Origin of the sequence: Azospirillum melinis, assembly GCF_013340935.1 — a bacterium.
Classification (GTDB): domain Bacteria; phylum Pseudomonadota; class Alphaproteobacteria; order Azospirillales; family Azospirillaceae; genus Azospirillum; species Azospirillum melinis.
This window is the reverse complement of the sequence record NZ_WHOS01000003.1, coordinates 56,079-167,255: the sequence shown is the minus strand read 5'-3', so window position 1 is coordinate 167,255 and position 111,177 is coordinate 56,079. Positions and strand designations below refer to the sequence as shown.

The following is a 111,177-nucleotide window of genomic DNA, read 5'->3' as shown; positions in this document are numbered from 1 at the left end:
CGCCATCGCGGCGAGCAGCACCGCCCACAGTTCCAGCGACAGGGTGCCCAGCGGGTTGACCAGCGCGGCGGTGGCGGACGAGGCGACCAGGGCGGCCGACAGCCAGGCTTCCGGCTTGGCGCAGAAGCGGCCGGCGGTGCGCTTGCCGCCCTTGGCGGTCACCCGGAAGGCATCGTGCTTGCGGACCAGACCGCGGACGACGGCCAGGGCGACGGTGGTGGACAGCGCCATGCCGACGGCGCAGGCGCCCAGGCTTTCCTTCCAGCTGTTGCCCGAGGCATAGCGCGATGCCAGCAGGCTGGAACCGGCACGCAGGACCAGGGCACCCAGCACGGCGGCGGTGGCGGACACCGGCGGCAGGTGCAGCGGCAGAACCAGCGAGGCGAAGGTCCAGACCACGGCGGCGGATGCTGCGAACAGGCCGACGGCGTCGGACCACCAGCGGATCCAGTTGGTGACGTAGCCCAGCTTCTGCCGCGCGCTCAACTCGGCCGCACCCGGCAGAAACTTCTTCCAGTGGGCACGGACGATCTGCGTCGAGCCGAACACCCAGCGGTCACGCTGCTTGCGGAACTGCATGAAGTTGTCCGGGGCCAGACCGGCGCCGAGGCGCTCGTCGGTGTAGGCGGCGCGGTAGCCGGCCGACAGGATGCGCAGGCCCAGTTCGGTGTCCTCGCAGATGCCGGCTTCCGACCAGCCGCCGACCTGATCCATCGCCGAGCGGCGCAGCATGATCATCGTGCCATGGCAGATGAAGGCCTGGGACGACACGCCCTCCTGCATGCCGACGTCGAAGAAGGGGCGGTACTCGGCGGTCATCGCCGACTTCAGCACCGTCTCATGGCCGTCGCGGTGTTCCTGCGGAGCCTGGACGATGCCGACCGAGGGATCGGCGAAGGTCGGGGCCAGCTTCGACAGCCAGTCGGGCGACACGGTGTAGTCGGCGTCCAGCACGGCGACGATCTCGGCGGACGGATCGGTGTGGCGCAGCGCGGCGTTCAGGGCGCCGGCCTTGAAGCCGGAGATCTTCTTGTACCAGTGGAACTTGAACTTCGGCCCCAGCGCCTGGCACATCTCCTCCACCGGGCGGACCAGATGCTCCTCCTCGGTGTTGTTGATGAGGACGACGACCTCGTAGTTCGGGTAGTCGAGACGCGACAGCGAGGCCAGCGTGGCGTTCAGCACGTCCGGCTGCTCGCGGCAGGCGGCGACGTGAATCGAGACCATCGGCTTGTGTTCGGTGCTGGGCACGCCATGCGGCAGCAGGGCCGGGGCGCGGCCGGTCAGCAGCCGGCGGGCGACGTCCACCAGATCGGCGAAGGCGACGCTCATCATCAGGGTGCCGAGAGCGAAGGCCGAGCCCCAGGTGGTGACAGCGCCGAAGGTCAGATATTCCGAGAAGGCGCCGGCGACGGCGGAGCCGATGGCGAAGCCGATGATGTTGGCGCCCAGCGAGGCGGCGAGCGCAAAGCCGGCATTGGTCCGGCGGCGGAACACGGCGAAGGCCGACAGGGCGAGGCCGACGGCGATTGCGACGCCCGCAGCGACACGCTCGCCATAGGGGGCGGCGACGGCGCCGGTCATCGACCATTTCGGCTGGCGGTCGGCATCCAGCACGCCCCAGGTCGGACCGGGCGAGCCTTCGATGGTCGACTTCCAGATGCCGTCGAAGGCCTCGACGACGTTGTAATGCAGGCCGAGCGCGTTGGCTTCCGCCGCGAACCCACGGACGACGGCGGCCTGGGCCTCCGGCGTCGGGTAGGCGTCGTGGAAGTTCTCGCCACCCGACGGCCAGCCGACCTCGCCGACGAACAGCGCCTTGCCCGGATGGGCCTTGCGCACGGTGTCGAGCCGGTCGCGGATCCAGGTCAGCGCATCGGACACCGGCACGCCTTCCCAGTAGGGCAGGACGTGGACGCCCATGAAGTCGGACGCCTTCACCGTGGCGTCGGCCTTGACCATTTCCGACCACACGTCGGCGGTGCCGACCTTGATGTTGGCCGGAACGGCGGCACGCACCCGCTTGATGTAGGAGGCCAGCTCGGCATCGGTCAGTTCGGCGCGCAGCAGCGTCTCGTTGCCGACGACGATGCGCTTGATGCCGCGGAATTCCTTGGCGAGCGCGATGCCGTGCAGCACCTCCCGCTCATTGCGGGACTTGTCCTTGCTCAACCAGATGCCGAGCGTGACGTCCAGGCCCTTGGACACCGCGATCTCCGGCACCTCGCCCTGCGAGCCGAGGGTCGAGTAGGTACGCACGCCATCGGCGAAGCCGGCGATGGCGGTCATGTCCTTCTCGATGTCCTTGCGCGGCACCACCGGCTGGTGGTTGGGGTCGTAGCTGCGGCCCGACGGCGAGTAGGACACGGATTCGATACGGCCCGGCTCCGCCTCCACAGGCGTCGGCGCATTGCGCCAGGACCAGAAGGACGCGTGGCCGGCGGTCACGGCCAGCAGTGCGGCGGCGATGGCTGCGCGCCGGATCGAGTTCTTCGGGTTGCTCATGGGGAGTTCGCGTGCCCTGTTGCTGGGTGGCCGTTCGCCACCGGACACCAGCACAAACGGGCGGACCGACTTCCCTATTCCGTCGCTTTCGAAAAAATTTTGTGCAGTGCGGAGAGCGGAACCCCGGCCGGCGGCTCCTGTTGGACAACGACCTGTTTCCCAATGCTCAAGCCACAGGAGAACGCCCCATGGCCACCCGCCACGAAGACAGCCCCGAACACAAGAAGGCCCACGATCTGGCCGAGCAGGCGCTGGACAAGGCCGCCGACGGCGATGCCCGCAAGGCGCGCGACCTGATCGAGGAAGCCAAGAGCATCGATCCGAAGATCGGCGAGGAAATGGCCCGCGAGGCCGCCGAGGATCAGAAGAAGGCCGACAAGTTCGTCGGCAAGACCGACAGGTAGGCAACAGGAAGACGCCCCCCTCCCTTGCAGGGAGGGGGAGCGTCATGTCCATCCTTACTCCGCCGCCAGAGCCTCCGCCGGTACCGGCGGGGTCCAGCGCAGCACCGGCTTGCGGGCGGCGGCCGTCTCGTCCAGGCGACGGCGCGGCGTCAGGCGCGGCGCGGCCTGGAAATAGGCGACATCGCCGGACTTCGCCCGCTCGGCCAGCGCACGCAGCGCGTCGACGAACTGGTCCAGGCTGGCCTTGCTCTCCGTCTCGGTCGGCTCGATCAGCAGGGCACCGTGGACGACCAGCGGGAAATACATGGTCATCGGGTGGAAGCCCTCGTCGATCAGCGCCTTCGCCATGTCGAGCGTGGTGACCCCCGTTCCCTTCAGGAAACGGTCATCGAACAGGCACTCGTGCATGCACGGCCCCTCGAAGGAGGCCGTCATCACGTCCTCCAGCCGCGCCATGACGTAGTTGGCGTTCAGCACCGCATCGCCTGACGCCTGCCACAGCCCGTCGGCGCCGTGGCTCAGCATGTAGGACAGGGCGCGGACGAACATGCCCATCTGGCCGTGGAAGGCCTTCATCCGGCCGAAGGCCGGACCTTCGCCGGCGTTCTCGACCAGCGCGAAGCCGTCCTTGCCGTGGGTGACGTAGGGCACCGGGATGTAGGGTGCCAGCGACTCCGCGAACACCACCGGCCCCGACCCCGGACCGCCGCCGCCATGCGGGGTGGAGAAGGTCTTGTGCAGGTTGATGTGCATGACGTCGATGCCGAGATCGGCCGGACGCACCCGCCCGACGATGGCATTGAAGTTGGCGCCGTCGCAGTAGAAATAGGCACCGGCCGCATGCACCGCCTCGGCGATGGCGATGATGTCGCGTTCGAACAGGCCGCAGGTGTTGGGGTTGGTCAGCATCAGCCCGGCCACATCGGGACCGAGCTTGGCCTTCAGCGCCTCCAGATCGACGCGGCCGTCGGCGGTCGCCGGGATGGCGTCGACGCTGTAGCCGCAGGCGGCGGCGGTCGCCGGGTTGGTGCCGTGGGCGCTTTCCGGCACCAGGATCTTGGTACGGCCGCTGTCGCCCTTCGCCTCATGGGCGGAGCGGATCGCCATGATGCCGCACATCTCGCCATGGGCACCGGCGGCGGGCGCCAGCGTCACGGCGGCCATGCCGGTCAGCGTCTTCAGCCAGTAGGCCAGCTGGTCCATCAGCTCCAAGGCACCCTGCACCGTGCTGACCGGCTGCATCGGATGCACGTCGGAGAAGCCCGGCAGCCGTGCCATCTTCTCGTTGAGGCGCGGGTTGTGCTTCATCGTGCAGGAGCCCAGCGGATAGAACCCGCTGTCGATGGCGTAGTTCTTCTGCGACAGGCGGGTGTAGTGGCGGACCACCTGCGGCTCGGCGAGGCCGGGCAGCCCGACCCTGGCGCGCGGCTTCACCGCACCCAGGCGGGACGCCACCTTCGGCACGTCCGGCAGATCGACGCCGGTGCGCCCGGCGCTGTCCTGTTCGAAGATCAGCGGCTCTTCGATCTGGAGACCGCGGTTGCCGGTGACGGTTCCGGTCACGCCGTCGAACGAGGCGGCGCCGGCCGGAATGGCCGACGGACGGCCCTGGTTGTTCATGCTCATGCCAGAACCTCACTCAGAGCGGCAGCGAAGGCGTCCATGTCGGCATCGGTGTTGGTCTCGGTGACGGCGACCAGCAGCAGGTCCTCCATCTCGCCCGGATAGAGGCGCGACACCGGCACGCCGCCCAGGATGCGGCGCTTGGCAAGCTCCTCGACCACCGCGGCGGCCGGCTTCGGCAGCTTGACGGTAAATTCATTGAAGAAGCCGTCGTTCAGCACCTCGACACCCGGAACCGCCGCCAGCTTGTCGGCCATCTGGACCGCCTTGGCATGGTTCAGCTGGGCAAGCTGCGTTATCCCCGCTTCGCCCAGCAGGCTGACATGGATCGAGAAGGCCAGCGCGCACAGGCCGGAGTTGGTGCAGATGTTCGATGTCGCCTTTTCGCGGCGGATGTGCTGCTCGCGGGTGGAGAGCGTCAGCACGAAGCCGCGGCGGCCGTCGGCGTCTACCGTCTCGCCGCACAGGCGGCCCGGCATCTGGCGGACATATTTCTCCTTCACCGCAAACAGCCCGACATAGGGGCCGCCGAAATTCAGGGCGTTGCCGAAGGACTGGCCTTCCGCCGCGACGATGTCGGCGCCCATGTCGCCCGGCGGCGTCAGCAGCCCCAGCGACAGCGCTTCTGTCACCACGACGATCAGCAGCGCACCCTTGGCCTGGCAGGCAGCCGCGAGGTCGGTGTAGTCGCGGACATGGCCGAACACGTCCGGGTTCTGCACGACGACGCAAGCAGTCTTGTCATCGACCAGCGCCAACAGATCCTCGCCGCCGGTCGGGGCGGCCGGCAGGGCCACCGCCTCGAAGCCGATGAAACGGGCGTCGGTGGTGGTCACGTCGCGGTAATGCGGGTGCAGGCCGCCGGACAGGATCGCCTTCTTCCGCCGGGTGACACGGTTGGCCATCATGACGGCTTCGGCGCAGGAGGTGGCGCCGTCATACATCGAGGCGTTGGCCACATCCATGCCGGTCAGCAGCGCGACCTGGGTCTGGAATTCGAACAGGACCTGCAGCGTGCCCTGGCTCACCTCCGGCTGGTACGGCGTGTAGGCGGTCAGGAACTCGCCGCGCTGGACCAGATGGTCGACGGTGGCCGGTACATGGTGACGGTAGGCGCCGGCGCCGAGGAAGCTCGGCACCGACCCCGCCGGCACATTCTTGGCGGCCATGGAACCGAGCAGCCGTTCGACCTCAAGCTCGCCCATGTGGTTGGGCAAGCCCCCGATCGGGCCGGCCAGACGGGCCGCCTTTGGAACGTCGCGGAACAGGTCTTCGACCGATGTTGCGCGGATGGCCTCCAGCATCGACTGCCGGTCGGCCTCGGTCAGGGGCAGATAGCGCATGTTAGTGGGATTCCTCCACGAAGGCCTTGTAGGCCGCTTCGTCCATCAGGCCATCCAGTTCGGAGGCATCCTTGAGCTGAAGCTTGAAGAACCAACCATCGGTTTCGGCGGCGCTGTTGACCATCGACGGGTCGTCCACCAGGGACTGGTTGGCCTCCACTACGGTGCCGGACACCGGGGCGTAGACGTCGCTGGCGGCCTTCACCGATTCGACGACGGCGGCTTCCTTGCCCTTCTCCAGCACGCGGCCGGCGTCGGGCAGCTCGACGAACACCACGTCGCCCAGCTGGCTCTGGGCGAAGTCGGTGACGCCGACGGTGGCGACATCGCCATCGACCTGAACCCACTCGTGGTCCTTGGTGAATTTCTTGGTCATTGGAAGGTTTCCCTGTTCAAAACGGTTGCTTGTGATTGGGGAAGCCGGGGCATCAGCCCCGGTAATAGCGTTGCGGCACGAAGGGCGTGGCGGCGACGCGGGCGGGCAGCGGCTTGCCGCGCACCACCAGCGTCAGCGGCGTGCCGACCGCCGAGTTCGCGATGTCGACATAGCCCATGGCGACCGGCGCGCCGGCCGTCGGGCCGAAGCCGCCGCTGGTGATCTCGCCGATGACGGTGCCGTTGGCATCCTGGATTTCGGTGTGCTCGCGGGCGGGCTGGCGGCCTTCCGGCTGGATACCGACGCGGCGGCGCGACGTGCCCTCGGTCAGCTGCCGGTGGATGATGTCATAGCCGGGGAAACCGCCCTCGGCGCGGCGGCGCTTCGGCAGGGTCCATTCCAGCGCACCGTCCACCGGCGTCGTGGTGGTGTCGATGTCGTGGCCGTACAGGCAAAGCCCGGCTTCCAGGCGCAGCGAGTCGCGGGCGCCCAGCCCGATCGCCTCGACCTCCGATTCGCCCAGCAGTGCACGGGCGATCATCTCCGCATCGGCCTTGTCGCAGGAGATCTCGTAACCGTCCTCGCCAGTGTAGCCGGAGCGGGTCAGGATCACCGGCACGCCCTTGAAGGTGGCGGACAGGTAGCTCATGAACTTCATGGTGGCGGCTTCCGGCACGAAGCGGGCCATCACCTCGGCGGCCATCGGACCCTGGAGCGCCATCAGCGCCAGATCGTCCAGCAGTTCCACCTCGGCCTTCTCGGCCAGCTTCTCGCGGAGGTGGGCGACGTCCTGCTCCTTGCAGGCGGCATTCACCACCAGGAACAGGTGGTCGCCGGCATTGGTCACCATCAGGTCGTCGAGGATGCCGCCCTGTTCGTTCAGGAACAGCGTGTAGCGCATGCGGCCCTGCGCCAGCCCCTTGATGTCGCCGGGAACCAGCGTTTCCAATGCTGCGGCCGGATCTTCGCCGGTCAGGCGGACCTGCCCCATGTGGGACACGTCAAACAGCCCGGCCTTCTCGCGGGTGTGCTGGTGTTCCTTGAGGATGCCCAGGGGATACTGCACCGGCATGTCATAGCCGGCGAAGGGGACCATGCGGGCGCCAAGCTCGACATGGAGCGCGTGCAGCGGGGTGGTCTTGAGAGCGGTTGCGGCCTCGGTCACGCTGGTCCTCCGACAGGGTTACGGCACCCGCACCGGGATCGGTGCAGGAAGCTGCCCCCTCTGTCTTGGACCTGAGAGATTCACCGCCGTCCGGTCGAGCCGGGCACCCGGTTTACTCCTTCGGTGAGTCGCGGCGACTGGGCGCCGAGGCTGCTTTCCAGAGTTGCCTTATCCCCTTGCGGTCCTTTTGCCTGAGAGTTTCCGGGGGCGGTTGCTCCTTCGGCGCCGCCTGCGGACCTGTCGATTTACGACAAGGCTACAAGCGATCTCTCCCGCGAGGGATCATCGGCGTGATGGCGGCACACTGTCGCGATCAGACAGGTTTGTCAATCGGCGCTCTGGCCCATGAAACAGCCAAGCCGTTGAAATACAGCAGTTTTGGAAATTTTCCTTTTCCGCGAGAAAAATAGGTATACAAACCCATTCACCGCATCGCGCCGAGCTGGCCAGCCGTTGTCCATCGCGGGACTCATTCCAATCGACAGAGTGGAGAGCGCGCAATGACCGTTCAGGCCTTCAACCCGTCCGACCTGCCCCAGTCCGCCGCCAACTGGGCGGTGTCCCAGCGCATCGTCGGCAACTTCGCCCCCCATGCCCAACTCGTGCCGAACCTGACCCTGGCGCTCGATCCCGGCAACCTGCTGAACGGCACCACCCTGACCGAGGTGAACGCCCAATCGGTCGGCCCCTTCGCACCGCCGACCAGCGGCTTCCGCATCGACCGCGTGGTGGTGGACCGCAACACCGGGGCCGCGGCCATCGTCCCTGGCACCGCCAACAGCCTGACCCCGCCGGCGATTCCGGTCGGCAAGCTGCCGGTGGCCCGCGTGATGCTCCTGCCGACGACCGATGCCGTCACCAACGATGCTGTGGTGGATGAGCGATCCCTCATCGACCTTACGGCTCCGACGCAGAACTCCGTCGTCGTCCGAGCGCACCGCAACAACGTCGGCCAGAACGGTATCACCAACAACAGCTGGGCCAAGGTGCTGCTGACCACGGCCAACATCAATATCGGCAACGCTTTCAACGGCACGACTTCCCGCTTCCAACCTTCGATCGCCGGCCACTATCTGCTTCATGCCCAGGTGATGATGAACTGCGGCGCCAACGGGTCGATCTACGCCGGGCTCTATCTCAACGACACCAACATCGCCCTATGCCGTTCCCTCACCCCTATGGCGACTCCCACCTATGCCGCCACGACATCCGTGACCTACATGAACGGGACGAGCGATTACGTGGAGATGAAGGTGCTCAACACTATCGTCACCGACGGCATCCTGGACGGCACGCCGACGGCTACCTTCTTCGTCGCCACCCGTCTGGCATAAGCTTTCAACCTTAAGCTTTGACCGTCGAGGGGGCGCCCACGGCATGATGGGCGCTCCTTTTTTCAGGCGTTATCAGCGGGCTGGAGCCCGAAGACAGTTACTTCTTCACCTGCGTCCGGTTGAAGTTCAGCTGCTCGGGCGTCAGCTGGAAGCCGAGATAGATCTTCCAGTCCTTGGCGTTGGCGTCCTTGGGCAGCGGGATCTTCGGCGTCAGCTCCTCGCGGGTTCCGGCGCGCGGCTGGCCGGGGACGAAGGTCACGTCGGTGTCGAAATAGGCCTTCGACACCAGCGTGTCGTCCGGCTGGGCCAGGGCGACGAAATACTGGTACTTGGCGGTGCTGCCCTGGAGCGCCGGACCGCGTTCCGCCACCAGATAGACGTTCACATTCACGGTGACGCCGCTGCTGGTGTAGTCGCAGCTGCCGGTGAAATCGGTCAGGGCGGCGCGCGACTCCAGATCGGTCAGATCCTTGCCGCCGGGACGGAACACCGTCACTTCCTGCAGGTCGCGGACGATGTTGACCTTCGGGCAGGCCAGCGCCGCTTCCGACGGGCTGGTCGGCCCCATGCCGGAGCAGCCGGAAAGCACCAGAACGGCCCCGGCCGCGAGCAACGCAGGGCGGCCCATCCCAAAGAGGGACGCCAGCGGGCTTTTCCGGGCGGGGGTTCCTATATTACGGTCGCGGCGGTCCATCGGTTCGGCCTGATCGGTTAACGGGCTGTTGGATCGCGACTTTAGTGTCCCAGCTTGACCGGCACAAGACCGCGCGGCGGTTCTATCCCTTGTGACCGTTCAGCACAGGATTACCTAAAGGCGACCTTCTCCACGCAAGGGCGGTACAGCGCATATGACCACGACCAATTCCCCAACCCGCCAGCCCCTGACCATCCTGCTGGCGGCACCGCGCGGTTTCTGCGCAGGGGTGGACCGGGCGATCCAGATCGTCGAGACGGCGCTGGAGCGCTTCGGGGCGCCGGTCTATGTGCGGCACGAGATCGTCCACAACCGCTTCGTGGTCGAAAGCCTGGAGGCCAAGGGCGCTGTCTTCGTCGATGAGCTGACCGAAGTGCCGGACGGCCGCCCGGTGGTCTTCTCCGCCCATGGCGTGCCAAAGTCGGTGCCGCAGGCGGCCGAGGCGCGCGGGCTGTTCTATCTCGACGCCACCTGTCCGCTGGTCAGCAAGGTCCACCGCGAGGCCGAACGCCATCACGAGGACGGCAAGCAGATCGTCCTCATCGGCCATGCCGGCCATCCCGAGGTCATCGGCACCATGGGCCAGCTGCCCGCGGGCGCCGTGGTGCTGGTGGAGACGGTGGCAGATGTCGCGACGCTGGAGGTGAGCGACCCGGAAAACCTCGCCTATGCCACCCAGACCACCCTGTCGGTCGACGAGACGACGGAAATCCTGGCTGCGCTCCAGGCCCGTTTCCCCGCCATCGCCGGGCCGAAGAAGGAGGACATCTGCTACGCCACCACCAACCGTCAGGCGGCGGTGAAGGCCATCGCGCCGAAGGTGGAGGCGCTGCTGGTGCTGGGGGCGCCGAACTCCTCCAACTCCAAGCGTCTGGTGGAGGTGGCGAAGACCCATGGCTGCCCGGCCGCCCAGCTGGTCCAGCGCGCCGCCGACATCGACTGGAGCGCCCTGGCCGGCGTCGCCCGCCTCGGCATCACCGCCGGCGCGTCCGCCCCGGAAGTGCTGGTGGAGGAGGTCATCGAGGCCGCCCGCAGCCGCTTCGACGTGACGGTCGAGGAGCTGCGCACCGCGACCGAGAACATCGTCTTCAAGCTGCCGCGCGCGTTATCGGTGGAGCAGGAGGCGGTCTGAGGGGGCATCGCCCCCTCCCTCACCCCTGCGCCACTGTCAACAGCCCGTCCACATCCACCACGCTCTCCAGCCGGTCGGCGACAGCGTCCAGCGCCCGCTCGACCGCCACGCCATAGCCGAGGTCCGACCCGGCGCTTCCCAGCCGGCGCAGATAGGCCGAGCGGAAGCCGTCGGCGGTGAACAGGCCGTGCAGATAGCAGCCTGCCACCCGTCCGTCCGCCGACTCCGCCCCATCGGTTCCGCCGCCGGTAAGCTCCAGCATCGGCCGCGCCCGGTCGGCCCCCTCCGTGCGGCCCATATGCATCTCGTAGCCCGCCACCGCGGCACCGGTGCGCCGCTCCGTGCCTCGGGCCTCCTCCAGCACCTTCGGCCCCTTCAGCACCGTCTCGACATCCAGCAGCCCGAGCCCGGCGGCCTCGCCGGGCGGGCCTTCGATGCCATCGGGGTCGGCGATGCGCCGGCCCAGCATCTGGTAGCCACCGCAAATGCCAAGCACCCGGCCGCCGCGCCGCCAATGGGCCATCAGGTCGATGTCCCAGCCCTGCGCCCGCAGGAAGGCGAGGTCGGCGATGGTCGCCTTGGTGCCGGGCAGGATCACCAGATCGCAATCGCCAGGCAGCGGCTGGCCCGGACGCACCATGGTCAGGGCGACGCCCGGCTCCTGCGCCAGCGGATCGAAATCGTCGAAGTTGGCGATGCGCGACAGCATCGGCACGGCGATGCGCAGCGCCCCATTGCCGGCCTCCCGCGGCCGGTCGAGCGCCACCGCGTCCTCGGCCGGCAGGGTTGCCGCCTCCTTGAGCCAGGGCACCACGCCGAATCCGCGCCAGCCGGTGTGGCTCTCGATGATCCGCAGCCCTTCATCGAACAGGCGAACATCGCCGCGGAACTTGTTGATCAGAAAGCCCTTGATGCGCTCCTGTTCAGATTTCGGTAGAAGTGCGTGGGTGCCCACCAGACTGGCGATCACGCCGCCGCGGTCGATGTCGCCGACCAGCAAAACCGGTACGTCGGCAGCGGTGGCAAAGCCCATGTTGGCGATGTCGCCGGCCCGCAGATTGACCTCCGCCGGGCTGCCGGCACCCTCGACCACCACGATATCGGCCTCGCCCCGCAGCCGCTCGAAACTATCCAGAACGGTGCCGAGCAGCTCGCGCTTGCGGGCCTGATAGTCGGCGGCGCGCGCGGTGCCGACCACCACGCCGCGCACCACCACCTGACTGCCGACATCCGACTGCGGCTTCAGCAGCACCGGGTTCATGTGGACGCTGGGCGCCACGCCGCAGGCCCGCGCCTGGAGCGCCTGGGCGCGGCCGATCTCGCCGCCATCCGCCGTGACCGCGGCGTTGTTGGACATGTTCTGCGGCTTGAACGGCCGGACGCTCAGCCCGCGCCGCACCAGCGCCCGGCACAGCCCGGCCACCAGCAGGGACTTGCCGACGTCGGAGCCGGTACCCTGCAACATGATCGCCCGGGATCGCATGGCTTTAGAACTCGATGCCGGCCTGGGCCTTCACCCCGGCCTCGAACGGGTGCTTGACCAGCGTCATCTCGGTGACGAGGTCGGCGGCGGCGATCAGTTCCGGCTTGGCGTTGCGGCCGGTGATGCAGACATGCAGGTCCGGCCGGCGGGCGGCCAGCGTCGCCAGCACCTCGTCCAGCGGCAGATAATCCATGCGCAGCACGATGTTCAGCTCGTCCAGCACGATCAGGCGATAGCGCGGATCGGCCATCAGTTCCTTGGCCTTGGCCCAGGCGGCTTCGGCGGCGGCGATGTCGCGGGCGCGGTCCTGGGTGTCCCAGGTGAAGCCCTCGCCCATCGTGTGGAAATCGACCAGATCCTCGAAGCGCTCCAGCGCAACCGTCTCGCCGGTGGACCAGGCACCCTTGACGAACTGCACCATCCCGACGCGCATGCCGTGGCCGACGGCGCGCATCATCAGGCCGAAGGCGGCGGTGGACTTGCCCTTGCCCTTCCCGGTGTGGACCATCAACAGGCCCTTCTCCACCGTCTTGGAGGCGAGCGCCCGCTCCTGCAACGCCTTGCGCCGCTTCATCTTCTCGGCATGGCGGCGGTTCAGCTCGTCCGTATCGGACATCTCGGCGGTCATATGGAGGTTCCCTTCACGAACATCGGCAGACCGGCGACGGTCAGCACGACGCGCGGCGCCGCGGCCGCGATGGATTGGTGCAGGCGGCCGGCATGGTCGCGGAAGCGGCGCGCCAGCGCATTGTCGGGTACGATGCCGAGCCCGACCTCATTGGAAACGAGCACCACCCGGCCGGGCAGCGTCGGCAGAAGCGCCACCAGCGCCGCGGTTTCCGCAGCGATGTCGGCCTCGGCCATCATCAGGTTGGTCAGCCACAGCGTCAGGCAATCGACCAGGACGCCGGTACGCTCGGCGGCATGCCGGCGCAAGGTTCCGGTCAGGTCGCGCGGCTCCTCCACGGTCGTCCAGTCCGGGCCGCGGTCGTCGCGGTGCTTCGCCACCCGCTCGGCCATCTCGGCGTCCCACACCTGCGAGGTGGCGATGTAGACCCGCGGCCCACCCAACGCCGTCACCAGCCCCTCGGCATAGCGGCTCTTGCCCGACCGCGCACCGCCCAGCACCAGGGTGACATCGGCACTCATTCCCAGACAGTCCCGTCACGGTGGTGATAGGCGCCGTCGCGCCAGACCATGTCCTCGTCGGAATAGTCGATCTCATCGCCGCCACTGCGGTCGCCGACCTCCAGATAGCTGGCCGGCCGGTCGCTGCGGTTGATCAGCCGGTGGCCATCGGCGACGCCCCGCGGAAAGCCGGCGCACATGCCGGGGGTCAGCAGCGTCTCGCCGGCGTCTGTCACCAGCGTCAGCTCGCCCTCCACAACATAGACGAACTCGTCCTGCCGGCTGTGCCAGTGGCGCAGGGCGGAGGAGGCGCCGGGCGCCAGCGTGGTCAGGTTGACGCCGAAATTGCTCAAGCCCAGCGGGTCGCCCAGCACCACCCGGTGCCGGCCGGCGACCTGCGACCGGAAGGGCTGCGGATAGTCGGTGGCGCCAGTTTCGGCGGTCAGCGTCGCGGGATCGAGGACCGGTGGATTCGGCACGGGCGCTCTCCGGTTCTGTGTTGCGGGTCCGGACTGTCGCAAACCGCACCGGCGGCGTCAAACGGCTCAAGTCCCCTTACAGAGCAGGCCCTTACAAAGCTGGGTTGCCGGGACCGTGGCTGGACAGGCGCCATTTCGCCCACCATGCTTATTGCAGCGCAAAACAACAACCTGCGATCCGATGTCCCACCTGGAAATCATCAGCCGCCGCCCCTCCGGTACCGCGAAGATGCCGCCGCTCCTGTTCGTCCATGGCGCCTTCAGCGGGGCCTGGATCTGGGACGCCAAGTTCCTGCCTTGGTTCGCCGAGCGTGGGTGGGAAGCGCATGCCGTCTCGCTCCGCGGCCACGGCAACAGCGAAGGGCGCGACCGGCTGCATGATTTCGGCATCGCCGACTATGTCGACGACGTGCTGGAGGCGGCGGGCCGCCTGTCCGCTCCCCCGGTGCTGATCGGCCACTCGATGGGGGGCATGGTGGTGCAGCGCGCGCTGGCGAAGCGCCGCTTTCCGGCCGGCGTGCTGATGGCGTCGGCACCGCCCTACGGCCTGCTGACCTCCACCATGGGGCTGGCCTGGCGCTCGCCCTACGTGTTCCAGCAGATGTCGATGCTGATGAGCTTCGGCGAGACCGCGATCAACCCCGACGCCATCCGCCGCGCCATGTTCTCCGACAAGATGCCGCACGCCGAAGCGGCCAAGTACGAGAGCTTTCTGCAGGAGGAATCGCGCCGCGTCCTGCTCGACATCGGCGGCTGGATCCCCTTCCCCGTCCTGCCGCCTCGCGACATGCCGGTGCTGGTGATGGGGGCCGAGGAGGATCTGCTGTTCCCGCGCGCGGAAATCGTCGCCACCGCGATGGCACTGGGCACCCAGCCGGTGTTCATGCCGGACATGGGCCATGCGATGATGCTGGAACAGGACTGGCAGGCGGCGGCCGAGCGTCTGGAGACTTGGATCGCCACGACCGTGACGGCCGAAGTCGCCGCCCCCGGCTCCGCCGCCTGACCTGCTTAGACCTTTGGCCGTTCAGACCGCGAATAGTTGCTGAAATGCCCCTCCCTGGAGGCCTGCCGGCGGGCGGACTGGAGGATGGCGCCGGACTTGCCCTCCGGCGCCACATTCGACACCTGGCGGGTCAGGTCGGCACCGCCGCAGGACGGGCAGGCAGGCGTCTCACCGGAGCGGACCAGGGTTTCGAACCCCTGGTCGCAGGACTTGCAACGATAGGAATAGAGCGGCATCGCACCCTCGCGGAACGGATCGCATCGGTCCGAGCATGCCGCAATACCCACAACAAGAAAACGGTTTTGTTGCGCCGCAACAGCGGAGCGGTCAGGCCGCCGCTCCACCGAAATCGAATCCGGCCGCCTCGACCGCCTGCTGCACCAGTTCGGCCGGGATGCCGCCGGCGACCACGACGGTGCCGGTTGCGAGATCGACGGTCACCGCGGCATTGGGGGCCGCCTTGGTGATCGCGTTCGAAACGGAGCGGGCGCAGCCGCTGCAGGTCATCCCATCCACCTTGTACGCATCGGTCATCGTTACTGGCATCGCCACGGGCTTCCTTTGAATCGGGTCAGCCGCCGGCATGGTGCGTCCGCACCACCGCGCTGACCGGGACAAGAACGAAGCCACGCTTTTGCACATCCGGCAGCCAGGACGCCAGAGCCTCGATTGTCGCATCGTGCGGGTGGCCGATGGCGACGGCGTAACCCTGACGCTTCGCCACCTGTTCGGTCTTGGTCAGCTGGGCCTTCACCGCCGCCACCGTTTCCACATTGTCGAGGAACACGTCGCGCCCGATCCAGGGCATCTTCAGTTCCTGCGCCAGCCCAATTCCGGCGCTGTTGGGCGTCGTCCGGCTGTCCAGCCACAGCAGTCCGCGCCGGTGCAGTTCCGTCAGCACCGGCGCCAGAGCCGCGCGGTCGGCGGTGAATCGGCTGCCCATGTGGTTGTTCACCCCGACATAGCCATCGAAGCTGTCCAGCGCCGCGCGGAACCGCTTCACGATCTCGCCCTTGTCCAGCGAGACCAGCAGCGCGTTCGGACCCGGATCGGCCTTCACGCTGGGCTCCATCGGCATGTGCAGCATCAGTTCATGCCCGTTGGCGCGGGCCGCCTTCGACTGGGCCGACAGGTCGCGGGCATAGGGCAGCCAGGACAGCGTCAGCGGACCGTGCAGTCCGGCCATCCGGGACGAGCGCTTGCGGTCGAGCCCCATGTCGTCGATGACGATGGCGATGATCGGCCTGCCCTGCGGAATCTCGGCCGGCAGCGCATTCCTGCGCCACAATGCCGCATTGCCCGAGGGCGCCTGCACCGGCGGCTGGGCCGGGGGAACCGGCGGCGGCAGCATCGCCACGGTGGTCGCGGGCGGACGCGTTTCCGCCTGGGCCGGCTTTTCCGGCACCGCATGCTCCGGTCCTTCGGCTGCATGCTGGGCAGGCGCCGGAGCCTCCGTCTTCACCGCCGGCAGCGAGGGGGGCGCCGGCGGCACGGCAGCCTGCTGTGTCTGGGCCTGCTGGGCCGGAGCCTGTTGAACGGCTGCCTGCTGGGCACGCTCGCCGCCGGACCGGCCACCGGTCAGCGTCGCCACGCCCATCGCCACCGCGAACACCGCAGCGACCGCCGCCAGAGCCAGGACGAAGGGATTCGACAGAAAGGGGGGAAGCGGAACCTTGCGGGCTTTCGAAGGCGCCTTGCGGGCCATGGTGACGACGTCCATCCTGCGACCGGGGCGGCGCACAGTGGCACCCTGCCGCAGCGACCGCAATTGCTCAAACGACACAGACGACCGCCGCAACGGCGCCGTCATTTCAACGGCCCGACCGGTCCCCGGAGATTGCCCGATGCGCCCGTACCTTGTCACCGTCCCGCTGCTGCTGGCTGCCTCCACCTCCTCTGCGCTGGCCGCCGGCGGCCCGCAATGCCCGCCGACCATCAGCGTGACCGCCCAGCCGGAAGCACCGGGCGGCTGGGCGCCCTATCCGGGCCGCGACAGCCACAGCTTCATCGGCATCACCCTGATCGAAGGCGACCGCGCCCAGCAGATGGCAACCACCTCGCGCACCACCCTGGCGCCCGACAGCGAGACCAGGCACGCGCGTCGTCTGGTCCAGCTCTGGGAGTTCGACGCCGCGCAGCGCGGCAAGTTGTTCGTGCTCTGCCGGTATCGCGGCACCGAGGCGACGCTCGCCGCCGACCTGCCGCACCAGACCCGCCGCTGCACGCTGACGCTGGAAACCGACATCCGCGGCGACGTCCTGGACGAGCCGAAGACGCCGCCGCAGCTCGACTGCCGCTGAGGACGCGAGGCCCCACGGCGAAGTTCTGCGCGGAGGCTGGAAATCCGCCCTTTCAGCCGCTAGGGTGTCCATCGTTGGAACAGGGCCGGAACGGCCCGGACGACCCGGGCGAAGGTGGCCGGGCAAAGGTGGAAGGCGGAAGGCGCATGCTGCTGCTCATCGATAATTACGACAGCTTTACCTACAACCTCGTCCATTATCTGGGCGAGCTTGGCGCCGACGTGCAGGTCCGCCGCAACGACGCCCTGACGGTGGAGGAGGCAATGGCGCTCCGCCCCGACGGCATCGTCCTGTCGCCCGGCCCCTGCGATCCCGACCGCGCCGGCATCTGCCTGCCCCTGATCGATGCCGCCGCCAAGGCCCGCCTGCCGCTGATGGGCGTCTGCCTCGGCCACCAGTCCATCGGGCAGGCCTTCGGCGGCCGGGTGATCCGCGCGCCGGTACCCATGCACGGCAAGGTCGACAACATCCGGCACGAGGGCCGCGGCGTGCTCGCCGGCCTGCCTAGCCCGTTCCGCGCCACCCGCTACCACTCGCTGATCGTCGAGCGCGACACGCTGCCCGCCTGCCTGGAGGTGACCGGCGAGACCGCCGACGGCCTGATCATGGCGCTGGCCCACCGAGAGCTGCCGATCCACGGCGTGCAGTTCCACCCCGAAAGCATCGAGAGCGAGCACGGTCACAAGATCCTGCAGAACTTCCTGGATCTGACCCGTTCCCACCCGGAAAGCGCTGCGCTGGAGACCGCGGCATGAGCGGCGATCTGTCCGACATGAAGGCCATCCTGGGCAAGGTCGCCACCGGCGCCGCCCTGACCGAGGCTGAGGCCGGCTTCGCCTTCGACATCATCATGTCCGGCAACGCCACCCCGTCGCAGATGGGCGGCTTCCTGATGGCGCTGCGCGTCCGCGGCGAGACGGTGGACGAGATCACCGGCGCCGCCCGCGTCATGCGCGCCAAGGCGATCCCCGTCGAAGCGCCTCCCGGCACCATCGACACCTGCGGCACCGGCGGCGACGGCGCCGGCACCTACAACATCTCCACAGCCGCGGCGCTGGTCGTGTCGTCCTGCGGCGTGCCGGTCGCCAAGCACGGCAACCGCGCCATCTCGTCGAAGTCCGGTGCCGCCGACGTGCTCGGTTCGCTCGGCGTCAACCTCGACTGCGACTTCGCGCTGGTTCGCAAGGCGCTGTGGGATGCCGGCATCGCCTTCCTGATGGCGCCGCGCCACCACCTCGCCATGCGCAACGTCGGCCCGACCCGTGTCGAGCTTGGCACCCGCACCGTTTTCAACCTGCTGGGTCCGCTCGCCAATCCGGCGACCGCCAAACGGCAGGTGCTCGGCGTCTTCTCCAAGCAGTGGGTGGAACCGCTGGCCCAGGTGCTGAAGCGGCTGGGCTCCGAGGCCGCCTGGGTGGTCCACGGATCCGACGGGCTGGACGAGATCACCACCACCGGCCCTACCACCGTTGCCCAGTTGAAGGACGGCGAGGTGACGGTGTTCGAGGTCACGCCGGAGGATGCCGGCCTGCCGCGCGCCCGGATCGAGGAGTTGAAGGGCGGCGACGCCCAGGTCAACGCCGAGGCGATCCACGCCCTGTTCGACGGCGTGCGCAGCCCCTACCGCGACATCGTTCTCTTGAACGCCGCCGCCGCCCTGCTGGTGTCCGGCAAGGCCGCGACCCTGAAGGACGGTGTCGCCATGGCCGCCGACGCCATCGACAGCGGCGGCGCCCGCGACCGCCTGCGCCGGCTGGTCGCCATCACCAACGAGGCAGTGGCCTGATGAGCGACGTTCTGACCCGCATCAACGACGACAAGCGCGCCTTGGTGGCCTCCCGCAAGGCCGCCCGCCCTTTGTCGGAGGTGGAGGCCGCCGCCAGGGCCGCCAACGAGACCAACCCGCCGCGCGGCTTCATCCGGGCGCTGAGCGCCGCGGTCGAGGCCGGGCGTTACGGCCTGATCGCCGAGATCAAGAAGGCGAGCCCGTCCAAGGGCCTGATCCGTCCCGATTTCGACCCGCCGGCGCTGGCCCGTGCCTACCGCGAGGGCGGCGCCACCTGCCTGTCGGTGCTGACCGACGAGCCCTATTTCCAGGGCAAGGACGAGTATCTGGTGGCCGCCCGCGCCGCGGTGGATTTGCCGGTTCTGCGCAAGGACTTCATGGTCGATCCTTATCAGATCGTCGAAGCCCGCGCATTGGGGGCCGACTGCATTCTGATCATCATGGCGTCCCTGTCCGACGCCCAGGCGGCGGAGATCGAGGACGCCGCCATCGCCCAGGGGCTGGACGTGCTGGTCGAGGTGCACGACCGCGCCGAACTGGACCGCGCCCTGCTGCTGAAGACGCCGTTGCTGGGCGTCAACAACCGCAATCTCAAGACCTTGGCGGTCGATATTGCGACGACGGAAGAACTGGCCGCCACCGTTCCGGCCGATCGCATGCTGGTGGCGGAGAGCGGGCTCTACAGCCCCGTCGATCTGGCCCGGATGGCGAAGGTCGGGGCGCGCTGCTTCCTGGTCGGCGAATCGCTGATGCGGCAGGCCGACGTCACTGCCGCCACCCGCGCCCTGCTGGCTCCGGTGTGATGCGATGACCGATGTGGTGGCCGATACGGGAGCAGAAGCGGGAGCCGATGTGGTGATCGCTGCGGAGAGCCCGCGCCAGGATGCCGTGGTCGCGCTGGTGGCGGCGCTCGACCGCTATCTGCTCGACCTCTACCCGGCGGACACCTGCCACCTGCTCGACATCGGCGAGCTTGAGGCGCCGGACCTGCGCTTCCTCGTCGCCCGCAAGGACGGCGTTCCGGTCGGCTGCGCAGCACTCCGCGTCGATCCGGCCGGCTATGGCGAGATCAAGCGGATGTATGTCGATCCCGCCGCCCGTGGACAGCGCATCGGCGACCGCCTGCTCGCCCGGCTGGAAGAGCAGGCACGGGCGGAAGGCCTGGACGCGCTTATGCTCGAATCGGGCATTCATCAGCCCGAGGCGCTGGCGCTCTACCGCAAGGCCGGCTTCACCGACCGCGGCCCCTATGCCTGCTACGAAGACAACGGCGTCAGCATCTTCATGGAAAAGCGTCTAACGGAGACCGTGCGATGACCGGCTTCACCCATTTCGACGCCGAGGGCAAGGCGGTGATGGTCGACGTCTCCGACAAGGCCGATACCGAACGCACCGCCACCGCCGCGGCGACCGTGCTGATGCAGCAGGAAACCCTTGATCTCATCATGCAGGGCGGGGTGAAGAAGGGCGACGTGCTGTCGGTCGCCCGGCTGGCCGGCATCATGGGGGCCAAGCGCACGCCCGACCTGATCCCGCTGTGCCACCCGCTGATGCTGACCTCGGTCAAGGTCGACCTGTCCTGCGATCCCTCCCGCAACGCGGTGGACGTGACGGCGACCTGCAAGCTGAAGGGCCAGACCGGCGTGGAGATGGAGGCGCTGACCGCCGTCACCGTCGCAGCGTTGACCGTCTACGACATGTGCAAGGCGGTGGACCGCGGCATGACGGTCACCGACGTGCGTCTGCTGCACAAGGCCGGCGGCAAGAGCGGCGAGTGGGGCGCGTCCACGTCCTCCTCCGCCGGAGCCTGACGCCATGATCTCCGTCGCCGAGGCGCGCGCCCGCATCCTGTCGGCCTTCGCCGCCCTCCCGGCGGAGATTGTCGCCCTGCCCGACGCTCTCGGCCGCGTGCTGGCCGAGCCTGTGATCGCCCGGCTGACCCAGCCGCCCTTCCATGCCGCCGCCATGGATGGCTGGGCCGTGCGTGCCGCCGACATCGCCGCCGCGACCGCCGAGGCCCCCGTCCCGCTGCGCCGCATCGGCGAATCCGCTGCCGGCCATGCCTTCACCGGCGGCGTCGGCGCCGGCGAGGCGGTGCGCATCTTCACCGGCGCGCCCCTGCCCGACGGTGCCGACGCCGTTGTGATGCAGGAGGATTGCAGCGCCGACGACGCCACCGTGCGGATCGGCCGCGCCGTGGCAGCCGGTCGCTTCGTCCGCGAGGCCGGCTTCGACTTCACGGCCGGCCAGGAGCTTCTGCCGAAGGGACGCCGCCTGACCGCGCGCGACATCGCGCTGGCAGCCGGCGGCAACGTGCCGTGGCTGTCGGTCCATCGCCGGCCGCGCATTGCCATCCTCGCCACCGGCGACGAGATCGCCCTGCCCGGCGACCCGCTGGGGCCGAGCCAGATCGTCAGCACCAATGCGCTCGGCCTCTGCGCCCTGGTGACCGCCCAGGGCGGGCTCGCCCACAATCTGGGCGTCGCCAAAGACACGCCGGAAAGTGTGGCGGCCCTGGCGAAGGGAGCCGCCGGCTGCGACCTGCTGGTCACCACCGGCGGCGCGGCGCAGGGCGATTACGACCTCGTGCGCGATGTGCTGGCCGAACGCGGCGTGGCGCTGGAGGTGCAGACGGTGGCGATGCGTCCGGGCAAGGCGCTGATGTTCGGCCGTGCCGGGTCGGTGCCTCTGCTTGGCCTGCCCGGCAACCCGGTGTCCACCGGGGTCACCGCGCTCCTGTTCCTCCGTCCGATCCTGCGCGTGCTGCAGGGCCTGCCGCCGGAGGACGACCGCGTGCCGTTGCGCGCCCGCCTGACCGGCGCGCTGAGGGCCAACGACCGGCGCGAGGAATTTCTGCGCGCCACCCTCGCCGCCGGCCCGGACGGTGTCCTGACCGTCACGCCCTTCGCCCGGCAGGACAGCGCAATCACCACCCTGTACGCCCAGGCTGATTGCCTGATCCCCCGCCCGCCCCATGCCGATCCTGAGCCGGCGGGCGCCATGGTGACCGTGCTTCCTTTGACGGATGGGGTGCTCAGCATTTAGACTTGAACAGAGCGCCAGGACATGGCGCTTGGGCGAGGATTGGAACAGGTGAACATCACCAGGAAAACTGTTTCAGGCCGTTCCAAATGTTCCACACAAGTTCTAAAAGAAGCCGTTGGAGGGCTTGACGCGCGGCAGGAACCAAACTAGAACATGGAGCAACGTTTAGTTTTTGTTCCATCTTCAGTCTGGCCGAAGCCGGGAGGCATCCATGCTCACGCGCAAGCAGCACGAATTGCTGCTGTTCATCCACGAACGGCTTGGCCAGGGCGGTGTCTCGCCGTCGTTCGACGAGATGAAGGACGCCCTGGGCCTGAAGTCCAAGTCGGGTATCCATCGCCTGATCACCGGGCTGGAGGAACGCGGGTTCATCCGCCGCCTGCCCCACCGGGCCCGTGCGCTGGAGGTTCTGCGCCTTCCCGAGGGTCTCGACGCCTCCCGCAACCGGACCGTGGCTTCCAAGCCGAAGTTCCAGCCCAACGTCATCAAGGGCGATTTCGCCTTCGCCGGCCGCGATACCGCTCCCCCCGCCCCGACCCCGGCCGCCGCGAACGAGACGGTGCAGCTCCCGCTTTATGGCCGGATCGCCGCCGGTACGCCGATCGAGGCCCTGCGCGACAACAGCGCCTTCGTCGACGTTCCCGCCTCGATGCTGACCGGTGGTGACCATTATGCGCTGGAGGTTTCCGGCGACTCGATGATCGAAGCCGGCATCCTCGACCACGACACCATCGTCATCCAGCGCTGCGATGCGGCGGAGAATGGCACGATTGTCGTCGCTCTGGTGGATGAAGGCGAAGTGACGCTGAAGCGCCTGCGCCGCAAGGGCAACACCATCGCCCTGGAGCCCGCCAACGCCGCCTACGAAACCCGCATCTTCGGCGCCGACCGTGTCCGCGTACAGGGCAAGCTGGTCGGTCTCGTGCGCAAGTACTGACCTTTTCGTGCCCGGCCGCCGATCCCCTCCTCCGTCCCCGCGGCGGATGGGATCGGCGAGGTTCAAGCTCCTTTCACTGTCTCCCGGTCCAGGGCCGATCTCCCCGCAGCCCGCGCACCGTCTCCACCGTTACCCCCTCGGCGGTCACCGTCAGCGCATGCGCGCCTTCATGGCGCAGGGTCCAGCGGTCCACCACCAGGTCCGCCCGGCAGCGCCGCGCCACCTCCGCCGTCACCACCGCATCGGCTGCCCCGCAGTCCTCGTCCAGAGCATCCGGCAGCCTCGGCAAGGCCACCGTCCTTCCCTGAACCCGGTACAGGCAGCCAAGCGCATCGCACTCTAGCGAGCGCCCTCCCCCGCTCCATCCCCCATCGGCCGGCCAGGGGTCGGCAACCGACCGCTCGCCATCGCGCTCCCGCCAGGTTTCGGTCATCCGCCCGCCGCCCTTGACCGACGCGCTGAGCCGCCCATCCGGCAGCCTGACCGCCATCACCGTCCCGTCGCCGGCAACCAGCACATCCGGCCGCACCGCCAGCATCGGCGAGGCTAGCCCAGCCAGGACCGGCAGCATACCCAGCCAACGCCACCACCGCGTCCAGAGGCACAGCCAGATTCCTCCCATCACCAGCAGCGCGAACCCTTCCGCCGGCATCGCCGGCACGGTCAGCGATGCCCAGGGGAGACGGCCGAAGAATTCCGCCGTCCAGATCACCGCCCGGTCGCCCCAGTTCATGGCGATCAGCGCCGGCGCCTCCAGTCCGAAGGGCAGCAGCGCATAGGCGATCAGGCTCCACGGCATGACCCAGAAGGACGTGATGGGAATCGCGATCAGGTTCGACAGCACGCCGTAGAAGGCGATCTGCTGGAAATGGAAGAGCGAGAAGGGCAAGGTCGCCAGCGTCGCCACCACGCTGGTCAGCAGGATCCCGCCGACATAGAACAGCCCGCGCACGATCCATCCCGCATCGCGCCGCCATTCCGCCAGCCTGACGCTGCCTTTCTCGAAGGCGGCAATCAGCGCCACCACCGCGGCGAAGGACATCTGGAAGCTCGGCCCCAGCATCCCCTCCGGGTCCATCGCCATGGTGACCAGCCCGGCGAAGGCGACCAGCCGCATGCTCAACGGGTGGCGGTCCAGCATGATCGCCCCCATCACCATGCCGGTCATCAGCACCGACCGCACCGTCGGCAGGGGCGCCCCGACCAGCAGCGTGTAGGCGAGTGCCGACAGGATGCCGAACAGCGCCGCGATCTTCTTGATCGGCCACCGCAGCGCGATATAGGGCACCGCCGCCAGCAACGCCCGCACGACATAGAACAGGATGCCGGCGGCGATGCCGACATGAAGGCCGGAGATCGACAGCAGATGAGCCAGCCCGCTGTTGCGGAAGTCGTCCATCGTCGCTTCCGGGATGCCGAATTCCTCGCCGTTCAGCAGCGCCGTGGTGACGCTCGCCTCCACCGGGTCGCCGATGGCAGCCGCCACCCGCTCGGCAATCGCGCCGCGCGCCTTCTCGAAGGCGACGGCGACCGTGCTCCACCCCGTCACCGGCGGCGCCTCGACCAGTTCCGGCGCACCGGTGGCGAAGCCCGTGCCGCCCAGCCCCATGAACCAGGCCCGCCGCTGGAAGTCGAAGGCGCCGGGTTCGGCCGGCGCCTGCGGCGGCAGCAGCGTCGCGCGCAGCCGTACCACCGATCCGGGCGCCGGTGCCGGGAAGCGGTCCGACAGGCGGATGCGCACGGCGGCCGGCGTCCGTTCCGGCGCCAGCTTGCTGACGGTCACGTCCCGCAGGGTGATCCGCGTCGCGCCCGGCCGCCGCTCCACCACCATCACGCGGCCGGTGACGGTCGCGCCGGCGATGCTGCGGGTCAGCACCGGCGCCGCCATGCGGATGGTGTGCGCCTGCGCCACCAGGAACCCCGCCGCCAGCATCAGCAGCGCCATCGCCACGCCGGCCATGGCGAACCATCGCCGCAGCGCCAGCACCAGCACCGTGCAGCCGCCGGCCGCCGCCCCGCCGATCCACCAGTCGGGCTCCTGCCGCAGCCCGAAATAGAACGACACGCCCGCCCCGAAGGCGACGGGCAGCCACAGCACCCAGCGCTCGCCCTCCGCCTCCGCCAGCGCCACGAGTCGCCCGCCCATGCGCGCCAGCAGGCGCCGCCAGCGTCCGCCAAGCACCGGGGGACCGTCGGTTTCCTCCTCCGGCCAGCCGGCGGCCGTCACCGGTAACGGATTCCCGACGCAGCGATGCCATCTGCGAGCCCCTCAACGACCGTCCATGCGTGCATCGCATTGCCTCCAAGCCGGGTGGCTGTGTTAAACCACGGTGTCGAACCACCGGCGCATCATACCAGCGCCGAACCGGAAATTGAGAGACCGATGACCGTCGTCACCCGCTTCGCTCCGTCGCCGACCGGCTTTCTGCACATCGGCGGTGGACGCACCGCCCTGTTCAACTGGCTGTACGCCCGCAACACCGGCGGTAAGTTCCTGCTGCGGATCGAAGACACCGACCGGCAACGGTCCACCGACGCGGCGGTGGACGCCATCATCGACGGGCTGAAGTGGCTGGGCCTGGATTGGGACGGCGACGTCGTCAGCCAGTTCGAGCGCAAGGACCGCCATGCCGAGGTCGCGTACCAGATGCTGGCCGCCGGCAAGGCCTATCGCTGCTATTGCAGCCCGGAAGAGCTGGAGGAGATGCGCGCCGCCCAGAAGGCCGCCGGCCAGCCGATGCGCTATGACGGCCGCTGGCGCGACCGTCCCGAATCCGATGCCCCTCCGGGCGTGGCACCGGTGATCCGCCTGAAGGCGCCGCAGGAAGGCCAGACCGTCCTGAACGACCTCGTCCAGGGCGAGGTGACGGTGCAGAACGCCCAGCTCGACGACCTGATCCTGCTGCGCGCCGATGGCACGCCAACCTATCTGCTGGCGGTGGTGGTGGACGACCACGACATGGGCGTCACCCACGTCATCCGCGGCGACGACCATCTGACCAACACCTTCCGCCAGATCCAGATCTTCAATTCGATGGGCTGGGACCTGCCGCGCTTCGGCCATATCCCGCTCATCCACGGGCCGGACGGCGCCAAGCTGTCCAAGCGCCATGGTGCGCTGGGCGTCGACGCCTACCGCGACATGGGCTATCTGCCGGAGGCGGTCCGCAACTATCTGCTGCGGCTCGGCTGGTCGCATGGCGACGACGAGATCATCTCGACCGAGCAGGCGATCGAGTGGTTCAACCTGGAGAGCATCGGCCGGTCGGCGTCGCGCTTCGACTTCGCCAAGCTGGAGAATCTGAACGCCCATTACATGCGTCTGGCCGACGATTCCCGCCTGCTCGGCCTGATCGCTCCGCGGTTGGAGGCCGATCTCGGCCGCGGCCTGTCCGATGCGGAACGCGACCTTCTGACGCGGGCGATGAACGGGCTGAAGCAGCGCGCCCGCACCGTCGTCGATCTGGCCCAGAGCGCACGCTTCTACGTTGCGCCGCAGCCGCTCAGCTATGACGAAAAAGCATCCGCCCTGCTGGATGAAAAGGGCCGCGCTCTGTTGAAGGAACTGGCGGCCGCCTTCGCCGCCGAGCCGGAGTTCACCGCCGCCGCGCTCGAATCCCAGGTCCGCGCCTTCGCCGAGGCACGGGGCGAAAAGCTGGGCAAGGTGGCGCAGCCGCTGCGCGCCGCGCTGACCGGGTCGACGGTGTCGCCGCCGATCTTCGAGGTGGCCGAACTGCTGGGTCGGGAAGCGACGCTTTCTCGCATCCGCGATGCAGCGGGTGCAGCATAATGGTCATTTCCGTGCGTTGCCATCGGGCAGCCATGGAACTATGCTGCGCCGACGAAAAAAGGGCACCAAGCCCGACCCTCAACGATAAGGACGTGCCGAGATGACCCAGACTGAGGACGGCAAGGACACCGTTACCCTCATCGACAATAAGACGGGCAAGCAGGTCACGATGCCGATCATGCACGGCAGCGTCGGGCCGAGCGTGATCGACATCCGCAAGCTCTACGCCGAGACCGGCTATTTCACCTACGATCCGGGCTTCACCTCCACGGGCAGCTGCGAATCGGGCATCACCTACATCGACGGCGACGAGGGTGTGCTGCTGCACCGCGGCTATGCCATCGATGAGCTGGCCGAGCATTCGACCTTCCCTGAAGTCTGCTTCCTCCTGCTCAACAACCACCTGCCGACCGCGGCCGAGCGCACGGAGTTCGAGAACATCCTGCGCCGCCACTCGATGGTGCACGAGCAGCTGACCAAGTTCTACAGCGGCTTCCGCCGTGACGCCCACCCGATGGCGATCATGTGCGGCGTCGTCGGCGCCCTGTCGGCCTTCTACCACGACTCGCTGGACATCAACGATCCGACCGCGCGCAAGATCGCCGCGCACCGCCTGATCGCCAAGATGCCGACGATCGCGGCGATGGCCTACAAGTACTCGACCGGCCAGCCCTTCATGTATCCGCGCAACGACCTGTCCTACGCGGAGAACTTCCTCTACATGACCTTCGGCACGCCCTGCGAGCCGTTCAAGGTCAACCCGATCCTGTCCAAGGCGATGGACAAGATCTTCATCCTGCACGCCGACCACGAGCAGAACGCCTCGACCTCCACCGTCCGTCTGGCCGGCTCGTCGGGCGCCAACCCGTTCGCCTGCATCGCCGCCGGCATCGCCTCGCTGTGGGGTCCGGCCCACGGTGGTGCGAACGAAGCCGTGCTGAAGATGCTGGAAGAGATCGGTTCGGTGGAGCGCATCCCCGAGTTCGTCCGCCGCGCCAAGGACAAGAACGACAACTTCCGCCTGATGGGCTTCGGCCACCGGGTCTACAAGAACTACGACCCGCGTGCCCAGGTCATGCGCCAGACCTGCCACGAGGTTCTCGGCGAGCTCGGCATCAAGGACGAGCCGCTGCTGGACATCGCGATGGAGCTGGAGAAGATCGCCCTGTCGGACGAGTACTTCATCGAGAAGAAGCTCTATCCGAACGTCGATTTCTACTCGGGCATCATCCTGAAGGCGATGGGCTTCCCGACCAGCATGTTCACCGTGCTGTTCGCGCTGGCCCGCACCGTCGGCTGGATCAGCCAGTGGAAGGAGATGATCGAGGATCCGGTGCAGAAGATCGGCCGTCCGCGTCAGCTCTACACCGGCGATGTCAAGCGGCCGTTCGTGCCGCTGGCCGAGCGTGGCTAACCGGCCCACAGCCCATATCGGAATGGGCGGCTCCAATGGAGCCGCCCAGGACCCGACTGCGTACATCGTTCCGGCCCGGCGGGTGCGTCTGCGCCCGCCAGCCAACGACAACCGGGCGCCGCTTGGCTGGCGCGTCCGCCGGTTGGTCGTCTATCTGCTGATCCTGGCGCTGATCGCCGGGATCGTTTTCGTCTGAGGCACTCCCTCAGCCGTCACTTTCCAGCGCGAAGCCTTCGTCGAGCCAGCCGGTTATGCCGCCGATCATCAGTTTGACCGGCCGCCCGATCCGCGCCAGACGGAAAGCCGCGCGATCCGCCCCATTGCAGTGGGGGCCGGCGCAATAGACCACGAACAGCGTTCCCTCCGGCCACTCGGCCATCCGCCGCTCCGTAATCTTGCCATGCGGCAGGTTCAAGGCGCCCGGTACATGGCCGCGCGCATAAGCTGCCGGCCCGCGGACATCGAGCAACACGAAATCCGGCGCCGCGGACTTCGATGAATCGTGAACATCCCAGCAGTCGGTTTCCAGTGACAGGCGCCCGGCAAAGTAGGCCTCCGCCTGTTCGGAAGGGGCGGCGGGAATTTCGGTGACGAGACTGGCCATGCTGTCCTCTTTGCAATCGCCCGGTGAATGATGAGGACCCAATCATCCCCATGGGCGCTTCGGCTGGAAAGTGGCGCGACTGCCAGCTATCGTGCGATTCATGCCAAAAGCCACTTCCCCGCTGGCGGTCGCGCTCGCCTATGACGGTCTCTGCACCTTCGAGTTCGGTGTCGCCGTCGAGGTGTTCGGCCTGCCCCGTCCGGAGTTGGGGCCGGACTGGTATCGTTTCGCCGTTGCGGCACTCGACGACGGCCCGTTGCGTGCCATGGGAGGCATCCGCGTCGAGGCGGATGGCGGTCTTGACCTGCTCGACCAAGCCGACATCATCGTTATCCCCGGATGGCGCGGCGCAATGGAGCCGGTTCCCACCGCCTTGACTGCCGCCCTTCGACAGGCGGACTCCAGGGGCGCCCGCATCCTGTCGATCTGCTCCGGCGCCTTCGTTCTCGCCGCGTCCGGTCTGTTGAATGGCCGCCGGGCGACCACGCACTGGCGATATGCCGCAACGCTTGCGGACCTTTATCCCGACATCCGGGTGATGCCCGATGTGCTGTATGTGGATGAAGGCAACATTCTGACCTCGGCCGGAAGCGCGGCCGGCATCGACCTCTGCCTGCATCTCGTTCGTCGCGATTTCGGCCCGGAGGCGGCGAACAGCGTTGCCCGCCGTCTGGTGGTGCAGCCTCACCGCGAAGGCGGTCAGGCGCAGTTCATCGAAACGCCCGTGCCGACAGCCCGCGAGGGTGCGCGCCTGGCCCCCCTGCTCGATCATCTGCGGGAGACGCTGGCGGAGGAGCACAGCCTGTCCAGCATGGCGTCACGGACAGGTATGAGCCTGCGGACATTCCTGCGTCGTTTTCAGGCGATGACCGGGACCACCCCCGGCGACTGGCTGCTGACCGAACGTCTGGCCCGGGCCCGCGAGGTGCTGGAATGCAGCAGCCTGCCGGTGGAGGAGGTGGCAACCTTGACCGGATTCGGTTCCGCCGCCACCCTGCGCCACCATTTCCGGCAAAGACTGGGCCTCAGTCCGGCGAGTTACCGGACGCGCTTCCGCCGGCTTCCTGTCGATGATCCGGCCGCATCGAAAAAGGGCGCGGCCGTCACCGACCACGCCCTTTCCCGAAAACGGTAATGTACCGAACGGTCACTTCCGCTCGATCAGTTCGACCTTATAGCCGTCCGGATCCTCGATGAAGGCGATCACCGTGGTGCCGTGCTTCATCGGGCCGGGCGGACGCGGAATCTTCACGCCTTCGGCCGCCAGCTTCTCGCAGGTGCCGTAGATGTCCGGCACGCCCAGCGCGATGTGGCCATAGGCGGTGCCGATCTCGTACGGCTCCTTCTGATCCCAGTTGTGGGTCAATTCCAGAACGGCGGTGTCGGACTCTTCGCCATAGCCGACGAAGGCAAGGGTGAAACGACCGCCTTCAAAGTCATTTCGGCGCAACAGCTTCATGCCGAGCAGGCGGGTGTAGAAGTCCAGCGACTTCTCCAGATCCAACACGCGCAGCATCGTGTGCAACAGACGGAATTCGCTCATGGTCTCTGTTCTCCCGTTCGGGGTTTGCCCTCTTGGGGCCTGATCGAGCGGTGCTCTGCAACAACGTCCAGAATGGCGCGCGCGGCCCGCTCGCTCGGTGGGATATCTCCCTGCCCCAGCCAACGGGCAACCTCGGCGACGCCATCGATCTGCATCTGGCGCGCCTCCGGATCGTCCAGCAGGCGCGCCAATTCGGCCGCCAGTTTATCGGGTCGGCAATCCTGTTGCAGCAGTTCCGGGACCAGCATCCGGTCGAGCATCAGGTTGACGAGGTTCACATATTTGACCCGGATCAGCCGCCGATAGAGCGCGACCGTTACCGGATTGAGACGATAGGCGATGACCGTCGGCAGCCGGGCAAGCGCCAACTCCAACGCCACGGTACCGGAGGCGGCGAGTGCCACCTCCGCTGCGGCGAAGGCATCGTATTTCTCCGTGTCCCCCTCGACAAGAAGGGTTCGGACCGGCCAGTCGGCAATGGCGGCAGCGACACGGTCGCGCACCGTTGCCACTGTCGGCACCACCGCTACCAGATCGGGATGGGACGGGCGCAGCAGTTCCAGCGTCGCGCGGAAATCCGGCAGCAGACGCGACACTTCGCCCTTGCGGCTGCCTGGAAGCACCGCGACAACACGGTCGGTCGCAGCGATCCCATGGCGTTGCCGGAATCCCGGGCCATCTCCCTTGCCCGCCTGCCCCTCGACAACCGAATGGCCGACGAATGTGCAAGCCAGCCCCTCCTTCTCGAAATAGGGCGGCTCGAACGGAAGCACCGCAAGAAGGTGATCGTAGATGGCCGCATATTTCGCGGCACGCTTGGGCTTCCATGCCCAGACCGTCGGAGCCACGTAATGGACCAACGGAATTGCCGGATCGGCCGCACGGACCTTCTTCGCAACGCGCACCGTGAATCCGGGCGAGTCGATACCGACCACCGCGTCGGGACGCATGCGCAGGATTTCTGCCACCGTCTGGTCGATGCGGCGGATCAGGTTCGGCAAATGGGGCAGCAGCTCGAAAATGCCGAACAGCGTCAGCTCCGCCATCGGAAAGAGGCTGACCAGCCCTTCCGCCGTCATCCGCTCGCCGCCGATACCGACGAAACGCACCTTGCCGCCGGTCAGCCCCCTCGCCGCCGCCATCAGCCGCGCACCAAGCGCATCGCCGGAAGGTTCGCCTGCAATCAGGAACAGCGTCGGTACATCGCCAGCCACATCGTCAGCCATATCACCGGCAGTCATTGCGGGATCTCGATGCCGACGACGAACAGGCCGAGACGGTCTGCCGCTTCGGCCACCGCGGCACGGTCGACCAGCAGGCTGCCGCCGGCTTCGACCGCAATGCCACGCAGCCCCGAGGCCGCTGCCCGCTCCACGGTGGTGACCCCCATGGTGGGCAGGTCGATGCGGCGGTCCTGCTTGGGCTTCTTCACCTTGACCAACACGCCGCCAGGGCCCGGCCGGATCAATCCGGCGCAGCGGCCAAGCATCGCATCGGTCCCTTCGATTGCCTCGACCGCCAGGACGATGCCTTGCTGGACCACCGCTCCCTGTCCGACATCGAGCGCGCCCAGGGCACGGGCAACCTCGACCCCACGGGCAATGTCCCGCTCCGCATCGGCATCGGGCATCAGCCGGCCCACCGGCCCTGCGACGGTCAGCAGATCCCTCAGCAGCTCGTGCAAACCGACCACACGGAACCCGTCTTCCTCGACCTCGCGCACGACGGCCCGCAGCAGGCCGTCATCGCCCAAAGCGCGTGTCCCGACGCGGGCGAGAAAGCGCGCGGTGCGCCAGTCCGGCATCAATTCGGTGAAGGACGGCCGCCTGACCGGTCCGGCAAGCACGACCTCCCCGACGCCTTCGTCGTGAAGGCGGCGCAGGATCGTGCCCGCAGCGCCGAAGCGGCTCCACAGATGCGGAAGTCCCGCAACCGTTTGCGGATCGGTATGGCCGTCGAAGGCAACGACGAAGACGTCGCGGCCCTGCCCACGCACCGCTTCGGCAATGCGGGCGGGCAGCGTGCCGCCGCCGGCGAGGATCGCCAGCTTCGGTCCAGCCGCCGGCGATCCAGTACTTTGCTTGGTATCGGCCATCGGCCGGCTGCCTCAGCTCTCGCGCGGCTGGCAGAGAGACCGGGCTTCCTTGGCCCGGATAAAGGACAGAACATCCGAAATCAGCGCCCGCTCGCCGAAATCGCGGCCGACCCCGTCGACCCGTTCGGCGAAGGTGCCTTCCGGACCGAACAGCATGCGATAGGCAGCGCGAAGAGCGTGGATGTCGTCCTTCTTGAAGCCGCGACGCTCCAGCCCCACAAGGTTCAGGCCGGCCAGCCGCGCCCGGTCACCCATCACGAGCCCGAAGGGGATCACGTCGTTCTCGACACCCGACATGCCGCCGATCATGGCGTGGGAGCCGATGCGCACGAACTGGCGCACCGCCGACAACCCGCCGATGATGACATAGTCACCCAGGGTCACATGGCCACCCAGGGTGGCATTGTTGGCCATGATGACATGGTCGCCGACGACGCAGTCATGGGCCACATGCGAGCCCATCATGAACAGCCCGTCGTCGCCGACGCGGGTGATCATGCCGCCGCCCTCGGTGCCGGGGTTCATCGTCACATGCTCGCGAATCTGGTTGCGGGCACCGATGACAAGCTCGGACGGCTCGCCATGGAACTTCAGATCCTGCGGGCGATGGCCGATGGACGCAAAGGGGTAGATGACGGTGTCCGCACCGATGCTGGTGCGCCCATCGACCGCCACATGCGACACCAGCCGAACGCCATCGCCCAGCGTGACGTCGGGACCGACGACGCAGAAGGGGCCGATGTTTACCCCTTCCCCAAGCTTGGCCGCGGGATCGACGATGGCGGACGGATGGATGGTGACGGTCATTTTTCGTCCAGAATCATGGCGGAATAGACGGCTTCAGCGACGAGAACGCCGTTGACCTTGGCCTCGCCTTTGAACTTCCACACGTTGGCACGCTGGCGCTGCTTGGTGACGTGGATGTGGATGGTGTCGCCGGGGGTGACGGGACGGCGGAAACGCGCCTCGTCGACGGTCATGAAATAGACCAGCTTGCCTTCGGCATCCGGCCCCAGCGTGGCGACCACCAGAACGGCGGAAGTCTGGGCCATTGCCTCGATGATGAGCACACCCGGCATCACCGGACGCGACGGGAAGTGCCCCTGGAAGAACGGTTCGTTGATCGTGACGTTCTTCACGCCGGTGGCGCCTTCGCCCAGCGTGACATCGATCACCCGGTCGATCATCAGGATCGGGTAGCGATGCGGAATCATCTTCATGATCCGCAGGATGTCGATGTCGTCGATCTTTTTGCTTTGTGCGCTGTTGTCCGCCGTCACGTCCATTGCCCGGCCGCCCGCCTTTCCACCAACCGATAGGGTTCAGTATTCCCCGTTTCAGGGAACGGGCACCGCCGCCCCGATGGGGAGCACCGGCGCCTTCCTGTTTGCCCCGCCTTCTTGCCCCATTTCCGCGGCGACCGCAACGCCGAACCCGGACGAGGACCGAAACCGGAAACAGAACGGGGCCGCTGCCGTCCCGCCTGGGATGGCAGCGGCCCCGGTCAGATTTGCATCACTGCTTCGGAACGTTCAGCGCAACCTGCGGCAGCTTCTTGTTCACCCGCTCCATCACCACATCGGTGACGTCAAGCTGGGTGTCGACCAGAACGAACTGCTGGCGGGCCAGAACGAGGTTGGCACCCCGCTCACGGGAAATGTCCGCGACCACCTCGACCATCGTCTTGTGAACGACAGCCATCGCCTCGTTCAGGCTGGTTTCCAGGGCGCGCTTGCGGGTCTGCACCGTCTTCTGGACGTCGGCGACCTGCTTTTCGAAGTCACGGCGCTTGGTGGCGAGCGCTTCCGGCGACAGAACGGTCTGCTGCTTGCGCAGTTCGTCCTCGTTCTTGCGGAGCTTGTCCTCCAGCGTGGAGATTTCCTTCTGGTAGGAGTCGCGCAGCGATTCGAAGGACTTGGTGATGCCCTTCGATGCGTTCGATTCCTGCATGATCTTCTGCACGTCGATCACGGCGATGACCGGAGCCTTCAGCTCCGCACCCGGCGCCGGCACATCGGTCTTGGGAGCTTCCGCCTTGGGAGCCGACTGGGCCTGAGCAGCACCTACGGAAAAAGCGAGACCGGCAGCCGTGACGGCCGACAGAAGGGCGACGCGAAGCCGCGTCTTGGACAGCGTGGATTGCATCTTAGAACCTGGTTCCGAAGCTGAAGCGGACGAGCTCTTTCTTGTCGTAGCCTTCCTTGCGGATCGGCAGCGCGACGTCGAGCCGGATGGGGCCGAACGGCGACTTCCACGACACACCCGTGCCGATGGAAACACGGATGCTCTCGTCATCCTTCACGTTCGGATCATTGATGTCGACCTTGCCGAGGGTGCCGACGTCGGTGAAGGCATGCCCAAGCAGACCGAATTCCTCTGGCAGGCCGAACGGGAAGCTCATCTCCACCGAGGCACGGGCATAGCGCGTGCCGCCCAGTGCGTCGCCGGTCGAAACGTCGCGGGGGCCGATACCGGCAGTGTTGAAGCCGCGCAGGGTATCGCCACCGATGAAGAAGCGGTCGCCCAGGTCGACCTTCTTGCCGAGACCGTGGATATACCCGATCTCACCGGTCGTGCTGAGCACCCATTGGTCATCGCCGAGCGGCAGATAATATCCACCGGCCAGCTTGTTCCGCAGGAAGCGCACCGAGCCGCCGAGGCCGGCAATGTCGTTGGTCAGGCGGATAAAGTAGCCTTCCGTCGGCGTCAGCTTGCTGTTGCGGACGTCGTAGGTCAGCTCCTGGCCGATCAACGAGGTCAGCCGTTCGCCGCGCTGCTCCTGGATGTACTTCGACGCGGTCGTCGGCACTTCCTCGATCAGCGTGTCCTGCAGCTGGTAATAGACGCGCTGGCGGAGACGCTCGGTCAGCGGATAGCCGAGGCGCAGGGCGAAGCCGGTGTTCTTCTCGTTGAACGAGCTTTCGTCCTGGTAGTTGTAGCGGGTCCGGAACACGTCGACGCCGGCCGACAGGTCGCGGTCCATGAAGTACGGCTCCGTGAAGGAGATATCGTACAACTGGCGCCGGCCCGACAGGGTCGCACCCAGACGCAGGTCCTGACCGCGGCCGAGGAGATTGCGCTCGCGGATCGAGAAGTCACCCAGCGGACCGTCGGAGGTCGAGAAGCCGGCACCGATGGAGATTTCACCGGTGGACTGCTCGGCCACGTCGACATTGACCACGGTGCGGTCGGGTGCGCTGCTCTCGGCGGTCGTGATGTTCACGCGCTCGAAGAAGCCAAGATCCTTGATGCGCTGTTCCGAGCGCTTCAACTTCGAGGAGTTGAAGGGGTCGCCTTCAGACAGCAGCATCTCGCGGCGGATCACCTTGTCGAGCGTTCTGACGTTGCCCGAGATGTCGATGCGGTCAACGAAGGTGCGCGGCCCCTCGTTGATCTCGTAGGTGATGTCGATCGTGTGGGTTTCGCGGTTGCGCGTGATCCGCGGCCGGACATCTACGAAAGCGTATTGCAGATCGCCGACGGCGTTCGTCAGCTTCGTGATGGTGTCTTCCACCTTCTGGGCGTTGTACCAATCGCCTTCGGTGGTGAGCACGCTGTTCTGCAGAACCGCCGGATCGAGCTGCTTCAGCGAGGTGTTGATGTCGACCTTGCCGAATTTGTAACGCTCACCTTCCTCGATGGTGAAGGTGATGAAAAAGTCCGACTTGTCCGGCGTCAGCTCGGCAACCGCAGACACCACGCGGAAATCGGCATAGCCTTCCTTCAGGTAGAAGCGGCGCAGCAGGTCGCGGTCGTAGCTCAGCCGGTCGGGATCGTAATTGTCATCCGAGGTCAGGAAGCGCCACCAGGCCGATTCCTTGGTCTGGACGTTTTCGCGCAGGGTGCCGTCCGAAAAATGTTCGTTGCCGATGAAGGTGATGCCACGCACACCGGTGCGCACACCTTCATTGATCTCGAACACCAGGTCGACGCGGTTCTGGTCGAGCTGGATGATCTTCGGCTCGACCGTCGCGCCGAAGCGGCCCTGGCGGCGATAGATGTCCTGGATGCGCTGGACGTCGGACTGAACGCGGGTGCGCGTGTACACGACGCGGGGACGCAGCTGGATTTCCTTATCCAGCGTCTCCTTGTCGATGCGCCGGTTCCCTTCGAACGCGATCCGGTTGATGATCGGGTTTTCGGCAACCGTCACGACCAGCGCATCGCCCTCGCGCTTCAGCACGACGTCGGCGAACAGACCGGTGTTGAACAGCGACTTCAACGACTGATCGATCCGGTCGGGATCGAACGGGTCGCCCGGCTGGATCGTCAGATAGGAGCGGACCGTGGAGGGTTCGATTCGCTGGGTGCCTTCGACCCGGATGTCGCGCACCGTACCGCCACTGAACACCTGGGCGACCATGGACCCCGTGGCACCCGTCGCCCGTCCGGGCGAGGATGCGGTCTGGGCGTGGGCGACAGACACCGTCGTCATGGCGCAGCCGGCCAGCAGGCCCGCCACCAGAACTTTGCTCGACACCGGCAAATCACGCTCCCTGGCAAGGGGCTGGCTTTAGGAAACCAGTCCCCGGAAGAAATCGACCACGCGCAGCTGAACCAGGTCGTTCCACGTGGCGAAGACCATGAGCGTTAATACCAAGGCCAATCCAATTCGGAAACCGTATTCTTGCGCTCGCGCTCCCAACGGCCGGCCGAGCAGCTTTTCGATCCCGTAAAAAAGCAGGTGTCCGCCATCGAGCATCGGGACCGGAAACAGGTTGATCAGCCCCAGATTGACCGACAGGAAGGTCATGAACCAAACCAGCGGATACCAGCCGGACTGGGCCACCTCGCCCGACATCTGGGCGATGCGCAACGGTCCGCCCAGTTCCTCCGTCCCGCGCGATCCCTGGACCATCTGGCCCAGCGCGGTGAAGGTGCCGGTGATCATGCCTGCGACTTCTCGTCCCGCCTGCCAGACGGCGGTCAGGGGATCGTGGCGCATCATTCCGACGCTGCCGCGGCTGATCCCGAGCAGCCCGATCTGATGGGCGTTGCCGAGTCGGTCGGTGACGGTCTGCGAATCCGGCGTCGCGGTCAGGGTCATCACCCGGCCGTCGCGCTTCAGCTCGACCGCCAGCGGCTGGCCGGGACGGATCGAGACGATCTGGCGGATCTCCTCGAAGCGCTGAACGCCGGTTCCGTCGACCGACAGGATCAGGTCGCCCGGCTGGATGCCGGCGCGCTCCGCGGCACTTCCGGGCTGGATGCCGCCGACATCCGGCGGGGTGAAGGACTGGCCGGCGGTCATGAACAGCAGGGCCAGCACGACGATGGAAAAGACGAAATTGGCAATCGGGCCGGCGGCGACGATGGCCGCGCGCTGCCCCACCCGCTTGTGGTGGAAGGAGACCGCACGCTCCTCCGCCGACATCGCGGTCAGGTGCGCCCCCGGCGTGCTGGCCGGATCGGCGTCGCCGAACATCTTGACGTAGCCGCCGAGCGGCAGTGCGCTGAACTTCCAGCGCGTACCGGCACGGTCGGTAAAGCCGAAGATCTCCGGCCCGAAGCCGATGGAAAAGGTCTCGATCCGCACGCCGTTGCGCCGCGCGACCAGATAGTGACCAAGCTCGTGCACGAAGACGAGCACGGTGAGGACCAGAAGGAAGGCCAACACCGAGGTCCAGAAACCGCCGATAACGTCCATTTCAACCCTTGCGCCTTCCAGCGCCTCGAACGCGGATCATCGGCTGCCAACCGCCGTCGCACCGATGGCCGCAACACGGCCGGCGGCATCCCGCCTCGCATCCGCGTCGGCCTCCCGCACGGCGGCGAGATCGCGCAGCGGGCGGTGGGGCAACGCCGTCAACGTCTCCTCGACGATCCGTTCGATGTCGAGAAAGCCGATCCGGCGGTCGAGAAACGCCTGGACGGCCACCTCGTTGGCGGCACTGAGTATAGTAGGAGCGCCCCCACCGCTTTGCAAGGCGGCCCGGGCCAGCCGAAGTGCCGGGAATCGCACGGGATCCGGCGCCTCGAAGGTCAGCGTCGCCGCCTTGACCAGATCCAGCCGCTCCGCCGGAGTGGCGATGCGGGCGGGCCAGCCGAGGGCATAGGCGATGGGCGTGCGCATGTCGGGCGTGCCGAGCTGCGCCAGCACCGAGCCGTCGACATATTCCACCAGGGAATGGATGACGGACTGCGGGTGGACCAGCACGTCGATACGCTCCTCCGGAATGCCGAACAGGAAATGGGCCTCGATCAGCTCCAACCCCTTGTTCATCATCGTGGCGCTGTCGACCGAGATCTTGGCGCCCATGTCCCAGGTGGGATGGGCCACCGCCTGCTCCCGCGTCGCCGCCGCCATGAAGTCGCGGTCCTTGTCGCGGAAGGGACCGCCGGACGCGGTCAGGATCAGGCGGGAAACGCTGTCGGTGCGCTCGAAATCGAAGACCTGATAAATCGCCGAGTGCTCGCTGTCGACCGGCAGAAGCGTGGCGCCATGCGCCTTCACCTCCTCCATCATCAGGGCACCGGCGCAGACAAGCACCTCCTTGTTGGCGAAGGCGACGATGGCGCCGCGCCGGATGGCGGCGAGTGTCGGTTCCAGTCCGGCGGCGCCGACGATGGCGGCCATCACCCAATCGGCTGGGCGTTCGGCAGCGGCGGCGACCGCCTCGGAGCCGGCGGCGACCTCGATTCCCGTACCGGACAGAAGCTGCTTTAACTCGGCATAGGCGGCGGGGTCGGCGACAACGGCCATGCGGGCATTCAGCTGCCGCGCCTGTTGCGCCAGAAGGGTGACGTTGCGGTTGGCGGTCAGCGCCTCCACCGGAAAGCGCTCCGGATCGCGGGAGACGAGGTCGACGGTCTGCGTGCCGACCGAGCCGGTCGACCCGAGAATCGTCACGCTACGCGGCGCATCCGCTTTCACCACCATGACAGAACCGATCCAACGGCCGCGTGGAACAAGGCCAGCACCGGGGCAGCGGCCAGAAGCCCGTCGATGCGGTCGAGGATACCGCCATGCCCAGGAATGAGCTGGCCGCTGTCCTTCACATTGTAGCGCCGCTTGACCGCCGATTCGAACAGGTCGCCCGCCTGCCCGACCACGGCGGTGGCGGCGCCGACCGCCAGAGCGATGTCGGGACGTGCCGCCCCGAACGCGAGCGCCACCAGCCAGCCGAACAGGGCGGATGCCGCCATGCCGCCGATCAGGCCGGCCCAGGTCTTCTTGGGGCTGATGCGCGGCGCCAGCTTCGGACCGCCGATGCTGCGCCCGGCGGCGTAGGCTCCGATATCGGTCGCCCAGATGGCAAAGAGGACGAAGAGGAACAGGGAGAGCCCGCTGTCGGGCAGATCGCGCAGCCACATCAGGCCGGCCATGCCGACCGCGACATACAGCACGCCGAAGCCGAGCAGACCACGGTCGGAGCCGCCGCCGACGATGGCGGTCAAAACCGCGAAGGCAGCCGCCGCTCCCAACCCGGCAGCCGGGCCTGCGACGATCTGCACCATCAGCGCAACCAGGATTCCGATGGTCGCCATCAGGCGTGCGGGAAGCCGGCGTGCACTGGGAACGATGCTGGTCCATTCGGAAACGGCAATCACCGATCCGAAGGCGATCAGGGCATGGAACACCCAACCGCCGGCCCAGACGGCGCCCAGCACGACCGGCGCCATGACCAGCGCCGACAGGACACGGACCTTGAGGTCGCCCGTCTTGGATGGCTTGGCCGGAACCGCGGCGGGCGCCGCGCTGTCAGCGGGACCCGGCGGTGGTGGCGCCGAAGCGGCGTTCCCGTCGGTGGAACTCTTCAATCGCCGCCTCCAGATCGCGCTTGGTGAAATCGGGCCACAGCGTATCGACGAAGACCAGCTCGGCATAGGCCGCCTGCCAAAGCAGGAAATTGCTGATCCGTTTCTCGCCGCTGGTGCGGATGATCAGGTCGGGGTCGGGAATGTCGGACGTGTAGAGCCGGGCCGACAGCGCGTCCTCGTCTATCGCGTCTGGAGAGAGGCGGCCGGCAGCCACCTCCTCCGCCAGCCGGCGGGCGGCATGGACGATCTCCAGGCGCGAACCATAGCTGAGAGCCACGACCAGGGTCATGGTCCTGTTGTCGCGGGTCAGCGCCTCGGCATTGTCGATCAGCCGGTTGATGTCCTCGGACAGGCGGGTGCGGTCGCCGATCACCCGCAGGCGGACACCTCCGCGGTGCAGTTCGGCGACCTCACTGCGCAGATAGAAGCGCAGCAGGCCCATCAGGTCGCTGATCTCCTCTTCCGGCCGGCGCCAGTTCTCCGAGGAGAAGCTGAAGATCGTCAGAGTGCCGATGCCAAGTTCGCGCGCCGCTTCCACGGTACGGCGGACGGCGTCCACGCCCTTCTTGTGCCCGGCGGTGCGCGGCAGGCCGCGCGCCTTGGCCCAACGCCCATTGCCATCCATGATGATGGCGACGTGCCCAGGAGCCGTGTTGGACCGGTTGTCGTCCGCGTCGCGCATTCCGGATCAGACCTGCATGATTTCCTTTTCTTTTTGCGCAAGCGAATCGTCGACCAGCTTGATGTGCTGGTCGGTCAGAACCTGCACCTTGTCCGACTGGACCTTGTGCTCGTCCTGGGTGATCTCGCTCGCCTTCTCCGCCTTCTTCAGGCCGTCCATGCCATCGCGACGGATGTTGCGGATGGCGACGCGGCACTGCTCGGCGTACTTGTGGGCGACCTTCGCCAGTTCGGCGCGGCGCTCCTGGGTCAGGTCCGGCAGAGGCACGCGGATGACCTGGCCTTCGGCCTGCGGGTTCAGGCCCAGACCGCTGTCGCGGATGGCCTTCTCGACCGCCTTGGTCATGCCCCGGTCCCAGACCTGGACCGAGATCAGGCGAGGCTCCGGAACGGAAACCGTCGCGACCTCGCGCAGGTGCATGCGGCTGCCATAGGCCTCCACCATCACCGGTTCCAGCAGATTGGAAGAGGCACGGCCGGTACGGAGGCCGCCCAGTTCCTTGCGAAACGAGTCAAGCGCGCCTTCCATGCGGCGCTTCAGATCCGATAGGTCGGGCGCAGCCACGGGCCTACTCCCTTTCTTCCGTTATGATGGTGTGCTTGCCACGGCCCTGCATCACTTCGGCGAAGGCGCCGGGCGTGTGGATCGAGAAGACCAGAATGGGAATGTGGTTCTCGCGCGACAGCGCGATCGCCGAAGCGTCCATCACCTGCAGTTCCTTGGTCAGGACGTCCATGTAGGTGAGGCGTTCGTAATGCTCGGCCGTCGGATCCTTTTTCGGATCGGCGGTATAGACACCATCGACCTGCGTCCCCTTCAGCAGACCGTCACAGCCCATTTCCGAGGCGCGCAGCGCCGCGGCGGTGTCGGTGGTGAAGAAGGGATTGCCGGTGCCGGCGGCAAAAATCACCACCCGGCCTTTTTCCATGTGGCGGACGGCGCGGCGCCGGATGTAGGGCTCGCAGACCGTCGACATGGGGATGGCCGACTGCACCCGCGTGCTGACGCCCATCCGTTCGAGCGCGCTCTGCATCGAGAGCGCGTTCATCACGGTGGCGAGCATGCCGATATAGTCGGCCGAGGCACGCTCCATGCCGCTCGCCGCACCCTTCACACCCCGGAAGATGTTCCCCCCGCCGATGACCAGACAGACCTGGACGCCGAGCCCGATCACCGCCTTCACCTCGTTGGCGATGCGATTGACCATCTCCGGGTCCAGGCCATAGTCGCGCTGACCCATCAGCGCTTCGCCCGACACCTTGAGGAGAACGCGCTTGTAGCGGACGCTCCCGGCCGGCGTGACGGTCCCGGTGGTATCGACCATGGGGGGAACGCTCCCTTGCTGTTTCAGAATGCGGCTAGCGGACCTAAGCGTTCGATCTTCCCGGTCTCAGCCCTGACCGCCGGCAGCGGCAGCGACTTCGGCGGCGAAGTCAGACTGGGCCTTCTCGATGCCCTCGCCCAGCGCGAAGCGGGTGAAGGCCGTGACCTTGACCGGAGCGCCGATGTCCTTGGCGGCGTTCTCAACCACCTTGCGGACCTTGGTCTCGCCGTCGATCACGTAGGTCTGCTCCAGCAGGCAGACTTCCTCGTAGTACTTGCGGACGCGGCCTTCGACCATCTTCTCGATGATGGCTTCCGGTTTGCCCGAAGCGCGGGCCTGCTCGGCCAGCACGTTGCGCTCACGCTCCAGCGACGAGCTGTCGACATCGGCGATGTCCAGCGCGTCCGGACGGGCGGCGGCGATGTGCATGGCGATCTGCTTGCCGAGGTCGGCCAGCTTGCCGGCATCACCGGTCGACTCCAGGGCGACCAGAACGCCGATCTTGCCCAGGCCCGGCGCGATGGCCGAGTGGACGTAGCTGACAACGACACCGGCCGAAACCGACAGCGTGACGGCGCGGCGCAGGTTCATGTTCTCGCCGACGGTGGCGATCAGGCTGGTCAGCTCGTCCTGGGCGGTGTGCGAGGTGCCCGGATAGGCGGCGGCCTTCAGGGCCTCGACATCGCCACCGGTGGCCAGGGCCAGCTCGGCGGACTTGGCGGCGAAAGCCTGGAACTTGTCGTTGCGGGCGACGAAGTCGGTCTCGGCGTTCACCTCGACGACGGCACCCTTGGTGCCGGCGGTGGCGACGGCGACCAGACCTTCGGCGGCGACGCGGCCCGACTTCTTGGCGGCGGCGGCGAGGCCCTTCTTGCGCAGCCAGTCCACGGCGCCCTCGAGGTCGCCCTGCGTCTCGTTCAGCGCCTTCTTGCAGTCCATCATGCCCGCGCCGGTCTTCTCGCGCAGTTCCTTGACGAGCGAGGCGGTAATCTCGGCCATGTTGCGCCCTCTTCCTTCCAAGCGATCCGGCAGGCGGATCGGATTGAGTCACAAAGTCAAAACGGGTGGCAACCCATCAAAAAGGCAGCCCATAAAAAAGGCAGCCGGGCCATAGGTCATAAGGCCCGGCTGCCCTTCAACCGTCAGGGTCAGGCCTGGGCGGCGGTCTCGGCGGTCTCTTCTTCCGGCAGCTGCTCGGCCGGAGCGTCCTCGGCGGCGCCGACGTCGATGCCGGCAGCGCTCATCTCGGCCTGCAGGCCGTCAAGCACGGCGCCGACCGTCAGGTCGCAGTACATCTCGATGGCGCGCAGCGCGTCGTCGTTGCCCGGGATCGGGAAGGCCACGCCGTCCGGATCGGAGTTGCTGTCGAGGACCGCGATGACCGGGATGCCCAGCTTGTTGGCTTCCTTGACCGCGATCGACTCCTTGTTGGTGTCGATGATGAAGATGACGTCCGGCAGGCCGCCCATCTCCTTGATGCCGCCCAGCGCACGCTCCAGCTTGTCGCGCTCGCGGGTCAGCTCCAGGATTTCGCGCTTGGTCAGGCCCGAGGTGTCGCCGCCCAGACGCTCTTCCATCTCGCGCAGGCGCTTGATCGACTGGGAGATCGTCTTCCAGTTGGTCAGCATGCCGCCGAGCCAGCGGTGGTTGACGTAGTACTGGCCGCACTTGGCGGCAGCCTCGGCGATACGCTCCTGGGCCTGGCGCTTGGTGCCGACGAACAGGACGCGGCCACCGCCGGCGACGACGTCACGCACGGCCTGCAGGGCGCGGTGCAGCATCGGGACGGTCTGCTCGAGGTCGATGATGTGCACGCCATTGCGCACGCCGAAGATGTACTGGTTCATCTTCGGGTTCCAGCGGCGGGTGTGGTGACCGAAGTGGACACCGGCTTCCAGCAGCTGGCGCATGGTGAAGGTGGGCATGGTCATGTGGAAAAAATCCCTTTTTCCGGTTGCTCCGCCGCGGGCATTGTCGACAGCACATGGAAACCATGGCTGAAGACACCGGATCGGGCCATCGGGGTAAAACCGAGGGTCCGCCAGCCCGCGTGAGGTTTTGACGACGGCGCTTACATAGCTCTCTTGCATCACTTTGGCAACAGCCACGCGGTCGTGACGAGTGTTTTTGTCGCCGTGAACCGCACCCCTCATTTTCAGCGTTATGACATCGACGGACGGCCAAGCCCGCCTGCTTCCGTTCACCCAAGCTCCATCGGATCGCCCAAGACCAGAAGGTTCAATTCATGGCTTCACACACCCGGAACGGCCGGCGCGTTGATCGCCTGAAAACCTATGGTGTAGCTTGCTTCGGTCATTCTCATTTTTACGGATGAATCAGATGACTTTGGATTCGAAGGCCTTGTCCGTGGTGAATGACGCCGCAGAACAGTATGTGGCTGCCCAGGGGATCCTGATGTCCGCCGTGGCCAAGCTTGGCAGCACGGTCGAAGGCGCGATTGATTTGCTGCCCGAGGGTATTCGCGGATCGCTGCACGACGCGCTTCGCTCCGCGCTCGAGCAGGCTTTCAAGGTCGCGATCCTGAACATGGATGACGAGGCCGGCAAGGAAGCATCGAAAGGCCTGTACAGATTGCTGGGGGCTGCAACCGGTGCGGCGGGCGGCTTCTTCGGAGCGCCGGGGATTCTGGCGGAATTGCCTGTAACGACGACGGCCATTCTCCGGTCGATTGCCGACGTGGCGCGCTCCAAGGGTGCGGATTTGAAGGACCCTGCGACACAGGTCGCCTGTCTTCAGGTGTTCGCGCTCGGCGGGCCGCTGGACGATGACGACGAAGCCGACGCTCTCTTCGTGGCATCGCGAGTCGGCGCCAATATGGCTGCGCCGCGGGTGGCCGAGATGATCACAAAAGTCGCCGGCCGCTTCGCGATAACGCTGTCGCCCAAGATCGTGGCGCAGTCGGTGCCGATCGCCGGCGCGGTGGCGGGGGCCGGGCTGAACCTGACCTACATGTCGTTCTATCAGGCGATGGCCGCCGTGATGTTTACACTCAGGCCCATTGAGGACGAGTTCGGCAGGGAAGCGACCCGGCAGAGCTTCCTCGATGCGGTCGGCGCGGCCAGGGCGAAGAAGGTCGCCGGAAAGAAAAGCGTTCTTCCATAAGAAAAAGGGCCGCGCCCGAAAGCGCGGCCCTTCCCGACAACTGCGGGCTGTCCGGCTTTACGCCTGCGGCGCCGCCGGAGTGGCCACCTTGGGCTTCGGCAGGTCGAGCTTGAGGTGAAGCTCGCGCAGACGGGCGGTGTCGACCGGGGCCGGAGCCTGCATCAGCAGATCTTCGGCCCGCTGGTTCAGCGGGAAGGCGATGACCTCGCGGATGTTCGGCTCGTCGGCCAGCAGCATGACGATGCGGTCGATGCCGGGGGCCGAACCACCGTGCGGCGGAGCGCCCAGCTTGAAGGCGCTCAGCATACCGCCGAATCGGGCTTCCAGCTCCTCCGGCGGGTAGCCGGCTATCTCGAAGGCCTTGTACATCACTTCCGGCAGATGGTTGCGGATCGCGCCCGAGGACAGCTCCACGCCATTGCAGACGATGTCGTACTGGTAGGCCTTGATGTCGAGCGGGTTCATCGTCTCCAGCGCCTTCAGGCCGCCTTGGGGCATGGAGAACGGGTTGTGGCTGAAGATGACCTTGTTGGTCTCCTCGTCCAGCTCGTACATCGGGAAGTCGACGATCCAGCAGAAGCGGAAGGCGTTCTTCTCGATCAGGTCCAGCTCCTCGCCGATGCGGGTGCGGGCGAAGCCGGCCAGCTTGGCCGCCGGGCCGGGCTGGTCGCAGACGAAGAAGATCGCGTCGCCGTCCTCGAGACCGGCCAACTCGCGCAGGGCGGCCTGGGCCGCTTCCGGCACAAACTTGGCGATCGGGCCCTTTCCGCCGCCGGCTTCCATGACGATGTAGCCGAGGCCGGGAGCGCCGAGCCCGCGGGCCCAGTCGTTCAACTTGTCGAAGAAGCTGCGCGGACGGTCGGAGACCTTCGGGGCACGGATGGCGCGGACGACCCCGCCCTTCTCCAGCGTCTGCTTGAAGGCGCGGAATTCCACGTCGTCGCGCTTGAACACCTCGGTCACATCGGTGATGACCAGCGGGTTGCGCAGGTCCGGCTTGTCGTTGCCGTACTTCAGCATCGACTCGGCGAAGGAGATGCGGCGGAACGGCAGGCCGTCGATGGCCGGCTTCGAGTCGCGGCGGAAGCCGCCGAACTCGTCGAAAATGCCGTGCAGAACCGGCTCGATGGCGGCGAAGACGTCTTCCTGGGTGACGAAGGACATCTCGAAATCGAGCTGGTAGAACTCGCCCGGGCTGCGGTCGGCGCGGGCGTCCTCGTCGCGGAAGCAGGGAGCGATCTGGAAGTAGCGGTCGAAGCCGGCAACCATCAGCAGCTGCTTGAACTGCTGCGGCGCCTGCGGCAGGGCGTAGAACTTGCCGGGATGGTTGCGGCTGGGCACCAGATAGTCACGCGCGCCTTCCGGAGAGGAGGCGGTGAGGATCGGCGTCTGGAATTCGGTGAAGCCCTGGTCGATCATGCGGCGGCGCGCCGAGGCGATGACGCGCGAGCGCAGCATGATGTTCTCGTGGATGCGCTCGCGGCGCAGGTCGAGGAAGCGGTAGCGCAGGCGAACGTCCTCGCCGGCGTCGGTGTCCTGGTTGACCTGCAGCGGAATCTGCTCCGCCTCGCCTTCCACGGTCAGCTCGGCGATCTGCATCTCGATGCGGCCGGTGGGCAGCTTGTCGTTGATGGTCTCGGCCGTGCGCTTCACCACCTTGCCGGTGACGGTGATGACCGATTCCAGCTTCAGCCGGTTCGCGACCTCGAAGGCCGGGTTGGAGGTATCGACCACGCACTGCGTCAGGCCGTAATGGTCGCGCAGGTCGATGAACAGCAGCTGTCCATGGTCGCGCTTCCGGTTCATCCAGCCCGACAGGCGGACGGTTTCACCGGCATTCTCTTCACGAAGCTGGCCGCAGGTGTGCGTGCGGTAGGGGTGCATGGGTCGAAACACCTTGAAAAGGGCGGATTCCGGCGGAAAAAGCGGTCCGACACACCACACCGGACGCGGGCGAAAGTCAAGCCGCGATAGGGCGGAGCGTGCAGCCGGCAGGGTCGGAACGCGACATTTGGAACGCTATGAAACACTCTGCGCGCCCCTGTTCACCTGTTCAATCCGCCAGCGTGCCGGCCGTCGGACCCGAGTTTAACACCATGGCGGCTGCGGGATAAGCGGAGCGGCAAAATCGGGCCGGGGCGATCCGCTCCCGCACCCGCCCGGCCGGCCGTCCCGAGAAACGCATCGCCTTCGCGCTTCGGCGGACTTTCAAGCACCCGTTCGGTCGTGTATGAAGCAACCATGACGCTCATCACGACAACCGACGCCCTCCAGGCCTTCTGTCAGTCGCTGGCAGGGACCGAATACATCACGGTCGACACCGAGTTCCTGCGGGAAAAGACCTATTGGCCGCAACTGTGTCTCGTCCAGGTCGGCGGGCCCAACGGCGCGGTCGCCATCGACCCGCTGGCCGAGGGCATCGACCTGGCGCCGCTGTTCGCGCTGATGAGCGACCCGTCGGTCCTGAAGGTGTTCCACGCCGCCCGGCAGGATGTGGAGATCTTCTGGCATCTGTCCGGCCAGATCCCGCATCCGCTGTTCGACACCCAGGTCGCAGCGATGGTCTGCGGCTTCGGCGAGAGCGTGGGCTACGAAACGCTGGTGACCAAGCTGGCCGGCGCGCGCATCGACAAGTCCAGCCGCTTCACCGACTGGTCGCACCGCCCGCTGACCGAGCGGCAGCTGACCTACGCCCTGTCCGACGTCATCCATCTGCGCCCGGCCTACGAGAAGCTGAAGCGCCGCCTCGCGCGCTCCGGCCGGTCGCACTGGCTGGAGGAGGAGATGGCGATCCTGACCGATCCGGCCACATATCAGGTCGATCCGGAAAGCTCCTACCTGCGGCTGAAGGTGCGCACCAACAAGCCGCGCTTCATGGCGATCCTGAAGGAGCTGGCGGCCTGGCGCGAACGCGAGGCCCAGCGCCGCGACCAACCGCGGTCCCGCATCCTGCGCGACGAGGCCCTGCTGGAAATCGCCGCCCATGCGCCGACCACCGTCGACGACCTCGCCCGCACCCGCGGGCTGGGCCGCGGCTTTGCCGAGGGGCGCCAGGGCGCCGACGTGCTGGCCGCGGTGAAGGGCGGGCTGGACCTGCCGGACAGCGCCCTGCCCCGCGTCGAACCGCGCGAGGAACCGCCGCCCGGCCTGCAACCGATCGTCGAGCTTCTGCGCGTCCTGCTGAAGATGAAGTGCGACGAGAACAATGTCGCGGCGAAGCTGGTCGCATCGTCGGCCGATCTGGAGGCGTTGGCGGCCGACGATCGCGCAGACATTGCGGCGATGCAGGGATGGCGGCGCGAACTCTTCGGCAATGATGCACTCGCCTTGAAGCACGGAAAGATCGGCCTCGCGGTCATAGATCGCCGGGTCCGCATCGTTCCTGCTGGCGAACCACGCCCGTCGGCGGCTCCGCCGGAACCGGAAACTTGACCTTTTCGGATGGCGTCGCTTCGACGACTGTAACGTCTTTTGCTGTGGTCCGGGTACCTCCTGCACCCGGACTTCAGCCTTAAGGGCTTTTTAAAGAAAGTTACCGTTAAGATCGGTTCGGCTTCGCAGCATCGAGCGGACCGGGGTATGCCATCGAGGCATGCCCGGCCTGGCGGCCTGCCGACAACGCCACCCGGGCAGACTGGCCCGGATGGAAAGCAAAAGGCTGCCGAACAACGAGCGGCCGAAGATATGGGTGGTTGGCAGGCGTGACGCTTGTTGTGGGAGTGAGCAAGGTATGAGCAAGTTTGGCGGCAGACCACCCATTGGACGGGACCGTGTCCGGCTTTCCACCACGGAGAAGCAGGCCGCCGTCGCCGCCGCCAAGGATCAGAAGCCGGACTTCGACAACGACAAACTGCTGAATCTGCTGCGGTCGGCGAAGAACGAACTGCAGGGCATGCGTCTGATCCACATGCACCTGTCGCTTTTGAAGGACCGCGACCCCAGCAGCCAGATGATGGTCCGGTCCATCATCCAGGAGTTGGGGACCAAGGCGTCCTATCTGCAGTCCTTCAACATTTCCAACGGCGACGTCATCATCCTCTACAAGGGGCTGAAACTGACCGGCGTGACCGACGTCTGCCAGACGGTCGAACAGGTCTTCCTGTCGAAGACGACGTTGACCGGTCCCAACCCCTACAAGGAATATTCGCTTTATTCGATCATGGAACTGGCGTTGAACTTCATCAACGTCATCCGTTTCATCGAAGAATTGCAGGCGAACGAGACCGGAAACCACGTCACCGAGACCAAGCCGCCGATCACGCTGGAAGAACTCGGCAAGCTCGAACGCTCCATGCAGATGTTCGACCTGTCGCCCTTCCTGTTCAACCAGGGCATAGCCAACATCGGCAGCGGCGAAGCCGAGATGGAGTATTTCGAACTCTACATCTCGATCAAGCTTCTTCAGGAGCGACTCTGCCCGGATTACGACATCACCGCCAACAAGTGGCTGTTCAACTACTTCACCGCCAATCTCGACCAGTCGGTGCTGCGTGCCCTGAACCACGGGCTCAGCTTCATGAGGGGGCGGCGGATCGGCATCAACATCAACCTGTCCACGGTGATCTCGACCGGATTCGTGAAGTTCGACGAGCGGCTGCCGATCGACTTCCGCGGGCAGGTGGTGCTCGAGGTGTCGAAGGGCGACCTGATCGAAAACCTGTCGCTGTTCAACGAGGTGGTGGAATTCGCCCAGGACCGCCGCTACCAGATCGCGGTCGATGGGCTGAACCCGTTCTGGGTGACGAATTTCGACCTGGAATACCTGAACGCCGACTATGCGAAGATCTTCTGGTCGAACGACATGCTGGAGATGGACCCGTCGTTCGAGAAGTATTTCCGCGACCGCATCGCCGAACAGGACCGCTGCAAATTCATCCTGGCCCGCTGCGACAGCGTCACCAGCCTGGTCTATGCCCACAAGATGGGAATCAATCTGGTCCAGGGCCGCGCGGTCGACAACATCATGCGCAAGGGCGTCAGCGTTCGCGAAGCCATCGCCCACGCGAAGGTGGACTGAGCGCGTTCAAGTCTTGCGCGGTGCCTGCCGCAGCAGCCCATCGGTCCAGGCCGGGGGAAGAAGGGCCAGCAGCCAGACCGCGGCCATCATCGGCCCGGGGAAGGCGATTCGCGCCCGATTGCGCTCCAGCCCGCGTCGGATGACCCGGGCAGCGGCATCGGTCTCCATCAGGAACGGCATGGGGAAGCGGTTCACCGCCGTCATCCGGCTTTTGACGAAGCCCGGACAGATGACCGAGACGCCGACCCCCTCCCCGGCCAGATCGCCGCGCAGCGCCTCGCCATAGACCCGGACCATCGCCTTGCTGGCGCAATAGGCGGGCGCGCCGGGAAGGCCGCGGAAGCCGGCCAGCGAGGCCATGATGGCGATCTGCCCGCTCCGCCGCTCCCGCATCGCCGGAAGCAGAGGGTGGATGCTGTTCAGAACGCCGTCGATGTTCACCGCCAGGATGCGCCGTGCCTGCTCCTCCGTCTCACCGCCATCGCCGGTGCCCGCCGACATGCCGGCATTCGCGATCAGCAGGTCGACCGGGGAGGTCGCATCGACCTGAGCCAGCCAGTCCGCCATCGCCTTGCGGTCGGCCACATCGATCGCCTTTGTCTCGACCAGGGCACCGGCGGCGCGGCAGCGCTGCGCCACGCTCTCCAGCCTTGCGGAGTCGCGGCCGGTCAGGGCAAGTCCGACTCCGGGGGCGGCGTACAGGACAGCCAGGGCTTCGCCGATGCCGCTGGAGGCTCCGGTGATGACGATGGAACGCGGCTGCTTCATGGGATTTCCGACCTGACCGTCGGCTGCCCGATGGCGCCGAAGCCTGTTGTGGGGTGACGTCGAGTTTGTAGCGTCCTGTTTGACGATCGGAGTTACGCTCCAAATCGATTCCGATTTGGCACGATCCGATCTATAAGCACGACATCATTCGACACCGCTTTTCAAGTGAGGCCGCCTTTGCCAGCCCATCGCCCCGTCATTGCCAGCATGACCGGTTTCGCACGCGTCGACGGGCACGGCGACGGCTATTCCTGGACTTTCGAGGCCAAGAGCGTCAATGGCCGCAGCCTGGACCTGCGTTGCCGCCTGCCGTCCGGCTTCGACAGCGTCGAGGCTGCCGCCCGCGCCGATGTGCCGAAGCGGCTGGCCCGCGGCAACGTCAACCTGACGCTGACCGTCAACCGCGCCCAGGCGGTGTCTCAGCTGCGCATCAACCGCGAGCTTCTGGCCCAGGTCCTGGAGATCGCGCGGGAGATCGAGGGGGCGGGCGCCGCCGCGCCGCGGCTGGATTCGCTGCTGGCCGTCCGCGGCATCATCGAGCCGGTCGAAGAGGATGAAACCGAGGCGCGCGAGCGCGTCGAGTCGGCGTTGAAGGGCGACCTGTCCAGGCTGATCGACCAGTTGGCGGTCAACCGCATCGCCGAGGGCGCCCGCATCGCCGAGGTGCTGAACGGCCATCTCGACGAGATCGCCCGGCTGGTGGATGCGGCATCGGCCTGCGCCTCCACTCAGCCGGAGGCGTTGCGCGAGAAGCTGCGGACCCAGGTCGCGGCGATCCTTGGCTCCTTCCCTGCCCTGTCGGAGGAGCGGCTGGCCCAGGAGGCGGCGATCCTGATTGGCAAGGCCGACGTGCGCGAGGAGCTGGACCGCCTGCGCGCCCACATCCAGGCCGCGCGCGACATGATGGCGGAGGGCGGTGCCATCGGCCGCCGGTTCGACTTCCTGTGCCAGGAGTTCAACCGCGAGGCCAACACGCTCTGCTCCAAATCGGCGGATGTCGAACTGACCCGCATCGGCCTGTCGCTGAAAGCCTCAATCGAGCAGCTTCGCGAGCAGGTCCAGAACATCGAATGACGACCATTTTCGAATGACAGGCAACTGCGAGTGACCGCCATGGCTGCGACCAACACCTCCCCGATCCACCGCCGCGGCCTGATGCTGGTGCTGTCCTCCCCGTCGGGGGCCGGCAAGACCACCATCGCCCGCGGGCTGCTGGACCGCGATGCCGGCATCACCATGTCGGTGTCGGTGACCACCCGCGCGATGCGTCCGGGCGAGGTCGAAGGGCTGGATTATTACTTCATCGATCAGCAGCGCTTCGACCGCATGGCCGAGACCGGCGACCTGCTGGAACATGCCCGCGTCTTCGGCAACTGCTATGGCACGCCGCGTGTGGCGGTGGAGGACGCGCTGGGCGCCGGCCGCGACGTGCTGTTCGCCATCGACTGGCAGGGCGCGCAGCAGCTGGCGCAGAACGCCCGCGACGATCTGGTCAGCGTCTTCGTCCTGCCGCCGTCGGTCAGCGAGCTGGAGCGCCGCCTGCGCGGCCGCGGCCAGGATTCGGAGGAGGTCATCGCCAACCGGATGGCGAAGGCGTCCAACGAGATCAGCCACTGGCCGGAATACGACTATGTCATCGTCAACAGCGACGTGACCGAGAGCATCGCCGCGGTCGAGTCCATCCTGCATGCCGAACGGCTGCGCCGCCGCCGGCAAGTCGGCCTGCCGGAGTTTGTGCGCAGCATTCAGGACACGCTCTAACTGTTTGAATGGTAACTATTTTCCCGAAAACGGCTTCGCCCGCACCTTGATTTCATGGTCGGGCGGGCCTTCGCTGCCGTCCGGCTTTTTGCCGCGGTAATAGCCCTTCTGCCAGCGTTCCTGTGCCGCGGCACTGCCCGGAGTCCGCAGTTCGTTGTTGAACTGGCTGCGCGAGGTCGCCCAGGCACGGTACTGCGCCGCAGTCTCCGGATCGCTGTCCAGGTCGCGAACTTCCGGCGTCAGGCTTTCCACCAGACCGCGCTGGATCGGCATGAGATGGGCGAAGGGCTCGCCCTTTTCCCAGGTCACCGGAACGCCGGCAGCGGTGAACTTCCAGTTCATGGTGAAGGGGTAAGGCGACCAGTCGGTCTCGATGATTCCCGACAGGCCCAGGATCCCGTGTTTCGGATGGTTCAGCGGGCCGGTGACCATCAGGTTGACGCCCGGTGGCGTGCGGAACAGGGCCGCGACATGGAAGGTCAGGACACCGCTGCCGAAATGGCTGGCCGGCAGCAGCGGATGCGGCTCGTCGGCCGTGACGGTGATGGCATCCAGCCCGGTTCCGCCATCCCACACGGCGGTGACCCGCACCGGGCAGCAAACCTCCCATCCGTGCATGCTGGCGATGTTCAGCGGCAGGCAGCGGTAGCCGTACTGCTCCGGCAGGGCGTCGATCCAGTCGCGGGTCGGGCGGGCCGGGCGGATGTCGGGCATCGCGCCCGAGAGGGGATAAGCGATCAGCGTCATGACGTCGCATCCTGACAGACTTCTTTATCCGGTGTAACCCTAGTGCTCCAATGGTCACAACCGGTTTCGCGACCATCCGGATTACTCCTGGCTCGACGTCGGGCATTGCGTCGACGAACAATACTCCAGTATGACTGACCCGTTGTATTAGAGTTCGTTTGATTAGCGAACCGTATCGTCACGTGCCGTCGGGCGGCGGATGCGGCATCGCGCGCATGGGGTGGAACAGGGCGATGATCGGTAAATTTCACAGCATCAAGGCAAAGCTCCTGATCCTTCAGGGGCTGTTCCTCGTCGCCATTCTGGTGGGCGGCATCTGGTCCGCGACATCGAAGCGCGAAACCATGGTGGAGGGCTACCGCAACTCCATCCAGGCGGTGGTGCAGACCTCGCTGTCGATCATGAAGTCCTATGACGCCCGCGCCGCCAAAGGCGAATTCAGCCGGGAAGAGGCGCAAACCCTTGCCAAGGGTGCGCTGCGAGCCCTGCGCTTCTTCGGCAACGAATACATGTTCGGGTACGAGTTCGACGGCACCAACGTGTTCCACGGCGTGCGTCCCGACCTGGAAGGCACCCGCAAGCTCGCCGACTTCAAGGACAGCAATGGCGTGCTGGTGATCCGCGGCCTGATCGATTCGGCCCGCGGCGGCGACGGCACCCTGATCTACAATTTCCCCAAGGCCGGCGGGACCGAGCCGATGCCGAAGCTGGCCTATGCCGCGATCTATGAGCCGTGGGGCTGGATGATCGGCACCGGCGTCTACATCGACGATGTCGACGCCGCCTTCCGTGCCACGCTGATCAAGACGCTGCTGGTGACGCTGGCGGCGGCCCTGCTGCTGGGGCTGTTCGGTTTCCGTCTGGTGTCGCGCATCGGCAAGGGGCTGGACGGCATCGCCCATGCTACCGACCGCATCGCCAAGGGCGATCTGGCCGCCCAGGTTGCCGGCGCGGACCGTGCCGACGAGGTGGGCGCTCTCGCCCGTTCGGTCGAGACCCTGCGGCTCAGCGCCATCGAAGCCGAGGATTTGCGCCGCCGCCATGCCGCGCTGGAACGGGAAGCCGAGGAAGGCCGCCGCGCCACCATGAGGCGGCTGGCCGACGAGTTCGAAAGCACGGTCGGTGCCCTGGTCCATTCCGTCGCCGAATCGGCCGGACAGCTGACCCACACTTCGGGCGCGATGAGCAGCGGGGCGGAACAGACCACCCGGCTGATGGACGGCGCCGCCCGCGCCGCCGGGACCACCTCCGGCAACGTCCAGGCGGTGGCGGGCGCCACCGAGGAGCTGGCCGCCTCCATCCGCGAGATCGCCCAGCAGATCGCCGAGTCGACGACCGGCTCCGCCCGGGCGGTCGAGGATGTGCGCCGCACCTATGCCCTGATCGAACAGCTGGACGGCGTCGCCCGCCGCACGGTGGAGGTGGTGGACCTGATCCGCTCTATCGCCGAGCAGACCAACCTCCTGGCGCTGAATGCGACCATCGAGGCGGCCCGTGCGGGCGAGGCCGGCAAGGGCTTCGCCGTGGTTGCAAGCGAGGTGAAGAATCTCGCCAACCAGACCGCCAAGGCCACCGATGACGTGCAGGCGCAGATCGCCGCCATGACCGACGCCACCTCGTCCGTCGTCGAGGCGATGCGCGGCGTCGGCGGCGCCATCGAGACTGTGAACAACGTTGCCTCCAGCATCTCCGCCGCCATTGAGGAGCAGGGGGCGGCGACCCGCGACATCAGCCAGAACGTCAACGAGGCAGCACAGGGCGTCAGCTCGGTGTCCGACAGCCTGAACCTGGTGTGCAGCCACGCGACCGCCACCGGTCAGGCCTCCGCCGAGGTGGCCGCTGCCGCCCGCGCGGTGGGCGAGCGTGCCGACCGCATGCTGGGCGAGGTGTCGGCCTTCGTCGCCCGCATCCGGCAGGGCTGACCTTCCACCATGGCGGGGAGGGTTATTCTACCGGATGCATTCGGTAAAATTCCGCGCTATGGATGGGGCAGCCAATCGCCGGATATGACGCCATGACCATCCCCTCCCCCGCCGCAGCCGCTCCCACCGTCGCCCGCCGGGGCTGGCTCGACGAGGCTCTGCGCCGGATCGAGGCGGACGTGAACCGCTCCGCCGACACCCACCTGCTGCGGATGCCGATCCCGGCGGCGCAGGGGATCACGCTGTATCTGAAGGACGAGTCGACCCATCCCACCGGCAGTCTGAAGCACCGGCTGGCGCGGTCGCTGTTCCTCTACGCGATCTGCAATGGCTGGGTGCGCGCGGGCACGACGGTGATCGAGGCCTCGTCCGGCTCCACCGCGGTGTCGGAAGCCTATTTCGCCCAGCTGCTGGATCTGCCCTTCGTCGCAGTGGTGCCGCGCAACACCTCGCCGGCCAAGATCGCGCAGATCGAGTTCTATGGCGGCCGCTGCCATATGGTGGAGCGCGCGTCGGAGGTCTGCGCCGAGGCGCAGCGGCTGGCCCGCGACTGCGACGGCCATTTCATGGACCAGTTCACCTATGCCGAGCGCGCCACCGACTGGCGCGGCAACAACAACATCGCCCAGTCGATCTTCGAACAGCTGGCGCAGGAGCCGCATCCGGTGCCGGACTGGATCGTCTGCGGCGCCGGCACCGGCGGCACCTCGGCCACCTTCGGGCGCTATGTGCGCTATCGCCGGCTGCCGACGCGGGTTTGCGTCGCCGATCCCGAGCATTCCGCCTTCTTCGCCGGCTTCCGCGACAACGATCCGAAGGCCAGCGTCAGCCGCGGCTCCGGCATCGAGGGCATCGGGCGCCCGACGGTGGAGGCATCCTTCCAGCCGACGGTGATCGACCGGATGATCCGCGTGCCCGACGCCGCCAGCATCGCCGCCGTCTGGGTGCTGCGCGACCGGTTGGGCCGCGCCTGCGGCGGTTCCACCGGCACCAATCTGGTGGGCGCCATCGAACTGATCGCCGGGATGATACGCGAAGGCCGGCAGGGCAGCGTCGCCACGCTGATCTGCGATCCGGGCGACCGCTATATGGGGACCTACTTCAACCGCGACTGGCTGGAGTCCGCCGGGCTGGACATCGATCCCTGGTGCGAGCGGATCGACGCTTTCTTCCGCACCGGCGCCTGGAGCGGCGACGGTCTGGACTCGGCCGAGCGCTGAAGGGGAACCCGTGGCCATGACCCGCATGAGAATCCGCATCGACTTCGAAAGCGGCGGCTCGATCGGGCCGGGCAAGATCGCGCTGCTGGAGCAGATTCGCGACACCGGCTCCATCTCCGCCGCCGGACGGGCGCTGGGCATGTCCTACCGGCGGGCGTGGCTGCTGGTGGATGACCTGAACCGCATCTTCAGCGAACCGGTGGTGAGCGCCGCGGTCGGCGGCAAGCATGGCGGCGGCACGGTGCTGACCGCCTTCGGCGAACAGGTGATCGACCATTACCGTGCGGTCGAACGCGAAGCGCATGTGGCGACCGCCCACCGGTTGGCGGCGCTGGCGGCAGGGACCAATCCCGATTATGGCACGGACAGTCAGGTCGATGACGGGAGCTTCGCGAGCGATCCCGCCGTCGGGCCTGGGTGCGGACCGGACAAGTAACCGGGCCTCACGAAAACGAAAAAAGCCGGGCAACTGCCCGGCCTTTTCATGTCCGCACACCGGAACCGGCTGTGTGAACAGCGTCTATGCGAACGCCTTGTACGCAATCAGCGTGAAGGTGTCCCGTACGCCGGGCAGAGTCTGCACATGCTCCGTCACGAAGCGGCCGATGTCGTCGTCCTGCTTCAGGTAGCACTTCATCAGCAGATCGTACTGGCCGGAGATGGAATGCACCTCTGACACCTGTTCGATCAGCTGTACAGCCTGATCGGCAACCTCATAGGCGCGTCCAAGATCGCATTTGACCATGACGAAGATGGTCTGCACGGGCTCAGCCCTCCTGCGACGGATCGATCGAGGTCTCGCTGGACGGACGCGGACGGGCCGAGCGCAGCATGAAGGCCGGCATATGGTCGCCGAAACCGATCACCGGCACGTCGTCATCGTCGTCGTCACGGCGACGGCGGCGATCACGGTCACGGTCGCGATCACGGCGCGGCTCGTTGTTGCGGCGGGATTCGGCGGCAGCCAGCGATTCGCGGGGCTGACGATCCTCACGGACCGGACGCTCGTCACGCATCGGGCGCTCCTCACGGACAGGACGCTCCTCGCGGGCGGCGCGCTCTTCGCGGGGAGCGGCTTCCTCGCGCGGGGCACGCTCTTCACGGGCACCACGGGGCGGACGGGCTTCCGAACGGGAGTCAGGCTTGGCTCCACGACCGCCACGGCCGCGGCCACGCCCGCGGGAGCTGCTGTCTTCCTCGCCGAACTCGGCCGTTTCCAGGCCGTCGATGGCGATCATGGGGATCTCCCGCTTGATGAGGCGCGTGATCGCGCCGACCAGTTTCGTGTCGTCGGGCGTCGCCAGCATGAAGGCACGGCCCTGCTTGCCGGCGCGGCCGGTGCGGCCGATCCGGTGGACATAGTCGTCGGGGGTCAGCGGCACGTCGAAATTGAAGACGTGGCTGAGGCCCTGGACGTCGATGCCGCGGGCGGCGACATCGGAGCAGACGAGCAGCGTGATCTCACCCTGCTTGAAGCGTTCCAGCGTCTCGGTCCGCTTGGACTGCACCATGTCGCCATGCAGCGCGCCGACATTGAAGCCGTGGCGTTCCAGCGACTTCTGCAGCACGGCGATGTCGCGCTTGCGGTTGCAGAAGATGAAGGCATTCTTGACGTCCTCGGTCTGCAGCAGATGGCGCAGCGCCTTGCGCTTGTCCATCTCATGCACGAGGGTCAGGGCCTGGGTCACCGTTTCCGCCGGCGAGGCGGGCGGAGCGACGGAGATCTCAAGCGGCTGGGTCAGGAAGGCATCGGCCAGACGGCGGATTTCCGGCGGCATGGTCGCCGAGAAGAACAGCGTCTGGCGGTTCTTCGGCAGCTTGCTGACGATGCGCTCGATGTCCGGGATGAACCCCATGTCGAGCATGCGGTCTGCCTCGTCGATGACGAAGACCTTGATGTCGTTCAGCATGATGTTGCCGCGCTCGAACAGGTCGATGAGACGACCCGGAGTCGCGATCAGCACATCCACACCACGGTCGAGCTTCTTCACCTGTTCGGTGAAGGTCTCGCCGCCGATCAGCAGCGCCATGCTGAGCTTGTGGTACTTGCCGTAGGTCTCGAAGCTTTCCGACACCTGGGCAGCCAGCTCGCGCGTCGGCTCCAGGATCAGCGACCGCGGCATCCGCGCGCGGGCACGGCCCGACGCCAGGATGTCGATCATGGGCAAGGTGAAGCTCGCCGTCTTGCCAGTGCCCGTCTGCGCGCAGCCCAGCACGTCGCGGCGTTGCAGGACACAGGGAATTGCCTGTTCCTGAATGGGCGTCGGTTGGGTGTAACCCTTGTCCTCGATGGCGCGCAGGACGTCAGGGCCAAGCCCAAGTTCCGAAAAAAGCATCCAACCTGTTTCTGTTCTGGAGTGCGGAAATCGAGCGTTCAACGCCCGAAGCCTGGATGAGGCCGAAGAATAGGAAGTCAAAGCTACATGTCAATAGATCCGATGTTCGGAGACCGAAAATTGACGCGAAAATACGCCGCGTTGGCGAAATGGGTCCCCTGCGCTAGGCTGTCGTCCGGCAACACCGCGAGTCGCGGCGCTTGCCGGCACCCTGAAACGGGGTGGCCCGCTTCAAATGGAACGGTCGAGAGCATTTGATGATTCTTCGTGCCCAGGACTCGGTGCTGGTGGTGGTGGATGTGCAGGAACGGCTGCTGCCGGCCATCCACGACTCCGCCCGCGTCGTCCGCAATGCCGGAATGCTGCTGAAGGGCGCTGCCGCCCTGTCGGTGCCGGTGCTGCTGACCGAACAATATCCGCGCGGCCTGGGGCCGACGGTGGAGGCGGTGCGCGCCGCCCTGCCGGCCGGAACCCCGGTGATCGAGAAGATCACTTTCGGCTGCACCGGCGAGCCGGCCTTCAACGCCGCACTGGCGGAGTTGAAGCGCCCGCAGATCGTGCTGTGCGGAACGGAAGCCCATGTGTGCGTGATGCAGACGGCGCTCGGACTGCGCCAGCAGGGCCATGCGGTCTATCTGGTGGCCGACGCCGTGTCGTCGCGCACGCCCGACAACCGCGCCATGGCGCTGGAGCGGATGCGCGCCGCCGGCGTGACCATCGTCACCACCGAAATGGTGCTGTTCGAGTGGATGGAGCGCGCCGGCACCCCCGTCTTCAAGCTCGTCAGCGCGCTGGTGAAGTGAGCGCAGGAGAAATCCCATGTCCGCGAACTCCACGCATCCGAACGCCACGTCCGCAAACTCCGGCCGCCGCCCCGTGCTGATCCTGTTGCCCGGCATGCCGCTGGACGCCGCATTGTGGGAGCATCAGGTCCGGCATCTCGCAGAGTTGGCCGACCCGCAGGTGGTCGAACTGGCCGACTGCGACGGCATCGCGGCGATGGCCGGCAAGGTGCTGGCCCAGGCGCCGGAACGCTTCGCCGTTGCCGGCCTGTCGATGGGCGGCTATGTGGCGCTGGAGATCCTGCGCCGGGCGCCGGAACGGGTGGAGCGGCTCGCCCTGCTCGACACCAACGCCCGCCCCGACACGGCGGAAACAAGCGCGACCCGGCGCGAGGCGGTGGCGCTCGCCCGCCAGGGCCGCTACGGGCAGGTCATCCGTGCCGCCCTGCCCCGCCTGATCCATCCCGAGCGGCTGGCCGACGAAGGCTTCGTCCGCTCCGTCCTGGCGCAGATGGAACGGGTGGGCGTCGACGGCTATGCGCGGGAACAGGAGGCGATCATCAACCGGGTGGACAGCCGGCCGGGCCTGGCCGCAATCCGCTGCCCGACGCTGGTCGTCTGCGGCCGCCAGGACATCCTGACTCCGCAGGCCCTGCATGAGGAGATGGCGGAAGCCATTCCCGGCGCGCGGCTGGTGGTGATCGAGGATTGCGGCCACCTGTCGGCAATGGAACAGCCGCAGGCGGTCACCGCCCTGATGCGTGACTGGCTGCTGCGCGATTGAACGGTCTGCAGCAGCCGGGACTCAGCAGTCCGGTCTGCCGCAGAGCAAATCCGACCGCTGACTCGGGAACAGCGAGAAAGTCATGTCGCTGATCAGGCTGCGGAAATCCGGATCGTCCGGTCCCTGCGGCCGGTCGAGCCAGCCGGTGGCGGAAGTCAGCGCGCCACCCGACCGGCAGAACGCCCCCTGCACGATGATCGGGCCGCCCGGCGGAGCGGTCGGGATCGGACCTTCGGTACAGAGGGCCGAGTTCAACATGTTTTCCGATACGTTGAAGGCCAGCACCACCTTGTAATCGCGCCGCGCCGTATCGTTGGGCGTGGTGGTGAGGTTGGTCCTCACGCCGAACACCCGGTCCTGCATGTGGGGCAGAACCTTCTCGGCAAAGCGGTCGGGCGTCAGGCCGAAGGGGTTGCCGTACAGGACCACCCGAAGGTCGCGGTCGCTCGCGGCATAGGCGACCTCGCTGCGCGTGTAGGCTGGCGTCGGCTCGCTCGCCACCACCCGCTCGTTGGTGCAGCCGGCGAGAACGGAAGCGCCCAGCAGGAGGGCGGCGAGCGGCGGGAGCATGCGCATGATCGGGGTGTCCGTCGGTGTGGCTGGCATCGGTATCGCTTGGCCGGATATGGGGTGCGGCTGCCGGAAGGGCGAGTGCTCCCATGCTCCGCCTTCCTGCCCGTCACACGTCTCTCAACCACTTGTCCGCGGCGCGGGCGATCAGGTCCGGATAGTCGGGACAGTCCAGGCCAACCAGGGGAAGGTCGAACTCCGCTGCAATTCGGGCGACCGTCCGGTGCGTCAATTCCAGCCCCAGACCACGAGCGCGGCGGGCAATGGCGAGTTCCTGACCCCAAACATAGACGTTTCGCGCGCCGGTGTTGCGCGCCATCGTCCGGGATTGCTCCATCCGCTCGTCACCGTTGATCGGCAGCCAGATGTCGGTCATCAGCATGTCGGCAGGGGTGTCGGAGCGGTATTTCATCGCGTCGGCGTTGACCACCTGGATCTTTGCTACGATGTCGGCCGGAAGCTGGTCGAACAAACCGATCAGCCGGTTTACCTCGATGACGTCGGGGTCCAATTCGACAATGGTGACCCGCGTCACCTCCGGTCTTAGCGCCGCGTTCACCGCAGCCCACCCCATGCCCATACCCATCACCACCGTGTGGCCGGTAGCGGCACGCACGCCGATCTCCTGGCTTTCGATTTCCATCGGTGTCATCGACATCCAGGTGCGATAGCCCTGACCGACCTCGAGCCGGCTGAGAATCGCGGTATCCCTGGTCAGCCGGGTCGGACTCCAGTAGCCGGCACTCAGCAGCAAGGGAACCACCTGAAGCCGCCAGCGTCCGACCTCGCAGGACTGGTAACGCGGTATGAAAAGGTCGGTGACGAATGGGATAAGCGGAGCCAGCGCGTCTGCCAGAATTTCGGACGGAACCGCGTCAACCGGGATATCTGCTCCGGGAAATGCTGGGGTATGCATACGCCTCCTAGAGGAACAGGCCATGATGCGGGAAAAACCCAAAGCCGGCAGTTCACGGGAGGATATATGAGGGGCTCACTCTCTGTAACCGAGAAATTCATGCACGTCTTGCCACCCGATCCTCAGACGGGATCCGGGCCGTAGCGCGGATCACGCAGCTTGGAAGGCGGCCGTTGGGCAACGGATCTCGACTGCCCCTCGCCGAACGGCCGAAAGGCGGGGGGCACCCTCCCCCCGTCACACGTCGATGTCGTCGGCCTTCACGAACTTCGCATTGTCCTGGATGAACTTGAAGCGCAGTTCCGGACGCTTGCCCATCAGATCCTCCACCAGCGACCGCGTGCGCTCGCATTCCGGCTTTTCCTCCGGGTCGGCGGCGTTGGGGACGACCACGCGCAGCAGCGAGCGCTTGGACGGGTCCATCGTCGTGTCGCGCAGCTGGGCCGGCATCATCTCGCCCAGCCCTTTGAAGCGGCTGATGTCGGGCTTCTTGCCCTTGAACATCTTGGACAGCAGCTCGTCCTTGTGGGCGTCGTCGCGGGCGTAGACCTGCTTGTTGCCGTGGCTGAGACGGTAGAGCGGCGGCAGGGCAAGGTAGAGGTGGCCCTCCTGGATCAGCCCCGGCATCTCGCGGTAGAAGAAAGTCATCAACAGCGAGGCGATGTGGGCGCCGTCGACATCGGCATCGGTCATGATGATGACCCGCTCGTAGCGCAGCTTGTCGGTCGAAAAATCCTTGCCGATCCCGCAGCCGAGCGCCTGGGTCAGGTCGTTCAGCTCCTGATTGGCCTTCATCTTGTCGACCGACGCGCTGGCGACGTTCAGGATCTTGCCGCGGAGCGGCAGGATCGCCTGGGTCTCGCGCTGGCGGGCCTGCTTGGCGGAGCCGCCGGCCGAGTCACCCTCCACCAGGAACAGCTCGGTGCCCTCGGGGGAATTCCGCGAGCAGTCGGCCAGCTTGCCGGGCAGGCGCAGCCGGCGGGTGGCCGATTTGCGCGTCATCTCCTTGGACTGCTTGCGCCGCGCCCGCTCCTCGGCCTTTTCGATCAGCCGTTCCAGCAGACCGTTGGCGCTCTGCGGATCGCCGGACAGCCAATGGTCGAAATGGTCCTTCACCGCGGTCTCGACGAGGCGCTGGGCCTCCGCCGTCACCAGCTTTTCCTTGGTCTGGCCCTGGAAATGCGGTTCGCGGATGAAGACGGACAGCAGGACGCAGGCGTCGCCCATCACATCGTCGGCGGTGACCTGCCCGGCGCGCTTGTTGCTGGTGAGCTCGCCATAGACCTTCAGGCCGCGGGTCAGCGCGGTGCGCAGGCCGGCTTCGTGCGTGCCGCCCTGCGGGGTCGGCACGGTGTTGCAGTAGGTGTGCGAGAAGCCTTCGTCATCGTCGGGCCACGCCACCGCCCATTCCACCCGGCCCTGGCCGTTGGGGAAATCAAGCGCGCCGGCGAAGGGCAAGCGCGTCAGGGTCTTGCGGTCCTTCAGCGCGGCGTTCAGGTAATCCTGAAGCCCGCCGGGGAAATGCAGCGTTTCCGACGCGGGCGTGGTGGCGTCGACCGACAGCAGGGCCGGATCGCAGCTCCAGCGGATTTCCACGCCGCGGTAGAGATAGGCCTTGGAGCGGGCCAACCGGTACAGCCGGTGCGGTTCGAAATGAGCGGTCTCGCCGAAGATTTCCGGATCGGCGTGGAAACGGATGGTGGTGCCGCGCCGATTGACGTTGCCGCGATGGGCCAGTGGCCCCTGCGGCAGGCCGCGGCTGTACTCCTGGACGTAGAGCTGCTTTTCGCGGGCGATCTCGACGGTCAGCCGGTCCGACAGGGCGTTCACCACCGACAGGCCGACGCCGTGCAGGCCGCCCGAGGTCTGGTAGACCTTGTTGGAGAATTTGCCGCCGGAGTGCAGCGTGGTCATGATGACCTCCAGCGCCGACTTGCCCGGATATTTTGGATGGTCGTCGATGGGGATGCCGCGACCGTTGTCGCGCACCATAACCGTATAGTCGGCGGTCAGCTCCAGGTCGATTCGGCTGGCATGTCCGGCCACCGCCTCGTCCATGGCATTGTCCAGGACCTCGGCCACCAGATGGTGCAGCGCGCGGTCGTCGGTGCCGCCGATATACATGCCCGGCCGGCGCCGGACAGGCTCCAGCCCCTCCAGAACCTCGATATCCTGGGCGGAATAGCTGTCGGCCTTGGGGGCCGTGTTCTCGAAAAGATCGCTCATGACGGGATGATAGGAATTTCGTCAGGGGTGCGCAAGCGCATCCTGGGCCGCTTATACTGCGTCGCCACATGGTTTGGTGGGCAAAAATTTTTTGACGCCGGAGGAAGCATGAGCGCAGCGGACGCATACGACTTCGACAACGGCCCTGCCCTGCGGGCCATTGCGATGCCGGCGGACACCAATCCGAACGGCGACATCTTCGGCGGATGGCTGCTGGCACAGATGGATTTGGCCGGCGGTACGGTGGCGGTGCGGCGCAGCCATGGCCGCGTCGCCACCGTTGGGATCGAGGCGATGACCTTCCACAAGCCGGTCTTCGTCGGCGACGAGGTCAGCTGCTTCGCCCGGATCGAGAAGGTAGGCCGCACCTCGCTGCGCGTCCGCATCGAGACCTGGGTGCGCCGCGAACGGTCGGGCTCCGACCCGATCAAGGTGACGGAGGGCGTCTTCACCTATGTCGCCATCGGCGAAGACCGCAAGCCGCGCGAGGTGCCGCCGGAGTAAGGCGCCTCAGGCAGCCGGCGCCTTGACGAAATGCTGGTGGCCGTGGTCGCACTGGCCGCGGGCATGCTTGTCGTCGCAGCTTTCGCCGGAAGTCAGGCCGATCCAGGCGTGGAGCGTGGTGGGGTCGAAGCCGGCCTCGCGGCGGTCGCCGACCTGGATCAGCGGACGGCGGATCAGGTCGCGGTCGGCCAGCATCGCCGCCAGCGCGGCGGATTCGTCGAGGGCGCCGGGCGTCACGGCACCGGACTTCACCGCTGCGGCGCGGCGGTTGAACCAGGCGTCGACCTCCTTGTCGCCGAAGAAGGCGCGCAGGTCGTCGGTTGTCAGGTCGGCGGTGGCAAGGTCGCGTTCGACCAGCCGGTGGCCGGCGGCGGCCAGCTGCTGCTTCTGCCTGGCGTTCGCCGGGCAACCCGCCAGTCCGTAGAAAATCACTTCGGCCATGGGACACTCCGCTGCTGGATGGGCAGTCCTGATCCGGGGAGCAATCAGGACCGATTTCGTCCAGTCTAACGGCGGTGCAGCACAAAAAAGGGCGCGACAGAATGCCGCGCCCACACTTTTTCTATGGGTATTCCGAAGCGAGCCCGGAGGCTCACTTCTGCAGGCGCTTCAGCGCATCCTCGACATACTGGTTGGTGTAGGTCTTGGACAGGTCGATGCTGGCGGACGCCACCGCCGGGTCGAAGGCCTTCAGCACCTTCAGGGCGGCGTCGGCACCCTCCTGGGTGAAGCGGCCGTCCGGCGAGTAGGTCGGCTTGGAATGCTCGAAGGCCTGGGCGTAGAGTGACTTGTTGCCCAGGAAATACTCCTCCGGCAGGACCTTCAGCACGTCGTCGGTGCTGGCCTTGTTCAGCCACAGCATGGTGCGGACGAAGACGTCGGCCAGCGCCTGGGTGGTCTTCGGGTTCTCCTTGATGAAGTCCGGCTTCATGTAGAGCACGGCGGCGGGATAGGGGCCGCCATAGACGTCCATCGTGCCCTTCTCGGTCCGGGTGTCGGCCAGGATGGTGATGTCGCCGTCGGCCTGGGCCTGGCTGATCACAGGGTCCAGATTGACGATGGCGTCGATCTCGCCGCGCTTGATCGCCGCGATGGCGCTGGGGCCGCCGCCGACGCCGATGACCGAGGCATCCTCAGGCTTCAAGCCGAGCGAAGTCAGCACATGGTTCAGCATGAAGTTGGTCGAGGAGCCGGGGGCGGTGACGCCGACCTTCTTGCCCTTCAGATCCTGCACCGACTTGACGGTGCCGGACTTGTTGACCGACGCCAGCACAATGCCGGGATAGCGGCCGAGCTGGGTCACCGCGACGATGGGCTGGCCCTTGGCCTGCATCTGGATGGTGTGGTCGTAGGCGCCGGTCACGACATCGGCGGAACCGCCGACCAGGGCCTGGAGGCTCTTGGCCCCACCGCCGAAGTCGCTGACCTCGACGTTCAGCCCGGCATCCTTGAAGTAGCCGAGCCGTTCGGCCAGCGTCAGCGGCAGGTAATAGAGCAGCGGCTTGCCGCCGACCGCGATCTTGATGTCGGTCTTCTCAAGCTTGCCCTGAGCTGCGGCCAAGCCGGACGTTCCCAGAGTCAATGTTCCCATGGTCAGGGCGACCGCGGCGGCCGCGATCAGCGATTTGAGCGTCATTGGTTCCCTCCCTTTTGAATTTCCCTATTGGATTTCAGTGCTGCCCGCCGCCGGTGTCCTGCGGGCGCCAGTGCAGAAGCCGCTTCTCGATCATGGTGACGGCGGCGTCGATCAGGACGACGAAGATCGTCAGCACCAGCATGCCGGAGAAGACGCCGACCGTGTCGAACACGCCTTCCGCCTGATGGATGCGGTAGCCGAGCCCGGCGGCGGAGCCCAGATACTCGCCGACCACGGCACCAACCATGGCGAAGCCGACGGCGGTGTGCAGCGAGGAGAAGACCCAGGACAGGGCCGAGGGCAGATAGACGTGGCGGAACAGGTCGCGGGAGCTGGCGCCCAGCATGCGGGCGTTTGCCAGCACCACCGGGCTGACCTCCTTCACGCCCTGGTAGACGTTGAAGAAGACGATGAAGAAGACCAGCGTCACCCCCAGCGCCACCTTCGACCAGATGCCGAGCCCGAGCCACAGCGCGAAGATCGGCGCCAGCACCACGCGGGGCAGCGCGTTGACCGCCTTGATGTAGGGGTCGAAGACGACGGAGACCAACGGCGCACGGGCGAACCAGAAGCCGAAGGCGATGCCGGCCACCGTGCCGATGATGAAGGCCAGTGCGGTCTCCAGCAGCGTGATGCCGAGATGGTACCAGATGACGCCCGAGGCGAAGTCGGCCCAGGTGCGGGCCAGCACCGCCCCCGGCGTGCCGAAGAAGAAGGGACTGAGGATTTTGGTGTCGGTCAGGAGGTGCCAGATCAGGAAGAAGGCGATCAGGACGCCCAGCTGAAGCAGCAGGATGACCGGACGGCTGGGCAGGCGTTTGGCGTGGGATCTCATGATGTCGTCACCGCAGCTTGGTCTGGGCGTAGCCCTTCAGCACCTCGTCGCGCAGCTGCGCCCAGATCTCCTGGTGCAAGGCGAGGAACTGCGGGGTCATGCGGATTTCCGCCACGTCGCGCGGACGGTCGAGGTCGATGCGGTACTCGCCGATCAGGCGCGATCCCGGACCGGCCGACAGCACCAGCACCCGGTCGGACATGGCGATGGCCTCCTCCAGGTCGTGGGTGATGAAAACCACTGACTTGCGGTCGGCCGCCCATAGGTCGAGCAGCTCGTTCTCCATCATCTGGCGGGTCTGGACGTCGAGCGCAGAGAAGGGCTCGTCCATCAGGATGATCTTCGGATCGACGATCAGCGTCTGCGCCAGGGCCACCCGCTTGCGCATTCCGCCGGAGAGCTGGTGCGGGAAGCGGTCGCCGAACCCCTCCAGCCCGACGCGCGACAGCCAGGGCAGCGCGCGCTCCCGCGCCTCCGCCTTCGACACGCCGCGGAACTCCAGCCCGGCGGCGACATTGTCGAGCGCCGACTTCCAGGGCATCAGCGCCTCGGCCTGGAACATGTAGCCGGCCTTGGGATTGATGCCGGTCACCGGCTGCCCGAAGGAGAGCGCGCGGCCCTCGCTGGGCTTCAGCAGGCCGGCGGCGACGTTGAGCATCGTCGACTTGCCACTGCCGGTCGGGCCGACGATCGACACGAACTCCCCATCGGCGACGGTGAAGCTGGCACCCTGGACGGCAGTGTAGGAACGTCCCCGGCCGTCGGGTGAGGGAAAGGTGCAGGTCACGCCTTCCAGCTGGAGGGCGGGCGCCGCGGCGGCGGCCTCGGCCATGTCGGTGTGGTCCTTATCGTTCGGGCGGTGCACTTTGGTTGGAGGACCATACTGTCCGAAGAGAAGCCTATCGGCAACCGCTTGAGATCTCCGTAGAATCCGAAAGGAGCCATTCCGGAAACGCACCGCTTACGGTGTCAAAGAAGGGACGCGGGGCCTTATCGGTTGCCGTCATGCCCTGCCCTCCAGCATCAATGGCATAGATCGAAAGCCAGTCCTTTTCCCTTTGCGGAGCCGACATGCCCACGCTGCCGAAACGCCCGTTGATCGCACTTGCAGTCCTGGCCGCCCTGCTTGCCGCGTGGCTCGGCTTCGCCGCCTGGTACGATCACCACCAGCGGGCGGATGAACGGCCGGCCACCTACAGCGCGCTGATCGAACAGGCCGGGCGCGGCGAACTCGGTTCGATCACCTTTGCCAACGGTACCGGCCATGCGGTCGGCACGGACGGCAGCCGTTACCGTGTCGTCATGCCGGTGACCGACGATCTGCTGAAGGAGATGCGCGCCCACAAGGTCGCCATCGCCTTCGACGAGGGCCCCGGCGGGCTGATGGCGCAGACGGTGGGCGTGCTGGACCGTGCCGCTCCCTTCGTGGTGGTGGCCATGCTGATCGGCGGGCTGCTGATGAGCGGCGGGCAGTTCTTCGGCATGGGCCGAGCCACCCGCGTGCGGCCGGAGGACACCAAGACCGTCTTCGCCGACGTGGCGGGCGTGGACGAGGCCAAGGAGGAGCTGCGCGAAACGGTGCAGTTCCTGAAGGATCCGCGCCGCTTCGCCATGGCCGGTGCGCGTGTGCCGAAAGGCATCCTGCTGGTCGGCCCTCCCGGCACCGGCAAGACCATGCTGGCCAAGGCGGCGGCGGGCGAGGCCGGCGTCCCCTTCTTCGCCGCGTCGGGATCGGACTTCGTCGAGATGTTCGTCGGGCTGGGTGCAGCCCGCGTGCGCAGCCTGTTCAAGACCGCCCGCGCCAACGCCCCCTGCATCCTGTTCATCGACGAGATCGACGCGCTGGCCGGCAAGCGGGGCGAGTCGACCAGCCATTCGGAACGCGAGCAGACGCTGAACCAGCTCTTGGTGGAGATGGACGGCATCGTGGAGGGCGGCGAGGTGGTGGTGATCGCCGCCACCAACCGGTCGGAGATGCTGGACCCCGCCGTGCTGCGCCCCGGCCGCTTCGACCGCCATATCCATGTCAGCCTGCCCGACGTTGCCGGGCGTGAGGCCATTCTGGGCGTCCATGCCGGGCGTCTGACGCTGGCCCCCGACGTCTGCGCCCGCACGGTGGCGCGCGGTACGCCGGGCTTCTCCGGCGCCGAACTCGCCAACCTGACCAACGAGGCGGCGCTGTCGGCGGCGCGCCAGGGCCGCGTCATCGTCACCATGGCCGATTACGAGGCCGCCAAGGACCGTGTGCTGATGGGCACAGAGCGCCGCAGCCTCGCCCTGACGGCCCACGAGCGCCGGCTGATCGCGGTGCATGAAGCGGGGCACGCGCTGGTGTCGCTGCGCTGCCCGCAGGCCGACCCGATCCATAAAGCCACCATCATCCCGCGCGGCGGCGCGCTGGGCATGGTGGTGAGGCTTCCGGAGGGCGACCGCGTGTCGGTCTCGCGCGCCAAGCTGATGGCCGACATCGCCGTCGCCATGGCCGGCCGCGCCGCGGAGGAGATCGCCTTCGGCGCCGATCAGGTCACCACCGGGGCCGAGGCCGACTTCCGCGCCGCCACCGATCTGGCGCGGCGGATGGTCACCGCCTGGGGGATGAGCGAGGAGATCGGTTATGTCGCCCATGCGGCGGCGGAGCCGGGAGCCCGGTCCGAACGGACGGCCTGGCGCATCGACGAGGAGGTCCGGCGCATCACCGACGAAGGCATGGAGCATGCCCGCCGGCTGCTGCGCACCGACCGCGCCGCCCTGGACGGCATCGCCCAGGCCCTGCTGGAGCGCGAGACCCTGACCGGCGGCGAGATCGCCGCGCTGGCCGATGCCCAGACGGAAAGGGCCACCGAGGCGGCTTGAGACCTTGAGAGGAAGTTACCGGACCGGGGAGACTGTCTTCCCGGGACTTGACAAGGAAATGTCCTGCATTGCGGCGTGAGTGCATACCGGGGTAGACTGATCCTGATCTGTTCGAGATGGCACGAGAGGGGCGCAATGTCGGGACCGATATCCCGCCGGACGGTTCTTGCAACCGCCTTGCCCCTTCTCTGCACCTTTCCGCTCCTTGGGCTCCGGCCAGTCCCGGCACGCGCATCGGCCACGGTCATCCAGGTCGGCGCCTATGAGTTCCCGCCCTATGTCGACGAAACCGGCGGCGGAATCACGCGCGACCTGCTGGAGCTGCTGAACGGCGCGCAGGGTGAATTCCGGTTCGAGATGGTCAGGACCGCCCCGCAGCGCCGGTACGAGGATCTGGATCAGGGCCGGTTCGACATGATCGCCTTCGAAAGCCGCAATTGGGGCTGGCAGGACCGCCCGGTGGATGCCACCCGCCCCTTTCTGCGAGATGCGGAGGTGTTCATCGCCAGGGCGACACCGGGAATCGACCAGCGATATTTCGACGACCTGGGCGGAAAGACGATCCTCGGACGGCTCGGCTATCACTATGCCTTCGCCGGCTTCGATGCCGACCCCAAGCGGCTGGAGCAACGCTACCGCACCCGCGTCACGGTGACGCATGAAGGCAACGTCCGCAGCGTCGTCGCCGGGCGGGCCGACCTGGCCATCGTCACCCGATCCTTCCTGACCCGCTTCCTTCAGCGTGAGCCGGAGCTTGCCCGGCAGGTCCTGGTCTCCGACCGCACCGATCAGATTTACGAGCACACCATCCTGATCCGGCAGGGCGCGGCGCTCACCACCGGCTGGCTCAACGGGCTGCTCGACCGTCTGGAGGCGGACGGGCGGCTGGAAGCGCTGTGGCGGCGCAGCGGGATTTCGTCTTGAACCGGCAATCCTCCCTGCTTGCACGGGTGGCCGGTGCCATCCTGCTGACGACGGCAAGCATCGGCACCATCGCGATGCTGCTGTCGGAGCAGATCGTCGAGGGACAGCGCCATCAGGATCTGCTGCGGCGGGCCGAGCTGGTCGCCGCCACCCAGGCCGACGCGCTCAGCGGCTTTGTCTGGGAAATGGACAACCGCAGCGCCCAGCGCATGATCGAGGCGCTGACCGCCCGCGATCCGGCGATCCGCTCCATCGCCGTCTTCGAGACGGACCGGAAGCAACCGCTGGCACGGACCGCGGTCGGAGAAATCGCCGGAAAAACCGCAGAAAAGACCGAGGATGCCAACGGCATCGTCACCGTCGAACGCCCCATCCTTCTGCACGGGCGCGAAGGGCGCGTGCAGACGGTCGGGCATCTGCGCATCGCCTATTCGACGGCCGAGGTGCGGCAAGCCACGCTGGATGCGCTGATCCCGGTCGCCGGGCTGCTTCTGCTGTCGCTGCTGGGGGCGATGGCGGCGCTGGGGCTGACGCTGAACCGGATGGTGCTGCGCCCGTTGCGCCGCCTGACGCAGTTGGCCAGCGCCATGGCCCGCGGAGAGTACGGCGCCCGCATGGATGCCGGGCGGAGCGATGAGATCGGTGTGCTTGCCGATGGCTTCAACCGGATGGCGGCAACGGTGCAGGATCACACCAGCACCCTGGAAAGCCGGGTCCGCGACCGGACCGAGGCGCTGGCCGCCATCAACCGCGCCATCATGGACAGCATCAACTACGCCCAGCTGATCCAGTCGGCCATCCTGCCGTCCGCCGGCACGCTGTCGGCGGGATTGACCGAACATTTCGTTCTGTGGCGCCCGCGCGACGTGGTCAGCGGCGACTTCTATGTCTGCCGCGAGGTCGAGGACGGATTCGTGGTCGCTGTGGCCGACTGCACCGGGCATGGCGTCCCCGGCGCCTTCATGACCATGACCGCCAGCGCGATCCTCAACAATGTGCTGGACCAGCTTGGCGCAGCAGACCCGGCCGCGGTGCTTGCCGCCGTCGACCGCAAGGTCCGCGCCGCCCTGCACCAGGAGGAGGAAGCGCGCGGCGGAGCCGCTTGCTTCGACAACGGCCTCGACCTGGGGCTGTGCCACATCCGGCCGGCCGAGGGCAAACTGGTCTTCGCCGGTGCCCGTATCCCGCTGCTGGTCGTCGCCGACGGCAGCCTGACGGAACTGAGGGGCGACCGCCGCAGCCTGGGCTATCGTCCAAGCGCTTTTCGCACGACCGGCAGCGAGCCGGTCGGGTATGGCGCCGAGTCGCCCTTCACCAACCAGAGCATTGCCCTGCGGCCCGGCCAGACCTTCCTGATGGGCACCGACGGTCTGGTCGACCAGAATGGCGGGGAGCGCGGACGCAGCTTCGGCCGGATCAGGCTGCACGAGCTGCTGAGCCAAGGCGCCCACAGCCCACTCGACCGGCTGAAGACCGATGTGGAAAGCTCGCTCGACCGGTTCCAGTGCGGCCGCGAACAGCGTGACGACATCACCCTGTTCGGTTTCCGTGTGCGGCTGACGGACGCAGTCGCCATTTCCGGCACAGGGTCCGGCCGCCGGGCGGCGTAAAAGTCCTGGACCGATTGTGCGAATCTGTTACAGACATGTCATATATTGTGACGGGTTGTGACGCAGGCGCAGCAGGAGCAGCGACTACCTCTCAAGTTTGTTTTAAAATTTAGGCATTCCAGGGTATGTTGCACCCGCTGGAGTGGTGATAGGGAGAACACGGCATGGCCGGTCCGACGATCGTCGTGGTCGAAGATGAGAATTCCTTGCGGTCCGACATGGTGGAGTATCTGTCGAGCTGCGGATTCGATGCCATCGGCGCACGCGACGGGACGGAACTGGACCGGCTGTTGCAGACCCGCACCGCCGCCATCGTCATCCTGGATGTGAATCTGCCGGACGAGGACGGGTTCAAGATCGCGGCCCGGCTGCGTGACCATCATGGCGCCGGCATCATCATGGTCACCGCCCGCAGCTCGACGGTCGACCGCATCGTCGGGCTGGAGATCGGCGCCGACGCCTATCTGGTGAAGCCGGTCGAGCTGCGCGAACTGGAGGCGCAGGTGAAGTCGCTGCTGCGGCGGCTGAGCGAGCGCGCCGCGGAATCGGCCGCCCAGTCCGCCAACGGCACGGCGTCCGGCGAAGCCGCCATCGACGGGGCGGACGAGGCGCGCTGGTCGCTGGACCCGACGGAATGGAGCCTTACCAATCCTGCCGGCATCCGCATCAGCCTGACCAGCATGGAGATGAAGCTGACCAGCCTGCTCGCCACCCAGGCACGCAAGCCGGCGACCCGTGACCAGATCTCCCAGGCTTTGTACAATCGCCGCTGGAACCCGGAAGACCGCTCCATCGACACCGTCGTCGGCCGCCTGCGCCACAAGGTGGAGGGCGCCATCGGCGGTCCTGCCCCGCTGAAGTCGGTGCATGGCGTCGGTTACGTGTTCTCCGCTCCGATCCGGGTGGTTGGGACGGGCCAGGGCTGAGTCCCTGTTCTACATCGTCAGAGCCTCGACCGGCAGGTCGCGGTCGGGCGTCCGGCGGGGGAACTGCAGGGTGAAACTGGTGCCAAGGTCGGGCGCGCTGCACACCGTGATCGAGCCCATCAGAACGCCGGCCACCAGATTGTGGACGATGTGGAGCCCAAGCCCGCTGCCGCCGCGACCGCGCCTGGTGGTGAAGAAGGGCTCGAACACCCGGGCGCTGTGCTCCTCGCTCATGCCGCGGCCATTGTCGGCGAAGCACATGCGGACGGTGTCGGCGTCCGGACAATCCACCGTGATCGCCATCCCCCCTGGCTGCCCGTCGACGAAGGCATGGGTCAGCGCATTCATCACCAGATTCGACAAAATCTGCGACAGCACGCCGGGATAGCTGTCCAGTTCCAAGTCGGCGGGACAATAGACCGCCACCGCATGGCCCGATGGCCGGAATTTGGGCTGAAGGCTGACCAGCGTATCCTGGATATAGGCGGCGAGATTGACGGTGCGTCGCACAGCGCTGGCGCGGTCCACCGCCACCTGCTTGAAGCCGGCGATCAACTGCGACGCCCTTTCGCAATTGCCGAGAATCAGGTCGGTGGTGTCGACCGCCGTGGCGAGATAGCGGGCGAACTCCGCCTTGCCCAAGGTCCCGCCGTCTGCCCGCCGGCGCATCGCCTGGGTGGCGTCGGCCAGATGCGAGGCGCAGGAGACGGCGATGCCGACCGGCGTGTTGATCTCATGGGCGACGCCGGCGACCAGCGCGCCGAGCGACGCCAGCTTCTCCGACTGGACCATCGCCTCCTGCGCCTCGCGCAGGTGATCGAGTGCCGCCTCCGCCTCGCTGCGCTGGCGGTCCAGCTCGTGGATGGCGTCGTTCAATTGGCCCTGCAACCGGTCGCTGACCCGCACGAGCCGCTGTTGCTCCCGCGTGCTGAGTTCGAAGGCGGCGATCAGGTCGCGGAATTCGGGCAGGCAGTCCGGCGCCAGCGCGCCCAGCCTCGTCTCCAGAGCGCGGGCCTTGGCGAGGGCCTCCTCCTCCGCGGCGAAGAGATTGAAGCTCATGGCGGGCCGCCGGCGGGCATCTCCCGCATCTGGAAGACGACGTGCCGCAAATCCTCCGCAAAATCCTCGCCCAGTTCGCGCATGGACTCGTCATTCTCCTCGACGCACCATGTCAGCGTCACCGGCCGCCCGCCCTTGGCCACCGTCTCAAGCATCTGGAATATGTTCATCAGAGCCTTGGCACTGGAGCTGTTGAAATAGAGGAGCTCCATGTCGAAGCGGATGGGACCGCCGTCGGGATCGTCGAGGAAGCCGCGCAGCGCCTCGAACACCGGGCCGAAGAAGGCCGCGACATCGTCGGGATAGGACTCGCCGGTCATCCGCAAATGACCGTTGGCGAAGTCGAACGACACGCCCGGCGTCCGTCCGGTGGCGGGAATGGTCAGGCAGTCCATCGCGTGGTTCTCGGCTCGGACCTTCATACGCTGACCTTGAGGCAGAAGAAGCTGCGGTCGGCGTCCATCGCGTTGAAATCGTAATCGATGGGATCGCTGGCACGCCGGGCGATCTCGATCAATCCCAACGTAGCGCCGCGGCTGCTGTCGTCCGGTTCCTCGCGAAGCTGCTCGCGGTAGTAGGTCTTGATACCGTCGCGATCCAGGCTCTTCAGATGGTCCAGCCGCTCCTTCAGGCGGGGCACCTCGCTGTTGCGCACGGTGTTGCCGCAGACGATGAAGACCTTGCCGCGCTCCATGCCGATGGTGACCATTCCGGCGCTGAGTTCCACCGCGCGGCCGGCAGTGCCGGACAACTTCTCCGCCGAATAGCGGATGATGTTCTGCATCTGCTCGACGAAGACCGAGAAGACGCGGCGGATGGTCGGCCCGTCGGCCGCCTCCAAGGCCAGCTTCTCGCGCAGAGCCTCACCCAGGGAGTAAAGTATCCCCTCCGACAAATATCCGCTGAAAGAGAACACGATCCCCTTGTCGTCGAGATCGCGCTTAATCGACGCATATTGCTGGGCGAGCATCGCTGTGGCCTGACGTTCCACCGGTACCAGGGTTCCGCCCGACTATGTCACCTCCTATGACAAAGGACCATAGACTTTCGGAGAGGCAACATGGGGACAGCCGCGACGTCGCGCTGCATCACACCGGCACCACGACCCGGAAGGTCGATCCCTTCCCCAGCATGCTGTCGACGGCGACCGCGCCGCCATGCAGTAGGGCGATCTGCTGGACGGTGTGCAGCCCGATGCCGGTGCCCGGCACTCCGGAAGCGCCCGCCCCGCGGAAGAAACGGTCGAACAGGCGCGGAAGCTCCACCTCGGGAATGCCGCGGCCATGGTCCGTCACCTCGATCACCGCCATGGCGCCGTCGGTGTCGCCGCTGAGGAGGATCGGCCCACCCGGTCCGGAATATTTGAGGGCGTTGTTGACCAGATTGCTGATCACCAGACCGATCAGGTTGGCATCGATTTCCGCCCGCCGCGGCAAACGGTCCAGGGTCAGCCGGAATTCGCGGTCGGGGTAGGCGACGCGGAATGGCTGGACGACCGTGCGGATCAGATCCGGAAGGTCGATCTCGGCCCGCTCCACGACGAGGGCATTGCTCTGCAGCCGCTCGTCGGTCAGATGGGAGTCGATCAGGCCGGTCAGGCGCTGCACGCTGCCGCGGATCACCGCCAGCCGTTCCAGCATCTCCGGCTCCACCTGCCCGGCCCGCATCGCCAGCAGTTGGGCGGCGCTGTCGATGATGGCGAGCGGCGTGCGGAATTCGTGGCTGACCATGCCCAGGAACTGGCGCTGCTGGTCGCGCGCCAGCAGTTCGCGCTCCAGCGCCCGTTCCACCCGTTCCTTCGCCAGGATCAGCGCCTTCTGGTTGGCGGCCAGTTCCAGCGTGCGATCCTCCACCCGCTGTTCCAGCGAGCGGTTCAGCGCCATCAGCTCCTCATACAGGCAGACATTGTCGAACCCGATGGCGACGCGGTTGCAGAACAGCTCCAGCAGACGGTGCTCGTCGGCGATATAGGGCTCCGTCCGTTCCAGCCGGAAGATGGTCACGCCATGCTCGCGCGTGCGGAAAACCAGGACGCAATGGTCGTCGCGGTAGAGATTGGATTGGGTGGCGAGCGCATTTGCCACCTCCCCGGCGGCGGCGGCGGACAGGACATCGCCGACCGGCATGCCGATGCTGCCGGCGAACGGGCCCAGCCCGGCGACGATTTCGACGGTCAGGCTGCCGTCGGCACGCGCTACCGGCCGGCAGGCCAGCACCGCCGGCGCGGCGCCGTGATCGACAACGCGGGCGATCTGCTCCGCCAGCCGTTCGACGAAGCTGCGCATCGGCCGCATCTCGAACAGCGGAGCCGACGCGCTGAGGATCCGCTCCAGCCCCTGCCTGTTGCGCTCGATCGTCACGATGTCGCGCCAGGCGCGCAACGCGCTGACCAGGGTGGTGAAAAGACGCTGGGCGGTCAGCTCGCTCTTGGCTTTGTAATCGTTGATGTCATAGCCGACGATGACGTCGCGTTCCGGCGCCTGTCCAGGCTGGCCTGTGCGCAGGATGATGCGCATGCGGTGGTTGCCCAGCTCCTCCCTGATGTAGCGTACCAGCTTCAGGCCGGCATCCTCCGTCTCCATCACCACATCGAGCAGGGCAATGGGCAGGTCCGGCCGCTGGGCGAGGACCGCCTTCGCCTCCTCCGCCGACAGTGCGCTCACCACCTCGAACGGGCGTCCGTCGAAATCGAAGTCGCGCAGCAGAACCGCGGTCATGGCATGGACCTGGGGATCGTCGTCCACCACCAGAACGGGCCAGGGCAGCCCGCACGGCCGCTGGGGCGTTGCCACGGTCACGGCGCCGTCTTCCGGGCCGAACAGCAGCTCGTCGTCCAGCCCACCGTCCATCCCCATCATCCGCCACCCCCACACCACTGCGCATGACCGCCCTCACCACAGCACAATGGAACCACCGTACGGTGCCGGCTCCAAGTCCGATCGGACGAATTGGCAGCATTCGTTTCAATTTGTCGCATATGAGCGAACAGCGCCGTGTCGGTTCGTCAATGTTTCGCAAGAGTTCATTGCGTCCACACACAACGGAAGCTGTGCAAAGGACGGAGCGGGTGCAACACTGATCACGGGAAGGCTGCCCACCGGGAGAGAGGATGAAGGATTCCCTTTCCCATGCTGCGGGGATGCTCCCTCGGCCAAAGTCCCAGGGCTGCATTCCGGATTGGACAAAAGGGAAGGCGACGCCCACCATTCAGGGAAATAGTATAGATATTTAACCCGACATGGTTGTCGGATGACGGAATGCAACGCTTGAGCTATTCTCGCGCCCTGCCTATCCCCTTTGCAGAAGGACCACCTCGCCCCGATGACCCCTGCTGGCCTCGAACAGGACTCACATGCCGCAGGAAGCCGGGATGCGGAACAGGAGGGGCGCAAGGCAGCGTCCCTGGCTGTGGGCGCATTGCTGGCGGTGTCGCTGGGCCTCACCGCCGCCCTGCTGGTGTTCTCGGCCTACCAGTACCGCAGCCAGGTGATCTCCGAGGCGGAGAACCGCAGCATCGCCATCGCCCGCGTCCTTGAGGAACATGCGGCGAGGACGCTGGGCATCCATGCCTCCACCCTGTCGCACATGGAATGGATGGTGGACGACCTGGGCTGGGACCGGATCGACGGCACCCCCCTGCTGTTCGAGCGGCTGAAGGCGATGGCTGCGCAATCGCCGGAGGTCCAGTCCTATTGGATCACCGACGAGACCGGGCGGGTTCGCGCCAGCAGCTACGAATGGCCGATGCGCCCGCTGAACGCGGGAGACCGCGAGTATTTCCGCGCCCACCTGAATCCCGGCACGATGCTTTACATCGGCCCACGGCTGAACGGCAAGATCGTATCGGACGTCGTCTTCACCCTGAGCCGCCGGATGGAACTGCCTGACCACCGGTTCCAGGGTGTGGCGCAGATCTCGCTGCTTCCCAGCTATTTCACCGACTTCTACCGTTCGGTCCTGCATGGGTCCCGCGATGTGATCCTGCTGATGCGCGAGGATGGCGAGGTGCTGGTCCGCAACCCGATGATCGCGCCGCAGGACAGCGCCGCCATTGGCCATTTCCCGGAACTGATCTCCGCCCCCGACAGGAACGGCATCTTCCGCGCGGTCACGCCCTCCGACGGAATCGAGCGGTTGCTGGCCCGCCGCAAGGTGCCCGACCTGCCCGTCTACGTGGTCTATGGCACCGATGTGGCCTCCATCGAGGCGGCCTGGCGCGACCGGGTGTTGCCCTATGTGCTGACGGCCTTCCCGGCGCTCGGTCTGCTGGGCCTGCTGGGCGGCATCGCGTTGCACCGGTCGCGGCAGGCGGTCAATGCGCAGAAGGCGCTGCGCCGCGCCAACGAAGCGCTGGAGGGCCGCATCGCCGAGCGCACCCGCCATCTCGATCAGGCGCTTGCCGACAAGGAAGTGCTGCTGCGTGACATTCACCACCGGGTGAAGAACAACCTGCAGGTCATTCTCAGCCTGTTGGAGTTGCAGGCGCAACGGTCGCCTGAACTGGAAGCGCCGTTCAGCGAAGCCCTGACCCGCATCAACACGATGGGGCTGATCCACGAGCAGATCTACCGGTCGACCGGCGTGTCGGCGGTCCGGCTCGACAATTTCGTCGAGGCGCTGGCCGGGCACCTCAACAGCTTCCACCGCCGCCCCGGCCGGACCATCGTCATCAGGCACCGGGTCGAGCCCGTCAGCCTCGACCTGAACCGTGTGGTGCCCTTCGCCCTGATCCTGAACGAGGTGGTATCGAACGCCTACAAGCATGCCTTCACAGGCCGCTGCTCCGGCACCATCGATATCGCGGTGAAGGCGGAAGACGGATCGCTGCACCTGACCATCGAGGATGACGGCACCGGCGCGCCGGAACCGGAGGATGCCGCCCCGCCCGGACGGCGGTCGATGGGCATGGATCTGATCCGGGCCTTCACCCGGCAAATCCACGGCGAATACCATTTCGCCAGGGGCGCGGGCACGCGGTTCGATCTGGCCTTCCCGCAGGAGGCGGACCCCGCCTAGCGCTTGCAGCGTTTGGCCTGATTGGGTTTGTCGGAATTGGACCTGTCGGAATTGGACTTGGGGGGAAGCGGCTTGTCATGGCTGGCGGCGACACCGTTGATGGGGTCGTCCGATTTCGGCAGCTTTTCGGCTATGCCGTAGGCCAGTTCGCGCCGCCGCAGCTCCGCCAGGATCTCGTCGGGGGCGATATCCAGGTCGGCCAGCAGGACCACCAGATTGTACAGCAGGTCCGCCGCCTCCATCACCAGCGCGCTGCGGTCGCCGCGCATCGCCTCGATCGCCACCTCGATCGCCTCCTCTCCCACCTTGCGTGCCATGCGGGCGCGGCCTTGGGCCAGCAGCTTTCCGGTGCGGGAGGTCTCGGGAATGGCGGACGGTTCGCGCCGCATCGTCTGGACGGCGTCGTAGAGACTGCGGAGCGGATCGGGGCCGATATACTGAACCATCACCCTGAAGTCGTTTTTTCCGGCAGCACTGTCAAGATGTTGGTTGGTCGGCCGAACATCCGGCGGGCGCGGGGGAGCAGTCCGAACGGCGTCGCCATGGGTTTATAGTTTGAGATACTGATTGATTTATCCAATGACGATTTGCCAAAGGAAACCTCTGTATAGCTGTAATTTTTGCAGCAACCAGCAATGCAAAGGCAGCGTATTTGGCATTGGGTATACCAGTATATAGTCTCCTCAACAGCCCGATGGAGACGACAATGACCACCACCACTTTCCAGCCCGGCACCGAACACCACGCTTCGACCGATGCCCTGCACGCCGTCGCCGAATTCCCGGTGGCCTGGTTCGAAGCCACCCCGGCCTATCTGGTCCTGCGTCCGGTCGGCGCCTTCCTGCGTGAATGGGTTGCCGCCACCCCGGCCGGTTACCTGCTCGGCCTGCTGAAGCGCTGACACCCCGCCACCCCTTCCGACATTTCCAGCCGACGGAGACGATCATGAGCATCCTCAGCCTTCATCATGGCGATCATGGCATCCATGGCGACACCCGGTCCCAGCATCCGGTCCGCGATTTCGCCTCGGACTGGTTCGAAGCCACCCCCGCGGCGATCCTGCTGCGTCCGGTCGCCGCGTTCCTGACCGAATGGGCCATGGCCACCCCGGTGGCGATCCTGGTCCGGTCGCTGCACCGCTGATCGCGGAACAAAAGCAAAAAAAGTCTTGAGGGTTTGAAAGGCGACCGCGGCACGGCCCGACCATACGGGTTGCCGCGGCCTTTTCTTTTTAAGGGTCCGTTTCAGGGTACGCTTCCCTGCCGGCGCGCTCAGGCGCCGCCGCGGACATCCTCGACCAGCATTTCCAGCCGTGACAGGTCGCGCACCACCAGCGCGTCGGGACGGCGTTCCAGCATCCCGTCGCGGGCCAGGTCGCTCAGCACGCGGGCGACGGTTTCCCGCGTGGTGCTGACGCGGGCGGCGATGTCGGAATGAACGGGGATCGGCGCGATGATCGCCGACGCACCCTGGCGCGAACCACGCTTGGCGAGGCGCAGCAGTTCGGCATGAACGCGGTTGTTGGCGCCGAGCGTCGACAGTTCCATGATGCGGTCGGTGGCGCCGCGCAGCTTGTCGCACAGCCGCAGCATCGTCGCCATCGCCAGTTCCGGATGGGCGGTCACCAGCGCCTGGAAAGGCTTCGCCGGCAGGAAGGCGACCAAGGCGCCCTCCCCCAGCGCCACCACCGACGCGGACCGCGGACGGCCGTCCAGCGCCGACATCTCCCCCACCAGTTCCCCCGCCTCGATGTCATTGAAGCTGATTTCGCGCCCACCGGCCGAATGGCTGAGCACCCGCACCCGCCCTTCGACCACGAAAGCGACGTCGCGGGTGTCGGCCCAATGGTCGATCAACTGCTCGTCGGGAGCGAAGCGGCGCCAGCGGCATTGGCGCGCCACCGCGGCGCGCTGGTCGGCGGACAGCGGGCGAAGCAGCTCGATGCGGTCCAGGCTGGCGGCGGATGCCTCGGCCAGCCCATCGGCCGGGCTGTCGGGTTTTGTCATTCTGGTTTCGTCATATCGGTCTGTGGCACGGAAGATTCCGGCTTCGCCCCGGACTGTATGTTGCCCCGAAGGATAGCGTGACCTGCGCAAAGGTGGAAGGCGCTGTGACCATTGGCCGGTGTCAACCCTCCGTTAACGCCGAGCGCGCAGAAGGGGGTGACGCCTCGCCGAATTTCCCATTCGCCAGTCCCCTCGTTGTCCGGAGCGCCGACCATGCCGAGCCTGTTCCCCGTGCCCACCGCCCGCCGCATCGACCGGCAACGGCTGCTGTCGGTCGCCCTGATCCCCTTCGCGGCGGCCATCGCCATGGCGAGCACGGTCGCCGCCACCGGCTTCACCGCCAGCCCGCTGGGCGAGGCGAACAGCACGCTGGGCTTCCTGCTGGATTTCGTGAAGTTCTGCTATCTCGCCGTCGCCATGGCGCATCTGTCGGGCGCCATCGCCGACCACACCTGCGGCAGCCTCGCCGCCGGCCTGTCGATGGACGAATACGACGCACCGGAACCGGTCTCGAAGGACGAGTTCTGGCGCGCTTTCCCCAACCATGTCGACGGCGCCGCCATCGCCGGGGCCGTCACGCTGCTGTCAGTGATCGCGAGCTCGCTGGTCGGCTGACCTTTTCCCAATTCCCGCGTCCCCTTACGCGGCAGTTGAGAGCGGACCGCGCTTGCCCCACTATGGCGCGGATGGACGATGGGCGGATGGGCAGGCGTGAGCGGAGATCAGACTGAACCGAAGGCCGAGGTGAAGGCCGACCCGAAAGCCCAGGGCAAGCCCCAGGCGAAAGGCCATACGGGGGAGCCGGCGCGGCATCGCCGCGAAGGCATCGGGTTGATGGGGCGCCTGCGGGCCTATTTTTTGGCCGGCATCCTGGTAACGGCCCCTATAGCCATCACCGTCTATATCGCCTGGTGGTTCGTCTCGCTGATCGACGGCTATATCCGGCCGCTGATCCCCAGCGTCTACAATCCGGAAAACTATCTGCCCTTCTCGATCCCCGGCATCGGCGTTCTGGTGGTCATCATTGCCGTCACCCTGATCGGCGCCTTCGCCGCCGGTTATGTCGGCCGGCTGGTTCTGGGCGTCGGCGAAGGGGTGGTCGGACGGATGCCGGTCGTCCGCTCCGTTTATGGCGGGGTGAAGCAGATCTTCGAGACGGTGCTGGCCAAGAAGTCGAATGCCTTCCGCGAGGTGGTGGCGATCCAGTATCCGCGCCCCGGCGTGTGGTCGCTGGGCTTCATCACCGGCAGCGCCCACCCCGAGGTGCAGGTGAAGCTGGCCGGCGAAGCCGACGACATCGTCAATGTCTTCATCCCCTGCGCGCCGCCCACCGCCGGCTATCTGGCGATGGTGCCGCGACGCGACGTGACCGTGCTCAACATGACCGTCGAGGATGGGCTGAAACTGGTGATGTCCGGCGGCATCGTCGTCCCGCCCGATCGCCGCCCCACCCTGGTGGAATCGCCGGCCGAACCGGATGATGAGGATCGGGACGGCGATCAGCCCGACCGCAAGGTCTTGGCCGCCGCATCGCGTTCGAAAAGGTAGAGCAGGGTCCGCAGCGCCTGTCCGCGCGGGCTGGCGAGGTCGGGGTCGCGCTCCACCACAAGGCGGGCATCGTCGCGCGCCACCGCCAGCAGGTCGCCATGCACCGCGAGGTCGGCCATCCGGAAGCCCGGCAGGCCCGACTGGCGGGTGCCCAGAACCTCGCCGGCACCGCGTAGGCGCAAATCCTCTTCCGCGATGACGAAGCCGTCCTCGGTGTCGCGCAGTGTCTTCAGCCGCGCGCGCGCCGTCTCCGTCAGGTTCGACTCGAACATCAGCAGGCAGCTCGACGGCTTCTCGCCACGGCCAACCCGACCGCGCAGCTGGTGGAGCTGGGCAAGACCGAAGCGTTCGGCGTGCTCGATCACCATCACCGTCGCTTCCGGCACGTTCACGCCGACCTCGATCACCGTGGTGGCGACCAGCACGTCCAGGCTGCCCTCGGCGAAGGCGGCCATCACCGCATCCTTGTCCGGCCCGCGCATCTTGCCGTGAACCAGCCCGACGCGGTCGCCGAAGGTGGCGCGCAGGAAGGCATGGCGCTCGGTCGCGGCGGCAAGGTCGCTCTGCTCGGATTCGTCCACCAGCGGGCAAACCCAGTAGACGCGTGCGCCCTCCGTCACCTTGCGCTGGATGCCGTGGACGACCTCCTCCAGCCGGTCCAACGCGATGGTGACGGTCTGCACCGGCTTGCGGCCGGCCGGCTTCTCAGTCAGGCGCGACACGTCCATGTCGCCATAGGCGGTCAGGGTCAACGTGCGCGGGATCGGGGTGGCGGTCATCACCAGCACATCGACCGCCCGCCCCTTGGCCGACAGTTGCAGGCGCTGGTGGACGCCGAAGCGGTGCTGCTCGTCGATCACCGCCAGCGCCAGATCCTTGAAGGCGACATCCTCCTGGAACAGGGCATGGGTGCCGACCAGCAACGGCAGCTCGCCGGACGCCAGCCGCTCGAGTACCGCTTGGCGCGCCTTACCCTTGTCGCGCCCGGTCAGCAGCCCGATCTCGACACCGGCCGCCTTGCACAGCGGCGCCAGGCTCTCGGCATGCTGGCGGGCGAGGATTTCCGTGGGTGCCATCAGGGCGGCCTGGGCGCCGGTCTCCACCGCGTTCAGCATCGCCATCAGGGCGACCACGGTCTTGCCGCTGCCGACATCGCCCTGGAGAAGCCGCAGCATCCGCCGTTCGGCGGCCATGTCGGCATAGATCTCCTCCAGCGACCCAGCCTGCGAGCCGGTCAGGGAGAAGGGCAGCGCCGCCAGCGCGGCGCGGCGAAGGCTGCCGTCGCCCTGGGTCGACCGTCCGGCCAGCCGGCGCTGGCTGGCGCGCACCAGCATCAGAGCCAGTTGGTTCGCCAGCAGCTCGTCATAGGCGAGGCGGCAGCGGATGGGCGCGGTGGCGGCGAGGTCGCCCTCATCCTCCGGCGTGTGGGCGCGCTTCAGCGCCTCGGCCCAGGTCGGCCACTGGCGGCGGGCCAGCCATGCCGGGTCCTGCCATTCGTCGAGCGGCGGGACATCGTTCAGTGCGGCGCGCACCGCCTTGCGCAGCGTCTTGGCCGGCAGGCCGGCGGTCATCGGGTAGACCGGCTCGACCAGTTCCAGCTCTTCCTTCGCGTCGACCGGGACGACGGCGTCGGGATGGGTGATCTGGGCGGTGTCGTTGAACCACTCCACCTTGCCGGAAACCACCATGGTGGTGCCTGCGGGGATCTGTTTCGACAGCCAGTCGCCGCGGACATGGAAATAGACCAGTTCCAGCACGCCGGTCTCGTCGGTGCAGCGGATTTTGTAGGGATGCCGCGGGTTCACCGGCGGCGCGTGCGAATCGATGCGCACGGTCAGGGTGGCGATGCGCCCATGCGGCGCCTGCGCGATCTTCGGCGAGAAGCGGCGGTCGACCACGCCGCAGGGCAGATGCCACAGCAGATCGACCACATGGGCGCCAGCCAGCTTCTCCACCAGCTTGCCCAGGCGGGGACCGAGGCCGGGAAGTGCCGTGACCGGTTTGAACAGCGGAAACAGGATGGCGGGACGCACGGGCGGGTCGCTACCGGGAAAGCCTTCGACGGCCACCAGAAAGCCGGGCGGACCTAGCGGCGTCAAGGCTGCTGAACGGCATCGGGGAAAAGGCGGGGGAAAGAAGGGACGGCGGAGCGCACCCAAGGCCAGGGGGCCTATGGTGGGGGGCAACGTCGGCCAGGAAATTGGCTTGGACGCGCTCCGCCGATAGGTGCCGTCCGGAGGCAAACGGGAGAACCGGACGGTCAGGTCCGATGGCAGGGAACCATCGGGAAGAGACACCAGATAAGAAGACGCTCAACTGTGACGGGCCGGTGTTTCAGGGGGGCTGGCCCGACCGCGTCACAAGAAGGACATTAGCCCGTCCGCCCTGTCCCCAACCTGACTCAACCATGAATTTCCCTTCATGAACCGGCCGAGCCGACAGGGTGTATCAGGCCGGGATATCGGCCTCCCGCCGCTGGGCCAGCGCGGCGAGGCGATAAAGTTCATCGCCGTCCAGAATGATGACGATGCGGCCGTCGTTCAGCAGCGAGACGCCGCCGACGCCGGGCACCTCGGCAAGCCCGGGATGGCTTTCACGGACGAACAGGTCGCCACGGCGCAGCAGCTTGTCGATCTCCAGACCGATGCGGCGGCGGCCCTGGCGCAGCACGACGACAAGGCGCTGTCCGGGACCGGACGGTGGCCATTCCCCCTCGGCGGGAAATCCCAGCGCATCGGCGAGGCGGACCACCGGCAGCACCCGTTTGCGGCGCATGACGGTCCAGCAGCCGGACACGCGGTGGAAATCGTCGGCAGTGAAGCCGCAGACCTCCTCGACGAAACGGTCGGGGATCGCCAGCACCTGATCGTCGACCTGGACCAGCAGCGTGCGCAGGATCGCCGCCGACAGCGGCAGGTCGATGGCGAAGGCGGTGCCCGCCCCTTCCCGCGTGCGGATGGCGATGCTGCCGCCCAGCCGGGTGATAGCGGTGCGCACCACATCCATGCCGACGCCGCGGCCGGACGTCTCGGTCACCGTGTCGGCGGTGGAGAAACCGGGGGCGAAGATGAATTCTCGCACCGCATCGGGCGATAGGTGCAGGCTGTCCTCCTCGCCAATCAGACCCTGGCGTACCGCCTTGGCACGCACCGCCTCCGTCGCGATGCCGCGGCCGTCGTCGACGATCTCGACCACGACGCGGCTGTTGCGCTGGATGGCGCGCAGGGAAAGCGTGGCCTGGGCCGGCTTGCCCATCGCCTCGCGGTCGGCGGCCGGCTCGATGCCATGGTCGATCGCGTTGCGCACCATGTGCATCAGCGGATCGTAGAGCATCTCCACCATGCTCTTGTCGATGCGGACCTCGCCGCCCTCGGTGGCGAAGCGGACCGACTTGCCTTGCCCGCGCGCCAGTTCGCGCACGACGCGGGGAAACTGGTTGAACAGGGATTCGATGGGAACGACACGCAGGTCCAGCGCCGCCTCGCGCAGCCGGTCGACGGAGCGGCTGAGTTGCGTGTCGAGATCGAGCAGGTCGCGGCGGTGATGCTCGACCGCCTCGCGCAGGACACGCAAATCGGGGTCGCCGGCACCCAGCCGCTCGGTCAAGGCGGCGAGTGCCGTCTCCAGCCGCAGATCATTGGCCGTGGCGTTGAGGTCACCGGACAGCAGGACCATCCCGTCGATGCGGGCCATGAAGCGGTCGATCACCTCGCCGGGCACGCGCAACACGCCTCCAGCGGCGGTCGTCGTCGAACGGGTGGATGGGGCGGCAGGCGGCGGCGGAGCAGCGGTCGCCACCGGCGCACCGGCGGACTGCACCGCGGGCAGGGATGGCGCGTCGGCCAGGACCGGCACGTCGGTTGTGAGCGGCTCTCCGCCACCCCCGGTCGGGTCGGACGGCGCGCAGGCGCGGATGCGCAGGAATCCGCCGCCGGGATCGATGCCGGCCAGCGCGTCCGCCAGGGCGGGAAGCTCCTGCGGGGAGGCGATCAGCACACGCAGCCAGGTCTTGCCGTCGATGAATTCCGGCCAGTTGGTGATGGCGCGCACCTTGCTGCCCATCCACTGGACGAAGCCGGACGCGACCTCCGGCGAGGTCTCCAGAAAGGCGGTGACCTCATAGAGCCTCATTTCCGGATCGGCGATGGCGGCGCGCAGGTCGGCGGTGCTGTCGGGCGACAGGAAACGCAGCAGGCCAAGATCGAGCCCGAGTTCCGCCAGATCGCCGGCCGTCAGCGGACGGCGCGCCTCCCCGGCTTCCCGCTCGGCGGAAACGGCATCGACGAAGGCGCGCAGACGGGCTTCAAGACTGTCCACTTCGTCGACGTCCAGATCCTCGGCCGGATCGCGCGCAACCCTCACCGCCAGATCGGCAAGCATGGTGCGGGCGTCGGCCATCAGGACCGGCCAGTCGGGATGGTCGGTGGCGGGAGTACGGCGCATCACGTCGGCCAGCACCCGCAGCAGGGCGGAGCCGCGCGGCAACCGGACGATGTCCAGCGTCGCCGCCATGCGGTCGAGCAACCCGGCAAGTTCAGCCGCGACGGACGCGTCGGCCAGTGCCGCAGAATCGGCCAGCAACGCATCGGCACGGGCGCCGCCCTGGGCAAGGATCTGGGCGTTGTGATCGGCCAGCAGGGTTGCCAGGATCACAGCACCGGCATCCTTGCCGGTCAGCCGCCCGATGCGGTCACTCGCTGTGGCGACGGCCTGAAGCTCGCGCAGGATGGCGTCGGCGTCACGGGCAGCCAGCGCTTCCCGGAACCGGCGCAACGTGTCGGCGAAGGGCAGGAAGTTCAGCCGCTCGCAGGCCAGTTCCAGCCGGTCGGCGGTGTCGTCGACGCTGCGAAGACCCTCTTCGTCCAGGCTGTCGAGATCGAGCGCGCGGGTGAGCGTCGCCATCCCGTCATGCAGCAGCCCGACGAACAGGCCGAGCATCCGCTCATTCTCATGCAGGCGCACCGGCGGGGGGGGCGGCGGAACGGGGGCGGGCTTGGCGACCGCCATCGCACCGCCCAGCGTGTCGAGCCGCGCCAGCAGGTCGCCGGGCGCCTGCCCGTCGCGGCGGTCGCGCATGCCGGAGTCGGCAAGGCAGCGGAGCGCGTCAAGCGCCTCCAGCAGCGGGGCGGCGACCTCCTCCGTCAGCGCCAACGCGCCGCTGCGGACCCGGCCGAGGACGGTTTCAGCGCGATGCGCCACAGCCTCCATCGCAAAGAGGTCCATGGCGCGGGCGGCCCCCTTCAGCGAATGGAAGGAGCGGAACAGGGCGGCGATCCGCTCCGCTTCGGGTCCATCGCCGGGACTGGCGGACAACAGCTTTTCCAGCAGGTCGAAATGCTCGGCGGCCTCGACGCCGAACTGACGCCACAGGGTCTCGATCAGTTCGCTGGTCATGGGTCACCGCTCACGAAAGAAGGCGCCGAACCGGAGACTCAGGGCTTCGCGGGTGGGGCCAGCCCGGCGGCGCGGCGGATGGCGGCAACGATGTCGTGGCCCTTCTTATGAGCAAGGTCGAGGCTCATGGTGCCGGACGGCTTGGCGATGATCTCCACCGCCCCCAGGGCGCGGGCCTCGTTCGCTTCGGGCGAGCCGACCTGCGCGACCGAGGAGATGATGATGACCTTGGCGCGCGACATCAGCGACAGATGCTCCATCACCTCCAGCCCCGACATCTCCGGCATCTCGATGTCGAGCAGGACGATGTCGGGCTTCAGGCTCTTGACCATCTCCAGAGCCACCTTGCCGTTTTCGGCCGCGCCGACGAGGGACAGTTCGTCGTCAGCGCGCACGATGTCGCCGATGATGGTGCGCATCAGCACCGAGTCATCGACCAGCAGGATCGTCGGCTTCGCCATGAGTAAAAGCTTCCTATGTTTGCAGCGCCTGTCGGCTTCCGGGGTGTGCCTGACTGTCAGGAGAGTGTGAAGAGAGCGTTCAGCTTGCGGGCGATTGACGTAACCGGCAACACCTCCGTGGCGATACCGGCACGGATTGCCGCCCTGGGCATGCCGTCGACCGCGCAGGTCGCCGGATCCTGGACCAGAACGGGAAAGCGGCGTTCCGCGAATGCCGCCGCCCCGCTGCTGCCGTCGTCGCCCATGCCGGTCAGGACGACGGCGACCGGCGACTCCGCCGCCTCCGCGGCGCTGCGGAAGAGCCGGTCGGCCGAGGGGTGGTAGATGGCGCCGGCCGGGTCGGCGGCATGCAGGATGAAGCGGCCGGAAGTACCGCGGCGCACCGTCCAGTCGCCGCCGCCGCGCAGGATGGTGACGGCTTTTGCGTCGAGCGCCTCGCCGTCGGCCCCCTCCGCCACCGGCCGGCCGAGCGAACGGGCGAGCGACGCGGCGAAACCGGCAGTGAAGCTGGCCGGCATATGCTGCGCCACCACCAGCGGACAGGTCAGCGGTCCCAGCGCACCCAGCAATTCAGCCAGCGCCACCGGCCCGCCGGTGGACACGCCGACGACGACGAGGTCGGGGCGGTGTCCGCGGACGGACGGACGCGGAGACGGAGCCGGTTCGGGTGCGGGTTCGGTCACGGGAGCCGCAACGGAATCGGCGGCCAGTTCCCCCGTCAGGGCCATGCGCCAGCGGCCCCAATGGCGCACCTTCTCGGTCAGCTGGCGTTCTATGGATGCCATGTCGAAGGTGATGAAGGAGCTGTTCTTGCAGACGAAATCCACGGCCCCGGTTTCCAGCGCCCGGATGGTGGCGGCGGCCCCCTCCGACGTTTCGTTGGAAACCATGATGCAGGGCGGTCCCTTTTCCGCGGCGATGGCCTGAACCGATTCGATTCCATCCATGACCGGCATGTTCAGGTCCATCGCCACCACATGCGGCTTGAGCTTCCGCGACAGGCGCAGAGCCTCCGCACCGTTGCGCGCCTCGCCGACGATCTCGATGTCGGGCGCCGGCTCCAGCATCTTGCGGAGGGCGATGCGGACGAAATTGCTGTCGTCCACCACCAGCAGGCGGATGCGCGGGTCGGTCATGGCGCGGCAGCCTCGCTCCGGGCGTCTCCAATGGGCAGCACCCTGGTGCCGGCAGCCGCGGCGGCGGTCAGTCCCTCGGGCCGCAGAACCGGGATCAGGGCATTGTCCAGGCGGATCACCGCGGCGGTCAGGCGGTCGGACAGCGGGTCGACATCCTCGCTGTCGATCTTGCGGATGCGTTGGATCTCGTCGGCGATCACAGCCACGGTCCCGCCGTCGATCTCCACCAGGATGGCGATGCCGGGCGTGGCAGGAGGCGCGCCGACCGGCGCCCGCGCCAACAGACGGCGCAGATCGAGAACCGGGAGGATGCGGCCGTCGACATCGGTCAGCCCGTCGAAGCTTTCCGCGCCCTGCGGCAGGCACAGCCGGTCGGACACCTCCACCACGCGGCGGACCCTCTCGAACTCCAGCGCATAGATGCGGGCCTCCACCACCAGGGTGAGAAAGCGGCGGTAGAAACGGCGGGGCAGGCGGCTTTCCGCCAGATCGTCGTCGGGATCGCCGCCCTCGGGCACGAAACGGCCGATGTCGTCGAGTCGATCGCCCAGCATGCGCGCCACGCTCCTCACGTCGAGCCAGAGTCCATCATAGTCCACGATCCGGGCCGCCGCCCCGGCCTCCCCCGCGCGCAGGCGGTCCAGCGGCACGCGCACCACGCCGCGCACTCCATCCACCCGCACGCCCACCGGCCCCCGGCGCGTCCGCAGGACGACGGCGTAGCAGCCATACCGATCCCCGATACCGGCACCTGCACCGAGCGGATCGGTGACCAGGATCGACCGTTTCTGCACCCGCGCCACGCCCCGGACGAGCACGGGCGCATGGGGCAGCGGCCGCAAGTCGGCGATGGGGAAGACCAGCAGCAGATCGGCCATCTCCAGCGCATGGGGTTGGCCGGCGACCTCCACCATCAGCAGGCGGATGGTGGCACGCTCGCGCGACGGGTCGGGAGGTTCGGCGGCACCGCCGGACAGCGCATCGGCATCCGCCAGTCCCGGAATGGCGAGCGCCCCGCCGCGCCCCATCTGCATCAGGTCGGGGTCGAGCAGCCGCAGGGACCGGTCGCCATGGCGCAGCCGGCCTGCCACCGGTGTTCCGCAATCCTCCGGTTCCGCCGCGCACAGCCCCACCCGCTCTGCCGTCAGCGTGCCGCCGATGCGGCCGGCGCGGAGTGCCAGCACACCGGCCCCGGCGCGCAACACGATCAGCAGACCGCCGCGCCGTCCGCCGCCCCAGGCCAGCCGCAGCGACGGATAGCCGGTGACGTCCAGCACCGGCAGGATACGGCCAGCGACATTCGCCAAGCCCTCCACCTGCGGCGGGGCGAAGGGCAGCCGGGTGATGCCGGTCGGCTCCGCCACTTCCTCCACCCGATCCGCGGCAACGGCGAAGGGCGTGCCGGCGATGTCGAAGGTGAGATAGCCGCAGGTCGTCATACCGCCGCCCCTCCCCGCCGGTAAGCGAGCGCGCGGTCGCCGCGATGGCGTTCGAAGCCGTGGCTGCGGCAGCAGTCGTCCGGCAGCCGGTCGGTGGTGCCGAGCACCAGCCAGCCGCCCGGCGCTACCGCCGAGGTCAGCAGGGAGAGCGCCCTCTCGCGGCTGTCGTCGTCGAAATAGATCATGACGTTGCGGCAGGACACGAGATCGAAGCCGCCGGGCGGCCCCCCATCCGGCAGGTCCGCGTCCATCAGATTGTGGCGGGCGAAGCGCACCACCCGGCGGGCATCGCCATGGACCCGCCGGTGCAGCGGTGCCTCCGCCCCCAGCGGCACGAACCAGTTCCCATAGTCCGCCGGCATTTCGCGGAATGGGCCCAGCCCCTCGCCGCCATAGCAGGCGTTGGCGGCCTGCCGTACGGCGATGCGGCTGAGGTCCGTGCCGAGGACCTCGACGGTCCAGTCGGTTTCCAGCCCCTGGGCGGTGCGGCGTGCGTGCCCGGCGTCGGCCAGCGCCTCCAGCGTCACGATGGCGAGACCGTAGGCCTCCTCTCCGGTGGCGCAGCCGGCGCTCCACAGCCGCAGGGTCCGGGTCGCGGCGCGTTCGGCGATCAGGCGGGGCAGCAGATGGCCGCGCAGATAGGCGTGATGCGGCAGGTCGCGGAAGAAATAGGTTTCATGGATCGTGAGATTCTCGATCAGGCTCAGCCAGTCCGGGCTGTCGGCCGGCGCCCCTTCGATCTGCGCCACCCACTCTTCCAGCACCGCCAGCGGCATCGCCGCCAGGATGCGCACCAGCTTGCGCTCCAGCGGGCGGTCGTGGCGGATGCCCGCCTTGCGCCGGACATCCTCCAGCAGCCGCCGCACCAGATCGTGCAGCGGGCCATCCGAACCGGCAGGAGGAGGAGCGGCGGCGCCGGTCACGACGCCCGGAAGCGTTCGGCCAGCCGCCGCGTGTCATCGGCCAGCCGGGACAGGTGGACCATGGTCGCGGTGATCTCCTCCGACGCGGCGGCATTCTTGGAGGCGACAGTGCGGATGTTGCCGACGTTCGATTCGATCTCGACGATATGGTCCTGCTGGTGGGCCATGGCTGCGGCGACCGACTGGACCATGCGGTCGATCTGGGTGACCCGCTCGGCGATGCCGTCCATCATCTGCACCACCTCCGCCGTGGCGGCCATCCCCTCCTCCGCCAGTGCTGCGGCGGCCTCGACGATCTCGGCGATCTGACGGGCGCTTTCGACGGCGTTGTCGGCGAGCTTGCCGACCTCCTCGGCGACCACTTCGAAGCCCTTGCCCTGTTCACCGGCACGGGCGGCCTCGATGGAGGCGTTGACCGACAGGATGTTGGTCTTCACCGCGATCTGGGTGATCGCCTCGGTGATGCGGCCGATGCGGCGGCTGTTGTCGCCGATGGTCTGGGAGACACGCACCAGCCGCGCCATCTCCGCCTTGCCGCGGTCGGCGAATCCAGCGGTGATACGCACCATGTCGGAGGCGGCGCGGGTGCTGTCGGTGACGTCGGCGATGGCCCGTACGGAGCGGCCGACCGCATTCACCACCCGGTCGAGATCCTCGGTCTGGATGGCGGCGCCGTCGGCGACCTGCGACACCGCGGTGCTGGCCTGCCCGGCGGCGACGGCGACCTGGGCGGCCTGCTGGCCGATGTTCCGGAAGGAGGCACGGGCGTCCTCCACCAGCGCCGCCATCTCGCCATAGCGGCCGGGGAGAGGCGCTGTGGCCGGTGCGTCGCCGCCGGCCTCGTGCGTCAGGCGGCGGAGGGTCGCATGGAGGCTGTCCTGGGTCCGCGCGACACGGGCGAGCGCCGCGGCAATGCCTCCGGCCTCGTCGCCGCGGACAGACAGCACGGATGCATCCTCCGGCATCCTGGGATCCGGCGTTCCGGTGTCCGGCGTTCCGGCGGCGAGGCGGTCCGCAGCAGCCTCCAGCCGCGTCATCGCATCCGACAGATCGAGCGCCAGGACACAACCTATAAGCAGCGCGAGGGCAAGCGCGCCGCCTGTGGCCAGCCAGACGGTCTGCGGCGCGGCATCCGGAACCGCCTGGGGAAGCAGAAGGGGAACGAGCGCTGCCGCCGTGGGCAGAAGAACGGCGAGTCCGAAGCGGGGAAGGATCCGCAAGCTGGCCGGAAGGGACATCGCAGTACAGGCTCCTTACGAACGACCAGCGGCATCCCGCGACATCTCGCGGAGACCGCACGCCACCCTTATGACTTGCCGGATGCACCCCAACCGAAGCAAGGTGAATCCGGCGGATGGACTGGGATGCCGCAGGTCACGCGGGGCTTCCGCCGTCCGCCCATCGCTCAACCCGGCGCCGCCCTCGGGGCGGCCTTGATCGGACCTCCACCGGCATGTCCATCGCCACCCGCATCGCCCTGGGCTTCGCCGCCGTCCTGCTGCTGACGCTCGCCGTCGCAGTCGTCGGCTGGAGCGGGCTGAACACCTACGCCTCGCGGGTGGAGATCGCCGCCCAGACCGCCCGTCTGGACACGCTGCTGTACAGCGCCCGGCAGGAGGAGTCGCGCTACCTGCTGGACGTCGATCCCTCCGCCAGCCGGCGGGTGCGGCAGCTGACCGACCAGTTGAGGACGGAGGCCGAGGCGCTGCTGGCCCTGCCGAACCATGCGGTGCCCCCGGAGGCGCTGCGCGAGGCGCTGGAGAAGCTGGCGGCCTACCGCAAGTCCTTCGACGAGGTGGTCGGGCTGGAGGTCGACCGCTTCGCCAGCCTGGCGAAGCTGCGCAAGCAGACCGCCGCCCTGCTGGTGATCGCCCAGACGCTGACGCACGAGCAGTCGGCGCGCTATGCCGACGCGCTGGCGCGGGTGAAGGCCGATCCTGGCGACCGTGCGGCGGTGACGGCGCTGGAATCCTCGGCGCTGCTGGTCTCCATCGCCGGACGGCTGATCCAGGATACCCGCGGCGCACTGCTGGACGTGCAGCAGTTCCTGATCGACCATGGCGGTTCCGGCCGCAACTCCCTCAGCGCCAGCATCGACCGGTTGCTGGCGGTCGTCGGCGATGTCCGCAAGGCGGCCAACGACGGGGAGGCGCTGCGCGAGTCGGAGAAGTTGACCGCCTCCATCATGGGAGTCGAGACCGAGTTCCTGCTGGTGGCCGACATCGTCGCCCGGCGCAACGCCGCGCGGGACGCCATGCGCGACGCCGCCAGGATCGTCAACGATCAGGTGACGCAGCTGGTGGCGGCCCAGACGGCCGAGCGCGAGGCCGGACGGTCGCGCGCGGTCATGCTGTTGTGGAGCGGCGCGCTCGGCGCGCTGGCCGCCGGCACGATCCTGTCCATCCTGATCGCCCGCAGCCTGACCGGCCCCATCGCCGCTACCACCGCGGCGGTCCAGCGCCTGTCGGACGGCGATCTGACGGTGGCGGTGCCCAACACCGGCCGGCAGGACGAGCTGGGCTCCATCGGCCGTGCCGTCGCCACCGTCATCCAGGTGCTGCACGGACTGCATGGCGAGATGCACAGGCTGTCCGGCAAGCCGGTGGAAGCGCTTGAGACGGTCGGGACCCAGCAGGCTCCGGACTTCCATGGGGCCTATGGCGAGATGGTGGCCCTGCTGCAAGAAACCGGCACGGCCTTCCGCACCATCGGCGAGCAGGCGACCCAGGTCGCCGTCGCCGCCGGGCAGGCCAGCACCGCCATCGCCCATGTGTCGGACGGCGCATCGGAACAGACCGACGATCTGGATCAGGTGGCGACGGCGGTCGGGCAATCGGCCCGCGCCATCGCCCATGTCACCGACAGCACACGCGATGCGTCCGACATGGTGAAGGATGCCGCCGACTTCGCCGACGGTGGGCGGCAGGACATGGCGCGGCTGCTGCGCGTCTCGCAGACCATTGCCGACAACAGCCGCCGCATCGGCCGCATCACCGAGGCGATCACCCAGATCGCGGTGAAGACCAACATCCTTTCGGTCAACGCCTCCATCGAAGCCGCCCGCGCCGGCGAGCAGGGCAAAGGCTTCGAAGTGGTCGCCGAAGAGGTCGGCAAGCTCGCCGACAACGCCGTCGAGAGCGCCCGCCAGATCGCCGAAATCATCGAAGCGGCCGCCGCACTGGCCGAAGAGGGCAAGGCCGTCACCGAACAGGCGCGGCGCCGGATGGACGGTCTGGCCGAACGGGTCGACCGCATCGACGGCGCTTTCCAATCGGTCGCGGTCGCCATGGAGGAACAGCAGGCCTCCGTCCGCGAAATCGAGCGGTCGGTCGAGAGCGTGCGCACCGTCGCCTCCAAGAATGCCGCCGCGTCGGAGGAGATCGCCGCGACGATGGTGCATCTCTCCCGCCTCGCCGATGAAACGCGCCGTCAGGTGTCGCGCTTCCAGGCAGGCTGAAGCTTGGCCTTTGCCGAAGTTCTGAACAGGAAGCGAGATCCGGAAGCGTTTCCGGCGCTGCATGCTGCTGCGCAGGACCACCAGCCGCAGTCTCTGAAGTGGTAATTCTTAATCCCAGCCGGGATTACATGGCATTTAAAGTTCTTTTAACCCTATTCCACGCCTAATCGGTTTGCGGGAACGCTCGATCCCGAGAAGACGCTCTACCGATCATTAGACCCACACGACACCAAGGGAGTTCCCCATGCCCGCACAGAAGGTCGCCGATGAAGTCCGCCTGGCCAGCCGCATCCACGCGCGCCTGCTGGACGCCTTCATCGATTTGACGGAGCGGGAACTGGCCGGGCTGGCTCCGGGCTTCGCCGAGGAAAGCCTTACGGAGGCGCTGGACGCTCTGCGCGCCGCCCGCAAGTCCTACGGCACGACCGCCGGGGTGATGGTCATTTCCAACCTGCAACTGCCGCAGGCTTCGAACGCCGCCTGACCCCGGAAGTCATCCTGCGACCGGTCGGGCCGCGACAGATCAGGCGGTGACCGCCTTGCGGATCCGCGGCTTGCGCGCCTTCGGGGGCTCGGCAGGCGCGGCTTCGGCTTCGGCGGGCTTCACCACACTGCGCGGCTTGGCGTTGGTGGTCTTGCGCGGAGCCTTCACCACGGCGACGACCGGCGCATGATCGGGAACGGCAACCACTTCGGCCAGGACCGCGCGTTCGGCCTGGACCCAATGGTCGGCATCGCGGCCATGGGGACAGCCCTCTTCCAGCCAGATCGCATAGGCGCGATCACGGATGCGCTGTTCGACATCCACGCTCATTACATCTCCCCAGGGAATGGTGGTCAGTTTCGCTGCGATGCAAAGACTGCCGAATTCCTAAAATGCGCGCAACCAAGCGGATCGTTATCGGCCGTCAATCCGATGACGTTTCGCCATGCTCCGGCTGCCGGCCTTGCTGGACCTCGCGCCATTTTGTGACGTTGCGGTTGTGGTCCGCCAGCGACTTGGCGAAGACATGGCCGCCGGTGCCGTCGGCGACGAAATACAGGAACTCGTGCCGTTCGGGCTTCATCACCGCGTGGATCGAGGCCTTGCCCGGATTGGCGATTGGCCCCGGCGGCAGGCCGGTGGCGACATAGGTGTTATAGGGCGACTCGAACTTCCAGTCGTTGCGGGTCAGGGCCCGCCCCAGCTCGCCGCTGCCATCGGTCAGCGCATAGATCACCGTCGGATCGGACTGCAGCTTCATGCCGGCTTCCAACCGGTTGACGAAAACCCCCGCCACCCGCGGCCGCTCTGCAGCGATGCCGGTCTCCTTCTCGACGATGGAGGCGAGTGTCAACGCCTGCTGCGGCGTTTCGAACGGCAAATTCTGGTCGCGGTTCTTCCAGGCCTCCGCAAGCGCCTGGGTCATCGCCGTCTGCATCCGCTCGATCAGAGCGGCGCGACTGTCGCCATAGGCGAAGTGGTAGGTCTCCGGCAGAAGGGAGCCTTCCTTCGGCGGCTTGGGCAGATCGCCGGTCAGTCCCGTTTCCCGTGCGAGCAGTGCGACCACCTGGGCGGAGGTCAGCCCCTCCGGCACGGTGAAGCGACGCACGACGGTGCGGCCCTGGCGCATCTGCTCCAGAACGCCTTCGATGCTGATTCCCGCGGGGAACTGGTATTCGCCGGCCTTCAATTCACGGAAGGTGCCGGACAGCTTGGCAGCGGCGGCGAACACCAGCGGCGAACCGATCACGCCGGAGTCGCCCAGCGTGATGGCAATGGCCTCCAACCCGCTGCCGCGAGGGATGACGACCGTTTCGGATTGCTCCAACGGTCCGGGGGCCGAATAGCGCTGGTAGCCCCAGACGCCGATTCCGCCCGCCGCACCGACAGCGAGGACCAGCGTCCCCGCAAAAATCCGGAGACCCCAGCCCATCGCTCACCTCTTGAAGACTGCAGACCGCAACGCGGGTGCGGCGCTTCGTTTACGCAAATTCCTTGAACACCAGCGAGGCATTGGTGCCGCCGAACCCGAAGGAGTTCGACAGCGCAGCGCGCACGCGGCGCTCCTGCGCCACCTTGGGCACCAGATTGACGCCCATGCAGCTCTCGGACGGATTCTCGAGATTCAGCGTGGGCGGCACGATGCCGTGGTTGATAGCCTTGATCGAATAGATCGCCTCGACCGCACCGGCAGCCCCCAGCAGGTGGCCGATGGCCGACTTGGTGGAGGACATCGCCAGATTGTCCATGGCGTCGCCGAACAGGCGTTTCACCGCCCCCAGCTCGATCTCGTCGCCGAGCGGCGTCGAAGTGCCGTGGGCGTTCACGTAATCGATATCGGACGGGTTCAGCCCGGCGCGCTTCAACGCGGCCTTCATGGCGCGGAAACCGCCATTACCGTCTTCCGCCGGAGCGGAGATGTGGTGCGCGTCGCCGGACATGCCGTAACCGACGACCTCGGCATAGATGGTGGCGCCGCGCTTCTTTGCGTGCTCCAGTTCCTCCAGCACGACGACACCGGCACCCTCGCCGATGACGAAGCCGTCGCGGTCCTTGTCATAGGGGCGCGACGCCTTTTCGGGCGTGTCGTTGAAGTTGGTGGACAGTGCGCGCATGGCGGCGAAGCCGCCGACGCCGAGACGGCTGACCGCCGCCTCCGTACCGCCGGCGACCATGATGTCGGCATCGTCCCACATGATCAGACGGGCAGCGTCGCCAATGGCGTGCGCGCCGGTCGAGCAGGCGGTGACGACCGCATGGTTGGGGCCCTTGAAGCCGTGCTGGATCGAAATATGGCCGGAGGCCAGATTGATCAGGCAGGCAGGGATGAAGAAGGGCGACAGGCGGCGCGGACCCTTTTCGTGCAGGGTGACGGCGCCGTCGGCGATGCCCGGAAGACCGCCGATGCCCGAACCGACCATGACGCCGGTCCGCTCGCGCTCTTCATCGGTCTGGGGAACCCAACCCGAATCCTTGATTGCTTCCTGCGCCGCGGCGATGGCGAAGATGATGAAATCATCCATCTTCCGCTGGTCCTTCGGCGGAATGAAGGTGTCGGCGTTGAACTCGCCCTCACCGTTTCCGCGCGGGACCTGCCCAGCGACTTTTGAGGCCAGGTCCGAAGCGTCGAACCCCGTGATGCCGCGGATTCCCGACGTTGCGGAAATCAGCCGCTCCCAGTTCAGCGTGTGGCCGACGCCGAGCGGCGTGACCATACCGAGTCCGGTGACGACGACACGTCTCATGAGGCTGTTCCTTGACCTTTCCTCGAATAAACTGTCGACGATCTGGTCGTCGACGGCCAGGCCCCGCGCTGCTGGTGTTGCAAATGCGGTTTGCCTGGCCCTCGGGGGCTCAATGCCCGCGGCCCGATCAGGCGGCGGCGTTGGCCTTGATGAAGTCGATGGCGTCCTTCACCGACAGGATCTTCTCCGCGGCGTCGTCCGGGATCTCGACACCGAACTCTTCCTCGAAGGCCATGACCAGCTCGACGGTGTCGAGGCTGTCAGCGCCCAGATCGTCGATGAAGGAGGCGTTCTCCACCACCTTCGACTCCTCGACACCCAGGTGGTCCACAACGATCTTCTTCACGCGCTCGGCGATGTCGCTCATCTTTTAAGACCTTCCAATCCTTGAAACCGCTCGGGATAATCCGGTCGGAGCAACACGCGAAGAACGTGCCGTCCTGCCGCGAAAAGCCCCGTCCGATAACACATTTCAGCAGCCTTGACCAGCACCCGCGAGCGAGCCTGGTTGGCGCCGTTCTTCACACGTGGCGATGCCGCCCCGTCTGATCCTCATCAGATCATAGCCATGCCGCCGTTGATATGCAGCGTCTGGCCAGTGACGTAGGCGGCCTCCTCGCTCGCGAGGTACACGACCCCGGCGGCGATCTCATCCGACTGGCCCATGCGGCCGGCCGGGATAGACGGGAGCAGCTTCTGCTTCTGCTCTTCGTTCAGCGCGTCGGTCATTGCCGTGGCGATGAAGCCCGGCGCGACGCAATTGACGGTGATGCTGCGCGAGCCCAGTTCGGCCGCCAGCGACTTCGACATGCCGATCAGGCCGGCCTTGGAGGCGGCGTAGTTCGCCTGCCCCGCGTTGCCGGTGACGCCGACGATCGAGGTGATGTTGATGATGCGGCCCCAGCGGCGCTTCATCATGCCGCGCATGGCGGCCCGCGACAGGCGGAAAGCCGCCGTCAGGTTCACGTCGATGACCGACTGCCAGTCCTCGTCCTTCAGGCGCATGGCGATCTGGTCGCGGGTCAGGCCGGCATTGTTGACGAGAATGTCGATCTTGCCCAGCGCCGCCTCGGCGTCCTTGAACAGCTGTTCGGTGGCGGCGGCCTCCGACAGGTTCCCGGGCACGACGAAGGCACGCTCGCCCAACTCGGCGGCCAGGGCCTCCAGCGGGGCGACGCGGGTGCCGGACAGCGCGACGGCAGCGCCCTGGACGTGCAGAGCACGGGCGATCGACGCGCCGATGCCGCCGGACGCGCCGGTGACGAGGGCCGACTTGCCGGTCAGGTCAAACATGGATGGCCTCATGACGCTGATTTATCAGGGTACTGATACAATCACAGGGTTTTCAGGAACGACTCGACATCGGCCGGGGTGCCGACCGACACCGCCGCCATGTCCTTGTCGATGCGCTTGGTCAGCCCGGCGAGCACCTTGCCCGATCCGACCTCGACCAGCCGTTCGACGCCCTGCTCCTTCATATAGAGCACGCATTCGCGCCAGCGGACCATGCCGGTCACCTGCTCGACCAGCAGACGGCGGATGGCGTTGGGATCGGACACCGCCAAAGCGGTGACGTTGGCAACCACCGGAACCACCGGCGCGGAAATCGTGACGTTCGCCAGAGCCTCCGCCATGGCGTCGGCGGCCGGCTGCATCAGCGAGCAATGGAAGGGAGCGGACACCGGCAGGCGCACGGAGCGCTTCAGGCCGCGTTCCGCCGCCAGCGCGATGGCACGGTCGATGGCATCGGCACTGCCGGAGATCACCACCTGCCCGACCGAATTGTCGTTGGCGATGCTGCACACTTCGCCCTGCGCCGCGTCGGCGGCAATCGCCTGCGCCTGGTCCAGATCGGCGCCCAGCAGGGCCGCCATGGCGCCCTTGCCGACCGGAACGGCCTTCTGCATCGCCTGGCCGCGCAGCTTCAGCAGACGCGCGGTATCGCCCAGCGAGAAGGCTCCGGCAGCGCACAGCGCCGAATACTCGCCCAGCGAATGGCCGGCAACGAAGGTGGCATGCCTGGACAGATCGACACCGCCCTCGCTCGCCAGCACCCGCATCACCGCGACGCTGACCGCCATCAGGGCGGGCTGGGCGTTTTCGGTCAGGGTCAGATCGGCCTCGGGGCCCTCGACCATCAGGCGCGACAGCCGCTGGTTCAGCGCATCGTCCACCTCTTCAAAGGTGTGACGAGCGACTTCGAACGCCTCGGCGAGTTCGCGGCCCATGCCGACGGCCTGGCTGCCCTGCCCCGGAAAGACGAACGCCCTGGTCATGCTTCGGTGAAACCCTGGATGAATGCGCCCCGCCCCTGCGGCGGCACCATGGATTGGGCGACAGTCATACCCTCACTTTTGAGCAAGTCAAGCGACGCGCGATGACCAAAGCGACAATGGCGCGATAAAACGCCACGTATTGAGGCAGAAAGCCCACGAAAAACCGCCAGTCCGAAGGGGTTGTTCGTGGGCTCGCACAAAGGTGCCGCTCACCGGGTCTTGCACCGTTTGCCGCAGTGCAAATCAAAGGCCTGCGGTCATGCCTTGCCCATCAGCGCCACCCTGGTCCACGGCCGGAACTGCGCCAGCATCTCCAGCACCATCGGACCGATCAGGCCGGAAAGCAGAGCCCCCCAGAAAATCACGCCGTCCGAGGCATCCACATGGTGCAGCACCACGCGCGTGCCGGCGGCGAACAGGGCATGATGCAGGTAGATCGCATAGGAAGAGGCGCCGACGGTCCGGAAAATCCTGCTCGACGGCATGGCATGCAGCAGGGTCACCGCTCCGCCCATGCCGCACAGCAGGGCAACGCTGCTGTTCCAGCCGAAATGGGGCAGATACCCCCACAGCGATGCCTGATGAAGCGCGACACCGAGGGCGAGTGCAGCACCGGCCGCCGCCTGCATCGTCCGCCGAGGAACCATCGCCCGGAACCGGGTGACGCCCACCCCGAACAGGAAGTGCGGCAACAGGAAGCAGGCCTCGTTGATCGAGAGGATGTTCGATTCGACATGGACCGTCAGGCAGGCCACCACCGCTGCGGCCATTGCCAGCAGGAATCCGCCCGGCCTGTCCATGGCATGGAGCGCGTCGAGCAGCGCCACGACGGAGAAGATCAGGAAAAGCGCCTGCAAATACCAGAAATGGGCATAGGGATAGACGTAGATCCGCCACATCGACTCGGGGACGAAGCTTCCGTTCGCCCCCGGCGCATGCGTCTGCAGGAAATAGAAGATGGCGGACACCACCAGGAACGGGAAGCCCAGGCGGCGAAGCTTCTTGACGAAGAAGGTCTTCAGCCGGTCGCTCCGGGCCGGGTTCAGGGCATAGACCAGCCCCGAGATGAAGGTGAAGAGCGGCATACGGATCAGCTCGAAGCTGTCGGTGGCGTAGCGGTAGATCGACCCCTCCGCCACCTGCATTCCGGATCCGGGAATGCCGACCACGTGATAGGCGACCAGCAGGATGCAGGCCAACCCTCTCAGTTCCACGACATGGTACGGCAACATGTTCTTGCGCATGGCTACTCCAGGCACCGGGCTGTCATGCCGCCGGCGGAGCATGCAGGGGCTTAATCGACCCATAGCTCCGCCGGGAACGGCAGTCGCAACATGGCGCCTGGGGCGGTGTATTGCACTTCGGTCAAATGCGCCGGACCGTATCCCGCGCGATATCCACCCTTGCCCCACCCCTACCCAGCCCACCCCTTGGATGCGCAGCGGTGTTCGTCCGGGCAGCACCGCCGTTCATCCGGACAACACCCTATGGCCGAGATAGATTTCCCAAAAGGTGGGGAGGTTTTCCACTTGCTACCACCGCCGGCCTGTGCATACTGCGCCGCTTCATAACTCCTTGCCGCCGGTCCGCCGTCGGCTAGGCCCGGGCGGCTGATCCGATCCATGAGGGATGGGGCGCAGCGCCGGACCATGAACAGCCATGGGGAGTGCAATGGCACTTTACGAGTGCGTGCTGATCGCGCGCCAGGACATTTCGGCCGCCCAGGCCGAGCAGCTCTCTGAGCAGTTCGCCCAGATCGTTCGCGACAACGGCGGCACGATCGCCAAGAGCGAATACTGGGGTCTGAAGACCCTCACCTACAAGATCAAGAAGAACCGCAAGGGTCACTACACCCTCTTCAACATCGACGCGCCGGCCGCCGCCGTCGCCGAGATGGAGCGGAACATGAGCATCAGCGAAGACGTGCTGCGCTTCATGACCGTGCGTGTCGACGAGCTCGACGCCAACCCGTCGGCGATGATGCAGAGCCGCAACGAGCGTGGTGAGCGCGGCGAGCGTGGCGATCGTGGTCCGCGTCGCTTCGACGACCGTGGCCCGCGTCCGCCGCGTCGCCAGGAAAACGTTGCCGCCGCCGAAGGGGAGACCGCGTAAATGTCCGACAAGCAGACCACGGGCGCTCCGGCCCGCACCGGCGGCGCTCGCCGCCCGTTCTTCCGTCGCCGCAAGACCTGCCCGTTCTCGGGCGCGAACGCTCCGGCGATCGACTACAAGGACGTCAAGCTGCTGTCCCGCTTCATCTCCGAGCGCGGGAAGATCGTCCCGAGCCGCATCACCGCGGTCTCGACGAAGAAGCAGCGCGAACTGGCCCGCGCCATCAAGCGCGCCCGTTTCCTGGCCCTTCTCCCCTACGTGGTGAAGTAAGCCCGGCAACGGCCGAACTGTTTCGGTGAAGGTTCTTCAAGGGGTTTCCATGGCCTTGGGTCCGGCCGTTCCGCTGGTGGTCGCCGTCGGCGGCGGTCTGGCGAGCGCGTTCTTCTACCTGTCGGTTACGTTCGGTGGGATGGGCGCGCTGATCCTGGGCTATCTGGCCCCCCTGCCCCTGTTCCTGACGGGACTGTGGCTGGGGGCTCCAGTGGTGGCACTGGCCGGTCTGGCCGGCGCCGCCGCGGTGCTGCTGGGCACCTCCGGCAGCATGCTGGTGGCGCTGTCCTACCTGGTGACCGGGGCTGCCCCGGCGATCCTGGTGGTTCGGCAGTCGCTGCTGGCCCGCTCGCGGGAGGATGGTTCCCTTGAATGGTATCCGCCCGGCCGGGTCCTGATGGGCCTGACCGGGATGGGCGTGGCGGCGCTGCTCGCCGCGGTGATCCTGACGCTCGACCAGCCCGGTGGGTTGGAAGGGCTGATGCGGCAAACCCTGGCCCGAGTTGTCGAGCCGGCGTTCCGCTCGCAGGGCCAGCCGGCCCCGGATCCCGAGGCATTCTGGGTGGCGGCCGTCCTGCCGGGACTGGTTGCGGTCTCATGGCTTGTCATGACGATCGTCAACGCGGTGCTGGCGCAGGGGGCGCTGATGCGGTTCGGCCGCAACCGGCGCCCTGCCATGCGTCTGGCCGAGCTGGAGCTGCCGAGCTGGTTGGCGCCGCTGTTCGCGGTGTCGGTCGCGGCGGCATCGGCCGTACCGGGAACCGTCGGGTTCCTGGCGGTCAATCTGGCCCTGATCCTGGCAATCCCGTTCGCCTTCGCCGGGCTTTCGGTGGTTCATGTGTTTGCCAGCAGCAAATCGGCGCGAACGCTGATCCTGGTTGGCTTCTACATGATGCTGTTTCTCTTCGGGTGGCCGATCCTGCTTTTGGTCGGCCTGGGCATGATCGAGCAATGGATCGGGCTGCGCCGCCGGTTTTCCCCCGCGGCCCCCGGTCAGGAGGACGAGTGATGGAAGTTATTCTGCTGGAGCGGGTCGAGAAGCTCGGCCAGATGGGCCAGGTCGTCAATGTGCGTCCCGGCTTCGCCCGCAACTATCTGCTGCCGCAGCGGAAGGCCATGCGCGCCACCAAGGCGAATCTGGCTGTCTTCGAGAAGCAGAAGGCCCACCTTGAGGCCGTGAACCTCGAGCGCCGCAAGGACGCCGAGCATGTCGCGACCAAGATGGACAATGTGACGGTCGTCGTGATCCGTCAGGCCGCCGAGACCGGCGTCCTGTACGGCTCCGTGACCACCCGCGACGTCTCCGACGCGCTGACCGCCGCCGGCTACAAGACCGACCGCAAGCAGGTCCAGATCGACACCCCGATCAAGACCCTGGGTCTGTTCAAGCTGCGCGTCGTCCTGCACCCGGAAGTGTCGATCACGGTCACGGTCAACGTCGCCCGTTCGGCTGAAGAGGCCGAACTGCAGGCCCAGCGCGGTGGCATGATCACCGCCGCCGACCTGCGCGACGACGAAGACGAGGAAGAGACCTTCGTCGAAGAGACCGCGACCGAGGAAGAGGAGGGCTGATAGCCCTTCTGAGGCGGCAGCCCTGAAGACGCCTTCGGGGTTCTCGCCGCACCGTCGCACCGCTCGTCCGGCAACCGCCCGCCCCACCCGGGGCCGGGCGGTTTTCCGCATTCAGGGCCCTGCCGGGCGTCGCCGCACATAACTCTGCGCATAGGGCAGCAATGCCCAATTGGGTAGCAGTTCTGACCGATTGACGAATTGTCGCACCCCGCCTTGCGCGCGATGCTTGGACGGCACCGCGGAAGGAGTTCGGCATGCTGCTGGTTCGCCTGCTTGCCGCCGCCAAGGGCGACGGAACCCTCAATCTCGTTACGGCCTATGGAAAGCATCACCGGATCGGCTCCGGCCCTCCACATCTGACCCTTCGCCTCCATGACCGCAAGGTCGAGCGCGATCTGCTGATCAATCCCCGCCTGCGTTTTGGCGAAGCCTATATGGACGGCCGCTTTTCGATTGAGGGCGGCACCATCTACGACCTGCTGGCGATGCTGATGAGCGGCGCCGAGGTTCAGGGTGCGCTGGGCCGGGCGTTGGAATCGCTGTCGCCATTGCTGCGCCACGTACAGCAATACAACCCGATGCAGCGGTCACGGCAGAATGTGGAACACCACTACAACCTGTCACGCCAGTTCTATCAACTTTTCCTCGACCGGGACATGCAGTATTCCTGCGCCTATTTCCCCGAGCCGGGGATATCGCTGGACGAGGCACAGGAGGCCAAGAAGCGGCACATCGCAGCCAAGCTGCTGATCGTGCCGGGCATGCGGGTGCTCGACATCGGCTGTGGCTGGGGCGGCATGGCGCTCTATCTGGCGCGGCACACCGGGGCACGGGTGACCGGCATCACCCTCTCGTCCGAACAGCTGGCGGTCGCCCGCCAGCGGGCGGAGGAGGCGGGGCTGGCCGACCGGGTCACCTTCGAGCTGCGCGACTATCGCGAATTCGCCGCCGCCCACCGGGGGGCCTTCGACCGCATCGTCTCGGTCGGCATGTTCGAGCATGTCGGCGTGCCGCATTACCGCGATTACTTCGCGGCGGTACGCGAGATGCTGAACGACGAGGGCGTGGCCCTGATCCACTCCATCGGCCGGCTCGACGGGCCGGCGAGCACCAACCCCTGGATCCGCAAATACATCTTCCCCGGCGGCTATTCCCCTGCCCTGTCGGAGGTGCTGCCGGTCATCGAACGGTCCGGCCTGTTCGCCACCGACTTGGAGGTGTTGCGCCTGCATTACGCCGAAACGCTGCGTCACTGGCGTGCCCGCTTCCTCGACCGCTGGGAGGAGGCCAAGGCCCTGTACGACGAGCGGTTTTGCCGCATGTGGGAATTCTATCTGGCCGGTGCCGAACTGGCCTTCCGGCTGCAGGGGCACATGGTGTTCCAGGTCCAGGTTGCACGCTCGCTGGGAGCGGTGCCCTTGACCCGCGACTACATGCTGAATGCGGAACGCGACCTTGCCGGCATGGCGGCCGGCGATCCGGTGGAACGGCGGCCCTCACGCACGCCGGAGTCGGCGGCCTGACCGTTCCAGGCGCCGGATTTGGGGTCCCAATGCGGCATTCCACCGTCAAAGGGCCACAATACGGCCAACCGGTAATACCAATTGACCATCATGGCCGGGCGCAGGGCCGTGTTGCAAGCGGAATCGTGCGACATCGACGCCTGAGCCACCGCCGCGCCTTCCTTTCCGTCACGGGGCGATGCTATATAACCGCGATTGATTTCCGCCCGGGGTACCGGGGAGCCACCCATGCGGCATGCTCCCCGGCAACAAGCGCCCGCTGGACGACGCGCCCGGCTCCCAAGGAATGACAACGCCCTTACCCGTTCGGGGAGATCTCGCACCCATGACCAAGATCAAGGTAGCCAATCCGGTCGTCGAACTCGACGGCGACGAGATGACGCGCATCATCTGGCAGTTCATCAAAGACAAGCTGATCCTGCCCTACCTCGACATCGACCTGAAGTATTACGACCTCGGCATCGAGAACCGCGACAAGACCGACGACAAGGTCACCGTCGAGTCCGCGAACGCCATCAAGCAATATGGCGTCGGCGTCAAGTGCGCGACCATCACCCCGGACGAAGCGCGGGTGACGGAGTTCAACCTCAAGAAGATGTGGAAGTCGCCGAACGGCACCATCCGCAACATCCTGGGCGGCACCGTCTTCCGCGAGCCGATCGTCTGCTCGAACGTTCCGCGCTACGTCCCGGGCTGGACCAAGCCGATCATCATCGGCCGTCACGCCTTCGGCGACCAGTACAAGGCCACCGACTTCGTCGTCCCCGGCCCGGGCAAGATGACGATCAAGTGGGAAGCGGCCGACGGCAGCCAGCAGATCGAGCATGAGGTGTTCGACTACCCCAGCGCCGGCGTGGCGATGGGCATGTACAACCTCGACGATTCGATCGAAGGCTTCGCCCACTCCAGCTTCATGTACGGCCTGGAGCGCGGCTACTCGGTCTACCTGTCGACGAAGAACACCATCCTGAAGGCCTATGATGGCCGCTTCAAGGACATCTTCCAGAAGGTCTTCGACGAGACCTATGCCGACCAGTTCAAGGCCAAGGGCCTGGTCTACGAGCACCGCCTGATCGACGACATGGTCGCTTCGGCCCTGAAGTGGGAAGGCGGTTTCGTGTGGGCCTGTAAGAACTACGACGGCGACGTGGAGTCGGACGTCGTGGCGCAGGGCTTCGGCTCGCTGGGCCTGATGACCTCGGTCCTGGTCACGCCGGACGGCAAGACCGTCGAGGCCGAGGCTGCCCACGGCACGGTGACCCGCCACTACCGCGAGCACCAGAAGGGCAAGGAAACCTCGACCAACCCGATCGCCTCGATCTATGCCTGGACCCAGGGCCTGGCCTATCGCGGCAAGTTCGACGACACCCCGGACGTGATCAAGTTCGCCCAGACGCTGGAGCGCGTCTGCGTCGAGACCGTCGAGTCCGGCTTCATGACCAAGGATCTCGCCATCCTGATCGGCCCGCAGCAGCCGTGGCTGACCACGAAGCAGTTCCTGGACAAGCTGTCGGACAACCTGGAAAAGAAGATGGCCGCCTGGTCGTAAGGCCGGCGTCGTCTTCAGCCGGCGCTTTCTTCACAGGGTGCGACGCCGCGTCCGGGTCAAACCGGACCGCGGCTCGGCTAGGGTTCGAGCGGGGAGTTTTGGCTCCCCGCTTTTTTTTGTCCGAATTTGAAAAGGAACGAACCCGATGTCCAACGATCTGTTCCGCGTCGCCGTCATCGGTGCCGGCGAGACCGGAACGCCGCTGCTGCGCAAGCTGCTGGCCGCTCCCTTCGTCGAACTGCTGGGCGTGGCGGATCTCGATCCGGAGGCGCCGGGCATGCGCCTTGCCGAACAGCGGGGCGTGAACACCACCACCAACTTCCACGATCTGGCGGAACTGGGCGATGGTCTGGATGTGCTGATCGATGTAACCGGCGTGCCCGCGGTGCGGGAATCGCTGCGCAAGGCGATGCAGGAGACCGGCAACCACCACACCGTGATCGTCCATGAAATGGTGGTGCAGCTGATGCTGTCGCTGTTGAACGGCGAGTTGGTCCGGCTGAAGCACGACACTCAGGATTATTGAGGCACGCTGTTGCGACGGGGGCGGCATTTGCACCCTCTCCGAATTGGCTCATGATAGGGGTGAAGGCGTCTGCGACGGCGCCCGTCCATGTCAGGAGCGGCGATTGATGGAACTCGGCATTCTGGTCATTGCGGCGTTCGTGCTGGTCGTCATTCTGGCGATCACGAGCGTCCGCACGGTCCCTCAGGGCTTCAACTTCATCGTCGAGCGGCTGGGTCGCTATCAGGAGACTCTGCACCCCGGTTTCAATGTGATCTTCCCGGTCATCAGCTCGATCCGGGCCAAGGTGGACATGCGGGAGACCGTGGTGGACGTGCCGTCGCAGAGCGTCATCACCAAGGACAATGCCGCGGTGACGGCAGACGGGGTGCTGTACTTCCAGGTGCTGGACCCGATGAAGGCGACCTACGAGGTCAACGACCTGCAGCGGGCGATCCAGACGCTGGCGATGACCACCACCCGGACGGTGATGGGCTCAATGGACCTCGACGAGCTGCTGAGCCAGCGCGAGGCGATCAATGCCAACCTGCTGCGTGCGGTGGATGAGGCGACCGCCTCCTGGGGTGTGCGGGTGACCCGCATCGAGTTGCGCGACATCACCCCGCCCGACGACATCGTTCAGGCGATGGGCCGGCAGTTGAAGGCCGAACGCCTTCGCCGCGCCCAGATTCTGGAGGCGGACGCCGAGAAGGAAAGCCAGATCCGGATCGCCCAGGGCAAGCTGGAAGCCGCCAAGCTGGAGGCGGAGGCACGCGAACGGCTGGCGGAGGCCGAAGCCAAGGCGACGCGGCTGGTGTCGGAAGCGGTGGCGCAGGGTTCGAACCAGGCGCTGGGCTACTTCCTCGGTCAGAAATACATGGAGGCGCTGAAGGCCTTTGCCGCCTCTCCCAACCAGAAGACGATGATCCTGCCGGTGGAACTGGCCGGTGTGGCGGGTGCCCTCTCGGGTCTGGGCGAGCTGCTGCGCGACGCGACCCCACCGAGACCGCCGGAGCCTTCCGCCGCCGCCAAGCGCAATCCCTGGTCGGTGCCGCCGACCGCACCCGCTGCGGATGGGGAGTGACGGATGTCGCCTCTGCTTTGGGGAGCGTTGGGTGCCGTGCTGATCGCGGCCGAGCTGGTGATCCCCGGCCTGTTCCTGATCTGGTTCGGCGGCGCGGCGATGCTGACCGGGTTGGTCACCGCGCTCTGGCATGACTGGGGGCTGGTCAACGAGGCCGGATTCTTCACAATCGCCGCCGGGGCTGCCGTTGCCGTCGCGATGATCCATGCGCGCCGCCGCAATGCGTCGTCGGAAAGCGATGCCGCCCGGATCAACGACCGCGCCGGTCAGCTGGTCGGCCGTGCGGTGACACTGAGCGAGCCGATCGTCAACGGACAGGGCCGAGTGTTCGTCGGCGACACGCTGTGGTCGGTCGAGGGACCGGATCGGCCGGCCGGGGCGGCGATGCTGGTCGCCGGCCATAAGGGGATGGTTCTGATGCTGCGCGATGCGGTGGAGGGCCGATAGGGCTTCTCCCCGCGCAACCAGTCGGCCCTACAAATCACCCAACAAAAAAGCCCGTCTCTCCCCCGAGAGCGGGCTTTTTTGTTGGGTATCTTGCCGAGCTGTCAGGCGGCGCCGACGTTGCGGTCTTCCTCACGCTTCTTGCTGCCCGACGCCGGCTGATAGGCCAAGGCGGCGTGCTCCGCGCAATAGGGCATGCCCGCCAGGGCGGTCTTGCCACAGAAATGGAAATCCTGGTGCTTGGGGTCGCCGACCGGCCATTTGCACATCCGCTCCGTCAGAGCGAGGATGGTGGCGCCGCGGGTCGGCTTCTTCTTGATTGGCGACGGCCGGCCCGACAATCCCAGGCGATGAGCCTTGCCGATGACCGCGTTGCGGGTGATGTCTCCCAGAATGTCGGCGATCTCGCTCGCGCTCAAACCCTGGGACCAGAGATCCTTGAGCTGTTGTATCCGCTCGTCCGTCCAACTCATCCCCGAGTACTCCCGATCCGGTGTCCGGTTATGCTGTGGCAAACAGGTCACGGTCTAGTGCCGTTTTCCATAAGCCGCAACATTTTGTGCCAGCCGGTGAGGAAGCTACCAGATGACGGCAGCGGACGATAGGGGGGCGCGGCAACATTCCTGTTGATAAGTCCGTGGGTAGACTCACGAATTCAACGCGCCATAGACCTCCTCGGCGACGCCGGACAGGGTATCCCGATCGGCCTCTCCGGCGACGGCCAGCGCCAACCCATTGTCCTGCCAATACAAAGCGCGGACG

Annotated in this window: 111 protein-coding genes and 1 riboswitch (2 of these 112 running past the window's edge); of the genes, 47 read left to right on the top strand and 64 right to left on the bottom strand. The window is 66.9% G+C overall.

Going from position 1 to position 111,177, the window contains the following annotated elements:
• Positions 1-2,505 carry the 5' portion of a glycosyltransferase gene (locus GBZ48_RS04025; RefSeq protein ID WP_174469837.1) on the bottom strand. It extends 141 nt beyond the left edge of the window, so 2,505 of the gene's 2,646 nt are visible here — the first part of the coding sequence; its start codon is at positions 2,503-2,505; the stop codon falls past the left edge of the window.
• Positions 2,506-2,693: 188 nt separating this feature from the next.
• On the opposite strand from GBZ48_RS04025, the gene GBZ48_RS04020 reads away from it, so the two are divergent.
• A complete protein-coding gene (locus GBZ48_RS04020; RefSeq protein WP_174469836.1) occupies positions 2,694-2,909 on the top strand; it encodes a hypothetical protein in 216 nt (71 codons plus the stop codon).
• Between the two features lie 54 nt (positions 2,910-2,963).
• Here GBZ48_RS04020 and gcvPB read toward each other — a convergent pair whose 3' ends face one another.
• From gcvPB to gcvT, 4 genes are read right to left on the bottom strand one after another with little or no spacing between them, the layout of a single operon-like run.
• A complete protein-coding gene (gcvPB, locus tag GBZ48_RS04015) occupies positions 2,964-4,535 on the bottom strand; it encodes an aminomethyl-transferring glycine dehydrogenase subunit GcvPB (protein WP_174469835.1) in 1,572 nt (523 codons plus the stop codon).
• A complete protein-coding gene (gene gcvPA, locus GBZ48_RS04010; protein ID WP_174469834.1) occupies positions 4,532-5,875 on the bottom strand; it encodes an aminomethyl-transferring glycine dehydrogenase subunit GcvPA in 1,344 nt (447 codons plus the stop codon). The genes gcvPB and gcvPA overlap by 4 nt, the downstream gene beginning before the upstream one ends.
• Position 5,876: 1 nt before the next feature.
• Positions 5,877-6,251: a glycine cleavage system protein GcvH gene (gene gcvH / locus GBZ48_RS04005; protein ID WP_174469833.1), complete on the bottom strand. Its 375-nt coding sequence runs from the start codon at positions 6,249-6,251 to the stop codon at positions 5,877-5,879.
• 52 nt (positions 6,252-6,303) lie between these two features.
• Positions 6,304-7,416, bottom strand: coding sequence for a glycine cleavage system aminomethyltransferase GcvT (gene gcvT, locus GBZ48_RS04000; RefSeq protein ID WP_174469832.1), 1,113 nt, complete (start codon positions 7,414-7,416; stop codon positions 6,304-6,306).
• Between the two features lie 169 nt (positions 7,417-7,585).
• A riboswitch (glycine riboswitch) is annotated at positions 7,586-7,701 on the bottom strand.
• Positions 7,702-7,916: 215 nt separating this feature from the next.
• Between gcvT and GBZ48_RS03995 the strand changes: the two genes are divergently transcribed.
• Positions 7,917-8,750, top strand: a complete 834-nt coding sequence (locus GBZ48_RS03995; protein WP_174469831.1) for a hypothetical protein — start codon at positions 7,917-7,919, stop codon at positions 8,748-8,750.
• Positions 8,751-8,847: 97 nt separating this feature from the next.
• Here GBZ48_RS03995 and GBZ48_RS03990 read toward each other — a convergent pair whose 3' ends face one another.
• Complete coding sequence (locus GBZ48_RS03990) at positions 8,848-9,363, bottom strand: hypothetical protein (RefSeq protein WP_246306962.1); 516 nt, start codon at positions 9,361-9,363, stop codon at positions 8,848-8,850.
• Between the two features lie 235 nt (positions 9,364-9,598).
• Here GBZ48_RS03990 and ispH point away from each other — a divergent pair, with 235 nt between their 5' ends.
• Positions 9,599-10,576 carry a 4-hydroxy-3-methylbut-2-enyl diphosphate reductase gene (gene ispH, locus GBZ48_RS03985; RefSeq protein WP_174469829.1) on the top strand — a complete coding sequence of 326 codons (978 nt, stop codon included), beginning with the start codon at positions 9,599-9,601 and terminating at the stop codon, positions 10,574-10,576.
• Between the two features lie 19 nt (positions 10,577-10,595).
• On the opposite strand, the gene GBZ48_RS03980 is transcribed toward ispH, so the two are convergent.
• Genes GBZ48_RS03980 through GBZ48_RS03965 form a run of 4 tightly spaced genes read right to left on the bottom strand, consistent with a single transcriptional unit; the run spans position 10,596 to position 13,666 of the window.
• Positions 10,596-12,059 carry a cobyric acid synthase gene (locus GBZ48_RS03980; RefSeq protein WP_174469828.1) on the bottom strand — a complete coding sequence of 488 codons (1,464 nt, stop codon included), beginning with the start codon at positions 12,057-12,059 and terminating at the stop codon, positions 10,596-10,598.
• A 4-nt stretch (positions 12,060-12,063) separates the two neighbouring features.
• Positions 12,064-12,687, bottom strand: a complete 624-nt coding sequence (gene cobO / locus GBZ48_RS03975) for a cob(I)yrinic acid a,c-diamide adenosyltransferase (protein ID WP_343049219.1) — start codon at positions 12,685-12,687, stop codon at positions 12,064-12,066.
• Positions 12,684-13,208, bottom strand: coding sequence for a bifunctional adenosylcobinamide kinase/adenosylcobinamide-phosphate guanylyltransferase (gene cobU / locus GBZ48_RS03970; protein WP_174469827.1), 525 nt, complete (start codon positions 13,206-13,208; stop codon positions 12,684-12,686). The genes cobO and cobU overlap by 4 nt, the downstream gene beginning before the upstream one ends.
• Entirely contained in the window at positions 13,205-13,666 is a 462-nt protein-coding gene (locus tag GBZ48_RS03965) for a cupin domain-containing protein (RefSeq protein WP_174469826.1), read from the bottom strand. The genes cobU and GBZ48_RS03965 overlap by 4 nt, the downstream gene beginning before the upstream one ends.
• Before the next feature lie 181 nt (positions 13,667-13,847).
• On the opposite strand from GBZ48_RS03965, the gene GBZ48_RS03960 reads away from it, so the two are divergent.
• Positions 13,848-14,672: an alpha/beta hydrolase gene (locus GBZ48_RS03960; RefSeq protein ID WP_174469825.1), complete on the top strand. Its 825-nt coding sequence runs from the start codon at positions 13,848-13,850 to the stop codon at positions 14,670-14,672.
• Between the two features lie 5 nt (positions 14,673-14,677).
• Here the strand turns inward: GBZ48_RS03960 and GBZ48_RS03955 are convergent, their stop codons facing one another.
• The 3 genes from GBZ48_RS03955 to GBZ48_RS03945 all read right to left on the bottom strand — a co-directional run bounded on the left by GBZ48_RS03955 (position 14,678) and on the right by GBZ48_RS03945 (position 16,392).
• Complete coding sequence (locus GBZ48_RS03955; RefSeq protein WP_174469824.1) at positions 14,678-14,908, bottom strand: FmdB family zinc ribbon protein; 231 nt, start codon at positions 14,906-14,908, stop codon at positions 14,678-14,680.
• 91 nt (positions 14,909-14,999) lie between these two features.
• Positions 15,000-15,218: a heavy-metal-associated domain-containing protein gene (locus GBZ48_RS03950; protein WP_423316126.1), complete on the bottom strand. Its 219-nt coding sequence runs from the start codon at positions 15,216-15,218 to the stop codon at positions 15,000-15,002.
• Between the two features lie 25 nt (positions 15,219-15,243).
• Entirely contained in the window at positions 15,244-16,392 is a 1,149-nt protein-coding gene (locus GBZ48_RS03945; RefSeq protein ID WP_246306961.1) for a divergent polysaccharide deacetylase family protein, read from the bottom strand.
• Positions 16,393-16,516: 124 nt separating this feature from the next.
• Between GBZ48_RS03945 and GBZ48_RS03940 the strand changes: the two genes are divergently transcribed.
• The 8 genes from GBZ48_RS03940 (at position 16,517) to lexA (ending at position 22,740) form a co-directional block, all read left to right on the top strand.
• Positions 16,517-16,972, top strand: a complete 456-nt coding sequence (locus GBZ48_RS03940; RefSeq protein ID WP_174469823.1) for an STY0301 family protein — start codon at positions 16,517-16,519, stop codon at positions 16,970-16,972.
• Between the two features lie 146 nt (positions 16,973-17,118).
• Positions 17,119-17,727: an anthranilate synthase component II gene (locus GBZ48_RS03935; protein WP_174469822.1), complete on the top strand. Its 609-nt coding sequence runs from the start codon at positions 17,119-17,121 to the stop codon at positions 17,725-17,727.
• Positions 17,724-18,758, top strand: a complete 1,035-nt coding sequence (gene trpD, locus GBZ48_RS03930) for an anthranilate phosphoribosyltransferase (RefSeq protein WP_174469821.1) — start codon at positions 17,724-17,726, stop codon at positions 18,756-18,758. The genes GBZ48_RS03935 and trpD overlap by 4 nt, the downstream gene beginning before the upstream one ends.
• Positions 18,758-19,561 (top strand): indole-3-glycerol phosphate synthase TrpC, encoded by an 804-nt coding sequence (trpC, locus tag GBZ48_RS03925; RefSeq protein WP_174469820.1) that lies wholly within the window; start codon positions 18,758-18,760, stop codon positions 19,559-19,561. The genes trpD and trpC overlap by 1 nt, the downstream gene beginning before the upstream one ends.
• 4 nt (positions 19,562-19,565) lie before the next feature.
• Positions 19,566-20,075: a GNAT family N-acetyltransferase gene (locus tag GBZ48_RS03920; protein ID WP_174469819.1), complete on the top strand. Its 510-nt coding sequence runs from the start codon at positions 19,566-19,568 to the stop codon at positions 20,073-20,075.
• Entirely contained in the window at positions 20,072-20,569 is a 498-nt protein-coding gene (gene moaC / locus GBZ48_RS03915; protein WP_174469818.1) for a cyclic pyranopterin monophosphate synthase MoaC, read from the top strand. Before GBZ48_RS03920 ends, moaC begins: the two co-directional genes overlap by 4 nt.
• A 4-nt stretch (positions 20,570-20,573) precedes the next feature.
• Complete coding sequence (locus tag GBZ48_RS03910; RefSeq protein ID WP_174469817.1) at positions 20,574-21,803, top strand: molybdopterin molybdotransferase MoeA; 1,230 nt, start codon at positions 20,574-20,576, stop codon at positions 21,801-21,803.
• 211 nt (positions 21,804-22,014) lie between these two features.
• Positions 22,015-22,740, top strand: a complete 726-nt coding sequence (lexA, locus tag GBZ48_RS03905) for a transcriptional repressor LexA (protein WP_174469816.1) — start codon at positions 22,015-22,017, stop codon at positions 22,738-22,740.
• A 73-nt stretch (positions 22,741-22,813) separates the two neighbouring features.
• On the opposite strand, the gene GBZ48_RS03900 is transcribed toward lexA, so the two are convergent.
• Positions 22,814-24,967 carry a ComEC/Rec2 family competence protein gene (locus GBZ48_RS03900; RefSeq protein WP_174469815.1) on the bottom strand — a complete coding sequence of 718 codons (2,154 nt, stop codon included), beginning with the start codon at positions 24,965-24,967 and terminating at the stop codon, positions 22,814-22,816.
• A 156-nt stretch (positions 24,968-25,123) separates the two neighbouring features.
• On the opposite strand from GBZ48_RS03900, the gene gltX reads away from it, so the two are divergent.
• The 3 genes from gltX to GBZ48_RS03885 all read left to right on the top strand — a co-directional run bounded on the left by gltX (position 25,124) and on the right by GBZ48_RS03885 (position 28,140).
• Positions 25,124-26,530: a glutamate--tRNA ligase gene (gltX, locus tag GBZ48_RS03895; protein WP_174469814.1), complete on the top strand. Its 1,407-nt coding sequence runs from the start codon at positions 25,124-25,126 to the stop codon at positions 26,528-26,530.
• Positions 26,531-26,630: 100 nt separating this feature from the next.
• Positions 26,631-27,944, top strand: coding sequence for a citrate synthase (gltA, locus tag GBZ48_RS03890; protein ID WP_174469813.1), 1,314 nt, complete (start codon positions 26,631-26,633; stop codon positions 27,942-27,944).
• Between the two features lie 22 nt (positions 27,945-27,966).
• The gene (locus GBZ48_RS03885) at positions 27,967-28,140 is read left to right on the top strand and encodes a hypothetical protein (RefSeq protein WP_158285584.1); all 174 of its coding nucleotides are present in this window, start codon (positions 27,967-27,969) and stop codon (positions 28,138-28,140) included.
• 9 nt (positions 28,141-28,149) lie between these two features.
• Here the strand turns inward: GBZ48_RS03885 and GBZ48_RS03880 are convergent, their stop codons facing one another.
• Positions 28,150-28,548, bottom strand: a complete 399-nt coding sequence (locus GBZ48_RS03880) for a rhodanese-like domain-containing protein (RefSeq protein ID WP_174469812.1) — start codon at positions 28,546-28,548, stop codon at positions 28,150-28,152.
• Between the two features lie 100 nt (positions 28,549-28,648).
• On the opposite strand from GBZ48_RS03880, the gene ftrA reads away from it, so the two are divergent.
• Positions 28,649-29,683, top strand: a complete 1,035-nt coding sequence (ftrA, locus tag GBZ48_RS03875; protein ID WP_174469811.1) for a transcriptional regulator FtrA — start codon at positions 28,649-28,651, stop codon at positions 29,681-29,683.
• A gap of 12 nt (positions 29,684-29,695) precedes the next feature.
• Here the strand turns inward: ftrA and gloA are convergent, their stop codons facing one another.
• The 15 genes from gloA to rpsB form a co-directional block, all read right to left on the bottom strand.
• Positions 29,696-30,091 carry a lactoylglutathione lyase gene (gene gloA / locus GBZ48_RS03870; RefSeq protein WP_098739969.1) on the bottom strand — a complete coding sequence of 132 codons (396 nt, stop codon included), beginning with the start codon at positions 30,089-30,091 and terminating at the stop codon, positions 29,696-29,698.
• Positions 30,088-31,317: a lipid-A-disaccharide synthase gene (gene lpxB, locus GBZ48_RS03865; protein ID WP_174469810.1), complete on the bottom strand. Its 1,230-nt coding sequence runs from the start codon at positions 31,315-31,317 to the stop codon at positions 30,088-30,090. Before lpxB ends, gloA begins: the two co-directional genes overlap by 4 nt.
• Before the next feature lie 11 nt (positions 31,318-31,328).
• A complete protein-coding gene (locus GBZ48_RS03860) occupies positions 31,329-32,186 on the bottom strand; it encodes an LpxI family protein (RefSeq protein WP_174469809.1) in 858 nt (285 codons plus the stop codon).
• A gap of 12 nt (positions 32,187-32,198) precedes the next feature.
• Positions 32,199-32,993: an acyl-ACP--UDP-N-acetylglucosamine O-acyltransferase gene (gene lpxA, locus GBZ48_RS03855; protein ID WP_098739972.1), complete on the bottom strand. Its 795-nt coding sequence runs from the start codon at positions 32,991-32,993 to the stop codon at positions 32,199-32,201.
• Entirely contained in the window at positions 32,990-33,472 is a 483-nt protein-coding gene (gene fabZ, locus GBZ48_RS03850) for a 3-hydroxyacyl-ACP dehydratase FabZ (protein ID WP_174469808.1), read from the bottom strand. The genes lpxA and fabZ overlap by 4 nt, the downstream gene beginning before the upstream one ends.
• Positions 33,473-33,701: 229 nt before the next feature.
• Entirely contained in the window at positions 33,702-34,331 is a 630-nt protein-coding gene (locus GBZ48_RS03845; RefSeq protein ID WP_174469807.1) for an OmpH/Skp family outer membrane protein, read from the bottom strand.
• Position 34,332: 1 nt separating this feature from the next.
• Positions 34,333-36,621, bottom strand: coding sequence for an outer membrane protein assembly factor BamA (bamA, locus tag GBZ48_RS03840; RefSeq protein WP_425485971.1), 2,289 nt, complete (start codon positions 36,619-36,621; stop codon positions 34,333-34,335).
• Positions 36,622-36,699: 78 nt separating this feature from the next.
• Complete coding sequence (gene rseP, locus GBZ48_RS03835; protein ID WP_109049994.1) at positions 36,700-37,833, bottom strand: RIP metalloprotease RseP; 1,134 nt, start codon at positions 37,831-37,833, stop codon at positions 36,700-36,702.
• 36 nt (positions 37,834-37,869) lie between these two features.
• Positions 37,870-39,066, bottom strand: a complete 1,197-nt coding sequence (locus tag GBZ48_RS03830; protein WP_174469805.1) for a 1-deoxy-D-xylulose-5-phosphate reductoisomerase — start codon at positions 39,064-39,066, stop codon at positions 37,870-37,872.
• A complete protein-coding gene (locus GBZ48_RS03825) occupies positions 39,057-39,947 on the bottom strand; it encodes a phosphatidate cytidylyltransferase (protein WP_174469804.1) in 891 nt (296 codons plus the stop codon). The genes GBZ48_RS03830 and GBZ48_RS03825 overlap by 10 nt, the downstream gene beginning before the upstream one ends.
• Positions 39,889-40,629: an isoprenyl transferase gene (locus tag GBZ48_RS03820; protein ID WP_174469803.1), complete on the bottom strand. Its 741-nt coding sequence runs from the start codon at positions 40,627-40,629 to the stop codon at positions 39,889-39,891. Before GBZ48_RS03820 ends, GBZ48_RS03825 begins: the two co-directional genes overlap by 59 nt.
• A 6-nt stretch (positions 40,630-40,635) precedes the next feature.
• Positions 40,636-41,193, bottom strand: a complete 558-nt coding sequence (gene frr / locus GBZ48_RS03815; protein WP_098739979.1) for a ribosome recycling factor — start codon at positions 41,191-41,193, stop codon at positions 40,636-40,638.
• A 4-nt stretch (positions 41,194-41,197) separates the two neighbouring features.
• Positions 41,198-41,953, bottom strand: a complete 756-nt coding sequence (gene pyrH, locus GBZ48_RS03810) for a UMP kinase (RefSeq protein WP_174469802.1) — start codon at positions 41,951-41,953, stop codon at positions 41,198-41,200.
• Between the two features lie 66 nt (positions 41,954-42,019).
• Positions 42,020-42,952 carry a translation elongation factor Ts gene (gene tsf / locus GBZ48_RS03805; RefSeq protein ID WP_174469801.1) on the bottom strand — a complete coding sequence of 311 codons (933 nt, stop codon included), beginning with the start codon at positions 42,950-42,952 and terminating at the stop codon, positions 42,020-42,022.
• A 149-nt stretch (positions 42,953-43,101) separates the two neighbouring features.
• Positions 43,102-43,884, bottom strand: a complete 783-nt coding sequence (rpsB, locus tag GBZ48_RS03800; protein ID WP_098739982.1) for a 30S ribosomal protein S2 — start codon at positions 43,882-43,884, stop codon at positions 43,102-43,104.
• A 409-nt stretch (positions 43,885-44,293) separates the two neighbouring features.
• Here rpsB and GBZ48_RS03795 point away from each other — a divergent pair, with 409 nt between their 5' ends.
• A complete protein-coding gene (locus GBZ48_RS03795) occupies positions 44,294-45,076 on the top strand; it encodes an EcsC family protein (RefSeq protein WP_174469800.1) in 783 nt (260 codons plus the stop codon).
• A gap of 57 nt (positions 45,077-45,133) precedes the next feature.
• Here GBZ48_RS03795 and aspS read toward each other — a convergent pair whose 3' ends face one another.
• The gene (aspS, locus tag GBZ48_RS03790; protein ID WP_174469799.1) at positions 45,134-46,960 is read right to left on the bottom strand and encodes an aspartate--tRNA ligase; all 1,827 of its coding nucleotides are present in this window, start codon (positions 46,958-46,960) and stop codon (positions 45,134-45,136) included.
• A gap of 357 nt (positions 46,961-47,317) precedes the next feature.
• On the opposite strand from aspS, the gene rnd reads away from it, so the two are divergent.
• Positions 47,318-48,508: a ribonuclease D gene (gene rnd / locus GBZ48_RS03785; protein ID WP_174469798.1), complete on the top strand. Its 1,191-nt coding sequence runs from the start codon at positions 47,318-47,320 to the stop codon at positions 48,506-48,508.
• A gap of 298 nt (positions 48,509-48,806) precedes the next feature.
• Positions 48,807-50,093, top strand: a complete 1,287-nt coding sequence (locus GBZ48_RS03780; protein WP_174469797.1) for an EAL domain-containing protein — start codon at positions 48,807-48,809, stop codon at positions 50,091-50,093.
• A 6-nt stretch (positions 50,094-50,099) separates the two neighbouring features.
• Here the strand turns inward: GBZ48_RS03780 and GBZ48_RS03775 are convergent, their stop codons facing one another.
• Positions 50,100-50,861 (bottom strand): SDR family NAD(P)-dependent oxidoreductase, encoded by a 762-nt coding sequence (locus tag GBZ48_RS03775; protein WP_174469796.1) that lies wholly within the window; start codon positions 50,859-50,861, stop codon positions 50,100-50,102.
• Positions 50,862-51,068: 207 nt separating this feature from the next.
• Here GBZ48_RS03775 and GBZ48_RS03770 point away from each other — a divergent pair, with 207 nt between their 5' ends.
• Positions 51,069-51,935 carry a YicC/YloC family endoribonuclease gene (locus GBZ48_RS03770; protein WP_174469795.1) on the top strand — a complete coding sequence of 289 codons (867 nt, stop codon included), beginning with the start codon at positions 51,069-51,071 and terminating at the stop codon, positions 51,933-51,935.
• 39 nt (positions 51,936-51,974) lie between these two features.
• Positions 51,975-52,622, top strand: a complete 648-nt coding sequence (gene gmk / locus GBZ48_RS03765; protein WP_174469794.1) for a guanylate kinase — start codon at positions 51,975-51,977, stop codon at positions 52,620-52,622.
• Positions 52,623-52,637: 15 nt separating this feature from the next.
• Here the strand turns inward: gmk and GBZ48_RS03760 are convergent, their stop codons facing one another.
• A complete protein-coding gene (locus tag GBZ48_RS03760) occupies positions 52,638-53,369 on the bottom strand; it encodes a DUF6065 family protein (RefSeq protein ID WP_174469793.1) in 732 nt (243 codons plus the stop codon).
• 233 nt (positions 53,370-53,602) lie between these two features.
• Here GBZ48_RS03760 and GBZ48_RS03755 point away from each other — a divergent pair, with 233 nt between their 5' ends.
• The 3 genes from GBZ48_RS03755 (at position 53,603) to GBZ48_RS03745 (ending at position 56,947) form a co-directional block, all read left to right on the top strand.
• A complete protein-coding gene (locus tag GBZ48_RS03755) occupies positions 53,603-55,291 on the top strand; it encodes a methyl-accepting chemotaxis protein (RefSeq protein ID WP_174469792.1) in 1,689 nt (562 codons plus the stop codon).
• Between the two features lie 92 nt (positions 55,292-55,383).
• Positions 55,384-56,511, top strand: a complete 1,128-nt coding sequence (locus tag GBZ48_RS03750; RefSeq protein WP_174469791.1) for a PLP-dependent cysteine synthase family protein — start codon at positions 55,384-55,386, stop codon at positions 56,509-56,511.
• Positions 56,512-56,527: 16 nt separating this feature from the next.
• Entirely contained in the window at positions 56,528-56,947 is a 420-nt protein-coding gene (locus tag GBZ48_RS03745; RefSeq protein ID WP_174469790.1) for a winged helix-turn-helix domain-containing protein, read from the top strand.
• An 84-nt stretch (positions 56,948-57,031) separates the two neighbouring features.
• Here the strand turns inward: GBZ48_RS03745 and GBZ48_RS03740 are convergent, their stop codons facing one another.
• Positions 57,032-57,274, bottom strand: a complete 243-nt coding sequence (locus GBZ48_RS03740; protein ID WP_085089209.1) for an Lrp/AsnC ligand binding domain-containing protein — start codon at positions 57,272-57,274, stop codon at positions 57,032-57,034.
• 4 nt (positions 57,275-57,278) lie between these two features.
• Positions 57,279-58,847 (bottom strand): DEAD/DEAH box helicase, encoded by a 1,569-nt coding sequence (locus GBZ48_RS03735; RefSeq protein ID WP_174469789.1) that lies wholly within the window; start codon positions 58,845-58,847, stop codon positions 57,279-57,281.
• A gap of 257 nt (positions 58,848-59,104) precedes the next feature.
• Here GBZ48_RS03735 and GBZ48_RS03730 point away from each other — a divergent pair, with 257 nt between their 5' ends.
• On the top strand, positions 59,105-59,650 hold the full coding sequence (locus GBZ48_RS03730; RefSeq protein WP_174469788.1) for a hydrolase: 546 nt from the start codon (positions 59,105-59,107) through the stop codon (positions 59,648-59,650).
• Positions 59,651-59,666: 16 nt separating this feature from the next.
• Complete coding sequence (locus GBZ48_RS03725; protein WP_174469787.1) at positions 59,667-60,413, top strand: alpha/beta fold hydrolase; 747 nt, start codon at positions 59,667-59,669, stop codon at positions 60,411-60,413.
• 21 nt (positions 60,414-60,434) lie between these two features.
• Here GBZ48_RS03725 and GBZ48_RS03720 read toward each other — a convergent pair whose 3' ends face one another.
• The 3 genes from GBZ48_RS03720 to parE all read right to left on the bottom strand — a co-directional run bounded on the left by GBZ48_RS03720 (position 60,435) and on the right by parE (position 64,125).
• Positions 60,435-60,989, bottom strand: coding sequence for a hypothetical protein (locus GBZ48_RS03720; protein WP_174469786.1), 555 nt, complete (start codon positions 60,987-60,989; stop codon positions 60,435-60,437).
• A gap of 103 nt (positions 60,990-61,092) precedes the next feature.
• A complete protein-coding gene (locus tag GBZ48_RS03715; protein ID WP_246306960.1) occupies positions 61,093-61,899 on the bottom strand; it encodes a hypothetical protein in 807 nt (268 codons plus the stop codon).
• Positions 61,900-62,136: 237 nt separating this feature from the next.
• Positions 62,137-64,125, bottom strand: coding sequence for a DNA topoisomerase IV subunit B (parE, locus tag GBZ48_RS03710; protein WP_174469785.1), 1,989 nt, complete (start codon positions 64,123-64,125; stop codon positions 62,137-62,139).
• A gap of 108 nt (positions 64,126-64,233) precedes the next feature.
• Here parE and GBZ48_RS03705 point away from each other — a divergent pair, with 108 nt between their 5' ends.
• Complete coding sequence (locus GBZ48_RS03705; RefSeq protein WP_014247936.1) at positions 64,234-64,629, top strand: acyl-CoA thioesterase; 396 nt, start codon at positions 64,234-64,236, stop codon at positions 64,627-64,629.
• Between the two features lie 6 nt (positions 64,630-64,635).
• Here GBZ48_RS03705 and GBZ48_RS03700 read toward each other — a convergent pair whose 3' ends face one another.
• From GBZ48_RS03700 to GBZ48_RS03685, 4 genes are all read right to left on the bottom strand, one after another.
• Positions 64,636-65,070, bottom strand: a complete 435-nt coding sequence (locus tag GBZ48_RS03700) for an ArsC/Spx/MgsR family protein (RefSeq protein ID WP_174469784.1) — start codon at positions 65,068-65,070, stop codon at positions 64,636-64,638.
• Between the two features lie 151 nt (positions 65,071-65,221).
• Entirely contained in the window at positions 65,222-66,265 is a 1,044-nt protein-coding gene (locus GBZ48_RS03695) for an ABC transporter substrate-binding protein (protein ID WP_174469783.1), read from the bottom strand.
• Positions 66,266-66,299: 34 nt separating this feature from the next.
• Positions 66,300-67,100, bottom strand: a complete 801-nt coding sequence (locus GBZ48_RS03690; protein WP_174469782.1) for an ABC transporter permease — start codon at positions 67,098-67,100, stop codon at positions 66,300-66,302.
• 7 nt (positions 67,101-67,107) lie between these two features.
• The gene (locus tag GBZ48_RS03685) at positions 67,108-67,932 is read right to left on the bottom strand and encodes an ABC transporter ATP-binding protein (RefSeq protein WP_109085600.1); all 825 of its coding nucleotides are present in this window, start codon (positions 67,930-67,932) and stop codon (positions 67,108-67,110) included.
• A 239-nt stretch (positions 67,933-68,171) separates the two neighbouring features.
• On the opposite strand from GBZ48_RS03685, the gene ftsH reads away from it, so the two are divergent.
• From ftsH to GBZ48_RS03665, 4 genes are all read left to right on the top strand, one after another.
• The gene (gene ftsH / locus GBZ48_RS03680; protein ID WP_174469781.1) at positions 68,172-69,953 is read left to right on the top strand and encodes an ATP-dependent zinc metalloprotease FtsH; all 1,782 of its coding nucleotides are present in this window, start codon (positions 68,172-68,174) and stop codon (positions 69,951-69,953) included.
• Between the two features lie 135 nt (positions 69,954-70,088).
• Complete coding sequence (locus GBZ48_RS03675; protein WP_174469780.1) at positions 70,089-70,877, top strand: substrate-binding periplasmic protein; 789 nt, start codon at positions 70,089-70,091, stop codon at positions 70,875-70,877.
• Entirely contained in the window at positions 70,874-72,487 is a 1,614-nt protein-coding gene (locus GBZ48_RS03670) for a SpoIIE family protein phosphatase (RefSeq protein WP_174469779.1), read from the top strand. Before GBZ48_RS03675 ends, GBZ48_RS03670 begins: the two co-directional genes overlap by 4 nt.
• A gap of 164 nt (positions 72,488-72,651) precedes the next feature.
• Positions 72,652-73,413 carry a response regulator transcription factor gene (locus GBZ48_RS03665; protein ID WP_174469778.1) on the top strand — a complete coding sequence of 254 codons (762 nt, stop codon included), beginning with the start codon at positions 72,652-72,654 and terminating at the stop codon, positions 73,411-73,413.
• A gap of 9 nt (positions 73,414-73,422) precedes the next feature.
• Here the strand turns inward: GBZ48_RS03665 and GBZ48_RS03660 are convergent, their stop codons facing one another.
• From GBZ48_RS03660 to GBZ48_RS03645, 4 genes are all read right to left on the bottom strand, one after another.
• Complete coding sequence (locus GBZ48_RS03660; RefSeq protein ID WP_174469777.1) at positions 73,423-74,472, bottom strand: sensor histidine kinase; 1,050 nt, start codon at positions 74,470-74,472, stop codon at positions 73,423-73,425.
• A complete protein-coding gene (locus GBZ48_RS03655) occupies positions 74,469-74,894 on the bottom strand; it encodes a DUF1987 domain-containing protein (protein ID WP_343049200.1) in 426 nt (141 codons plus the stop codon). The genes GBZ48_RS03660 and GBZ48_RS03655 overlap by 4 nt, the downstream gene beginning before the upstream one ends.
• Positions 74,891-75,442 (bottom strand): SiaB family protein kinase, encoded by a 552-nt coding sequence (locus tag GBZ48_RS03650; protein ID WP_174469776.1) that lies wholly within the window; start codon positions 75,440-75,442, stop codon positions 74,891-74,893. Before GBZ48_RS03650 ends, GBZ48_RS03655 begins: the two co-directional genes overlap by 4 nt.
• A 118-nt stretch (positions 75,443-75,560) precedes the next feature.
• Positions 75,561-77,330 (bottom strand): hybrid sensor histidine kinase/response regulator, encoded by a 1,770-nt coding sequence (locus GBZ48_RS03645; protein WP_174469775.1) that lies wholly within the window; start codon positions 77,328-77,330, stop codon positions 75,561-75,563.
• A gap of 463 nt (positions 77,331-77,793) precedes the next feature.
• On the opposite strand from GBZ48_RS03645, the gene GBZ48_RS03640 reads away from it, so the two are divergent.
• Positions 77,794-79,488: a sensor histidine kinase gene (locus GBZ48_RS03640; RefSeq protein ID WP_174469774.1), complete on the top strand. Its 1,695-nt coding sequence runs from the start codon at positions 77,794-77,796 to the stop codon at positions 79,486-79,488.
• Here GBZ48_RS03640 and hisE read toward each other — a convergent pair.
• Positions 79,485-79,934, bottom strand: a complete 450-nt coding sequence (hisE, locus tag GBZ48_RS03635) for a phosphoribosyl-ATP diphosphatase (RefSeq protein WP_246306959.1) — start codon at positions 79,932-79,934, stop codon at positions 79,485-79,487. The genes GBZ48_RS03640 and hisE overlap by 4 nt on opposite strands.
• A 260-nt stretch (positions 79,935-80,194) precedes the next feature.
• Between hisE and GBZ48_RS03630 the strand changes: the two genes are divergently transcribed.
• Both GBZ48_RS03630 and GBZ48_RS03625 read left to right on the top strand, forming a co-directional pair.
• A complete protein-coding gene (locus GBZ48_RS03630) occupies positions 80,195-80,389 on the top strand; it encodes a hypothetical protein (protein WP_246306958.1) in 195 nt (64 codons plus the stop codon).
• 44 nt (positions 80,390-80,433) lie between these two features.
• Complete coding sequence (locus tag GBZ48_RS03625; RefSeq protein ID WP_174469772.1) at positions 80,434-80,631, top strand: hypothetical protein; 198 nt, start codon at positions 80,434-80,436, stop codon at positions 80,629-80,631.
• A gap of 128 nt (positions 80,632-80,759) precedes the next feature.
• On the opposite strand, the gene GBZ48_RS03620 is transcribed toward GBZ48_RS03625, so the two are convergent.
• Positions 80,760-81,494, bottom strand: a complete 735-nt coding sequence (locus GBZ48_RS03620) for a Crp/Fnr family transcriptional regulator (protein ID WP_174469771.1) — start codon at positions 81,492-81,494, stop codon at positions 80,760-80,762.
• 213 nt (positions 81,495-81,707) lie between these two features.
• Here GBZ48_RS03620 and GBZ48_RS03615 point away from each other — a divergent pair, with 213 nt between their 5' ends.
• Positions 81,708-82,109 (top strand): hypothetical protein, encoded by a 402-nt coding sequence (locus GBZ48_RS03615; protein WP_174469770.1) that lies wholly within the window; start codon positions 81,708-81,710, stop codon positions 82,107-82,109.
• A 96-nt stretch (positions 82,110-82,205) separates the two neighbouring features.
• Positions 82,206-83,042 (top strand): DUF502 domain-containing protein, encoded by an 837-nt coding sequence (locus tag GBZ48_RS03610; protein ID WP_343049196.1) that lies wholly within the window; start codon positions 82,206-82,208, stop codon positions 83,040-83,042.
• On the opposite strand, the gene recG is transcribed toward GBZ48_RS03610, so the two are convergent.
• The 7 genes from recG to GBZ48_RS03575 form a co-directional block, all read right to left on the bottom strand.
• Entirely contained in the window at positions 82,994-85,075 is a 2,082-nt protein-coding gene (recG, locus tag GBZ48_RS03605) for an ATP-dependent DNA helicase RecG (protein ID WP_174469768.1), read from the bottom strand. The two genes, GBZ48_RS03610 and recG, sit on opposite strands and share 49 nt — an antisense overlap.
• 415 nt (positions 85,076-85,490) lie before the next feature.
• Positions 85,491-88,436, bottom strand: a complete 2,946-nt coding sequence (locus GBZ48_RS03600; RefSeq protein ID WP_174469767.1) for a chemotaxis protein CheA — start codon at positions 88,434-88,436, stop codon at positions 85,491-85,493.
• 38 nt (positions 88,437-88,474) lie between these two features.
• Positions 88,475-88,897, bottom strand: a complete 423-nt coding sequence (locus GBZ48_RS03595) for a response regulator (protein ID WP_149230214.1) — start codon at positions 88,895-88,897, stop codon at positions 88,475-88,477.
• 56 nt (positions 88,898-88,953) lie between these two features.
• The gene (cheB, locus tag GBZ48_RS03590) at positions 88,954-90,033 is read right to left on the bottom strand and encodes a chemotaxis-specific protein-glutamate methyltransferase CheB (protein ID WP_174469766.1); all 1,080 of its coding nucleotides are present in this window, start codon (positions 90,031-90,033) and stop codon (positions 88,954-88,956) included.
• On the bottom strand, positions 90,030-91,472 hold the full coding sequence (locus GBZ48_RS03585; protein ID WP_174469765.1) for a chemotaxis protein CheW: 1,443 nt from the start codon (positions 91,470-91,472) through the stop codon (positions 90,030-90,032). The genes cheB and GBZ48_RS03585 overlap by 4 nt, the downstream gene beginning before the upstream one ends.
• Positions 91,469-92,395, bottom strand: a complete 927-nt coding sequence (locus tag GBZ48_RS03580; protein ID WP_174469764.1) for a CheR family methyltransferase — start codon at positions 92,393-92,395, stop codon at positions 91,469-91,471. The genes GBZ48_RS03585 and GBZ48_RS03580 overlap by 4 nt, the downstream gene beginning before the upstream one ends.
• A complete protein-coding gene (locus tag GBZ48_RS03575; protein WP_174469763.1) occupies positions 92,392-93,633 on the bottom strand; it encodes a methyl-accepting chemotaxis protein in 1,242 nt (413 codons plus the stop codon). The genes GBZ48_RS03580 and GBZ48_RS03575 overlap by 4 nt, the downstream gene beginning before the upstream one ends.
• A 215-nt stretch (positions 93,634-93,848) precedes the next feature.
• Here GBZ48_RS03575 and GBZ48_RS03570 point away from each other — a divergent pair, with 215 nt between their 5' ends.
• Positions 93,849-95,852, top strand: coding sequence for a methyl-accepting chemotaxis protein (locus GBZ48_RS03570; protein ID WP_174469762.1), 2,004 nt, complete (start codon positions 93,849-93,851; stop codon positions 95,850-95,852).
• 244 nt (positions 95,853-96,096) lie between these two features.
• Complete coding sequence (locus tag GBZ48_RS03565) at positions 96,097-96,336, top strand: hypothetical protein (protein ID WP_098740022.1); 240 nt, start codon at positions 96,097-96,099, stop codon at positions 96,334-96,336.
• 39 nt (positions 96,337-96,375) lie between these two features.
• On the opposite strand, the gene GBZ48_RS03560 is transcribed toward GBZ48_RS03565, so the two are convergent.
• The 7 genes from GBZ48_RS03560 to GBZ48_RS03530 form a co-directional block, all read right to left on the bottom strand.
• Positions 96,376-96,666, bottom strand: a complete 291-nt coding sequence (locus GBZ48_RS03560; protein WP_174469761.1) for a DUF2934 domain-containing protein — start codon at positions 96,664-96,666, stop codon at positions 96,376-96,378.
• 94 nt (positions 96,667-96,760) lie between these two features.
• Positions 96,761-97,768 carry an endolytic transglycosylase MltG gene (gene mltG / locus GBZ48_RS03555; RefSeq protein ID WP_174469760.1) on the bottom strand — a complete coding sequence of 336 codons (1,008 nt, stop codon included), beginning with the start codon at positions 97,766-97,768 and terminating at the stop codon, positions 96,761-96,763.
• A 49-nt stretch (positions 97,769-97,817) separates the two neighbouring features.
• Positions 97,818-99,080 carry a beta-ketoacyl-ACP synthase II gene (fabF, locus tag GBZ48_RS03550; RefSeq protein WP_174469759.1) on the bottom strand — a complete coding sequence of 421 codons (1,263 nt, stop codon included), beginning with the start codon at positions 99,078-99,080 and terminating at the stop codon, positions 97,818-97,820.
• 127 nt (positions 99,081-99,207) lie between these two features.
• Positions 99,208-99,447, bottom strand: a complete 240-nt coding sequence (locus tag GBZ48_RS03545; RefSeq protein ID WP_014247969.1) for an acyl carrier protein — start codon at positions 99,445-99,447, stop codon at positions 99,208-99,210.
• Positions 99,448-99,635: 188 nt separating this feature from the next.
• On the bottom strand, positions 99,636-100,373 hold the full coding sequence (gene fabG, locus GBZ48_RS03540; protein WP_174469758.1) for a 3-oxoacyl-[acyl-carrier-protein] reductase: 738 nt from the start codon (positions 100,371-100,373) through the stop codon (positions 99,636-99,638).
• 41 nt (positions 100,374-100,414) lie between these two features.
• Complete coding sequence (fabD, locus tag GBZ48_RS03535; RefSeq protein ID WP_174469757.1) at positions 100,415-101,356, bottom strand: ACP S-malonyltransferase; 942 nt, start codon at positions 101,354-101,356, stop codon at positions 100,415-100,417.
• Positions 101,357-101,613: 257 nt separating this feature from the next.
• On the bottom strand, positions 101,614-102,600 hold the full coding sequence (locus GBZ48_RS03530) for an acyltransferase family protein (protein ID WP_174469756.1): 987 nt from the start codon (positions 102,598-102,600) through the stop codon (positions 101,614-101,616).
• A gap of 427 nt (positions 102,601-103,027) precedes the next feature.
• On the opposite strand from GBZ48_RS03530, the gene rpsF reads away from it, so the two are divergent.
• The 9 genes from rpsF (at position 103,028) to GBZ48_RS03485 (ending at position 110,418) form a co-directional block, all read left to right on the top strand.
• Positions 103,028-103,468 carry a 30S ribosomal protein S6 gene (gene rpsF / locus GBZ48_RS03525; protein WP_174469755.1) on the top strand — a complete coding sequence of 147 codons (441 nt, stop codon included), beginning with the start codon at positions 103,028-103,030 and terminating at the stop codon, positions 103,466-103,468.
• Positions 103,469-103,738 carry a 30S ribosomal protein S18 gene (rpsR, locus tag GBZ48_RS03520; protein ID WP_012974291.1) on the top strand — a complete coding sequence of 90 codons (270 nt, stop codon included), beginning with the start codon at positions 103,469-103,471 and terminating at the stop codon, positions 103,736-103,738.
• Between the two features lie 49 nt (positions 103,739-103,787).
• Entirely contained in the window at positions 103,788-104,747 is a 960-nt protein-coding gene (locus GBZ48_RS03515) for a DUF2232 domain-containing protein (protein ID WP_174469754.1), read from the top strand.
• A complete protein-coding gene (gene rplI, locus GBZ48_RS03510) occupies positions 104,747-105,310 on the top strand; it encodes a 50S ribosomal protein L9 (RefSeq protein ID WP_174469753.1) in 564 nt (187 codons plus the stop codon). Before GBZ48_RS03515 ends, rplI begins: the two co-directional genes overlap by 1 nt.
• A gap of 254 nt (positions 105,311-105,564) precedes the next feature.
• Entirely contained in the window at positions 105,565-106,833 is a 1,269-nt protein-coding gene (locus GBZ48_RS03505) for an SAM-dependent methyltransferase (RefSeq protein ID WP_246306957.1), read from the top strand.
• 325 nt (positions 106,834-107,158) lie between these two features.
• Complete coding sequence (locus GBZ48_RS03500; RefSeq protein ID WP_174469752.1) at positions 107,159-108,382, top strand: NADP-dependent isocitrate dehydrogenase; 1,224 nt, start codon at positions 107,159-107,161, stop codon at positions 108,380-108,382.
• Between the two features lie 145 nt (positions 108,383-108,527).
• The gene (locus GBZ48_RS03495; RefSeq protein WP_174469751.1) at positions 108,528-108,908 is read left to right on the top strand and encodes an oxidoreductase; all 381 of its coding nucleotides are present in this window, start codon (positions 108,528-108,530) and stop codon (positions 108,906-108,908) included.
• A 106-nt stretch (positions 108,909-109,014) separates the two neighbouring features.
• Positions 109,015-109,971, top strand: coding sequence for an SPFH domain-containing protein (locus GBZ48_RS03490; RefSeq protein ID WP_174469750.1), 957 nt, complete (start codon positions 109,015-109,017; stop codon positions 109,969-109,971).
• 3 nt (positions 109,972-109,974) lie between these two features.
• Positions 109,975-110,418 carry an NfeD family protein gene (locus GBZ48_RS03485; RefSeq protein WP_174469749.1) on the top strand — a complete coding sequence of 148 codons (444 nt, stop codon included), beginning with the start codon at positions 109,975-109,977 and terminating at the stop codon, positions 110,416-110,418.
• Positions 110,419-110,519: 101 nt separating this feature from the next.
• On the opposite strand, the gene GBZ48_RS03480 is transcribed toward GBZ48_RS03485, so the two are convergent.
• The gene (locus GBZ48_RS03480) at positions 110,520-110,888 is read right to left on the bottom strand and encodes a GcrA family cell cycle regulator (RefSeq protein ID WP_098740035.1); all 369 of its coding nucleotides are present in this window, start codon (positions 110,886-110,888) and stop codon (positions 110,520-110,522) included.
• Positions 110,889-111,062: 174 nt separating this feature from the next.
• Positions 111,063-111,177: the final stretch of an anti-sigma factor family protein gene (locus GBZ48_RS03475; RefSeq protein ID WP_174469748.1), read on the bottom strand. The gene runs 686 nt beyond the window's last position; 115 of the gene's 801 nt are visible here — the last part of the coding sequence; the start codon falls outside the window, past its right edge; the stop codon is at positions 111,063-111,065.

Bases quoted from the DNA above. Each gene is read 5' to 3' on its own strand.
- bamA (WP_425485971.1), bottom strand. From the start codon at position 36,621: ATGACGACGGTGTCTGTCGCCCACGCCCAGACCGCATCCTCGCCCGGA.
- GBZ48_RS03625 (WP_174469772.1), top strand. From the start codon at position 80,434: ATGAGCATCCTCAGCCTTCATCATGGCGATCATGGCATCCATGGCGAC.
- GBZ48_RS03600 (WP_174469767.1), bottom strand. From the start codon at position 88,436: ATGACCAGCGAACTGATCGAGACCCTGTGGCGTCAGTTCGGCGTCGAG.
- GBZ48_RS03885 (WP_158285584.1), top strand. From the start codon at position 27,967: ATGGGCGGCTCCAATGGAGCCGCCCAGGACCCGACTGCGTACATCGTT.
- GBZ48_RS03480 (WP_098740035.1), bottom strand. From the start codon at position 110,888: ATGAGTTGGACGGACGAGCGGATACAACAGCTCAAGGATCTCTGGTCC.
- GBZ48_RS03945 (WP_246306961.1), bottom strand. From the start codon at position 16,392: ATGGACGTCGTCACCATGGCCCGCAAGGCGCCTTCGAAAGCCCGCAAG.
- pyrH (WP_174469802.1), bottom strand. From the start codon at position 41,953: ATGGTCGATACCACCGGGACCGTCACGCCGGCCGGGAGCGTCCGCTAC.
- hisE (WP_246306959.1), bottom strand. From the start codon at position 79,934: ATGGTTCAGTATATCGGCCCCGATCCGCTCCGCAGTCTCTACGACGCC.
- GBZ48_RS03770 (WP_174469795.1), top strand. From the start codon at position 51,069: ATGACCGGTTTCGCACGCGTCGACGGGCACGGCGACGGCTATTCCTGG.
- gmk (WP_174469794.1), top strand. From the start codon at position 51,975: ATGGCTGCGACCAACACCTCCCCGATCCACCGCCGCGGCCTGATGCTG.
- GBZ48_RS03735 (WP_174469789.1), bottom strand. From the start codon at position 58,847: ATGCTTTTTTCGGAACTTGGGCTTGGCCCTGACGTCCTGCGCGCCATC.
- cheB (WP_174469766.1), bottom strand. From the start codon at position 90,033: ATGACCGACCCGCGCATCCGCCTGCTGGTGGTGGACGACAGCAATTTC.
- GBZ48_RS03995 (WP_174469831.1), top strand. From the start codon at position 7,917: ATGACCGTTCAGGCCTTCAACCCGTCCGACCTGCCCCAGTCCGCCGCC.
- gltA (WP_174469813.1), top strand. From the start codon at position 26,631: ATGACCCAGACTGAGGACGGCAAGGACACCGTTACCCTCATCGACAAT.
- lpxA (WP_098739972.1), bottom strand. From the start codon at position 32,993: ATGACCGTCACCATCCATCCGTCCGCCATCGTCGATCCCGCGGCCAAG.
- GBZ48_RS03940 (WP_174469823.1), top strand. From the start codon at position 16,517: ATGCGCCCGTACCTTGTCACCGTCCCGCTGCTGCTGGCTGCCTCCACC.
- GBZ48_RS03500 (WP_174469752.1), top strand. From the start codon at position 107,159: ATGACCAAGATCAAGGTAGCCAATCCGGTCGTCGAACTCGACGGCGAC.
- rplI (WP_174469753.1), top strand. From the start codon at position 104,747: ATGGAAGTTATTCTGCTGGAGCGGGTCGAGAAGCTCGGCCAGATGGGC.
- rnd (WP_174469798.1), top strand. From the start codon at position 47,318: ATGACGCTCATCACGACAACCGACGCCCTCCAGGCCTTCTGTCAGTCG.
- GBZ48_RS03595 (WP_149230214.1), bottom strand. From the start codon at position 88,897: ATGGCGAAGCCGACGATCCTGCTGGTCGATGACTCGGTGCTGATGCGC.
- GBZ48_RS03560 (WP_174469761.1), bottom strand. From the start codon at position 96,666: ATGAGCGTGGATGTCGAACAGCGCATCCGTGATCGCGCCTATGCGATC.
- GBZ48_RS03545 (WP_014247969.1), bottom strand. From the start codon at position 99,447: ATGAGCGACATCGCCGAGCGCGTGAAGAAGATCGTTGTGGACCACCTG.
- ispH (WP_174469829.1), top strand. From the start codon at position 9,599: ATGACCACGACCAATTCCCCAACCCGCCAGCCCCTGACCATCCTGCTG.
- GBZ48_RS03780 (WP_174469797.1), top strand. From the start codon at position 48,807: ATGAGCAAGTTTGGCGGCAGACCACCCATTGGACGGGACCGTGTCCGG.
- GBZ48_RS03935 (WP_174469822.1), top strand. From the start codon at position 17,119: ATGCTGCTGCTCATCGATAATTACGACAGCTTTACCTACAACCTCGTC.
- GBZ48_RS03745 (WP_174469790.1), top strand. From the start codon at position 56,528: ATGACCCGCATGAGAATCCGCATCGACTTCGAAAGCGGCGGCTCGATC.
- GBZ48_RS03615 (WP_174469770.1), top strand. From the start codon at position 81,708: ATGCCGAGCCTGTTCCCCGTGCCCACCGCCCGCCGCATCGACCGGCAA.
- GBZ48_RS03715 (WP_246306960.1), bottom strand. From the start codon at position 61,899: ATGCATACCCCAGCATTTCCCGGAGCAGATATCCCGGTTGACGCGGTT.
- GBZ48_RS03645 (WP_174469775.1), bottom strand. From the start codon at position 77,330: ATGATGGGGATGGACGGTGGGCTGGACGACGAGCTGCTGTTCGGCCCG.
- fabG (WP_174469758.1), bottom strand. From the start codon at position 100,373: ATGTTTGACCTGACCGGCAAGTCGGCCCTCGTCACCGGCGCGTCCGGC.
- mltG (WP_174469760.1), bottom strand. From the start codon at position 97,768: ATGGGCTGGGGTCTCCGGATTTTTGCGGGGACGCTGGTCCTCGCTGTC.
- rpsF (WP_174469755.1), top strand. From the start codon at position 103,028: ATGGCACTTTACGAGTGCGTGCTGATCGCGCGCCAGGACATTTCGGCC.
- parE (WP_174469785.1), bottom strand. From the start codon at position 64,125: ATGAGCGATCTTTTCGAGAACACGGCCCCCAAGGCCGACAGCTATTCC.
- GBZ48_RS03960 (WP_174469825.1), top strand. From the start codon at position 13,848: ATGTCCCACCTGGAAATCATCAGCCGCCGCCCCTCCGGTACCGCGAAG.
- GBZ48_RS03660 (WP_174469777.1), bottom strand. From the start codon at position 74,472: ATGAGCTTCAATCTCTTCGCCGCGGAGGAGGAGGCCCTCGCCAAGGCC.
- GBZ48_RS03980 (WP_174469828.1), bottom strand. From the start codon at position 12,059: ATGCGATCCCGGGCGATCATGTTGCAGGGTACCGGCTCCGACGTCGGC.
- GBZ48_RS03955 (WP_174469824.1), bottom strand. From the start codon at position 14,908: ATGCCGCTCTATTCCTATCGTTGCAAGTCCTGCGACCAGGGGTTCGAA.
- GBZ48_RS03665 (WP_174469778.1), top strand. From the start codon at position 72,652: ATGGCCGGTCCGACGATCGTCGTGGTCGAAGATGAGAATTCCTTGCGG.
- gloA (WP_098739969.1), bottom strand. From the start codon at position 30,091: ATGAGCGAATTCCGTCTGTTGCACACGATGCTGCGCGTGTTGGATCTG.
- ftrA (WP_174469811.1), top strand. From the start codon at position 28,649: ATGCCAAAAGCCACTTCCCCGCTGGCGGTCGCGCTCGCCTATGACGGT.
- GBZ48_RS03910 (WP_174469817.1), top strand. From the start codon at position 20,574: ATGATCTCCGTCGCCGAGGCGCGCGCCCGCATCCTGTCGGCCTTCGCC.
- GBZ48_RS03755 (WP_174469792.1), top strand. From the start codon at position 53,603: ATGATCGGTAAATTTCACAGCATCAAGGCAAAGCTCCTGATCCTTCAG.
- GBZ48_RS03845 (WP_174469807.1), bottom strand. From the start codon at position 34,331: ATGCAATCCACGCTGTCCAAGACGCGGCTTCGCGTCGCCCTTCTGTCG.
- rpsR (WP_012974291.1), top strand. From the start codon at position 103,469: ATGTCCGACAAGCAGACCACGGGCGCTCCGGCCCGCACCGGCGGCGCT.
- GBZ48_RS03640 (WP_174469774.1), top strand. From the start codon at position 77,794: ATGACCCCTGCTGGCCTCGAACAGGACTCACATGCCGCAGGAAGCCGG.
- GBZ48_RS03820 (WP_174469803.1), bottom strand. From the start codon at position 40,629: ATGCGCGACGCGGACGACAACCGGTCCAACACGGCTCCTGGGCACGTC.
- GBZ48_RS03655 (WP_343049200.1), bottom strand. From the start codon at position 74,894: ATGAAGGTCCGAGCCGAGAACCACGCGATGGACTGCCTGACCATTCCC.
- GBZ48_RS03630 (WP_246306958.1), top strand. From the start codon at position 80,195: ATGACCACCACCACTTTCCAGCCCGGCACCGAACACCACGCTTCGACC.
- GBZ48_RS03830 (WP_174469805.1), bottom strand. From the start codon at position 39,066: ATGGTGGTGAAAGCGGATGCGCCGCGTAGCGTGACGATTCTCGGGTCG.
- cobU (WP_174469827.1), bottom strand. From the start codon at position 13,208: ATGAGTGCCGATGTCACCCTGGTGCTGGGCGGTGCGCGGTCGGGCAAG.
- tsf (WP_174469801.1), bottom strand. From the start codon at position 42,952: ATGGCCGAGATTACCGCCTCGCTCGTCAAGGAACTGCGCGAGAAGACC.
- rpsB (WP_098739982.1), bottom strand. From the start codon at position 43,884: ATGACCATGCCCACCTTCACCATGCGCCAGCTGCTGGAAGCCGGTGTC.
- GBZ48_RS03620 (WP_174469771.1), bottom strand. From the start codon at position 81,494: ATGACAAAACCCGACAGCCCGGCCGATGGGCTGGCCGAGGCATCCGCC.
- GBZ48_RS03760 (WP_174469793.1), bottom strand. From the start codon at position 53,369: ATGACGCTGATCGCTTATCCCCTCTCGGGCGCGATGCCCGACATCCGC.
- GBZ48_RS03570 (WP_174469762.1), top strand. From the start codon at position 93,849: ATGTCCATCGCCACCCGCATCGCCCTGGGCTTCGCCGCCGTCCTGCTG.
- GBZ48_RS03565 (WP_098740022.1), top strand. From the start codon at position 96,097: ATGCCCGCACAGAAGGTCGCCGATGAAGTCCGCCTGGCCAGCCGCATC.
- aspS (WP_174469799.1), bottom strand. From the start codon at position 46,960: ATGCACCCCTACCGCACGCACACCTGCGGCCAGCTTCGTGAAGAGAAT.
- GBZ48_RS03795 (WP_174469800.1), top strand. From the start codon at position 44,294: ATGACTTTGGATTCGAAGGCCTTGTCCGTGGTGAATGACGCCGCAGAA.
- cobO (WP_343049219.1), bottom strand. From the start codon at position 12,687: ATGACCGCCGAGATGTCCGATACGGACGAGCTGAACCGCCGCCATGCC.
- GBZ48_RS03920 (WP_174469819.1), top strand. From the start codon at position 19,566: ATGACCGATGTGGTGGCCGATACGGGAGCAGAAGCGGGAGCCGATGTG.
- GBZ48_RS03730 (WP_174469788.1), top strand. From the start codon at position 59,105: ATGATTCTTCGTGCCCAGGACTCGGTGCTGGTGGTGGTGGATGTGCAG.
- GBZ48_RS03775 (WP_174469796.1), bottom strand. From the start codon at position 50,861: ATGAAGCAGCCGCGTTCCATCGTCATCACCGGAGCCTCCAGCGGCATC.
- GBZ48_RS03950 (WP_423316126.1), bottom strand. From the start codon at position 15,218: ATGCCAGTAACGATGACCGATGCGTACAAGGTGGATGGGATGACCTGC.
- GBZ48_RS03880 (WP_174469812.1), bottom strand. From the start codon at position 28,548: ATGGCCAGTCTCGTCACCGAAATTCCCGCCGCCCCTTCCGAACAGGCG.
- gcvH (WP_174469833.1), bottom strand. From the start codon at position 6,251: ATGACCAAGAAATTCACCAAGGACCACGAGTGGGTTCAGGTCGATGGC.
- GBZ48_RS03495 (WP_174469751.1), top strand. From the start codon at position 108,528: ATGTCCAACGATCTGTTCCGCGTCGCCGTCATCGGTGCCGGCGAGACC.
- rseP (WP_109049994.1), bottom strand. From the start codon at position 37,833: ATGGACGTTATCGGCGGTTTCTGGACCTCGGTGTTGGCCTTCCTTCTG.
- GBZ48_RS03690 (WP_174469782.1), bottom strand. From the start codon at position 67,100: ATGAGATCCCACGCCAAACGCCTGCCCAGCCGTCCGGTCATCCTGCTG.
- GBZ48_RS03585 (WP_174469765.1), bottom strand. From the start codon at position 91,472: ATGACGACCTGCGGCTATCTCACCTTCGACATCGCCGGCACGCCCTTC.
- lpxB (WP_174469810.1), bottom strand. From the start codon at position 31,317: ATGGCTGACGATGTGGCTGGCGATGTACCGACGCTGTTCCTGATTGCA.
- GBZ48_RS03700 (WP_174469784.1), bottom strand. From the start codon at position 65,070: ATGGCCGAAGTGATTTTCTACGGACTGGCGGGTTGCCCGGCGAACGCC.
- GBZ48_RS03705 (WP_014247936.1), top strand. From the start codon at position 64,234: ATGAGCGCAGCGGACGCATACGACTTCGACAACGGCCCTGCCCTGCGG.
- GBZ48_RS03650 (WP_174469776.1), bottom strand. From the start codon at position 75,442: ATGCTCGCCCAGCAATATGCGTCGATTAAGCGCGATCTCGACGACAAG.
- GBZ48_RS03490 (WP_174469750.1), top strand. From the start codon at position 109,015: ATGGAACTCGGCATTCTGGTCATTGCGGCGTTCGTGCTGGTCGTCATT.
- GBZ48_RS03720 (WP_174469786.1), bottom strand. From the start codon at position 60,989: ATGCGCATGCTCCCGCCGCTCGCCGCCCTCCTGCTGGGCGCTTCCGTT.
- GBZ48_RS03725 (WP_174469787.1), top strand. From the start codon at position 59,667: ATGTCCGCGAACTCCACGCATCCGAACGCCACGTCCGCAAACTCCGGC.
- GBZ48_RS03530 (WP_174469756.1), bottom strand. From the start codon at position 102,600: ATGCGCAAGAACATGTTGCCGTACCATGTCGTGGAACTGAGAGGGTTG.
- lexA (WP_174469816.1), top strand. From the start codon at position 22,015: ATGCTCACGCGCAAGCAGCACGAATTGCTGCTGTTCATCCACGAACGG.
- moaC (WP_174469818.1), top strand. From the start codon at position 20,072: ATGACCGGCTTCACCCATTTCGACGCCGAGGGCAAGGCGGTGATGGTC.
- gcvPA (WP_174469834.1), bottom strand. From the start codon at position 5,875: ATGCGCTATCTGCCCCTGACCGAGGCCGACCGGCAGTCGATGCTGGAG.
- ftsH (WP_174469781.1), top strand. From the start codon at position 68,172: ATGCCCACGCTGCCGAAACGCCCGTTGATCGCACTTGCAGTCCTGGCC.
- GBZ48_RS03505 (WP_246306957.1), top strand. From the start codon at position 105,565: ATGCTGCTGGTTCGCCTGCTTGCCGCCGCCAAGGGCGACGGAACCCTC.
- fabD (WP_174469757.1), bottom strand. From the start codon at position 101,356: ATGACCAGGGCGTTCGTCTTTCCGGGGCAGGGCAGCCAGGCCGTCGGC.
- GBZ48_RS03485 (WP_174469749.1), top strand. From the start codon at position 109,975: ATGTCGCCTCTGCTTTGGGGAGCGTTGGGTGCCGTGCTGATCGCGGCC.
- fabF (WP_174469759.1), bottom strand. From the start codon at position 99,080: ATGAGACGTGTCGTCGTCACCGGACTCGGTATGGTCACGCCGCTCGGC.
- GBZ48_RS03860 (WP_174469809.1), bottom strand. From the start codon at position 32,186: ATGGCCGATACCAAGCAAAGTACTGGATCGCCGGCGGCTGGACCGAAG.
- GBZ48_RS03515 (WP_174469754.1), top strand. From the start codon at position 103,788: ATGGCCTTGGGTCCGGCCGTTCCGCTGGTGGTCGCCGTCGGCGGCGGT.
- fabZ (WP_174469808.1), bottom strand. From the start codon at position 33,472: ATGGACGTGACGGCGGACAACAGCGCACAAAGCAAAAAGATCGACGAC.
- GBZ48_RS03675 (WP_174469780.1), top strand. From the start codon at position 70,089: ATGTCGGGACCGATATCCCGCCGGACGGTTCTTGCAACCGCCTTGCCC.
- GBZ48_RS03685 (WP_109085600.1), bottom strand. From the start codon at position 67,932: ATGGCCGAGGCCGCCGCCGCGGCGCCCGCCCTCCAGCTGGAAGGCGTG.
- gcvPB (WP_174469835.1), bottom strand. From the start codon at position 4,535: ATGAGCATGAACAACCAGGGCCGTCCGTCGGCCATTCCGGCCGGCGCC.
- trpD (WP_174469821.1), top strand. From the start codon at position 17,724: ATGAGCGGCGATCTGTCCGACATGAAGGCCATCCTGGGCAAGGTCGCC.
- trpC (WP_174469820.1), top strand. From the start codon at position 18,758: ATGAGCGACGTTCTGACCCGCATCAACGACGACAAGCGCGCCTTGGTG.
- gltX (WP_174469814.1), top strand. From the start codon at position 25,124: ATGACCGTCGTCACCCGCTTCGCTCCGTCGCCGACCGGCTTTCTGCAC.
- GBZ48_RS04020 (WP_174469836.1), top strand. From the start codon at position 2,694: ATGGCCACCCGCCACGAAGACAGCCCCGAACACAAGAAGGCCCACGAT.
- GBZ48_RS03575 (WP_174469763.1), bottom strand. From the start codon at position 93,633: ATGTCCCTTCCGGCCAGCTTGCGGATCCTTCCCCGCTTCGGACTCGCC.
- GBZ48_RS03695 (WP_174469783.1), bottom strand. From the start codon at position 66,265: ATGACGCTCAAATCGCTGATCGCGGCCGCCGCGGTCGCCCTGACCATG.
- GBZ48_RS03750 (WP_174469791.1), top strand. From the start codon at position 55,384: ATGACCATCCCCTCCCCCGCCGCAGCCGCTCCCACCGTCGCCCGCCGG.